Origin of the sequence: Paenibacillus etheri, from assembly GCF_001012825.1 — a bacterium.
GTDB lineage: Bacteria > Bacillota > Bacilli > Paenibacillales > Paenibacillaceae > Paenibacillus_AQ > Paenibacillus_AQ etheri.
Map to the genome: position 1 here is coordinate 1 of NZ_LCZJ02000014.1, position 115,343 is coordinate 115,343.

General features: G+C 44.7%; 98 protein-coding genes, 9 tRNA genes, 2 rRNA genes and 2 pseudogenes (1 of these 111 running past the window's edge). 97 read left to right on the top strand and 14 right to left on the bottom strand.

Annotated features, from left to right (window positions below; all coding sequences use genetic code 11):
* The 12 genes from UQ64_RS02070 to UQ64_RS02125 all read left to right on the top strand — a co-directional run.
* Window positions 1–98: ribosomal RNA gene (locus UQ64_RS02070) — 23S ribosomal RNA — on the top strand; the annotation flags it as partial.
* 214 nt (window positions 99–312) lie between these two features.
* Window positions 313–429, top strand: a 5S ribosomal RNA gene (gene rrf, locus UQ64_RS02075).
* Window positions 430–643: 214 nt separating this feature from the next.
* The gene (locus tag UQ64_RS02080; RefSeq protein WP_060621891.1) at window positions 644–1,171 is read left to right on the top strand and encodes an AAA family ATPase; all 528 of its coding nucleotides are present in this window, start codon (window positions 644–646) and stop codon (window positions 1,169–1,171) included.
* 93 nt (window positions 1,172–1,264) lie between these two features.
* Window positions 1,265–1,339: transfer RNA gene (locus tag UQ64_RS02085), tRNA-Glu, on the top strand.
* 88 nt (window positions 1,340–1,427) lie between these two features.
* Window positions 1,428–1,503 (top strand) — tRNA-Val (locus UQ64_RS02090).
* A gap of 44 nt (window positions 1,504–1,547) precedes the next feature.
* A tRNA-Met gene (locus UQ64_RS02095) sits at window positions 1,548–1,624 on the top strand.
* 25 nt (window positions 1,625–1,649) lie between these two features.
* Window positions 1,650–1,727 (top strand) — tRNA-Asp (locus UQ64_RS02100).
* Window positions 1,728–1,742: 15 nt separating this feature from the next.
* Window positions 1,743–1,815, top strand: a tRNA-Lys gene (locus tag UQ64_RS02105).
* 36 nt (window positions 1,816–1,851) lie between these two features.
* A tRNA-Gly gene (locus UQ64_RS02110) sits at window positions 1,852–1,926 on the top strand.
* Between the two features lie 10 nt (window positions 1,927–1,936).
* Window positions 1,937–2,013: transfer RNA gene (locus tag UQ64_RS02115), tRNA-Arg, on the top strand.
* Window positions 2,014–2,032: 19 nt separating this feature from the next.
* Window positions 2,033–2,111 (top strand) — tRNA-Leu (locus UQ64_RS02120).
* 79 nt (window positions 2,112–2,190) lie between these two features.
* Window positions 2,191–2,263: transfer RNA gene (locus tag UQ64_RS02125), tRNA-Lys, on the top strand.
* A 346-nt stretch (window positions 2,264–2,609) separates the two neighbouring features.
* Here the strand turns inward: UQ64_RS02125 and UQ64_RS02130 are convergent.
* The 3 genes and pseudogenes from UQ64_RS02130 to UQ64_RS02140 form a co-directional block, all read right to left on the bottom strand.
* Window positions 2,610–3,530: an aldo/keto reductase gene (locus UQ64_RS02130; protein ID WP_060621892.1), complete on the bottom strand. Its 921-nt coding sequence runs from the start codon at window positions 3,528–3,530 to the stop codon at window positions 2,610–2,612.
* Between the two features lie 218 nt (window positions 3,531–3,748).
* Window positions 3,749–4,939 carry an enoyl-ACP reductase FabV gene (gene fabV, locus UQ64_RS02135; protein WP_060621893.1) on the bottom strand — a complete coding sequence of 397 codons (1,191 nt, stop codon included), beginning with the start codon at window positions 4,937–4,939 and terminating at the stop codon, window positions 3,749–3,751.
* A 227-nt stretch (window positions 4,940–5,166) separates the two neighbouring features.
* Window positions 5,167–5,403 (bottom strand): annotated as a pseudogene (locus UQ64_RS02140) (aldo/keto reductase); the annotation flags it as partial.
* Between the two features lie 183 nt (window positions 5,404–5,586).
* On the opposite strand from UQ64_RS02140, the gene UQ64_RS02145 reads away from it, so the two are divergent.
* The 11 genes from UQ64_RS02145 to yajC all read left to right on the top strand — a co-directional run bounded on the left by UQ64_RS02145 (window position 5,587) and on the right by yajC (window position 17,811).
* On the top strand, window positions 5,587–6,561 hold the full coding sequence (locus UQ64_RS02145) for an ornithine cyclodeaminase family protein (protein WP_060621895.1): 975 nt from the start codon (window positions 5,587–5,589) through the stop codon (window positions 6,559–6,561).
* Between the two features lie 11 nt (window positions 6,562–6,572).
* Window positions 6,573–7,736 (top strand): dipeptidase, encoded by a 1,164-nt coding sequence (locus UQ64_RS02150; protein WP_082650950.1) that lies wholly within the window; start codon window positions 6,573–6,575, stop codon window positions 7,734–7,736.
* An 11-nt stretch (window positions 7,737–7,747) separates the two neighbouring features.
* Complete coding sequence (locus UQ64_RS02155) at window positions 7,748–9,874, top strand: CocE/NonD family hydrolase (protein WP_060621897.1); 2,127 nt, start codon at window positions 7,748–7,750, stop codon at window positions 9,872–9,874.
* Window positions 9,875–9,990: 116 nt separating this feature from the next.
* Entirely contained in the window at window positions 9,991–10,710 is a 720-nt protein-coding gene (locus tag UQ64_RS02160) for a BofC C-terminal domain-containing protein (RefSeq protein WP_167348447.1), read from the top strand.
* A 253-nt stretch (window positions 10,711–10,963) separates the two neighbouring features.
* Window positions 10,964–11,467 carry a crossover junction endodeoxyribonuclease RuvC gene (gene ruvC, locus UQ64_RS02165; RefSeq protein ID WP_036677679.1) on the top strand — a complete coding sequence of 168 codons (504 nt, stop codon included), beginning with the start codon at window positions 10,964–10,966 and terminating at the stop codon, window positions 11,465–11,467.
* Window positions 11,464–12,081, top strand: coding sequence for a Holliday junction branch migration protein RuvA (gene ruvA / locus UQ64_RS02170; protein ID WP_060621899.1), 618 nt, complete (start codon window positions 11,464–11,466; stop codon window positions 12,079–12,081). The genes ruvC and ruvA overlap by 4 nt, the downstream gene beginning before the upstream one ends.
* A gap of 35 nt (window positions 12,082–12,116) precedes the next feature.
* A complete protein-coding gene (gene ruvB / locus UQ64_RS02175; protein WP_042191128.1) occupies window positions 12,117–13,124 on the top strand; it encodes a Holliday junction branch migration DNA helicase RuvB in 1,008 nt (335 codons plus the stop codon).
* Window positions 13,125–13,157: 33 nt separating this feature from the next.
* The gene (locus UQ64_RS02180) at window positions 13,158–15,257 is read left to right on the top strand and encodes a SpoIID/LytB domain-containing protein (RefSeq protein WP_082650951.1); all 2,100 of its coding nucleotides are present in this window, start codon (window positions 13,158–13,160) and stop codon (window positions 15,255–15,257) included.
* A 9-nt stretch (window positions 15,258–15,266) separates the two neighbouring features.
* On the top strand, window positions 15,267–16,295 hold the full coding sequence (gene queA, locus UQ64_RS02185; protein ID WP_060621900.1) for a tRNA preQ1(34) S-adenosylmethionine ribosyltransferase-isomerase QueA: 1,029 nt from the start codon (window positions 15,267–15,269) through the stop codon (window positions 16,293–16,295).
* A gap of 21 nt (window positions 16,296–16,316) precedes the next feature.
* On the top strand, window positions 16,317–17,453 hold the full coding sequence (gene tgt, locus UQ64_RS02190; protein ID WP_060621901.1) for a tRNA guanosine(34) transglycosylase Tgt: 1,137 nt from the start codon (window positions 16,317–16,319) through the stop codon (window positions 17,451–17,453).
* Between the two features lie 49 nt (window positions 17,454–17,502).
* Window positions 17,503–17,811 carry a preprotein translocase subunit YajC gene (yajC, locus tag UQ64_RS02195; RefSeq protein WP_042191123.1) on the top strand — a complete coding sequence of 103 codons (309 nt, stop codon included), beginning with the start codon at window positions 17,503–17,505 and terminating at the stop codon, window positions 17,809–17,811.
* Between the two features lie 113 nt (window positions 17,812–17,924).
* On the opposite strand, the gene UQ64_RS02200 is transcribed toward yajC, so the two are convergent.
* Together UQ64_RS02200 and UQ64_RS02205 are read right to left on the bottom strand one after the other, a co-directional pair.
* Window positions 17,925–18,764 carry a phosphatase PAP2 family protein gene (locus UQ64_RS02200; RefSeq protein WP_245237833.1) on the bottom strand — a complete coding sequence of 280 codons (840 nt, stop codon included), beginning with the start codon at window positions 18,762–18,764 and terminating at the stop codon, window positions 17,925–17,927.
* A 94-nt stretch (window positions 18,765–18,858) separates the two neighbouring features.
* Window positions 18,859–19,251 carry a TIGR04086 family membrane protein gene (locus tag UQ64_RS02205; RefSeq protein WP_060621902.1) on the bottom strand — a complete coding sequence of 131 codons (393 nt, stop codon included), beginning with the start codon at window positions 19,249–19,251 and terminating at the stop codon, window positions 18,859–18,861.
* Between the two features lie 224 nt (window positions 19,252–19,475).
* On the opposite strand from UQ64_RS02205, the gene UQ64_RS02210 reads away from it, so the two are divergent.
* Window positions 19,476–20,240 (top strand): YetF domain-containing protein, encoded by a 765-nt coding sequence (locus tag UQ64_RS02210; RefSeq protein ID WP_060621903.1) that lies wholly within the window; start codon window positions 19,476–19,478, stop codon window positions 20,238–20,240.
* Window positions 20,241–20,245: 5 nt separating this feature from the next.
* Here the strand turns inward: UQ64_RS02210 and spoVB are convergent, their stop codons facing one another.
* Window positions 20,246–21,841, bottom strand: a complete 1,596-nt coding sequence (gene spoVB, locus UQ64_RS02215) for a stage V sporulation protein B (protein ID WP_060621904.1) — start codon at window positions 21,839–21,841, stop codon at window positions 20,246–20,248.
* 196 nt (window positions 21,842–22,037) lie between these two features.
* Between spoVB and UQ64_RS02220 the strand changes: the two genes are divergently transcribed.
* The 6 genes from UQ64_RS02220 to UQ64_RS02245 all read left to right on the top strand — a co-directional run bounded on the left by UQ64_RS02220 (window position 22,038) and on the right by UQ64_RS02245 (window position 28,938).
* Entirely contained in the window at window positions 22,038–22,289 is a 252-nt protein-coding gene (locus tag UQ64_RS02220) for a post-transcriptional regulator (protein WP_042191115.1), read from the top strand.
* A gap of 212 nt (window positions 22,290–22,501) precedes the next feature.
* Complete coding sequence (secD, locus tag UQ64_RS02225; protein WP_060621905.1) at window positions 22,502–23,752, top strand: protein translocase subunit SecD; 1,251 nt, start codon at window positions 22,502–22,504, stop codon at window positions 23,750–23,752.
* A complete protein-coding gene (gene secF / locus UQ64_RS02230; RefSeq protein ID WP_060621906.1) occupies window positions 23,742–24,644 on the top strand; it encodes a protein translocase subunit SecF in 903 nt (300 codons plus the stop codon). The genes secD and secF overlap by 11 nt, the downstream gene beginning before the upstream one ends.
* A 166-nt stretch (window positions 24,645–24,810) precedes the next feature.
* A complete protein-coding gene (locus UQ64_RS02235; RefSeq protein ID WP_060621907.1) occupies window positions 24,811–25,761 on the top strand; it encodes a cation diffusion facilitator family transporter in 951 nt (316 codons plus the stop codon).
* Window positions 25,762–25,790: 29 nt separating this feature from the next.
* The gene (gene recJ, locus UQ64_RS02240; protein ID WP_060621908.1) at window positions 25,791–28,193 is read left to right on the top strand and encodes a single-stranded-DNA-specific exonuclease RecJ; all 2,403 of its coding nucleotides are present in this window, start codon (window positions 25,791–25,793) and stop codon (window positions 28,191–28,193) included.
* Window positions 28,194–28,419: 226 nt separating this feature from the next.
* Complete coding sequence (locus UQ64_RS02245) at window positions 28,420–28,938, top strand: adenine phosphoribosyltransferase (protein ID WP_060621909.1); 519 nt, start codon at window positions 28,420–28,422, stop codon at window positions 28,936–28,938.
* Between the two features lie 200 nt (window positions 28,939–29,138).
* On the opposite strand, the gene uraA is transcribed toward UQ64_RS02245, so the two are convergent.
* Window positions 29,139–30,452, bottom strand: a complete 1,314-nt coding sequence (gene uraA, locus UQ64_RS02250; RefSeq protein WP_060621910.1) for a uracil permease — start codon at window positions 30,450–30,452, stop codon at window positions 29,139–29,141.
* Between the two features lie 306 nt (window positions 30,453–30,758).
* Between uraA and UQ64_RS02255 the strand changes: the two genes are divergently transcribed.
* From UQ64_RS02255 to UQ64_RS02330, 18 genes and pseudogenes are all read left to right on the top strand, one after another.
* Entirely contained in the window at window positions 30,759–32,939 is a 2,181-nt protein-coding gene (locus tag UQ64_RS02255) for a RelA/SpoT family protein (RefSeq protein ID WP_060622034.1), read from the top strand.
* Window positions 32,940–32,960: 21 nt separating this feature from the next.
* Window positions 32,961–33,404 (top strand): D-aminoacyl-tRNA deacylase, encoded by a 444-nt coding sequence (gene dtd / locus UQ64_RS02260; RefSeq protein WP_060621911.1) that lies wholly within the window; start codon window positions 32,961–32,963, stop codon window positions 33,402–33,404.
* Window positions 33,405–33,565: 161 nt separating this feature from the next.
* Window positions 33,566–33,721, top strand: a complete 156-nt coding sequence (locus UQ64_RS30615) for a hypothetical protein (RefSeq protein WP_156417426.1) — start codon at window positions 33,566–33,568, stop codon at window positions 33,719–33,721.
* A gap of 148 nt (window positions 33,722–33,869) precedes the next feature.
* Window positions 33,870–34,303 (top strand): annotated as a pseudogene (locus UQ64_RS02265) (DJ-1/PfpI family protein).
* A gap of 43 nt (window positions 34,304–34,346) precedes the next feature.
* The gene (locus UQ64_RS02270; RefSeq protein ID WP_060621912.1) at window positions 34,347–34,796 is read left to right on the top strand and encodes a hypothetical protein; all 450 of its coding nucleotides are present in this window, start codon (window positions 34,347–34,349) and stop codon (window positions 34,794–34,796) included.
* Window positions 34,797–35,161: 365 nt separating this feature from the next.
* A complete protein-coding gene (locus UQ64_RS32510) occupies window positions 35,162–35,287 on the top strand; it encodes a hypothetical protein (protein ID WP_256716317.1) in 126 nt (41 codons plus the stop codon).
* Between the two features lie 197 nt (window positions 35,288–35,484).
* On the top strand, window positions 35,485–36,738 hold the full coding sequence (hisS, locus tag UQ64_RS02275; RefSeq protein ID WP_060621913.1) for a histidine--tRNA ligase: 1,254 nt from the start codon (window positions 35,485–35,487) through the stop codon (window positions 36,736–36,738).
* An 81-nt stretch (window positions 36,739–36,819) separates the two neighbouring features.
* On the top strand, window positions 36,820–38,598 hold the full coding sequence (gene aspS, locus UQ64_RS02280; protein WP_042191089.1) for an aspartate--tRNA ligase: 1,779 nt from the start codon (window positions 36,820–36,822) through the stop codon (window positions 38,596–38,598).
* Window positions 38,599–38,664: 66 nt separating this feature from the next.
* Window positions 38,665–39,420, top strand: coding sequence for a tRNA threonylcarbamoyladenosine dehydratase (locus UQ64_RS02285; protein WP_060621914.1), 756 nt, complete (start codon window positions 38,665–38,667; stop codon window positions 39,418–39,420).
* A gap of 225 nt (window positions 39,421–39,645) precedes the next feature.
* Complete coding sequence (locus tag UQ64_RS02290; protein WP_060621915.1) at window positions 39,646–40,944, top strand: NCS2 family permease; 1,299 nt, start codon at window positions 39,646–39,648, stop codon at window positions 40,942–40,944.
* 129 nt (window positions 40,945–41,073) lie between these two features.
* Window positions 41,074–43,257 (top strand): HelD family protein, encoded by a 2,184-nt coding sequence (locus UQ64_RS02295; RefSeq protein WP_060621916.1) that lies wholly within the window; start codon window positions 41,074–41,076, stop codon window positions 43,255–43,257.
* 396 nt (window positions 43,258–43,653) lie between these two features.
* Window positions 43,654–43,935 (top strand): CD3324 family protein, encoded by a 282-nt coding sequence (locus tag UQ64_RS02300; protein ID WP_060621917.1) that lies wholly within the window; start codon window positions 43,654–43,656, stop codon window positions 43,933–43,935.
* Between the two features lie 242 nt (window positions 43,936–44,177).
* A complete protein-coding gene (locus UQ64_RS02305; protein ID WP_060621918.1) occupies window positions 44,178–45,482 on the top strand; it encodes a replication-associated recombination protein A in 1,305 nt (434 codons plus the stop codon).
* A 375-nt stretch (window positions 45,483–45,857) separates the two neighbouring features.
* Window positions 45,858–46,874 carry an ABC transporter ATP-binding protein gene (locus tag UQ64_RS02310; protein WP_060621919.1) on the top strand — a complete coding sequence of 339 codons (1,017 nt, stop codon included), beginning with the start codon at window positions 45,858–45,860 and terminating at the stop codon, window positions 46,872–46,874.
* Window positions 46,861–47,796: an ABC transporter ATP-binding protein gene (locus tag UQ64_RS02315; RefSeq protein WP_060621920.1), complete on the top strand. Its 936-nt coding sequence runs from the start codon at window positions 46,861–46,863 to the stop codon at window positions 47,794–47,796. Before UQ64_RS02310 ends, UQ64_RS02315 begins: the two co-directional genes overlap by 14 nt.
* A 4-nt stretch (window positions 47,797–47,800) precedes the next feature.
* Window positions 47,801–48,763 (top strand): oligopeptide ABC transporter permease, encoded by a 963-nt coding sequence (gene opp4B, locus UQ64_RS02320; protein ID WP_060621921.1) that lies wholly within the window; start codon window positions 47,801–47,803, stop codon window positions 48,761–48,763.
* 27 nt (window positions 48,764–48,790) lie between these two features.
* Window positions 48,791–49,696: an ABC transporter permease gene (locus UQ64_RS02325; RefSeq protein WP_060621922.1), complete on the top strand. Its 906-nt coding sequence runs from the start codon at window positions 48,791–48,793 to the stop codon at window positions 49,694–49,696.
* Between the two features lie 18 nt (window positions 49,697–49,714).
* Window positions 49,715–51,562 (top strand): oligopeptide ABC transporter substrate-binding protein, encoded by a 1,848-nt coding sequence (locus UQ64_RS02330; protein WP_060621923.1) that lies wholly within the window; start codon window positions 49,715–49,717, stop codon window positions 51,560–51,562.
* 98 nt (window positions 51,563–51,660) lie between these two features.
* Here UQ64_RS02330 and mnmA read toward each other — a convergent pair whose 3' ends face one another.
* Entirely contained in the window at window positions 51,661–52,782 is a 1,122-nt protein-coding gene (gene mnmA, locus UQ64_RS02335) for a tRNA 2-thiouridine(34) synthase MnmA (RefSeq protein WP_060622035.1), read from the bottom strand.
* Window positions 52,783–53,074: 292 nt separating this feature from the next.
* On the opposite strand from mnmA, the gene cymR reads away from it, so the two are divergent.
* From cymR to UQ64_RS02345, 3 genes are all read left to right on the top strand, one after another.
* Window positions 53,075–53,494, top strand: a complete 420-nt coding sequence (cymR, locus tag UQ64_RS02340) for a cysteine metabolism transcriptional regulator CymR (RefSeq protein WP_042191066.1) — start codon at window positions 53,075–53,077, stop codon at window positions 53,492–53,494.
* 161 nt (window positions 53,495–53,655) lie between these two features.
* Window positions 53,656–53,856, top strand: a complete 201-nt coding sequence (locus UQ64_RS32770) for a hypothetical protein (protein ID WP_425339564.1) — start codon at window positions 53,656–53,658, stop codon at window positions 53,854–53,856.
* 338 nt (window positions 53,857–54,194) lie between these two features.
* Window positions 54,195–54,845, top strand: a complete 651-nt coding sequence (locus tag UQ64_RS02345; protein ID WP_060621924.1) for a hypothetical protein — start codon at window positions 54,195–54,197, stop codon at window positions 54,843–54,845.
* 41 nt (window positions 54,846–54,886) lie between these two features.
* Here UQ64_RS02345 and UQ64_RS02350 read toward each other — a convergent pair whose 3' ends face one another.
* The gene (locus UQ64_RS02350) at window positions 54,887–56,131 is read right to left on the bottom strand and encodes a sialidase family protein (protein WP_060621925.1); all 1,245 of its coding nucleotides are present in this window, start codon (window positions 56,129–56,131) and stop codon (window positions 54,887–54,889) included.
* A 168-nt stretch (window positions 56,132–56,299) separates the two neighbouring features.
* Here UQ64_RS02350 and UQ64_RS02355 point away from each other — a divergent pair, with 168 nt between their 5' ends.
* From UQ64_RS02355 to UQ64_RS02365, 3 genes are all read left to right on the top strand, one after another.
* Window positions 56,300–56,674 (top strand): hypothetical protein, encoded by a 375-nt coding sequence (locus UQ64_RS02355; RefSeq protein ID WP_060621926.1) that lies wholly within the window; start codon window positions 56,300–56,302, stop codon window positions 56,672–56,674.
* 160 nt (window positions 56,675–56,834) lie between these two features.
* Complete coding sequence (locus UQ64_RS02360; protein WP_060621927.1) at window positions 56,835–58,043, top strand: glycosyltransferase; 1,209 nt, start codon at window positions 56,835–56,837, stop codon at window positions 58,041–58,043.
* 25 nt (window positions 58,044–58,068) lie between these two features.
* Window positions 58,069–59,166, top strand: a complete 1,098-nt coding sequence (locus UQ64_RS02365) for a glycosyltransferase family 4 protein (protein ID WP_060621928.1) — start codon at window positions 58,069–58,071, stop codon at window positions 59,164–59,166.
* A 125-nt stretch (window positions 59,167–59,291) separates the two neighbouring features.
* On the opposite strand, the gene UQ64_RS02370 is transcribed toward UQ64_RS02365, so the two are convergent.
* Window positions 59,292–59,966: an SOS response-associated peptidase gene (locus UQ64_RS02370; protein ID WP_060621929.1), complete on the bottom strand. Its 675-nt coding sequence runs from the start codon at window positions 59,964–59,966 to the stop codon at window positions 59,292–59,294.
* A 156-nt stretch (window positions 59,967–60,122) separates the two neighbouring features.
* On the opposite strand from UQ64_RS02370, the gene UQ64_RS02375 reads away from it, so the two are divergent.
* From UQ64_RS02375 to leuS, 6 genes are all read left to right on the top strand, one after another.
* Window positions 60,123–60,572, top strand: coding sequence for a 2-thiouracil desulfurase family protein (locus UQ64_RS02375; protein WP_060621930.1), 450 nt, complete (start codon window positions 60,123–60,125; stop codon window positions 60,570–60,572).
* A 230-nt stretch (window positions 60,573–60,802) separates the two neighbouring features.
* Window positions 60,803–61,948 (top strand): cysteine desulfurase family protein, encoded by a 1,146-nt coding sequence (locus UQ64_RS02380; RefSeq protein ID WP_060621931.1) that lies wholly within the window; start codon window positions 60,803–60,805, stop codon window positions 61,946–61,948.
* 100 nt (window positions 61,949–62,048) lie between these two features.
* Window positions 62,049–62,570 (top strand): PRC-barrel domain-containing protein, encoded by a 522-nt coding sequence (locus UQ64_RS02385; protein ID WP_060621932.1) that lies wholly within the window; start codon window positions 62,049–62,051, stop codon window positions 62,568–62,570.
* A gap of 14 nt (window positions 62,571–62,584) precedes the next feature.
* Window positions 62,585–62,794, top strand: a complete 210-nt coding sequence (locus UQ64_RS02390; protein WP_036677557.1) for a hypothetical protein — start codon at window positions 62,585–62,587, stop codon at window positions 62,792–62,794.
* Between the two features lie 213 nt (window positions 62,795–63,007).
* Window positions 63,008–64,075, top strand: a complete 1,068-nt coding sequence (locus tag UQ64_RS02395) for an AI-2E family transporter (protein ID WP_060621933.1) — start codon at window positions 63,008–63,010, stop codon at window positions 64,073–64,075.
* A 517-nt stretch (window positions 64,076–64,592) separates the two neighbouring features.
* Window positions 64,593–67,043 (top strand): leucine--tRNA ligase, encoded by a 2,451-nt coding sequence (gene leuS, locus UQ64_RS02400; RefSeq protein WP_060621934.1) that lies wholly within the window; start codon window positions 64,593–64,595, stop codon window positions 67,041–67,043.
* A gap of 59 nt (window positions 67,044–67,102) precedes the next feature.
* On the opposite strand, the gene comER is transcribed toward leuS, so the two are convergent.
* Entirely contained in the window at window positions 67,103–67,954 is an 852-nt protein-coding gene (comER, locus tag UQ64_RS02405) for a late competence protein ComER (RefSeq protein ID WP_060621935.1), read from the bottom strand.
* A gap of 186 nt (window positions 67,955–68,140) precedes the next feature.
* On the opposite strand from comER, the gene UQ64_RS02410 reads away from it, so the two are divergent.
* The 5 genes from UQ64_RS02410 (at window position 68,141) to UQ64_RS02430 (ending at window position 73,927) form a co-directional block, all read left to right on the top strand.
* Complete coding sequence (locus UQ64_RS02410; protein ID WP_060621936.1) at window positions 68,141–68,758, top strand: ComEA family DNA-binding protein; 618 nt, start codon at window positions 68,141–68,143, stop codon at window positions 68,756–68,758.
* Window positions 68,759–68,874: 116 nt separating this feature from the next.
* On the top strand, window positions 68,875–69,393 hold the full coding sequence (locus UQ64_RS02415; protein ID WP_060621937.1) for a deoxycytidylate deaminase: 519 nt from the start codon (window positions 68,875–68,877) through the stop codon (window positions 69,391–69,393).
* 117 nt (window positions 69,394–69,510) lie between these two features.
* Window positions 69,511–72,189, top strand: a complete 2,679-nt coding sequence (locus tag UQ64_RS02420) for a ComEC/Rec2 family competence protein (RefSeq protein WP_060621938.1) — start codon at window positions 69,511–69,513, stop codon at window positions 72,187–72,189.
* A gap of 78 nt (window positions 72,190–72,267) precedes the next feature.
* Window positions 72,268–72,837: a hypothetical protein gene (locus tag UQ64_RS02425; RefSeq protein ID WP_060621939.1), complete on the top strand. Its 570-nt coding sequence runs from the start codon at window positions 72,268–72,270 to the stop codon at window positions 72,835–72,837.
* 73 nt (window positions 72,838–72,910) lie between these two features.
* Entirely contained in the window at window positions 72,911–73,927 is a 1,017-nt protein-coding gene (locus UQ64_RS02430; protein WP_060621940.1) for a LacI family DNA-binding transcriptional regulator, read from the top strand.
* Window positions 73,928–74,021: 94 nt separating this feature from the next.
* Here UQ64_RS02430 and UQ64_RS02435 read toward each other — a convergent pair whose 3' ends face one another.
* Complete coding sequence (locus tag UQ64_RS02435; RefSeq protein ID WP_060621941.1) at window positions 74,022–74,966, bottom strand: sugar kinase; 945 nt, start codon at window positions 74,964–74,966, stop codon at window positions 74,022–74,024.
* 344 nt (window positions 74,967–75,310) lie between these two features.
* On the opposite strand from UQ64_RS02435, the gene UQ64_RS02440 reads away from it, so the two are divergent.
* The 5 genes from UQ64_RS02440 (at window position 75,311) to holA (ending at window position 79,878) form a co-directional block, all read left to right on the top strand.
* On the top strand, window positions 75,311–75,952 hold the full coding sequence (locus tag UQ64_RS02440; RefSeq protein WP_042130419.1) for a bifunctional 2-keto-4-hydroxyglutarate aldolase/2-keto-3-deoxy-6-phosphogluconate aldolase: 642 nt from the start codon (window positions 75,311–75,313) through the stop codon (window positions 75,950–75,952).
* Between the two features lie 178 nt (window positions 75,953–76,130).
* Window positions 76,131–76,418 carry a hypothetical protein gene (locus tag UQ64_RS02445; RefSeq protein WP_156417427.1) on the top strand — a complete coding sequence of 96 codons (288 nt, stop codon included), beginning with the start codon at window positions 76,131–76,133 and terminating at the stop codon, window positions 76,416–76,418.
* A gap of 363 nt (window positions 76,419–76,781) precedes the next feature.
* Window positions 76,782–77,330: an RNA polymerase sigma factor gene (locus tag UQ64_RS02450; RefSeq protein WP_036677530.1), complete on the top strand. Its 549-nt coding sequence runs from the start codon at window positions 76,782–76,784 to the stop codon at window positions 77,328–77,330.
* Complete coding sequence (locus UQ64_RS02455) at window positions 77,327–78,580, top strand: zf-HC2 domain-containing protein (RefSeq protein ID WP_060621943.1); 1,254 nt, start codon at window positions 77,327–77,329, stop codon at window positions 78,578–78,580. Before UQ64_RS02450 ends, UQ64_RS02455 begins: the two co-directional genes overlap by 4 nt.
* 278 nt (window positions 78,581–78,858) lie before the next feature.
* Window positions 78,859–79,878, top strand: coding sequence for a DNA polymerase III subunit delta (gene holA / locus UQ64_RS02460; RefSeq protein ID WP_060621944.1), 1,020 nt, complete (start codon window positions 78,859–78,861; stop codon window positions 79,876–79,878).
* Between the two features lie 316 nt (window positions 79,879–80,194).
* Here holA and rpsT read toward each other — a convergent pair whose 3' ends face one another.
* A complete protein-coding gene (gene rpsT / locus UQ64_RS02465) occupies window positions 80,195–80,467 on the bottom strand; it encodes a 30S ribosomal protein S20 (RefSeq protein ID WP_060621945.1) in 273 nt (90 codons plus the stop codon).
* A 373-nt stretch (window positions 80,468–80,840) separates the two neighbouring features.
* Between rpsT and gpr the strand changes: the two genes are divergently transcribed.
* The 16 genes from gpr to dnaJ all read left to right on the top strand — a co-directional run bounded on the left by gpr (window position 80,841) and on the right by dnaJ (window position 101,056).
* On the top strand, window positions 80,841–81,842 hold the full coding sequence (gene gpr / locus UQ64_RS02470; RefSeq protein ID WP_060621946.1) for a GPR endopeptidase: 1,002 nt from the start codon (window positions 80,841–80,843) through the stop codon (window positions 81,840–81,842).
* 154 nt (window positions 81,843–81,996) lie between these two features.
* Complete coding sequence (locus UQ64_RS02475; RefSeq protein ID WP_060621947.1) at window positions 81,997–83,316, top strand: stage II sporulation protein P; 1,320 nt, start codon at window positions 81,997–81,999, stop codon at window positions 83,314–83,316.
* Between the two features lie 63 nt (window positions 83,317–83,379).
* Window positions 83,380–83,865 (top strand): hypothetical protein, encoded by a 486-nt coding sequence (locus UQ64_RS02480; RefSeq protein ID WP_060621948.1) that lies wholly within the window; start codon window positions 83,380–83,382, stop codon window positions 83,863–83,865.
* Between the two features lie 134 nt (window positions 83,866–83,999).
* A complete protein-coding gene (lepA, locus tag UQ64_RS02485) occupies window positions 84,000–85,814 on the top strand; it encodes a translation elongation factor 4 (protein WP_060621949.1) in 1,815 nt (604 codons plus the stop codon).
* Window positions 85,815–85,922: 108 nt separating this feature from the next.
* The gene (locus UQ64_RS02490) at window positions 85,923–87,728 is read left to right on the top strand and encodes a sensor histidine kinase (protein WP_060621950.1); all 1,806 of its coding nucleotides are present in this window, start codon (window positions 85,923–85,925) and stop codon (window positions 87,726–87,728) included.
* On the top strand, window positions 87,713–88,480 hold the full coding sequence (locus UQ64_RS02495; protein WP_060621951.1) for a response regulator transcription factor: 768 nt from the start codon (window positions 87,713–87,715) through the stop codon (window positions 88,478–88,480). The genes UQ64_RS02490 and UQ64_RS02495 overlap by 16 nt, the downstream gene beginning before the upstream one ends.
* Window positions 88,481–88,575: 95 nt before the next feature.
* Entirely contained in the window at window positions 88,576–89,880 is a 1,305-nt protein-coding gene (locus UQ64_RS02500; protein WP_060621952.1) for an ABC transporter substrate-binding protein, read from the top strand.
* A 95-nt stretch (window positions 89,881–89,975) separates the two neighbouring features.
* Window positions 89,976–90,860, top strand: a complete 885-nt coding sequence (locus UQ64_RS02505; protein ID WP_245237834.1) for a carbohydrate ABC transporter permease — start codon at window positions 89,976–89,978, stop codon at window positions 90,858–90,860.
* Between the two features lie 34 nt (window positions 90,861–90,894).
* Complete coding sequence (locus UQ64_RS02510; RefSeq protein ID WP_060621954.1) at window positions 90,895–91,722, top strand: carbohydrate ABC transporter permease; 828 nt, start codon at window positions 90,895–90,897, stop codon at window positions 91,720–91,722.
* 18 nt (window positions 91,723–91,740) lie between these two features.
* On the top strand, window positions 91,741–93,990 hold the full coding sequence (locus UQ64_RS02515) for an FAD-dependent oxidoreductase (RefSeq protein ID WP_060621955.1): 2,250 nt from the start codon (window positions 91,741–91,743) through the stop codon (window positions 93,988–93,990).
* Between the two features lie 101 nt (window positions 93,991–94,091).
* The gene (hemW, locus tag UQ64_RS02520; RefSeq protein ID WP_060621956.1) at window positions 94,092–95,264 is read left to right on the top strand and encodes a radical SAM family heme chaperone HemW; all 1,173 of its coding nucleotides are present in this window, start codon (window positions 94,092–94,094) and stop codon (window positions 95,262–95,264) included.
* A 93-nt stretch (window positions 95,265–95,357) separates the two neighbouring features.
* Window positions 95,358–95,849: an N-acetyltransferase gene (locus UQ64_RS02525; RefSeq protein ID WP_060622036.1), complete on the top strand. Its 492-nt coding sequence runs from the start codon at window positions 95,358–95,360 to the stop codon at window positions 95,847–95,849.
* Between the two features lie 104 nt (window positions 95,850–95,953).
* The gene (gene hrcA, locus UQ64_RS02530) at window positions 95,954–96,985 is read left to right on the top strand and encodes a heat-inducible transcriptional repressor HrcA (RefSeq protein ID WP_042191003.1); all 1,032 of its coding nucleotides are present in this window, start codon (window positions 95,954–95,956) and stop codon (window positions 96,983–96,985) included.
* Window positions 96,986–97,034: 49 nt separating this feature from the next.
* A complete protein-coding gene (gene grpE / locus UQ64_RS02535) occupies window positions 97,035–97,613 on the top strand; it encodes a nucleotide exchange factor GrpE (protein WP_060621957.1) in 579 nt (192 codons plus the stop codon).
* 216 nt (window positions 97,614–97,829) lie between these two features.
* Window positions 97,830–99,677, top strand: coding sequence for a molecular chaperone DnaK (dnaK, locus tag UQ64_RS02540; protein ID WP_060621958.1), 1,848 nt, complete (start codon window positions 97,830–97,832; stop codon window positions 99,675–99,677).
* A 257-nt stretch (window positions 99,678–99,934) separates the two neighbouring features.
* Window positions 99,935–101,056 (top strand): molecular chaperone DnaJ, encoded by a 1,122-nt coding sequence (gene dnaJ / locus UQ64_RS02545; protein WP_042130386.1) that lies wholly within the window; start codon window positions 99,935–99,937, stop codon window positions 101,054–101,056.
* An 84-nt stretch (window positions 101,057–101,140) separates the two neighbouring features.
* Here the strand turns inward: dnaJ and UQ64_RS02550 are convergent, their stop codons facing one another.
* On the bottom strand, window positions 101,141–105,661 hold the full coding sequence (locus tag UQ64_RS02550; RefSeq protein WP_060621959.1) for a S8 family serine peptidase: 4,521 nt from the start codon (window positions 105,659–105,661) through the stop codon (window positions 101,141–101,143).
* 284 nt (window positions 105,662–105,945) lie between these two features.
* On the opposite strand from UQ64_RS02550, the gene UQ64_RS02555 reads away from it, so the two are divergent.
* The 11 genes from UQ64_RS02555 to mtaB form a co-directional block, all read left to right on the top strand.
* Entirely contained in the window at window positions 105,946–106,305 is a 360-nt protein-coding gene (locus tag UQ64_RS02555) for a hypothetical protein (protein ID WP_060621960.1), read from the top strand.
* Between the two features lie 39 nt (window positions 106,306–106,344).
* Window positions 106,345–106,524 (top strand): YfhD family protein, encoded by a 180-nt coding sequence (locus UQ64_RS02560; RefSeq protein ID WP_060621961.1) that lies wholly within the window; start codon window positions 106,345–106,347, stop codon window positions 106,522–106,524.
* Window positions 106,525–106,617: 93 nt separating this feature from the next.
* Window positions 106,618–106,992, top strand: coding sequence for a hypothetical protein (locus UQ64_RS02565; protein ID WP_060621962.1), 375 nt, complete (start codon window positions 106,618–106,620; stop codon window positions 106,990–106,992).
* Between the two features lie 293 nt (window positions 106,993–107,285).
* Entirely contained in the window at window positions 107,286–108,197 is a 912-nt protein-coding gene (locus tag UQ64_RS02570; RefSeq protein WP_060621963.1) for a methyl-accepting chemotaxis protein, read from the top strand.
* Window positions 108,198–108,395: 198 nt separating this feature from the next.
* Window positions 108,396–108,956 carry an RNA polymerase sigma factor gene (locus UQ64_RS02575; RefSeq protein ID WP_060621964.1) on the top strand — a complete coding sequence of 187 codons (561 nt, stop codon included), beginning with the start codon at window positions 108,396–108,398 and terminating at the stop codon, window positions 108,954–108,956.
* Window positions 108,916–110,592, top strand: coding sequence for a DUF4179 domain-containing protein (locus tag UQ64_RS02580; RefSeq protein WP_060621965.1), 1,677 nt, complete (start codon window positions 108,916–108,918; stop codon window positions 110,590–110,592). The genes UQ64_RS02575 and UQ64_RS02580 overlap by 41 nt, the downstream gene beginning before the upstream one ends.
* Before the next feature lie 129 nt (window positions 110,593–110,721).
* The gene (locus UQ64_RS02585) at window positions 110,722–111,300 is read left to right on the top strand and encodes a DNA-3-methyladenine glycosylase I (RefSeq protein WP_060621966.1); all 579 of its coding nucleotides are present in this window, start codon (window positions 110,722–110,724) and stop codon (window positions 111,298–111,300) included.
* 192 nt (window positions 111,301–111,492) lie between these two features.
* On the top strand, window positions 111,493–112,548 hold the full coding sequence (prmA, locus tag UQ64_RS02590) for a 50S ribosomal protein L11 methyltransferase (RefSeq protein ID WP_060621967.1): 1,056 nt from the start codon (window positions 111,493–111,495) through the stop codon (window positions 112,546–112,548).
* A 2-nt stretch (window positions 112,549–112,550) separates the two neighbouring features.
* Entirely contained in the window at window positions 112,551–113,234 is a 684-nt protein-coding gene (locus UQ64_RS02595; protein ID WP_060621968.1) for a site-2 protease family protein, read from the top strand.
* A gap of 278 nt (window positions 113,235–113,512) precedes the next feature.
* Entirely contained in the window at window positions 113,513–114,277 is a 765-nt protein-coding gene (locus UQ64_RS02600; RefSeq protein WP_060621969.1) for an RsmE family RNA methyltransferase, read from the top strand.
* 3 nt (window positions 114,278–114,280) lie between these two features.
* On the top strand, window positions 114,281–115,343 hold the 5' portion of the coding sequence (mtaB, locus tag UQ64_RS02605) for a tRNA (N(6)-L-threonylcarbamoyladenosine(37)-C(2))-methylthiotransferase MtaB (protein WP_060621970.1). Its footprint extends 284 nt past the window's final position; only the first 1,063 of its 1,347 coding nucleotides appear in the window; the start codon lies at window positions 114,281–114,283; the stop codon falls past the right edge of the window.

Consider the following 115,343-nt stretch of genomic DNA (forward strand, 5'->3'; position numbering starts at 1 on the left):
AGTAAGACCCCTTGAAGACGACGAGGTAGATAGGTTGGAGGTGGAAGTGCAGTAATGCATGGAGCTGACCAATACTAATCGGTCGAGGGCTTATCCTAAAAATACCCCAAAAAGTGAAGAGGAAGCTGCGAAGCTAATTCCGAGTACTTTCCGGGGGCCCCGTAAGAAGGGCAAACGCAAATTTGTTTCGGATTCAGTTTTCAGGAATCAAGTTCTAACTCATAGGGTCCTAGTGGCTATATGATGATGAATTTGTTTTCAGCATTTGGCGATGCTGAGACCTGAATAATGCATTTGTACCGCAAATGCCCGTTTGGTGGCGATAGCGGAGGGGTTCCACGCGTACCCATCCCGAACACGACCGTTAAGCCCTCCAGCGCCGATGGTACTTGGACCGAAGGGTCCTGGGAGAGTAGGACGTTGCCAAGCACGCAAGACCATTGTTGAGTCATCGACAGTGGTCTTTTTGTTTTACGTTACACAGAGAGCTTTCTTGCAAAGGTGTTATGAAAATATGAAATAAATCTATTTAATAGTGTTTTAAATGGAAGGTTTTTTATGATAATGTGGTTTAATAGAGTCACTTTTTTGTGATTCAGTTTTAGCCAGTCAAATGAATAGATTAATCAGGGGGATAATGATCTTGATTATATGGCTCAATGGAGCTTTTGGCGCGGGGAAGACAGAAACTGCATATGAATTACATCGTAGACTACCTAATTCTTTTGTATATGATCCAGAGAATGTAGGGTATTACATAAGAGCTAACATTCCCGGTGCGATGACAAAAGATGACTTTCAGGACCATTATCTTTGGCGTGAAATTAACCATTCCATGTTGAAGTATATAGCTAGCGAATATAGTGGGACGATTATCGTACCTATGACCATAGTTAACCCAGATTATTGGATGGACATAGCTGGTAATCTAATAAATGAGGGATTAGAGGTTCATCATTTTACTTTGTGTGCCTCACGAGAGACGCTGCTCAAGAGATTGGGTGGTAGAGATGAAGGGAAAGACTCGTGGGCCGTTCATCAGATCGACAGATGCATCACAGGGCTGAATAAGAACGTATTCAAGGAGCATTTAGACACGAATAACCTGACTACGTTTGAAGTCGCGGAGATGATATCACTTAAGCTTAATATTACTTTAACGCCTATTTAGGAGAAAAAAGAAAATATATTAATTTAGGTATTGCTATACATCGAAATACATGATATAATATTTTTTGTTGTCAAAACATTTTGTTTTCAATAAGGCCCGTTGGTCAAGGGGTTAAGACACCTCCCTTTCACGGAGGTAACATGGGTTCGAATCCCATACGGGTCACCATTTTCTTTGAAACGTAATTGTTCTTCTGAAATAAAATCTTGCATTATAGATTGAATTATGTTATGGTAATTGAGTTGCTTCTTTACATGGAGGCTTAGCTCAGCTGGGAGAGCATCTGCCTTACAAGCAGAGGGTCGGGGGTTCGATCCCCTCAGCCTCCACCATGAAGCTTTCTTATTGTAACAGATAGTTGAATATTTTTTAATGACGCGGGGTGGAGCAGCCCGGTAGCTCGTCGGGCTCATAACCCGAAGGCCGCAGGTTCAAATCCTGCCCCCGCAACCAAATTTCATCAAGCAATTATTCTTTTGGAACCGTGGTGTAGTTGGCCTAACATGCCTGCCTGTCACGCAGGAGATCGCGAGTTCGAATCTCGTCGGTTCCGCCATTTTTCTTGCTTCATGAGCCATTAGCTCAGTTGGTAGAGCACCTGACTTTTAATCAGGGTGTCGAAGGTTCGAGTCCTTCATGGCTCACTTCTTAAGTGAGTCGGACATTAATACATACCGTGTGCGGACGTGGCTCAGCGGTAGAGCATCGCCTTGCCAAGGCGAGGGTCGCGGGTTCGATTCCCGTCGTCCGCTCCATATAAATTTTGCGCCCTTAGCTCAGCTGGATAGAGCGTTTGACTACGAATCAAAAGGCCGGGAGTTCGAATCTCTCAGGGCGCGCCATATTTTAACTTCATACTTTGCCGGCGTGGCGGAATGGCAGACGCGCTCGACTCAAAATCGAGAGGGAAACCGTGGAGGTTCGAGTCCTCTCGCCGGTATCAATTAGCAAGCGAAGCTCTTATGCGTTAAGCTAAGAGCTTTTGCTTTTCAAGTTCAATAAGGTAAACATTATATTATGGACTCTTAGCTCAGTTGGTAGAGCAGTAGACTCTTAATCTATTTGTCCAGGGTTCGAGCCCCTGAGAGTCCATCCTTAAAAGAAACGGCAGAGATGCTGTTTCTTTTTTTTGGTGCGCCCAGCATGGGCGCTATCTATAGGGATGAAGTCCCGAATGGCGAATTGCTAGGAATCCAATTGTGTCTCGAGCTTTGAATAACCAATACTGGGAATCCAAAGGACTTAAGAGTTTATTGGACGAATACAACTCCGTACAGAATGTTTCATGAACCGCCGTATACCGAACGGTGCGTAAGGTGGTGTGAGAGGTCGGTGGCTCACCGCCCCCTCCTACTCGATTAAGAGTTAAACGGTTTCAATCATAGTCACAAAAAAAGCCACGAAGTGCGATATTAGCGTACTTCGTGGCTTTTGATATTTATGGAAGGATATTACCGGCAGCGCGGTAAATTTCATACCATTCTGGTCTGGTGAGTGTAATATCGGATGCTTTGGTAATATCCCGCAAGCGTTGTGTATTAGTTGTACCTACAACGGGCTGCATATTTGCCGGGTGTCTGAGAATCCAGGCAATGGCAATGGCGGTATTGGTTACCTCTTTTTCAGCTGCTAAGCGGTTAATGACCTCGTTCAATTCAGGGAACTTGTCGTTGTCCAAGAATACACCTTCAAAAAAGCCATATTGGAAAGGTGACCATGGCTGAATGGTCATGTCATGTAGGCGACTGTACTCCAAAATTCCACCATCATGGACAACCGAACCGGAGTTAGTCATATTCACATTGAAGCCGGTATCAATCATACCCGTAACCATGATGCTTAATTGTAGCTGGTTGAACAGCAGTGGTTGCTTTACATTTTTCTTAAGTAGCTCGATTTGTAGCGGGTTCTGATTGCTGACACCAAAATGCTTGACCAATCCCTTGCTCTCCAGAATGTCAAAAGCCTCAGCCACTTCTTCCGGCTCGAACAGCGTGTCAGGACGGTGAAGCAGGAGCACATCGATATAATCGGTCTTCAAGCGTTTAAGGCTACCCTCCACGGATTGTAGAATATGCTCTTTGGAGAAATCAAAATAGCCCTTGCGGATTCCGCATTTGGTTTGGATCAGCATTTTATCACGCATACCAGGATTGTTCTGAAGTACTCCTGCGAATACCTCTTCAGCTTTGCCGTCCGCGTAAATGTCGGCATGATCAAAGAAGTCTATTCCGAGCTCAAGCGCACTATGTACATGTGTATCAGCCTCTTTTGCAGACAAATCCGCAATCCGCATACAGCCAAGCGAAATTTGGGACACGTCAAGTACACCATTCGCTACACTAATTTTATTAACCATGAGTGATTCACTCCTTTGAATGTAAGTAGAACTTGCAGTATTCTATCAAACCATATCACAAAGTGGGAGGCTAAGCCAATATGCCCTACGACGTATAGATAGGCTGTAGGCAAAGCACAAAAAAGAGGCTGCCTCATCAGTAGAATTCACTACTTTTGCAGACATCCTCTTTTTTAGATACATCCCATAACTAATATATGGGTGTATTCATTATCATTTTAGTACATATTCGGAATGTCTACATTAGGATCAATATCAGCTTCGTAGTCTACGCCATCTGTTCTAAAGCCAAACAGATTGAAGAAATCTTGGCGGTAGCCTTCCAGATCAGCTAGCTCACCGGCATTGTCGGTTGTCAGCTCGTCCCAACGTTTCATAACCTCAGTCTGGACATCCTCACGCATTTCCCAGTCGTCAATTCGGATCAAGCAGCTTCCGTCAGCAGTAGCCTTGCCTTCACCGTAAAGATGCTCAGAGAACAAGCGGTACATTTGTTCAATACAGTTCTCGTGCAGACCTTTTTCCTTCATCACTTCATAAAGTGCAGAGATATAAAGGGGCACTACAGGAATCGCTGAGCTGGACTGAGTTACGAGCGCCTTATTAACGGATACGAAGGCACGTCCGCCTTTTGATGCTAGAAGGTTATTCATTTGAATCGCAGTCTGTTCCAGATCGTGCTTAGCTTGGCCAATCGTTCCATCCCGATAGATAGGGTGAGTGATCTCAGGTCCGATGTAGGAGTAAGCAACGGTAGTAGCACCATCTGCAAGGACATCAGCTGCTTGAAGCTGATCGATCCACATTCTCCAGTCTTCGCCGCCCATAACGGCGATCGTCTGACGTACCTCTTCTTCCGTAGCAGGTTCAATAGTGGTCATGGATACTTCACCTGTGTGGAAGTTCAAGGTTTTATTCGAGTAAGCTGTTCCCACTGGTTTAATTACGGAGGAGAAGGTCTCTCCTGTTACCGGGTGGGTGCGGCGAGGTGAAGCGACACTATAAATCACTAAATCGACTGTGCCATATTCGGCTTTAATCAATGCAATGGTCTTCTCTTTAATAGCATCAGAGAAGGCATCGCCAACTATGCTGTGTGATTTAAGTCCAAGCTCTGCTGCTTGTTGCTCAAAGGCAGCGGAGTTGTACCAGCCTGCAGAAGCTGTGCGCTGACCTTCCGCAGCTTTATCGAAGAACACACCAATGGTATTGGCGCCAGCACCAAAAGCAGCTGAAATTCTAGAAGCTAGTCCGTATCCGGTAGAGGCACCAATGACAAGTACATTCGCAGGCCCCTCAATTTTCTTTTGTGCTTTTACATATTCAATTTGTTGTTCTATTTGTTTGGCGCATCCCTCTGGATGGGCTGTTGTACATATAAATCCGCGTGTTTTAGGTTGAATAATCATCAAGGAATTCCCCTTTGTATAAAAATTTAAGTCTACTGATATACAGAGAAAGTATAGCAAACAATATTTACTAATACAAAGAATTTAGGATATTCGGTAGCGTATTATATTGAAAATCCCCCCAGAATTAAAGCGTGGGGGGCTTAATGTACATATTGTATGGGTGCTTATATGGAAGTTGCTATTACGCCTTAAAGATTGAATCAATGGAATTGATCTCTTCTGGTGTCACGGCCGCCTCTTTCTCTCAGCACTTCTCCAACCAGTTCCTCGGATCTACCTGGACCATAGATATAGGCGGAATCAATGAAATTGATCCCATGATCAAGAGTGTTGCGAACGATGTTTCTACCGGTCTCATCATTTAAGCCGGGAAATAAATTATGCCCACCAACAGCATTGGCACCCAGTCCGAGAGGGAGTACCTGCAAATTTGTTCTACCTAAAGTTATTTCACTAGACATAATCAATCGTAATCTCCTTAAAATAGAATATGAACTATATTAAGTATAGCGAATGGCCCGTGGTAAGATAAATTGCGGACTTCCAGCTCTATACATGAATATTTACAGCGTATAAGTTATGATATAAAGAATAATTTTGCGTCCCACACTTGTTGTCACAATGAAGTAAAGGAGGTTTGTCTTATGCTAGTCGTTAATCAAAATGAAGTAGCTGAGCTATTAGCAATGGAGTCTTGCATCACAGTGATGGAATCCGTTTTGAAGGACTTGTCCGCAGGGCAAGCCGTACAGAGCTTAAGACAAGTACTTCCGCTGCACCAAGGCAATCTGATTGGCCTAATGCCGGGTTTTTTGAAGGGTGAAGAAGTAGCAGGAGCCAAAATCATCAGCGTGTTTCCAAGCAACCATGGTTCAGGGTTACCTTCCCATCAAGGGCTTGTTACGCTATTTGATTCTTCTACCGGTGTTCTGAAAGCTGTAGTAGATGGACAAAAGATCACGGCAATCCGCACAGCGGCAGTTAGCGCAGTAGCCACTCGTTATCTGGCCAGAAAAGATGCTGAGGTGCTTGCCATTCTTGGTACGGGTGAACAAGCCAAAAGCCATCTGGAAGCGATGCTGCTGGTTCGATCCATTCGCGAGGTCATAGTCTGGAGTAGGACCCTTGCGAAGGCAAAAGATTTCCAAGCAGAGATGAGCCGTAAATATGGTGTGGACATCATTGTAGCTGAGTCTGTTCAAGAGGCAGTCCGTCCAGCAGATATCATTTGTACCGTAACAGCATCCACAGAGCCAGTACTCAAAGGAGAATGGCTGAAGTCCGGTGTACATATCAATGCGGTTGGAGCGTGCAGACCAGCGGATCGTGAGCTGGATTCGGAGACCGTCCGGTTAGCTAAGTTATATGTAGACCGATTGGAATCCGCGCATAATGAATCTGGGGATTATTTAATTCCGCTGAAGGAAGGCGTGATCACTTCAGGCCAAATCATCGGTGAAATGGGTGAACTGATCAGCGGGAGTATTGAGGGCAGAACTACAGCTGATGAGATCACTCTTTTTAAAGGACTGGGACTTGCCATAGAGGATTTAGCAGCAGCTAACTTCATTTATAATGAAGCAATTAGATTACAAAAAGGGATTGAAATTGCATTCTAAGGAGCGACCACATGATGAGCACATATGAAGGTTTGTATGATTTCGGGTTGACGGAGCTAGAAGAAGAGCGGGCTGTACGTTTGCATGAACAGAACATTAATATTGATTTGCTATTCCAGGGTCCCTTATCACCAAATGCAATTCCGGAGTCTGTGTCTGAAAAAATTAAAGTGCTGTGTGAGCCATATAAAGATGAGCCGATGATATACAGCAGCATGCCAGCAAAAATGATCACAAAGCTGTCGGCCAGCGGTGAGATCGCCGAGTATAAAAGTGAATGGTATAAGTCGGGAATTACAGCGGGGAACCGGGAACTTCATTTAGAATCCTTAGAAAGCATGATCACGAGCATGGCTGAAGTTCAGCTTCAGTTCGACTCCGCAGATTGGTTAGTTAAAGCTTTAACCGCAGAGGACATACGTGCAGCCAAGCGTAATGGTCATAAGGCGGGTATTATTACTGCGCAAGAAACGGATGGCTTAGGTACCAATCTGGACCTATTAGATGTGTTACATAATTTTGGCTTAAGAATTCTACAACTAACCTATAACAATCAGAATCAGATCGGTGCAGGCTGTGCAGAACAGTCGAACGCTGGGATTACGAATTATGGAAGAAGATTCATTGAGCGTCTGAACAAGCTCGGGATCATTGTAGATACGGGACATTGCGGAAAACAAACAACGCTCGATGCTTGTCAGTATTCTAAGACTCCGGTCATTGCTTCACACACAGGTGTAGAGGCTATCTATCCGCATATGCGCTGTAAAAGTGATGAAGAGATTATCGCGATAGCGAAGACGGGTGGAGTCATCGGTATTTTTGCTATGCCGTGGTTTGTTCATGAAGATCCTAACCATACGACCATTGATCATGTGCTGGATCATATCGAATATGTGATTCGGCTTGTAGGCGTGGATCATGTCGGGATTGGAACGGATTGGCCGATGAGCGATGTGCTCTGGTCATTGGTTTATTTTAAAGAACATATTGCACCCAAGCTAGGATTCGCCAAAGGAGACGGACCTTCTACTGAAACCGTTGCCGGGCTTGAAAAATATAGTTATTTTATCAACTTTACTAGAGGTCTAGTGGCTCGCGGTTATACGGATGAGGATATTGCAAAGATCATGGGTGGTAACTGGCTGCGCGTATTTGAAGAAATTTGGGGATAGGGGATAAATAGATGACAACATACTTGAACACAACTATATTTAACTTCTACTGTTCGGGCATTTATTCAGGGAGAATACATTTTACGGAACAACAAATCATGCTCGCTAAGGTTGATCCACGCAGACGAACACAAATGCAGTACAATGTGCTGGATAGCCAGTTCAAGACCATACTTTCATTTCAAAAAATCCACGAATACATGGAAGCTTACGCTAAAGCAGAATGGGTCAATGATGAGGTAGTTCTAAGTAATGGTGATCTTTATCAAAAGCATATTCAGTATCAGGCTGTAATGGATGGCCGTGAGCGCACTTCACAAGTATGGGCGCTACGAAAAGAGACAGCACTGGATATTGTGACCTTGGATGGTGAGATTATTGCCTTTCTTACGCCGAATCGGTATGGTATCGAGCTGATTGTTAAAGCAGGGTATGAGAAGCTGACGCCTCTAGTTGTTTATGATGATCCCCTTTTGTCCAAGCCAGAGTATGGTGTAAATGATTTGGGTACGGATCTGATTCCGATGCGCGATGGTGTGAGACTGGCTACGGATGTGTTTCTTCCTGAGGGCATTCAGCCGGGAACCAAGCTGCCGACAATTCTTGTAAGGACCTGTTATGACCGTAACGGGAAAAAAGAGATTTTTATGAGATGGGCCAACAAAGGTTATGCAGTGGTGTCACAGGACGTTAGAGGGCGGGCCGATTCGGAAGGAGAATTGATCCCTTTTTATAATGAACGGGATGATGGCTATGATACGATTGATTGGATTATTGCGCAGGAATGGTCAGATGGCAATGTTGGAATGTGGGGCGCTTCCTATCTGGGCTTTGTGGTTGTCTCGGCGGCGACCAGTGGGCACCCCAATTTGAAGGCTGTTGTGGATGAAGTCAATGTTGGCTCGCCGTTTATAGATACGGCACGTAAGGGTGGAACGCTTTGCTCTTGGCCACTCTTGTCTTGGACGCTTGCACAATCTGTGGGCACCCGGACGGATTTTGATATTTTTGGGGGCATTACGGTGAACCCAGAAGCGGCCGTCGATGCGAGACCGATTAAGGAGATTCCACAGCAAATGATCGGCAAGGCATCAGGACCATGGGATCTGTGGAGTCAGCATCCGGAGTATGATGATTTCTGGAGAAACTGTACCTTTACGGAGCGTGGGGATCAAGTGCAGGTCCCTATGTATGTAATCTCAGGCTGGTATGATGGCGACAGCCCTGGCGTATCGGAGACTTGGAGAATGCTGACTGAACATGATGTGCCAAACCGCAAAATCCGTCTGGGTGCATGGGAGCATGGGCCAAACCGAGCCAGAGACTATGAAGGTGTAAGCTTCGGCAATGATGCAGTGGTCTATGATTATGATGTTTCTGTACTGCGCTGGTTCGACCGCTTCCTCAAAGGCATTCCGAACGGTATAGATCAGGAGCCTAGAGCATCTTATTATGTCGTTGGTGAGAATCAGTGGAGAACGTCGGAGGATTGGACACCGGTTGAAGCTACAACTACGCCGTTTTTCCTTTCGAGTGAGGGTCGGGCTAATTCAGGACAAGGAGATGGGAAGCTGCTCACAGCGCCAGAGGAACACTCTCCAGAAGATACTTATGTCTATAACCCTAACGATCCTATGAATGATAGCGGTGAGCGAGAGCCTGAAAATTTGCGGAAGTACGAACTGCGGAATGATATTCTTGTGTACACTAGTGAGGTGTTGACGGAAGAATTGACTATTGCTGGCGAATTGTCTGCTGTCATCTACGCCGCTAGCACAGGTAAGGATACGGATTGGGTAGTTACACTTAGTGATGTGAATGAACAAGGAGACTCTATCCGGTTATCTAACTATATTGTCAGAGCTAAATATCGTCATGGGTTTGATGCACCACAACTGCTTACGCCAGGGCAAGTGGAGGAATACGATATTTTCATGCCGAATATTGCTCACAGATTTGCGGTAGGACACCGAATTCGTTTCTCAATCACCTCGTCCAGTAAATTCGTTGCTTTTCCTAATACGAATACTGGTGGTAACCCGTATGAAGATACAGAGGCAATTACAGTACTGCAGACCGTTTACCATAATAGTGAATATCCAAGCCATGTGAAGCTGCCGGTCATTCCTAACGCTTGAACTACACTGCAACGTCAACCTTGTAATTAAGATGAAATATCGATTATTCACAGAAAAGCGCATAAATGATCCCTTCTCAGGTCACAATAGGGAAAAACCAGAATGAAGGGATTAACGTGTCGCGCATAAAAAAACAACTTTGGCAGCGATGGAGACGTTGGAAAAAGGCGCTTTGGGTAGGAGCAGCTTGTTTAGCTCTGACTGTACTGGCTTGGCGCAGTATGCAGGTGCCTGAGGAAATCAGTGGACTGCTGACGGATTCTAGTTGGACGGATAGTGCCGAAAGCGAGTTGACCGCAGCTGTATTTAAAGTAGGTGTGGACAGCGGTGAGGAGAAAGAGAAGGGCACTATAAATAACGAACAACTGTTGCAGACAATAACCCAAAGCGGACTCAGCAGAACCGTTCATTTGAAAATATCGTATGTATCTGGGGAAGAAATTCAGACATTGCCGGGTGTAAAGAACCCGCTTCAGCTTAAGAAAATAATTCATGAACACCCAACATGGAACGGTTGGATCAGTAGCGAGGGAGATTTGTGGCTGGAACAAAAAGTGAATGATCTATCGACCCTAACAAAAAAAGAAGCCTATATCGGTGTCGATGCGTTTGGGAACTTGAAATTGTTTAAAGGGCCTCCAGTGCAGGAAAAGGTTCTGAAGACCTTTTTTCAAATGGATATGGGTTCCTTGAAGTCCTCTCTGCCGGAAAGTATTTGGAAAGAGCTTCATGAAGGCATTCGTGTGCAGGATATTGAAGAGTATAACAGCGTGTTGTCTACTTTCAGTGACTATGCGCGTGAGGCTGCCGAACATGTCATGCAGAATAAGCAATAGCATCTTAAGCATATGAGCTGTCCTAAAGTCATTATTAATGGCTATAGGGCAGCTTTTTTTTGCAAATATAAAAAGGTTTGAGGTTCTTATTGTAGGCCTAAAGTTGTCATTTCGTTGCAAAGGGGAAACTTTTTTTCTCCCGGAAGGGGTATTTTTGCTATAATGGTTAGAAGGAATACATATGTTCGCTTCATAGCGGAGTAATGGATGAAAACGGTGGAATAAACTGCCTGTTATAGAGGAGAGATCGTGCTTGCGCATTTTGGGAATCGATCCAGGGCTGGCGATTGTCGGTTTTGGCTTTGTGGATAAAGAAGGTCACAAGTTGACCCCAGTCCAATATGGTTGTATCCAGACTGAGGCTCATACGCCTGAGGAAGAACGTCTGCTGCATGTCTATGAAGGCATGGGTCAGCTTATTGATAAATATAAACCTGATGCTGTAGCGATAGAGAAGTTGTTCTTCGCACGTAATGTTACAACAGCTTTACCAGTAGCGCAGGCTCGCGGAGTGACGATATTAGCGGCTGTACAGCGTGGCCTACCCGTCTCGGAATATACACCTATGATGGTGAAGCAGGCTGTTGTTGGTTATGGTAAGGCAGAGAAGCGGCAGGTACAGGAAATGGTGAAGCTGTTACTGAAATTATCGGCGATCCCTAAACCGGATGATGTAGCAGATGCACTCGCGGTAGCGGTATGTCATGCCCATTCGAGCAGTCTTAATTCTAAATTAAATGAGGTATTGCGAAAATGATAGATTTCTTAAGAGGACCCGTCGTTCATTTAGAGTCGGAATATGTGGTGCTGGATGTACAGGGAGTAGGATATCGGGTGTTCTGCCCGAACCCTTATGCTTTTGCTAAAGCAGAAGGGCCTGTAACGATCTATATTCATTATCAAACACGTGAGGATGCGACACTTCTGTTCGGATTCCCGACTCGGGAAGAGCAAAAATTGTTCCGCAAGTTGATTGAGGTATCTGGGATCGGACCGAAGGTTGCACTCGGTATACTGACAGGTGGAACTCCAGATCAGTTGATCTCGGCAATCTACCAAGAGAATATAACTTTCTTAACGAAACTGCCGGGCATTGGCAAGAAGACGGCGCAGCGGATGATCCTAGATTTGAAGGACAAGCTGGACGGACTCAGTATGGCTTCGATGCAAACGGGATTATTTGCAGTTCCAATGGAAGAAAGGGCGGATGGATTAGCTTGGCAAGAGGCTAGAGATGCCCTTAAGGGATTGGGTTATACCGAAAGTGAATTGGACCGTGTGTGGCTCGCTATGAAGAAAGAGGGAGCAGAGACAGGGACTGTAGATGTGTTAATGAAGAAAGCACTTGGGCTATTATATATTGCTAAGTAAAGCCGAACACATCCTGAAGAAAGGGAGCGATAGGAATGGATGACCGGATTATATCCGCTAATTTGATGATGGACGAGCAAGCCGTAGAATTAAGTTTACGCCCTCGTTATCTGGGAGAATATATCGGACAGAATCAGGTAAAGGAAAACCTGAAAATATATATCGAAGCAGCCAAAATGAGAAGCGAAGCGCTGGATCATGTGCTGCTCTACGGGCCTCCAGGTCTTGGTAAAACAACACTCGCGAATATTATCGCCAATGAGCTGGGTGTGAATTTACGAACAACATCCGGTCCTGCAATAGAGCGTCCAGGGGATCTAGCCGCCCTGCTGACGAACCTGCAGGAAGGCGATGTGTTGTTCATCGATGAAATTCACCGCTTACACCGGACGGTGGAGGAGGTTATGTATCCGGCGATGGAGGACTTCGCGCTGGACATCATGATCGGCAAAGGGCCAAGTGCCCGTTCGGTACGATTGGATCTGCCGCCGTTCACACTTATAGGCGCTACCACTCGTGCTGGCCTGCTGTCAGCGCCACTACGTGATCGTTTCGGAGTGGTCAGCCGCTTGGAGTTCTATACCATAGATGAGCTAAGCTTCATTGTTGCCCGAAATGCAGATCTTTTAGGGATTGAGATTGTCGGAGATGCGGCGGAAGAGATAGCGCTTCGTTCCCGGGGAACGCCGCGGATTGCGAACCGACTATTGAAGCGAGTCCGTGATTTTGCTCAAGTGCGCGGAGATGGGATTATAACCCCTGAAATTTCTGGGGAAGCCCTGAAGATGCTACAAGTGGATCCACGTGGGCTGGATAGCATCGACCACAAGATGTTAAGAGCGATGATTTCAAGCTTTCGTGGCGGTCCTGTAGGTCTGGATACGATTGCTGCTACAATTGGTGAGGAAAGTCAGACGATTGAGGACGTTTATGAGCCCTACCTGCTGCAGATAGGATTCTTGCAGCGGAGCCCTCGTGGAAGAATTGTAACCCCGGCCGCTTATCATCACTTAGGCCTTCCGCTCCCTCCGGAGCAGCACTGAGTCTGTAACTACATTCATAAAGGAGGATGCTGGATGAAGCATACGAAGATGAAATGGAGAGGAATAGCTCCACTAAGCAAAGGATTGCTAGCAGCTGTGATTGCTGTGGGAAGTCTCTTGATCCCTGCGGGTGCCAGTCATGCCGATTCTAATAGTACGATACGAGTTGCCCTTTATGCCGATATTGGTAGTAAATATAAATCCACTGTGCCAGCAGTAACTATGCAATCGACACAAAGCTTCACTTTGATGTCAGACCAACCAGGGAGCGTTCCTTTGGTATCAGTGCCTGCCCAGAGTAGAATTCGTGTTAGTGTGGATGGTTATAGAGTAAAGGTAATGGAGACTTCAAGCTGGAAAACTGCTGCTGATGCGGCTAAAAAGCTTCAGTCTACCTCTGATAAGCCTCAGATTTTTATGATTTCTAGAAATGGCAACAATGTGTATCAGTTATATACAGGTGTTTATGCCAGTGAAGCTGCTGCCAAGGATGGGCTTGCCCGTGTAGTAAAGGCAGGGCTCGCAATTCCTGCTGATCAAACCCCTGCGGTGAAAGGGGATAAGCATTTATCGGCGGGTCACTATTCTTCGGAACAAGAAGCTGATACTGCTCTGAGTAGTATCACAGCTGCAGGTTTTGATGCCTGGAAGGTGTTTCTCTCAGGAAGTGATGGCAGTGCTCAGTTTGAGGTATGGGTTGGCGAAGCTGCGAACGACAAAGATTTGGCTACTGTTCAGACGGCAGTATCTGCAGCATTGCCACAACTTGTTGGATCTGCTGCAACTTCACCTGGGTTAATCATGCGTCTGGATGCTGGGTTGGACCTTAGCAGCGAGACACAGGCAAATCATTATATGGTTTTCGGAAATGCTAAATTTTTGGCAGTTGGCAGTGAGGCTGGGATTCAGCTCGAAGAAAGATCCAAGCGTACTTACCGTGGAAATATGGAGCTAAGTAATTTGAGAGGTTCCCTAGCTGTTATCAATGTAGTGTCACTGGAACAATATTTATATGCAGTGGTTGGAGGAGAAGTTTCCTCAAGCTGGCCGGATGAAGCTCTAAAGGCTCAGGCTGTCGCCGCTCGGAGCTATGCAATGGCGCAAGGCAACCGTTTCGAAGTAGCGAATGTAGTAGATTCTACATTGAGTCAGGTATATAACGGAATCGGATCAGAAGCTCCAGTCATTATTAAAGCAGTGGATGCTACTGCCGGTGAAGTATTGATGAGTGGTGGTAAGGTTGTGGAGGCTGTGTTCTCCTCGAACAGTGGCGGTGTAACCTCTGATCCATCGGAGGTATGGGGTAACGGTGGAGATGCATTTGCCAGCGTTCCCAGCAAAGAGGATGTCGCAGCTACCGCGACCGCTAAGAAGTGGTATTATCTACTGCTCGCTAATGGCATCTCTGGATATGCACGTGAGGATAACATTAAATTGACCGGAAATAAAACTGCAGCGGGACTGGATGTAGTGACTGCTACCACTAAAGATGTCAATGTACGCCCCCTTCCTGCTGTTGAGAGTAGTGTAAGTGCAGTGGGTAAGCTGAATCCAGGCGAGAATGCAGTTGTTCTGGATAAAGTATATGAGTCCGGCAGCTATAGCTGGATCAAAGGGCCATATACCTCTGCCGAACTTCTAAAAAGCTTGCAGGGTAAAACAACTAGTACGCTCCCTTCCAGCATCCTTAATTTGCAGGTCACTCAGCGCGGTCCTTCTGGAAGAGCGATTCAGGTGAAAGCGAATGGTCAGGCTCTGGATGTGAAATATCCTGATATGTTCCGTTCTGCGTTCAATGGATTGCCAAGTACATTGTTTGATATTGTACCAGCCGGAAGTTATACTGTATTAGGCGCTGACGGTGCTACCAGTACGATTGGAAGTTCACAGAGCGCAGGTGTACTCTCTGCATCAGGTAAGGTTAATGTGAACGGTAGTGGAACTGTAGTGATGGGCGGAGATTCATCAGCCAGAGCGATTACTAACAGTTCGGGCTTTCTGTTCATTGGCCAAGGATACGGTCATGGTCTAGGCATGTCGCAATGGGGCGTGAAAGGCATGGCTGACGGCGGGTATGATTACAAGCAGATCTTGCAACACTATTATCAGAACGTTACTATAGTTAAGGAATGAAGACAGACCATGAATGTAGATGCATATGATTTTCATTTGCCGGAAGAATTAATTGCCCAGGCACCACTCTCTGACCGTAGCTCTTCTAGACTGCTCTTAGTAAATAAGGAGGATGGGGAGCTGGCTCACCGGCATTTTACCGATATTATTAATTATTTTCGACCGGGAGATACACTCGTTCTGAATGATACGAGAGTCATTCCTGCCAGATTGTTTGGGGTTAAAGAAGATACGGGAGCTAAAGCTGAAGTGCTTCTCCTTAAGAATCTGGGAGAAGATCGCTGGGAAGCCCTTGTTAAGCCAGGCAAGAAGCTTAAGACAGGAGCAGTCATCATTTTTAGTGATGAGCTTCGTGCTGTTATCGAGGACGAGGCTGATATGGGTGGCCGAACGCTTAGGTTCATTTATCAGGGTATTTTTCAGGAAATTCTGGACAGGCTGGGAACGATGCCGCTTCCTCCGTATATCAAGGAAACACTGGATGATCGGGAACGATATCAGACCGTTTATGCTAAGCATGAGGGATCGGCTGCTGCTCCTACAGCAGGGCTTCATTTTACCAAAGAACTGTTGGAACAGATTGAGGCCAAGGGTGTAAATATTGCTTATATCACACTTCATGTGGGTCTCGGTACTTTTCGTCCGATGTCAGTTGAGAAGGTTGAAGAGCATGTTATGCATTCAGAGTTTTTCGTAATGTCCCAAGAAACAGCAGATACCATAAATGCTACCAAGGAACAAGGTGGCCGCATTATTGCCGTAGGGACCACTTCTTGTCGGACACTTGAAACTGTCGGAAGACAATGTGATGGCGGTCCGCTTGTGGAATGCAGTGGTTGGACGGATATTTTCATCTATCCGGGGTATAAGTTTAGTGTAGTCAATGCGTTAATTACTAACTTTCATTTACCGAAGTCTACTTTGGTGATGTTGGTTAGTGCTTTGGCAGGTCGGGAACATATTCTAGCTGCTTATGAAGAAGCGATAGAGCAGAAGTACCGGTTTTTTAGCTTTGGAGATGCAATGTTTATTTACTAAGGTAAGAGGATGGGTTAACTTATGGCAGCAATTACTTATGAGCACATCAAAACGTGCAAACAATCCGGAGCAAGACTTGGAAGAGTCCATACTCCACATGGTGTGATTGAGACACCTGCATTTATGCCAGTCGGCACACAAGCCACAGTCAAGACAATGAGTCCTGAAGAACTGAAAGAGATGGATGCTCATATTATTTTGAGCAATACGTACCATCTATTTCTGAGGCCTGGTCATGATATTGTTCGTGAAGCAGGCGGACTGCACAAGTTCATGAACTGGGACCGTCCAATTCTAACGGATAGTGGCGGATTTCAAGTATTCTCGCTCAGCGACATGCGCAAGATTACGGAAGAAGGCGTTCATTTTCGTTCCCATCTAAATGGGGACAAGAAGTTCCTGTCTCCAGAAGTTGCAATGGAAGTTCAGAATGCACTTGGCTCTGATATCATGATGGCATTTGATGAATGTCCTCCATTCCCAGCTGAATATGATTACGTGAAAAAGTCACTGGAGCGTACAACACGCTGGGCAGAACGTTGCCTGAAAAGTCATGCTCGTCCAAATGACCAAGGTCTATTCGCTATCGTGCAAGGTGGTATGTATGAGGATCTTCGCCGTCAGAGCGCGGCAGATTTGACTTCCATGGATTTCCCGGGGTATGCTATTGGAGGGCTCAGCGTCGGAGAGTCCAAGCAGCTAATGTATGAAGTGCTGGATTATACAGTTCCCCTGCTGCCACAAGGAAAACCTCGCTATTTGATGGGCGTTGGTTCACCGGATGCGCTGTTGGAAGGATCAATCCGGGGAGTGGACATGTTCGACTGTGTTCTGCCTACCCGTATTGCTCGTAATGGAACAACGATGACCAGTCAGGGAAGACTCGTTGTACGCAACGCAAAGTATGCCCGCGATTTCGGGCCGCTTGATCCGGAGTGCAACTGCTATACATGCCGGAATTACTCCCGCGCTTATTTGCGCCATCTAATCAAAGCCGATGAAACCTTCGGACTTAGATTGACGACATACCATAACTTGCACTTCCTTTTGGATTTGATGCGTAAAGTGCGCGAAGCCATCAAGGAAGATCGGCTGCTTGATTTTCGCGATGAGTTTTTTACTAAATACGGATTATATGATAATCTTAAAGGCTTCTAAAGCTTCGTTGAAGTCCATGTTTTAATGTGCTTTGAAAGGGGGGAGAAATATGTTTCAATATGCAGCAGCAACAGGCGGAGGTAGTATACTGGGTCTGGTAGGTCCATTCGTACTTATGTTTGTAGTATTCTACTTCTTGCTGATTCGTCCGCAACAGAAGAAGACCAAGACACGTAATGCAATGTTGAAGTCTCTGAAAAAGGGCGATAAAATCGTTACTATTGGTGGTCTTCATGGTACGATCATGGAGATTTCCGATGATATCGTGGTTCTACGCGTCAACGATGTAACTAAGCTTACCTTTGATCGCGGTTCCATTAGCCACTCCGTTGCGACGGACGTGGAGGAGAAAGTATAGTATTGATTTAAGTACATAAAAAGCGGTGTCTTCTCGTTAAGAGAGGACACCGCTTTTTTGAAATATAAGAAAGTATAAGTTTCAACTTTCATATTTCATAGTTATCTAGGAGTTTAACGCATATCCGTTATTCGGCTGCGAACCGTGAGCGATTCTTCGCGTCCTCGTAAGGTTAATCTGGCGAGTTGTACACCAACTGCAGAAGCAAGGACTGCAAGCAGGGTGCCGCCTATCATATCTGTGAGCCAATGAATGCCCAGATAGAATATACCAAAGACGATTAGGACTGCGGAAATACTCGTAATGACCATCCAGCGGCGGTTTCCTGAACGGAATGCCAGAAGTGCCATCGTAACGGAAATGGACGTATGCAGACTCGGGAAGCAGTTGTTGAGACCAGATAAAGGGCGGTACTCCTGCTCAAACTTCGGAAATACATCCAGCATAGTAAATCTAACGCCTGCAGGTACATAGGACCATACCTCGTCCACAGGGAAGTATAGATAGAATGGAATCGCCACGGCATAGTTAATAATAATAGCATAGCAGGTTGCATACAGCATCACACGGTTCTTATCTAACAGATAGACACCTAGAGAAGCTGCTAATACAGATTGAAGCATAAAAATGTAGAAGAAGACTATGATAGGTGTCAGCCAAGGACTATAGAATATATCCTGAACAGCTTGGACAAAATGCCCCTCTAGTCCAAATACAAATGACGTATAATCTGAGGAAAGATGCATTTTCTCTTCAATTTGCAGTTCATATTTATTCAAGACCAGTACACCAAACATTCCTGCCATCAGTAGCAAAAACTTATATGACCGCAGCATCTCTTTCCCGATTTCAACCAATGCCATGATTGGATTACGACGAGCGCCAATCCATACTAATATCACTACTAATGCAACTGTGTACAAAACAATATGGTTCATTGATTGGTAAAGCAAAGCAATCGAAGCCTCCTTGATCTCTTAATGAAGTCAGATGATCACAGTTTAACATATTTTCAAGGAATGTTTCGAATTTAATGAAATAATAATTTTAGCTTTTTTGTAAATTAACCCCAAACATTCCGCCTAGAGCACCAATCGCTGCAGCAGCTAGAACCCAAAGAAGGTCAATACCTGAAGGTGAGCTATCCAGTGCCAGAAATCCAATTAACAGAATGATAATCCCGTAAAAGATTCCTGTAAGACTTCCCTGATACCAGCCTTTATTCGTGGCTCTGCGACCGGCGGTTAGACCTCCAAATGCTGCGGCTATGCCGTGTACTATATAAGTGTACATTGAGAGATCCTGCTCCTTCAGACCGCTGCCCCATAATAAAAGAGAGAGGACAAACGCGCCAAACAGCATCCAAAGGAATGATCGACATAGGCCAGATAACACAGGATTGGCTATTCTCCATGAGAACAGGCGCCGGATTAAATACATGGTACAACCTCCTAAAGTTTTTTTAGAAAAATAATCTACATAAGTTATTATTCATTGTATGGGAAGGCTTGCCCCAATAGTACAAGAATGGGCATTGCAGCCTTTTACCATTAATTAATATGTGAGCTTCCGAATGTTCCCTGTGCTGAGCGGTCAGAATAGGGTTACATTAATCCACCCGAGAAAACAAGTCTGCGGGTGAGAGTGGAGGGGAGCGAAGCTATATGTCCCAGCATATCACTACCCATATTTTATTGACCGTGCTGATGTATTTCTTCATATTCCTGTGCATGCGTATCATGGGAAAGAGGGAAATCGGCAAGTTATCTGTATTTGATCTAACGATCTCAATTATGATTGCTGAGATTGCTGTTTTTGTGATTGAGGATATTAATCGCCCGATTTACGAAGGTCTGGTACCGATGGCCACATTGGTTATCATTCAAGTTCTGGTTGCTCAGCTTAGCCTTAAGAGTAGAAAGGTTAGGCTTTTAATGGACGGTAAACCGAGCATACTTATTTCTGACGGCAAGTTGCACCGGGGAGAGATGCGTAAACAACGGTACAATATTGATGATCTGCTGCAGCAATTACGTGGTCAGAACATCGCTAGTCCTGCTGATGTGGAATTTGCGATTCTAGAGCCCAGTGGTCAACTCACCGTTTTCGAGAAAGACAAAGGAAATTCATCTTCCAAACAAACAAGCAATAGCAGTTCAGTTGCTGAGAATAATAAGACCGATGAGGATGCAGGTGTGAGCAGTCAGAAAGTTAAGCTGCCAAAGAACAAAATCAGATATGAAGGACTTCCTATTCCACTGATTATGGATGGAAAGGTCCAGGATCATAATTTAGAGATGATAGGTAAAACAAGGTTCTGGCTGAGAACACAGATCCGCCAAAAGGGAGTATCCGATTTTCGAGATGTATTTCTCTGCTCCATAGACCATAAAGGCCGAGTTTATGTTGACAGTTTGGATACCCGATAACCATTCTAGAGCCAGCGCTTAATGAACGGTAGTCGATCTAAATCACGAAGTGAGATAAGGCCAGCTAATAGACTGATACCGAAATACAGGACCATTCCTATCGCAGAGGCAAATAAAAATTGAATCCATTGTGCATCTGCAATGGGAATGGAGATGTATACATAACGCATGCCCGCTCCCATAATAAGCATTGCACATAAGGTCTTAACGGTATCGGTTATTCGTAAGGATAATGAAATTAGACTAACCACACTGTACCCGTGCAGTAGAGTAACAAGGACGCTGTTCACAATGATGGCAATGATTGCGCCGTAAATTCCGTATTCGGGCTGTGAAGCTAATATAACAATCAGAATGATTTTGACTACTGCCCCAATAAGGGTATTGATGAGCGCCCTGCCCGGTTTGTCCATAGCTTGAAGCGCAGCTTGTAAGGGTGCTTGAACATAGAGGAACAAAGCGAAAGGGGCCATTAGTTTTAGCATGGGAGCGGTGTCCGCATTGCCGTATAACAAATTGCATAGTGGGACCGCTAGGACATACATAAGAACAGCAAAGGGAGCACCTGTTACCAGAGCGAGTCGAAGGGCTTGATGCATTCGTTTGTGAATGGTAGGCAAGTCCTTTCTCGCGGCAGCCTCAGATAATGATGGGACCAGAGAAACCGCAAGGGAGGAAGTTAAAGCTCCGGGAAGCAACAGTAAGGGAATAACCATTCCCTGTAAAGATCCATACTGTGCAGTCGCGGCGGCTGTTGCGATTCCGGCTAATGCAAGACTACGTACGGTAATTATAGATTCCAGTAGATAGGAAAAAGAGCCCACAAGTCGGCTTGCCGTAACAGGAATAGATACACCTAGTAAACGCCGTAGTATCGGGGAGGTTGATTTTACAACATCTGGATCAGAGGGTATAACTTCCTTCTCAACTGTTTGCTGCTCTAGAATGGGGGTTGTTTTTCTATCCTTTTTCGTGATGACATAATATTGCCACAGAATCGCTAACATTCCGCCAATCTCTCCCACGGTTACACCTAACATCGCCCCCGCAGCAGCTAAAGCGATACCTTTGGGTAGCAGCAGCCAAGAGAACCACAGCATAAAAAATATTCGAACGATAGACTCGAAAACCGAAGAAAGTGCGGATGGAATCATGTTCTGCCTACCTTGAAAATAACCGCGGTATATCGCAGATACAGCAACAATTCCAATCATTGGGATCATGGCGATAAAAGTATAATAAACTCTGTGGTCTGTTAAGATCACATTGGAGACCCATGAAGCACTGACCAGCGCAACGATGGTAAAGAAGATTCCTAGTCCGACACTAAGAGTAAGGCCAGTCCGTAAAATTTGCCGAGATTTCTCAGGCCGGTTTTCTCCCTCTGCTTCCGCCACCATCTTAGCAATAGCTAGGGGAAGTCCGCCTGTAATAACAGTAACCAGCACGATAAAGAATGGGTACGCGAGCTGATATAGACCCACGCCCTCTGCTCCAATGATGCGTGGCAAAGCAATTCGGGGTATGAATCCAAGCATTCGATTAATGATGCCGGCGGCAAGCAAAATTAAAGTTCCTTGTATAAAGCTCTGTTTCCTCAAAGGTCACGCCTTCTTCCCCAAATGAAATGAAACGCTGGCCAACTTGTCTATTCTTATGGATATGCTATACCCCTATCTCGGCATGCCTTGTTTTAGTAGTTGTAACTTTTTGTGACGGAAGGAGGAAAGAAGAGAACTTGGGTCGAATACGTATGGTAAGCATACGAACACGAGCGATCTTTGGAGGTGTCATCACGTGGAATCGGAACAGTGGAATCATGATCAACATAGTGAAGAAATCGAAGCCATGTGCCGCAGCAAAGCTGAAGAATTCCGGCTCCTCGGCTATGAGTATGTAACCAGCAAGGATATTTGGGATTGTATCAGTCGTAATTATGATAAGGACGGAATGCCTCCCTTGCATAAGCTGGTAAATGATATTTATTCCTTAAAAGCCAATAGTTACATGACTTATTTGACTCTTGCAGCTTATCGGGGGTTGAACTGAACAATAAACATCTCGCTCCGAAGCCTTATAAAGCAGTAAAGTAAGAGAATAATAACTTCACATCTCCTATATAAACGGATGTCTTGCTGATTTGAGCAGGGGCGGCCGTTTCTTTGTGTGAGTAAAGCTATGTCTATGCTGTGAATTGACGGTCATTTCACGTGTAGCTATAATAGGAATATTGAGTGAATGAAAGGGGAACTAGCTAGAGCATGAAGAGACTAATGGGCTTTATTATTACCGTGCTCGTTTTGACAGGCGTCATGGCATTTACTACTCCTGGACTGCTGGACAAGGTTAGACTTGGTCTTGACCTGAAAGGCGGATTTGAGATTTTGTACCATGCTGAGCCTATGGAAGCGGGAGCAGCGTTGTCCCGAGCTTCACTGTTGAAAACAGCAGAAAGTTTGGAAAAACGGGCCAATGCGCTCGGAACCAGTGAACCAGAGGTTACAACTGAAGGTACTGACCGTATTCGTTTGAAAATTGCGGGCGTTACTGATGAAGCTGAGGTTCGCAAGAAGATGAAGGAGCCTGCAGTTCTGACTTTCCGTAGTGCTGCTGAAGGTGACGCTGAAGGTACTTACAGCAAAATCGAACTGGTAGGTAGTGACTTTGTTGAAGGTGCGGCAGAGGTTGGACGGGATAACCTGAATCAGCCAATCATCAGCATCAAGATCAAAGACAAGGATAAATTCGCAGAGATTACGAAGCGCCTCTTAGGAAAGAATCTCGCAATTTACTTGGATGAGAACAAACTATCTGACCCTACGGTACAAGCAGTACTTACCGACGGTAGTGCGTCTATCTCCGGTCAGTATACAATTAAAGAAGCACGTGAACTGGCTGACACTATTAATCTTGGTGCGTTGCCACTGAAGCTTACTGAGAAATACTCCCAAAGTGTGGGTGCAACACTCGGTAAACAATCGCTTGATCAAACGATCAAAGCCGGCCTTTTGGGTTCTTTGATTATTCTTATCTTCATGATCGGTATGTACCGCTTGCCAGGTCTCTTGGCTAGTTTTGCACTGATCTTGCATACATGGCTGCTAATTGTAGTCTTTGTCTTTGCAGACTTCACATTGACGTTGCCTGGTATAGCCGCATTTATTCTGGGTATAGGGATGGCCGTCGATGCCAATATCATTACAAATGAACGGATAAGGGAAGAAATGCGCAGTGGTAAGAGTGTACTTTCCTCTGTTAAAGCAGGTAATAAATCCTCTTTCCGGACAGTAATGGACTCCAATGTCACAACTGTTATTGTGGCAGGTGTCATGTTCGCCTTCGGTACAGGTGCAGTCAAAGGCTTCGCATTGGTGCTGATCGTAGAAATCGTTCTGAGTATCGCCACGAATCTATATTTCTCCCACTGGTTGCTTAGCCAGCTTGTTAAAGCCGGTAAGCTGAACAAACCGAAGAGTTTCGGTGTTAAGGAGAGTGATATTCGTGCGCTTTAAGAAAGAGCTTGATTTCGTGCATTTGAGTAAATTTTTCTATGTTTTTTCCATTGCCCTTACAGTGGCAGGTTTGATTTTCCTAGCAACCTTTGGATTGAATTACAGCGTTGATTTCAAAGCGGGATCTAATGTTGATATCTCTCTGTCTAAGAATTTGACATCGGAAGAGGTTAATTCAGCAGTTGAGAACACTGGGATTTCAAGTGAGCCAAGCATTACGTTAGGAAGTGAACGGGTCAACGTTCGTTATGATCAAGTGCTCGATGAGCAACAGGATGAAGCTCTTAAAGCAGAGATCTTGAAGCTGGACGATAAAGCTTCGTTTGAGATTAACACCGTGGATACTGAAATGTCTAAAGAACTTGCACGTAATGCGATTTATGCGGTTCTCATTTCTTGTCTAGGGATTATCATTTATGTAAGTATTCGTTTTGAATGGCGGTTTGCATTGGCAGCTATTGTTTCACTGATCCATGATGCCTTTATGGTCGTTGCAATCTTCTCCATCTTCCGCTTGGAAGTGGATTTGACGTTTATTATAGCGGTGCTTACGATTATCGGTTATTCCATCAATGATACGATCGTTATCTTTGACCGTATTCGTGAGAATTTACGTTTTGGTAAACAGAGAACTTACGAGGATTTAAAAGAGCTTGTGAATAAGAGTGTGGCTCAGACTCTGATGCGCTCTCTCTACACAGCATTTACCGTATTTATTGCGGCGTTCTTCCTGTTAATTCTTGGAGGCGAGTCCATTAAGATGTTCTCGCTTGCGATGGTTATCGGATTGCTATTCGGAGCGTACTCCTCTATCTTTATTGCAAGTCCGATCTGGCTACTGCTTAAGAAGCGTGAGAAGACAAAGGTAAAGAGCAGCCCAGCTAAAGGTTAATGTCTCAAGAAAAATAACATGGCTACACTTGAATGAAAAAAACATCAACTTTATAATTTAAGAAAGCCGCGTCAAATGCGACGCGGCTTTCGAAATCTTTGGAGTAGTATGTCATGTGTATTGTATCATCATGAGATTACTTGCTAGTGGTAAGGGGGGGCCTCGTATGAATAAAGAACGATCACCGCAAAGCAAGACGGTTGCTTGGACAGGGATCATCAGCGATGTTACTTTGGCAGTAGCTAAGGGGAGTTTTGGCTATATTTCAGGTAGCAAGGCATTAATGGGCGATGCTTTATATTCCGGAGCAGATGCTGCAGCTAAATTGGCGGATATTCTTCCGTGGCGCTCTGAAGAGAACAGGAAGAGCAAGCAACGGATAGAAGACCGGCGGGGGAATAAGGAACCACTTTTAGCAATACTATTATCTGTATTAATCCTTATGGGGGGGCTGCAGATCGCCTTCTCTGCAATCCGTGACTTAACCGAGGGACAGTCATCCACTCGCGGAGAACTTGCACTTGTAACTGTCTTGCTATCTATTGTATTTAAAGAAGCTGTATTTCAATATCAATATCGGTACTTTAAAAAAATAGGTGATGGCAGTCATGCTGCCTATGCCAATAGTCATCGTTTTAGTTTATATACTTCTATCACAGTATTAGTTGGGATATCGTTATCAATGGGTGGTACCTATTGGCATCCTCTACTCTATATGGACCCTATTGCCGCACTTTTAACAGGATGCTTAATTCTTCGTAAAGGTTATTTGCTCATTGTTAATACAGTTAGGGTTAAGAATGCGCAGGAGCTACCTTCTGAGGAGGCAGCTAATTTTATTGAAACTGTACAACGTGTTCACGGCGTTATTCGTGTAGAACACTTGAAGGCGCTTGAGCAAGGGAATTATGTGAATCTGCAAGTGAAGATCAGTGTAAATCCGCGTATTACGGTAATGGAAGCACAGGATATTTCAGAATGTGCAAGAAAGTTGCTACAGCACCGTTTTGTTCATGTTGGTGAGGTACATATGGACGTAGTTCCCTATGATCCTGGTTATCCATACAAGAGTAATTATGAATTGGTGGATAATGATATTCCAACGTTGCTTCAGTAGTTTGCAAGGTGAGAGAAAGGTGAGCTCTATTGCTTTATTCAAAAACAAGATGGCAATCTCCGGCAGCCGATCCCGACATCGTAAGGGATATGGCCCGGAGCCTTTCTATTTCTCCGCTCTTATCCTCACTATTAGTGACTAGAGGAATTGATACGCCACATGAGGCTCTATCGTTCATGGATGGCGGTGTGGAAGCTCCGCATGATCCGTTCCTTCTAAAAGGAATGACCGAAGCGGTTCCCAGAATTAGAAAGGCTTTAAAAGAAGAAGAACATATTCTTATTTACGGCGATTACGACGCTGATGGTGTGTCCAGTACAGCGTTAATGATTCATTTGTTACGTTACTTAGGTGCTTCCTTTGATATTTATATCCCGCACCGTTCTAATGAGGGCTACGGGCTGCATAATCATGCTTTGGATTGGGCTCTACAGCAGGGTGTATCCTTAATTATTACTGTAGATACTGGCATTAGCGCCTATCATCAGATTGCTTACGCTAATGAAATCGGAATCGATGTGATCGTTACGGATCATCATGAGCCACCAGAGCTTCTCCCAGAAGCTTACACCCTGATTAATCCAAAGCTTCCCGACTGTCCCTATCCGTTCAAAGGATTGGCGGGTGTAGGTGTAGCTTATAAGCTTGCACTGGCTATGTTAGGGGAGGAAACTCCCAAAGAATGGGCGGAAATAGCTGCTATCGGCACTGTAGCGGATTTAATGCCGCTGCTGGGTGAGAATCGCGAGATTGTTCGAAACGGTTTGGCTAGTATGAGGAATTCTAGATTCTCTGGTATTCGTGCTTTACTCGATGTCAGCGGGGTGACTATGAGTACTGTGAGTGCGGTTAATATCGCTTTTGGAATGGCGCCTCGTATCAATGCGAGTGGTCGTCTGGATCATGCTGGACGGGCAGTAGCCTTGCTTACAACCGAGCATGCTGATGAGGCAGAGCAACTGGCTGGGGAACTTGATCTGCTCAATAAAGAACGCCAATTGGTTGTAGAAAGAATTGTAGTGGAGGCCACTGCAAAACTGGAGCAGTTAACTCAGCGCGGGGAGATACCAGATATCATAGTTCTTGCTGAACATGGCTGGAATGTGGGTGTGGTAGGTATAGTGGCTTCCAAACTGCTGGAGCGTTACTATCGGCCTGTGATAATTCTGGATATTCATCCGGAGACCGGTATGTGTAAAGGCTCTGCCCGCTCCATTCCTGGACTTGATATATATGCGGCGTTATCCTCTTGCTCTAACTTAATGGATCATTTCGGTGGTCATCCGGCTGCAGCGGGAATGAGTCTGCATCGAGATAGCATAGAAGCCTTTGCTACGGCATTAAATCAATACGCTGCTAATGTGTTGACACCGGAGCATTTCGTTCCTGTTACTTCTGCTGATGCAGAAGTGTCGATTTCCGATTTGTCCCTTCAGACCGCGCTTGAATTGGAAAGGCTTGCACCTTTCGGGATGTCAAATCCATTGCCAAAGTTTATCATTCACGGGGCTACAGTGAAAGAGACACGAACAATGGGGCAAGAAGGAAAACACTTGAAGATCGTATTGCAGCAGGGAAAGAGCACGATCGAAGCTTTAGCTTTTGGTAAAGGGGATTTGGCTAAGCTGCTCCCTGTAGGGACCATGATCAATGTGCTGGCTGAACTGTCGATTAACGAGTGGAATGGCTCTAGAAAACCACAGTTGATGTTACAGGACTTATCTGTACAGGAGGCTCAATTGTTTGATCTTCGTGGTGCTGCTGACGCTGTACGGCAAGCTGCGCACATTAGAGAGCTGCTACTTCCCTATAGTGGTGCCGTCACATATCGTGCCGCGGCAGTGTTCCAGAGCGAACGTATGGCTCCACAGACTGAATTGATAGGAATGTCCTTCTGGGTATATGATAAAGAAGCTGGCATTAGCGCCGCTAATAAGGATGATTCGATTCAGGAATCAGGGCATGTCTCACTGTTATGTCTACTGGATATGCCGGAGACTCCTGAACAACTAGATGCGTTACTTAATGTTTTTCCTAATGCTGATAATATCGCGCTATTGCATTCTATAAAGGATGGTCGTGAACGACTCATCATTCCGACACGGGATCATTTTAAAATACTTTATAAGTTGCTGGCTTCGATCACAGCTGTTGCAACACCTGAACATGAAGTGCTGCTCCGGCTAAGTCGACAATCCTCGTTAAGTATTCGAATGCTTAGTAAAATGCTAGATGTATTCGAAGAACTTGATTTTATCGAAAGAAGTCAAGGAAGTGTGACCTTTATTACGCAGCCCACTGCAAAAAGCCTTACAGCATCAAGTCATTTCGTTAGACTGGGGCAGATGGCGGAAATGGAGCGGTACTTCATGGAAGGTAGCTTGTCTGAGCTACAGGATTGGATGTTGTCACGCCGTTTAGGCGTATCGTAAAGACTAAACAAAACAAAGCGGATGCTTACGAAGTAAGTTTTGTCGAACTGAACTCAAAGTAGCCTATGCTAAACAAAACAAAGCAGACGCTTACGAAGCAAGTTTTGCCGAACCGAATTCACTGAAGCATATGCTAAACAAAACAAAGCGGATGCTTACGAAGTAAGTTTTGTCGAACTGAACTCAAAGTAGCATATGCTAACAAAACTTTTAGGAGATGAAAAATTTGGATTTTAAAGATAGTATTCGCGTGATTCCTGACTTTCCAAAAGAAGGTATTAGTTTTAAAGATATCACCACTTTGTTGAAAGACGGTGATGCATACCGCCAAGCGATTGATGCCCTGAAAGCTCTTGTATCTCACTTAGAAATTGACGTGATTGCAGGACCGGAAGCACGTGGTTTTGTAGTTGGCGCACCTCTTGCTTATGCATTGGGCGTAGGTTTCGTGCCGATTCGTAAGAGCGGTAAACTGCCATATGAGACGATCGAGGTTGGGTATGATCTTGAATATGGTAAAGACACACTTGCTGTTCACACGGATGCCATTAAACCTGGACAAAATGTATTAATTGCTGATGATTTGTTAGCAACAGGAGGTACTATAGCTACTTCGGTTAGCCTTGTGGAGCAGCTTGGTGGTAAAGTGGTAGGCGCAGCCTTTTTGATTGAATTGGTTGAGCTTGCTGGACGTAATAAGCTTTCCGGAATTGAAGTTGTTACATTGGTTGACTACGAAGATTAATACGATAAACTTGTCTTTTCCCGGGAAATAAATGGGGATTTATGTATCGAATGATGTTGAAAAGTGCAAACGGAAAATCTCTGTCATTATTAGCGGGGAGTTGCTGTTTTGCATTTTTTGGTCAAAAGAATACAAAAAAAGACTGCCCAATCCATGAATGGATCTGGGCAGTCTTTTTGATCTATTAATTCATAAATAAATTAGTGAGCGGCTTTATCGCTTTCTCCACCTTCATTGGACAGTCCAAGAACTTCAATGAGTTTGAAGAATAGGGCTAGAACGATACCAACAATCGTAGCTAGAGCCATACCACTGAGTTTTACGCTGCCCATAGTAAGGGTTGCACCACTAATTCCAACAACGAGCACCAAGGTAGCCATAATCATGTTAGTAGCCTTGGAAAAATCAACTTTTTGCTCAACGAAGATCCGTAAGCCGGATGCGGCAATTACACCGAACAACAGTAAGGATACACCACCCATTACAGGTGTAGGTATATTAGCGATAACGGAGGAGAAAGTACCTGAGAATGAGAGCAGAATTGCAATCACTGCTGCGCCACCAATCACATATACAGAATAAACTTTAGTTAACGCCATAACCCCGATATTCTCACCGTAGGTTGTATTTGGAGTAGAACCGATAAAACCGGAGATAATTGTAGATATCCCGTTACCCATCAGAGAGCGATCAAGTCCAGGGTCTTTAGCCAGATCTCTGCCAACAATATTGCTGGTTACAAGTAAGTGTCCAATATGTTCAACGATTACTACCAGTGATACCGGGATGATAGTCAGGATTACATTCCAATCAAATGAAGGAGTAACAATGGTAGGATGTGCTAAAAAATTCGCATTAGATATTGCAGCAGTATCCACCATTTTCAAAATATAAGCTAAGCCATAACCAGTTACGATACCGATGAGGATGTGAATGATTTTTGGGAAACCACGGAAGAGCACAGCTCCAATTACGGTTACGCCCAGTGTCACCATAGAAAGTGTGATTGCTTTACCATCTGGAATCCAGTCTGCAGCTGCAACACCTTCAGGGGCAATAAGTCCTGCCATTCGTGCGGCAACAGGCACAAGTTCTAATCCGATCGTTGCTACGATAGCTCCCATTACTGCTGGTGGGAAGACAACATCGATCCATTTTGTGCCTGCATAACGGATGATCAGAGCAACGAGCACAAAGATAACACCAGTGATGATGAAAGCGCCCAAAGCAAGCGAGTACCCTTTCATATGATCATCTTTATGATCGCCAAGCACTGACAATACTGGTGCGATAAATGCAAAGCTGGAGCCAAGGTAAGCAGGTATTTTACCACGGCAAATCCAAATGTATAGCAGTGTGCCGATACCGTTCATCAGCAAAATCATGCCAGGGTCAACCCCGAACAAGTTAGGCACTAGCACTGTACTGCCAAACATGGCGAACAAATGCTGAAGGCTTAATAGAAAACCGGGGCCCCATGGAAGTTTTTCATTAACTTGAATTTCGCGTTGCAATGGAGTTCACTCCTCTTTCTTAATGGATATGATGTTGTCCAGCGAAAATCCGCCTTTACTAGATTAAATAGAACTGTGCATTTTTACAACAACATTTTCACAAGTGTTATTAATTTGTCCGATTTTCATAACTTTTACTTCTTGAATACCATGAGATGGCAAGTGTTGACGTAATCCTTCGTAAGCGTCATAATTATAGACAACTTTGAACAAGAGCGTAAGTTGCTTGCGAAATGATTGGAACCTGCAGATTTTAGAATGATTGCGGGTTCATTTTATTATAGAAAGGAAACGGATACGACGAGAATGGGCATAGAGCGATTAATTGATAAGGCTGGCGCCTATATAAAAGATAAAGATCTTCTCCGCATCCGGGAAGCTTATGAATTTGCCGATCAGGCTCATCACGGGCAGATCCGCAAGTCGGGGGAGCCATACATTCTGCATCCGCTGGCGGTGGCAGATATTGTCGTCAATATGCAAATGGATGTTATATCTATTGTTGCGGCGCTTTTGCATGATGTTGTGGAAGATACGACGGTCTCATTGGAACAAATCCGCGCGAAATTTGGCGATACCTGCGCGATGCTTGTCGACGGCTTAACCAAGCTGGAGCGCATCCGTTTTCGCTCAAAGGAAGAGCAGCAGAACGAGAATTACCGTAAGATGTTTATTGCGATGGCGCAGGATATCCGGGTCATTGTTATTAAACTAGCGGATCGCCTGCATAATATGCGTACGTTAAAGTATCAATCTGAAGAGAGCCAGCGTCGTATTTCTTACGAAACGTTGGAGATTTTCTGTCCTGTGGCTGATCGTCTGGGGATTTCCGCGATTAAGTGGGAGATGGAGGATATTGCGCTTCGTTACTTGAATCCGCAGCAGTATTATCGCATTGCTAATCTGGTGCATAAGAAGCGGGCAGAACGTGAGCAATTTATTGACAGCGTAATTGGCCGTATTCGTGCCAAGCTAGATGAAATGGGCATTGAAGGCGACCTTTCAGGACGTCCGAAGCATATTTACAGTGTCTATAACAAAATGAGCACGAAAAACAAACAGTTTAATGAGATTTATGACCTGTTGGCCATCCGTATCATTGTGGATAATATCAAGGATTGTTATGCAACCCTCGGAATTATTCATACCCTTTGGAAGCCAATGCCAGGTCGATTCAAAGATTATATAGCTATGCCCAAAGCCAATATGTATCAATCTTTGCATACTACAGTGGTAGGTCCTGGCGGAGAGCCGACCGAAGTGCAAATTCGCACTTGGGAAATGCATCGCACGGCTGAATACGGGATAGCAGCACACTGGGCATACAAAGAAGGAACTAGCAATAATGTTAATCCGGAGAATCGGATGCCTTTTTTTCGCGAAATATTGGAGCTGCAGCATGAGGCCAAGGATGCCGAAGAGTTCGTAAAATCACTCAAAATGGACTTTTTCTCAGATCTCGTGTTCGTGTTTACACCTAAAGGCGAGGTTATTGAGCTTCCTGCGGGTTCTGTACCGCTTGATTTCGCTTTCCGTATTCACACGGAAGTGGGGAATCGCACGATTGGTTCTAAGGTGAACGGGCGGATCGTACCGCTGGATCACAAGCTGAAGACAGGCGATATTGTAGAGATATTGACGTCGAAGCATTCTTACGGGCCTAGCCGTGACTGGCTCAAAATTGCACAATCCTCTCACGCAAGAAGCAAAATTAAGCAATGGTTCAAAAAAGAAAAACGTGAAGAAAATGTCGAAAAAGGTCGCGAAGCGATTGAACGTGAGCTGAAGCGTCTGAATGTCGAGGTTTCTGAGTGGATTTCCGATGAGAAACTTTTAGAAGCTGCTAAGAAATTTGCTTTTAATGATGTAGAAGATATGTTATCTGCCGTTGGATTTGGTGGGATTACCGCTTCGCAGATTGCCTCTCGTTTGACGGAAAAGCTGCGTAAAGAGCAGGAAGAAGCTGCTAATCATTTAGAGCTCACTTCAGAGATGAAGGAGATCAAGTCTTCCGGTGAAAAACGTAATCAACCCACCAATGGCGTATGTGTAAAAGGAATTGAAAATTTACTTGTCCGTTTTGCACGATGTTGTAATCCGGTGCCGGGTGACGATATTGTAGGGTATGTTACACGGGGCCGGGGTGTATCTGTACATCGCCAGGATTGTCCTAACATTCCGGGTGAAGGTGACGGAGAAGAAGCAGCAAGAGTGATTGAAGTGGAATGGGAAGGTACGATGGAAGCAAACTACAGTGTGGATATTGAGATTACAGGTCATGATCGTAATGGACTGCTCAATGAAGTGCTGCAGGCGGTTTCCGAGAGTAAAACGAACATTTCCGCGGTCACTGGGCGCTCTGATAAGAATAAGATGGCAATGATTCATATGACCATTCTCATCCGTAATACGGAGCATCTGCAATCCGTTGTAGATAAAGTGAAACGGGTTAAGGATGTATATACAGTGAATCGGATCATGCAATAAGGCAAGGGGCGGAGTAGTACGATGAGAGTTGTAGTACAGCGTTGCAAGGACGCCAAAGTAACCGTGGATGAGACTGTGACCGGAGAGATTGGCAAAGGCTTAATGCTGCTAGTTGGCGTTACGCATGAAGATACAGAAAAGGATGCCAAATATTTGGCGGACAAAATAGCAGGACTGCGTATTTTTGAAGATGATGCTGGTAAAATGAACTACAGTGTCACGGAGACTGAGGGAGCGATTCTTTCGGTATCCCAGTTTACTTTATACGGAGATTGTCGTAAGGGGAGACGGCCGAATTTCATGGGAGCAGCAGCTCCTGTGGAGGCCGAGCGACTTTATGATTATTTTAACCAAGAGCTTAGAGCTGGAGGCCTTCAGGTGGAGACGGGTGTATTTGGAGCGATGATGGATGTGTCTCTCACCAATTGGGGCCCGGTTACTCTCATTTTAGATAGTCGCGGTTAACAAAAAAAGATGTCGAAAGTTGCTCCTTAACTGAGCGAGCTTTCGACATCTTTTTTTATTGTGACTGAGCTGTGAGTAAGAATCTTGTGAGGATAGAGCCTCTGTGACCTGGATAAACTAAATGCAGATAGATATCATTCACGATGCAAGGAGCTTAGGCAATGAGACAATCACAGAAGGCATGGGCATGGAGAAGCATCCCGGCACTAGCGACTGGGAGCCCTGTAGAAGCCTATGCATTAGCTAAAAAGACGGAAGAAGAGATTGAATCTCAAGTAATCAAAGGAAGAAGCCGTAATCTCTTACCGCGTACCTGAAACGGGTGGTAGAGGCGGCTTTTTGATGCAGGTAACGGGAGATATTTTATAATTAAAGGTTAGAAATCATTGTGATAAGGGTAATAGACGACAAGAAAGATCAATAAGTACTTATTCCTATGCACAAGCAGAGAGGAGAACTTATCACATGAGTAATGTTGCATTTTTACTAGCTAATGATTTTTCTGAGATGAAGGTTCCTTATGATGAAGTTATAAAGGCAGGACATCAAGCTGACATTATTGGTTTAAAGAAGGGGGAGGCCTTACGCGATTCTAATTCCAGGGGGATCTTCCCCAGAAAATTTACGGCAAAATACAGATATTTTTGAAGTTTGTGAAAGAAGCAAACGAAGCTGTTAAGCCTATCGCTTCTATTTGTCACGGACCCCAAATTCTGAGCAGTGCAGACTTGCTTAAGGGACGTACCATCACCTGTTATCCTCCGCTAAAAGATGATGTTGTGAACGCCGGTGCGGAGTTTAAAGATGAAGAAGTGGTAGTTGATCGTAATTACATTACTTCGCGTACACTGAAAGATGAGCCTGCGTTCGTTCGTGAAATATTGAAGGTCCTGAAATAGAAATTTATAACACTTAGTCTTATAATCTAAGGAGGTAATGGTAATGACCAGAAAAATCCAAGCCTATTTTAGAACGGAAAATGAAGCAGAAGGTGCTAAAATAGCATTGATTAGTTATAAGGTGGATGGTTTAGTGGTCTGGCCACTCACGGATCCTATTGGGGAAGATCGTAGAATTCTGTTTCCGATAGCGCCACTTAGTAATACAACGTTAGCTGCAGGCACAGTAGGGACGCTTGGAACGGGTAGCACTCCGGCAGCTGGAGTTATGTTGGCCCCTGGTGTTGCCGCCTCCGAAACTCGGGATGAACCTGAGACTCATTATAGTGTGGATGAAGATCAGGTTAGTGCGGATGTAGCAGATGGAGAGCTCGAAGATGGGGATTTAAGTGAACTTCGTTATGTGATGGACTTAAGTGTTGCAGAAGAGAATTATAATGAGGTTGTGGAAACCCTTCGGGGCAAAGGGGCATTTGTTGAGCAATTCGATTAACAACAGTCTATTAAGATAAACCGCTTTCATGAATGTAATATAATCGTAATATTACATACATGTTTCCTTAATATAGCGTGTTTATAATAAAGGCATGACCCCCTTTTTAATAATATATGATGATGGACCTGCAGCATTTGGCTGCAGGTCATTTTTTTTGTAACGGTTGAAATTATAGGTAAGAAGTTGAAATTGTCGAATTTTTTATTCAGCTTCGTATTTCCTGCCTTGACTTTAGCACAGTAGTTCAGTAGAATTTAAAAATATACGATTTTATCATATGGTTTTGATGACGGGAACAAGTAATTCGAGGACCCACAACCCCAGAGAGGAATCCCCTGTAGATTCAGATGACATTCGGTTCAATGGATGATTTATCGTTTCTGCTTGGCTGCAAGGATTCTGTTGATGAGCGAATGAATGACCTCCCCGAGAACGTACGGCGAAAGTGGGCAATGTATATTGCCGCGATCAGTAGCCGTTATGCGTAGGCGGGCGTTAACCGCTTTGAGCGGATTCAGAATGGTTCTGATCCGGAATGTGGGTGGTACCACGGGTGTATTATTGGTTATGATAATCCCTCGTCCCTGTTTTTTATAAACAGGGCGGGGGATTTTTTGTTTTGTTTAGCATGATGAAGTGATGAAGAGAGCAGTTTTAGAGGGGTATTTCTTAGGAGGGATAGACTGTGGCTAAAGAAAGATTCGAGAAACCTACAGGAACGCAGGATGTGCTTCCGGGAGCTGTGGAGAAATGGCAGTATATTGAGGGGAAGGCTAGAGATTTATGCCGTCGTTTCAATTACCGTGAAATCCGTACACCGATGTTCGAGCACACGGGGTTATTCGAGCGTGGGGTAGGCGAAACAACGGATATTGTAGAAGGCGAGATGTACACGTTTAAGGATAAAGGCGATCGCGATTTGGCGCTGCGTCCTGAAGGAACGGCTGGTGTAGTCCGAGCTTATGTTCAGAACAAACTATATGGTGAACCGGATGTAAGTAAGCTGTATTATATTGGACCCATGTTCCGTTATGAGCGTCCACAGGCAGGAAGATATCGTCAATTCCATCAGTTTGGTATTGAGGCTTTTGGAGCTGTGGATCCGGCTATTGATGCTGAAGTAGTCTCCTTAGGCTATCAATTCTATAAAGATCTTGGCCTTAAGGATGTAAGAGTGGAAATCAATTCTGTTGGTAACGCACCTAGCCGTGCAGCTTATCGGGAGAAACTATTGGGTTTCTTAAGACCGATGAAGGATACCCTTTGCAGTGACTGTCAGCGTCGTATTGAGCGTAATCCGCTTCGCGTGCTGGATTGCAAGGTAGATCAGGATAAATTTACAGATGCACCTTCCATTTTGGATAGTCTGGATGAAGAGTGCACCACTCATTTTGAGAAGGTGAAGATGCACCTTAACATCATGGGAGTGGAATTCACCATTAACCCTCGTTTAGTCAGAGGACTGGATTATTACACGCATACAGCGTTTGAATATAAAGCAGCAGGTATTGGTTCGATTGATACCGTGGGCGGCGGAGGCCGGTACAACGGTTTGGTTGAAGAAATTGGTGGACCGGATCAACCGGGTATTGGGTTTGGGATTGGGCTTGAACGAATTCTCCTCATTTTGGAGGATCAGAAGGTAGAGCTGGAGACGGCGAAACCGCTGGATGTGTACTTCGTAGCTCTCGGTGAAGAAGCTGATATCGAAATCTCTAAGCAGCTATATATTCTGCGTAGCCAAGGGTTCTCAGCAGAACGCGACTACCTAGGCCGGAAGATGAAGGCACAGATGAAATCGGCAGACCGTATGTCAGCACGTTATACTGCGATTCTTGGCGAAGATGAGCTGAAGAATGGTGTAATTACCGTGAAGTCGATGAATACAGGGGAGCAACGCACCGTGAAGTTGGAAGAACTGGGTCAGGCACTAGTTTAGACCATCTGACTAACGTCTTATGGTGACTGTATAGAGAAAGATTAAAAATGTATTTTTAACCATGAAGGGGAATGATAAATTATGCAAAGAAGTCATCAGTGTGGACAGTTAACACCAGAACATATTGGACAGACGGTAACCTTGAACGGATGGGTGCAGACTCGCCGCGACCTTGGGGGCGTACTATTTATTGATCTGCGTGACAGAAGCGGTATTGTACAAGTTGTATTTAACCCAGACTACTCTGGCGAAGCCTTGCAAATTGCTGATAAGGTTCGTAGTGAATACGTCCTGGCTGTTAAAGGTAAAGTTGTTAAACGTGATGAGGAGACCATTAACCGCAACCTGCCAACAGGTGAAATTGAAGTGCAAATTACGGATATTGAAGTGCTGAACGCAGCTAAGACACCTCCATTCTTCATCGAAGATGGTGTGGAAGTAGACGAATCTCTGCGTCTCAAATATCGCTATTTGGATCTTCGTCGTCCAGAAATGCAAAGAACCTTGCTGCTTCGCTCGAAAGCTTCTAAGATTTTCCGTGATTTCCTTGACAGTGAAGGATTCATCGACGTAGAAACACCAATTCTAACTAAAAGCTCACCGGAAGGCGCGCGTGATTATCTGGTACCAAGCCGTGTGCATGAAGGCGAATTCTTCGCATTGCCGCAATCTCCACAAATCTACAAGCAATTGTTGATGGTAGGTGGCGTTGAGCGCTATTACCAAATTGCTCGTTGTTTCCGTGATGAAGATTTACGTGCTGACCGTCAGCCTGAATTTACTCAAGTCGACATTGAGACTTCATTCCTGTCACAAGATGAACTGCTTGGTATGATGGAGAAGCTGATGCAGCGTCTGTTCAAGGAAACTGTAGGAGCAGATATCGAGCTTCCGTTCCAACGCTTGACTTATGCTGATGCTATGGGCAAATACGGTTCTGACAAACCTGATCTGCGTTTTGGATTAGAGCTTGTAGAAATGAACGATATTGTTGCTACTAGCGGTGTTAAGGTATTCGCTTCTGTAATCGAAAAAGGCGGCGAAGTGAAATGTCTAAATGCTAAAGGCTGTGGCACTTGGACTCGTAAAGAAATCGATGACCTCGGACCTTATGCCGCTCGTTATGGCGCGAAAGGATTGGCATGGATTCAAGTGAAAGACGGCGAATTCAAAGGGCCGATTGTAAAATTCTTCTCCGAAGAAGAAATTGCCGCTGTGAAGGAACGTACAGGCGCTGAAGAAGGCGACCTTCTCCTCTTCTCCGCTGATAATAAAAAGGTTGTAGCAGACGTTCTAGGCGCCCTTCGTGTTAAAATTGGACGTCAACTCGGTCTGATCGACGATAACGTGTTCAAATTCGCTTGGGTTACAGACTTCCCACTCCTTGGATATGACGAAGATCAGAAACGTTATGTAGCAGAACACCATCCGTTCACTCGTCCACGTGAAGAGGATCTGCATCTATTTGACACAGATCCAGGTGCGATCCGTGCACAAGCTTATGACATCGTTCTGAACGGTTATGAAGTAGGCGGAGGCTCCATGCGGATTTACAAACGCGAAGTACAGGAGAAAATGTTCGAAGCCCTTGGATTTACGAAAGAGGTTGCTTACGAGAAGTTCGGCTACCTGATGGATGCGTTCGAATATGGTACACCTCCACACGGCGGTATCGCGTTCGGTTTAGATCGTCTAGTAATGTTGTTGTCTGGTCGTACAAATCTGCGTGAAACCATCGCATTCCCGAAAACAGCAAGTGCAACAGACCTACTCATGGATGCACCATCGCCAGTAGACGGTTCACAATTGGAGCAACTGCATATTAAGCTGGCTCTTAAACCGAAGAAAGAAAAAGAATAAATAACTAATCGAAGTGGGCGAGGCAGATTCCTGCTTCGCCAAAGCTTTTGAAGGAGGCTGTACCTCATGCTACATCAGTTCTCACGCACGGAACTGGCGATCGGGCCGGAAGGTCTGGAAATAATGAAGAACAGCACGGTAGCGGTGCTAGGCATCGGCGGTGTTGGCGGTATGGCTGTTGAGGCTTTAGCGCGAACCGGCATCGGCAGATTGATTCTGATTGATAAGGATTCGGTAGACATTACCAATGTGAATCGGCAGATTCATGCACTCACCACCACGGTTGGTCAAAAAAAGGCTGAACTGATGGTAGACCGTGTAAAGCTGATCAATCCGGAATGCGAAGCGATTGCGCTCAACATGTTCTATACGGAAGAAACCTATGAGGAATTGTTCAAATTAAAACCTGACTATGTGCTCGATGCTTCGGATACGATTATTTATAAGGTTCACTTGATCAAAGAATGTCTGTCCCGTGGAATTCCAATGATCTCAAGCATGGGCGCTGCCAACAAAATGGATCCTACACGATTCCAGGTAGCGGACATTTCTAAGACAACTTATGACCCTATTGCGCGTGTCATTCGTCAGAAGCTGCGTAAGGAAGGAATTAAGAAAGGCGTGAAGGTGGTTTTCTCTACGGAGCCGCCAATGAAGCCACGTCAGGATGTTACGGATAAGATCGTTCCGGAGAATGCACCGGATCGGCGTAAAGCGAAACAACCACCAGCTAGTAACGCCTTCGTTCCGCCGGTAGCAGGCCTGATCATGGTTAGTGTTGCCGTGCGTGATTTGCTTGAGGCCGGAGGCGTCAGCGTGTAAGTGAACCGCTGAGCTGAAGCTGTGATATTAGTAGTAAAATGGACAAAAGGGCGAGCAGCTGAAATCCAGTTGCATACGCCCTTTTGTTGTGGTTAACAGGTGGGGCTGCAAGATGCAGACCACAAATAGGCATAATAGCTAAACCGGGATGAGCCGCTGATTATAAGCCTTATTATCCGGGTAATATCCGCCTGCGGAACTTAATATCAGTGGAGGTTTTTGTACATGAAATCGAATTTTTGGCGAAATAGTGTAGGGCTTGCGCCTGAAAATGACTGGAAACGAGAATGGGCTGCTGGGATCCTCTCGTATTTTGCTTCGGTATATATTGTGATGGTGAATGCGGCCATTCTTCATGACGCCGGTATGCCGCTTAGACCAGCGATGGTAGCTACACTATTGACTGCTATTACAGGCTGTCTACTGATGGCCTTCGGCGGGAAGACGCCGATCATCGTGGTACCAGGGATGGGGATAAACGCATTTTTCACATACACACTTGTGCATTCTATGAATTTGGGTTGGAGAGAGGCACTGACTGTTGTCGTTATAACCGGTGTGTTATTCGCAATCGTGGCCTTCACCTCGCTCTACCGAATTCTTAGTGAGGCGATTCCTCAAAACCTGCAGCATGCCATTACAGTCGGGATAGGGCTTTTTCTGACCTTTATAGGACTGCAAAAAAGTGGGATTGTGATTGCACATCAGACCACGTTTGTCGCTATAGGACATTTTAGTGATCCAGCAGTTATCACTTCCTGTGTAACCTTGTTGCTCGCTTTAGTGCTGTTTATCCGGGGAACTAACGGTGGTTTGTTAATCAGTATGCTGGTTGGTACAGGTCTAGCCTACTTGCTGGGAGCGGCTCACGCGCCAGAGAAGCAGGCATCGGGGCATGTATTTACGGGTTATGGAAGCTTATTTCTGGGAATGGACTGGAGCGGCATAGTGAGCCTTGTGTTCTGGATTGCTGTTTTCTTACTATTGTTAATTGTTGTATTCGAAAATATCGGGCTAGTCGCCTCACAGACGACGATGGCAGGGCGTCCTGAGCGCTTCAAGAGTAGCTTACGAGCACTCTCTATTGCCAATATCGCTGCAGGTCTCTTCGGAAGCAGTCCTGTAGTAGCCGCTGCGGAATCTAATGCAGGCATTGCTGCAGGTGGACGTTCGGGCCTGACCTCACTTGTGGCAGGGCTTCTGTTCGGGGCGACATTCTTGTTCCTCCCTCTGCTCTCCTACATTCCAGACAGTGCAATCGCTCCGATCTTGATTGTAATTGGTGGGCTTATGGTACAGAATGTGCGTGAAATGGACTTGGGAGATTTGACAGAGCTCTTTCCTTCTTTTCTTATCATGGTCATGATTCCATTCACCTATAGCATCGTAGATGGTATGGCTTTTGGTTTCATTACTTATCCAATCGTGAAGCTTGCGGTGGGCAAGGGCAAGGAAGTACCCCCTGCGCTGTATGGGATTGCGGGCTTGTTTGTAGCTAACTTTATATTGCAAGCTGTGCTCTAGTGGTGTATCGCTTGAAAGATTTGGTATTTAAGCGCTGATTATGCTACAATGGGTATCCTTTTTGTGTGAGAAGAGGGAATGAGGAGAATGAAAATTTAAGCTCCATAAACTTTTAGGAGGTAACTGAAATTGGAAGACAACTTTCAAAGTGCCTATCAAGAGGAAGAAGACAGGCTGAATCAAGCGCTTACTGAGATTGACACCTTACTGGAGAAACTTAACCAGACTCCGGTGTACACGGGACACGATTATACGGAACAGGTGTTAGAAGCGAACCGTGAACAGAAGCGCAAAGATCTTGCCAAGCTTCGGCAGGAGCCTTATTTCGGACGGCTTGATTTTCAGGGCAAGGATGAGAAGCAGCGTAAGGCACTCTATATAGGCAAAATCGGCGTAGACCGCGAGCAGGTAAGCGACCGTCCGCTAGTCATCGACTGGCGCGCACCGGTAGCAAGCCTGTTCTATTCGTTTACCGGTGGTACGGAGCCAGCCACCTATGAAGCTCCTGAGGGACTGATAGAAGGACTGGTATACCTCAAACGCAACGTGGTGATTCGTAAGCAGATTCTGGAGCGGGTCGCAGATACGTTCAATCGCGAGAGCGACGCACCTGCGGTATCAGACGAGTTCCTCGTCTATCGCTTGGGGGAGAACAAAGATAATCGTCTCCGTGATATCGTATCGACCATCCAGGAGGAGCAGGACAAGATTATCCGTGCCGCCAAAAATACAGCATTGATCATTCAGGGCGTAGCGGGAAGTGGTAAAACTACAGTTGCACTACACCGGTTAGCCTTTTTGCTGTATCAATACAAGGATCAGGTTTCTGCAGAAAAAATGATTATTTTTGCTCCGAACCGGATGTTTCTGGATTATATCTCGGATGTGCTGCCTGAACTTGGAGTAGGTAATATTGCTCAGAGTACTTTTCCGGATTGGGCGGCAAATGTGCTAGGTCTGGAGCTTCCAGAACAGGATGCAATGGAGACGATGAACCGCTGGTTCGAGACTCCTGGCGGCATGCCAGTGATTACAGAAGAGACACCGGGACGTTTCAAGGGCTCTACGGTTCTGATGAGTATTATTGAATCTAGCATTAAGCTGCTGGAGACAAGTTCAGTTCCTGAGGGGGATTTCATCCCGTGGGAAGGCGCTGTGCTGCGCCGGTCGATGATCCTGCGTTGGCATAATGAGGAGTACGCTCCTTATCCGCCAGCGAAGCGTAAGGAACGTGTAATGGCACGAATACATCGCTGGATTGAGATGGAGCTGAAGAAGAGTCCGTCAGCTGCAGCTATGAAGGATCGCAAGAAAAAAGGTGCTGCGAGAGAAAAAGCATACAGTGCAAAATGGCCTAAGTATGATCCGCTGACGATCTACAAGCAAATCTTCCGTGCGGCTAAAGTCCCGGAAGATTGGCCGGTGGATCCACCAGAGAATATTCCGGCAGCTGTGCTGAAGGAAACGGCAAAAGAGCTGAAAAAAGGAATCATACGCGAAGAGGATTTACCGCCTCTGTTATATATTTATTATCTTTTGAATGGAAACGAAGGCGGCAGTCGTTTTGACCATGTGGTGATCGATGAAGCCCAGGATTTCTCCCCCTTCCAAATTGCTGTGCTGGATTTATACGTACGTGGACATTCCTTTACGATCCTGGGTGATCTGTCGCAGGGCATACACGCCTATAAAGGCGTACACGCATGGGAAGAGATGCAGACCTTGTTTGCCCCTGAGAACACGGCTTATCATGCGCTGACACGCAGCTATCGTTCAACCATGGAAATTATAGACTTCGCTAATGGAATTCTATCTTCCGGTGTGGAAAGCTCATTGCTGGCCGTTCCTGTTTTTCGTAGTGGAGATCCCGTGCGAATGATCGCCTACGGCGAGGAGACTGGGGAACTGGTGGCTGATGAGCTAGCTCGTCTGCAGACAATAAGTAACTCACTGAAGTCCTTGTCTGGAAGGGAATACCGTACGGTGGCTGTGCTAACGCGTAGTCTACGTGAAGCCACAGTGCTGTACGCTGAACTGGAGCAGCATTTTGAGGATATTCATTTGATCGACGGTAGCATGACGCAATATCAGGGTGGATTATCGGTGCTACCGGTGTATTTATCTAAAGGTTTGGAATTTGATGCGGTGATTTTAGCAGATGCCGATCAAGATCATTACGGGGCTACTGCTTGGGATGCGAAGCTGATGTATGTAGGCTGTACACGAGCACTTCACGAGCTGTGGTTACTCCATAATGGGGAAATGCCTTCCTATGTGCAAACGACGGCTGAAAGCGATTCTGAAGGGAACTAAGACTGGTGGAGAACAGTTATAACTGTTTTTGAACTTGTAACTCCCCTACGGGTATGGCTTAATAATAAGTGTCCGGCCGGGCAAGAACACTTCTGGAAGGAGGCTGATTGAGATGATTTCAGTATACGAGGTGGTTTCCGTCTAAGACGGAAACCCGCTTAAAGCGAGGAGGCCGTAAGGCCTCCTTATTTCAAAACATGAGAGATATATGTACCGTTTATCCATTAGTATACGAAATATGAATTAGAATGTAGACGCTACCAAGAGGTTTTTATATAATGAAATTACGGATTTTTCCAAATATGAGGAGAAGAAAGGAGGCAGGTGACGTGGAAATTACATTATCAGTAGTTGACGGACGCATAGGAACACACCTGTTGAAGGAGGAAATGCAAGTTGAGTTATGTAAATGGGAAGGATGTGCTCCCCCCTGGCTTGCTCAAAGAGCTTCAGGGATACATCCAAGGTGAACTGCTCTACATCCCGAAGAAAACGGAAGAGCGGGTTAGATGGGGCGAGAACAGCGGTTCAAGGAAAGAGATTGCAGACCGCAATGAGGAAATTTTCAGTTGTCATCGAAAAGGCGATTCTGTAGCAGAGCTTCAGAAGAAGTATCATCTGTCGGAAGAGAGCATTCGAAAAATCATATCAAAAATGCGGCTGGCAATAAATTGCTAGCGTATAATTCAAGCATAAACGCCTTTGGCGTCCCTATAAGGACGGTAAGCGTTATGCGAGAAATAATAAGGATAAAGTATAGCGTGAAACCTATACTTTCTTATATTTTGAAAAAAGAGCATGGCTCCCGCCTTTCTAAGACGAGATCATGCTCTTTTTATTTTTTGCGAAAAATAAGTCTATGGTATGATAAAGGGAGATGTACATTGGCTTTTATAAGAATATAGCAAGGAAGTGGAGTTATGGATTTATTTTCTATGGGAGAGGACAACGGGGGCGGACGGTTACTTGCGGATCGGATGAGACCGGAGAATCTGGATGAATATATTGGTCAAGAACATATCATAGGCCGGGGAAAGCTGCTGCGAAGAGCGATTGAGGCAGATCAGGTCTCTTCAATTTTGCTCTATGGACCTCCTGGATGCGGCAAAACAACATTGGCTCATATCATTTCTCATCACACGCAAGGTGAATTCGTACGCCTGAATGCGGTGGAAGCTTCCGTGAAGGATGTGCGGGAGGTCATTGAACGAGCTCAAAATAATAAAACACTTTACGGCTCTAAGACGATTCTTTTTCTGGATGAGGTACATCGGTTTAATAGTTCACGTCAGGATGCGCTATTACCAGCAGTAGAAAAAGGAACCATCACATTTATTGGCGCAACTACGGAGAATCCGTTCCATTACGTTAACGGAGCACTTATGAGCCGTTCTACCTTGTTTCAGCTGGAGGCGCTAACAAGTGAACACAGTCTGATCGCGATGCGCAGGGCTTTAGCGGACAAAGATAGAGGGCTTGGATTCATGGAGCTTCAGGTCGATGAAGAAGCATTGCTGCATATCGCTACCATGGCCAACGGAGATATTCGGCGGGCATTAAATGCACTGGAATTAGCTGCGTTAACTACTGCTCCGGAGGTAGATGGAAGTGTGCATATCACATTGGAGGTGGCGGAAGAGTCGATTCGGCGCCCTATTGTGAAAGCAGATGAATCGACGCAGTATGATGTGCTTTCCGCTTTTCATAAAAGCATTCGTGGCTCCAGTGATGCTGCATTGTTCTGGTTTCTATATGCGGTAGAGAAGCTTGGAATGGACCCGATGACGTTTATTCGTCGTCTGATTGCGGCCAGCAGTGAGGATATTGGACTGGCGAATCCGCAGGCCATGGTCCAAGCCGTGAGCGCGCTCGAAGCTTATCGGAATAATGGTTGGCCAGAAGCGAAGCTGAATATTGCGCAAGCCATTCTTTTTGCGGTGGAGAGTCCGAAGTCTAATGCCGTCTATACTGCGATTTCAAATGCAATGGCGAGTATGGATGAGATTAAATCCGCCGAGGTACCGCTACACTTAAGAGACACCCATTATAAAGGGGCTACTGCATTAGGGCATGAAGGGTATCAATATCCGCACAATTTCCCGGGGCATTATGTGAAACAGGAGTATCTGCCTAAGGAGATTTCTCAGCGTGTCTTTTATCAAGCGACTGAGCAAGGAAATGAAATTAAGATTCGCCACAACCAACGACTCCGACGAGAACAATAGCCGACCAGCCACTGTATTACCTTCCATTTTCATACTGAAGAGCAAATAAATTTAAAGTGACATAGAAAATTATTTTTCCTAAAAAAAGGCGGCCTAGTGCCGTTTTTTTGTTGTCTACGTTACTTTTAATCACATGAATGAAATTTTTTTATAGGAAAAGATTGATAATTTACCATAAGTTAATTAAAATGAACTACAAAGTTACGGAGAAGCAAGTTTTAATTCCGATGGAAGTACTTATAGTATTCTTAATGGTGTTAATAATTATAACAGTACATGTTTTGATATGTTTCATGAAAATGATGTTATTTAAATTAAAATTTACATAATATTTCACTATGCAAATTTTGAAATTATGCTGCTAGGGGGATTAATTTGAGCGAAGAATTGCTAGAAATCAAGAATTTGTCGACATCGTTCAGAATCGTAGATGACTATTATGCTGCTGTAGACGATGTTACCCTGTCCGTTCGCAAAAATGAGATTCTTGCCATTGTTGGAGAATCCGGCTCAGGAAAAAGTGCGCTCGCCTTTTCAATTATGGGATTGCACACAAGGGCCAAAATAGACGGACAAATCAAATACAAGGGTCATGACATCGTTACTATGTCTCCTGCTGCACTCAACAAGCTGCGCGGCCAAGAAATGTCTATGATATTTCAAGATCCTTTATCCGCTTTAAATCCGCTAATGATTATCGGTTCACAGATTGAAGAAGTACTCATCCTACATGATTCCAAGCTTTCGAAGAAGCAAAGAAAAGAGAAGGTCATTGATCTTTTGAACAAGGTTGGAATCTCCCGTCCCGAACATACATATCAGCAGTATCCCCACGAACTATCTGGTGGAATGAGGCAGAGGGTTGTAATTGCTATTGCGATTGCCAATAGCCCCAAGCTTTTGATCGCCGATGAGCCAACTACGGCACTAGATGTAACTATCCAACTACAAATCCTTGAACTTATTAAAAGATTAAAAAACGATATGGAAGCAGGCATTATCTTAATTACTCATGATCTAGGGGTTGTGAGCGAAATGGCTGACCGGGTTGCGGTAATGTACGCTGGGCAAATCGTAGAAATCGCAGATATTTTTACGTTAACGTCTAATCCGAAGCATCCATATACTAGGTCCTTGTTGAACTCCATTCCAACCGTTAAAGAGGAGAAATCCAGACTTCATGTGATTCAGGGGATTGTCCCGCCACTACAGAATCTTCCGCGCAAAGGATGCCGCTTCTCGGCCCGAACACCTTGGATTCCGGAGTGGGAGCATGAGGAGAACCCGCAGCTCCATGAAGTAGCCCCCGGACATTTTGTTCGCTGCACCTGCCATTATAACTTTCATTTCCCTGATACTAGCGAGGAGGCAAGCCACAATGGGACTTCTTGAGGTTAAAAATTTAAAGGTTCATTTTCCGATCCATGGAGGCATCTTCCGAAAAGTAGTGGGCGAGGTCAAGGCTGTAGACAACGTTAGTTTTACTATTGAAGCTGGGCAAACCTACGGATTGGTAGGTGAATCTGGATCAGGGAAGACGACTACAGGTCGTGCAATCATCGGACTCAATTCTATTACTAGCGGCAGTGTGATTTTTGAAGGACAGGATTTGGCTTTAAAGGGTGTACGTAAGCAAAAAAATATCCGCAAGGACATTCAGATGATCTTTCAAGATCCGTACTCTTCTTTAAATCCTAAGAAACGAGTGTTGGATATTATTGCTGAACCCTTACGTAATTTCGAAAAAATGTCTCCAGGGGAAGAAAAACGCCGCGTGCAGGAATTGCTTTTGCAGGTTGGATTAAGCCCTGAGAATATTCTTAAATATCCACATGAATTCTCGGGGGGGCAGCGGCAGCGGATTGGTATTGCAAGAGCCATTGCACTCAAACCGAAGTTGATTATTGCGGATGAGCCTGTCTCTGCGCTGGATGTTTCCGTACAGGCACAGGTGCTGAATTTTATGCAGGATATTCAAAAAGAACTGAATCTAACTTTTCTGTTCATCAGTCATGATCTCGGGATCATAAGGCATATGTGTGATCATATTGGGATTATGTATAAAGGGCGGCATGTCGAGCAAGGCACCGCTAAAGATATTTTTGACAATCCTCGCCATATTTATACCAAACGTCTAATTGCTGCCATTCCTGATATTGATCCGAAGCAAAGAGAGAAGCAGACGGAGTTTAGGAAATCAGTAAGTATGGAATATGAACAAGCGCACCGGAATTATTTTGATGAACAAGGCATGCCTTATCCATTGAAATCCATTTCCGAGACTCATCTGGTAGCCTTGCCTGAGAAAGGTTGAGAATATGTGGAAGATAATTGTTCGTAGAATTCTTATTATGATTCCTCAAATATTTCTATTAAGTATTCTTGTTTTTCTAATGGCGAAGGCGATGCCAGGAGATGCGTTATCAGGGATGCTTGATCCAAATATTGATCCTGCGGCCATCGACGCGATGAGAGAAAAGCTAGGCTTAAATGATCCATGGTACATCCAGTACTGGGATTGGATCACTAAAGCGATACAAGGGGATTTTGGTCAATCTTTCCGATTCAAAATGCCTGTGTCTGAACTTATCGGTCAACGTCTCATGAATACCCTTTGGCTGGCGATTGTCACGCTGATCCTTACATACCTTATTGCTATTCCACTTGGTATCACTAGCGGTCGTTATAACGATTCATGGCTGGATCGCCTGATTACTGGTTACACCTATATCGGCTTTGCTGCACCATTGTTTATTTTCGCCCTCTTAATGGTATGGGTCTTCGGGTTTCACTTTCATTGGTTTCCTACTAGCGGCAGTGTCAGTCCTGGAGAAGTTCCGGGTACATTAAGTCACTTCTGGAGTAAATTCTACCATCTGCTACTGCCCGCGTTATCTATGGCACTAATTGCAACGGTGGGGACAGTACAATACCTGCGGAATGAGATCATTGATACGAAACAAAAGGATTTCATCCTCACGGCAAGAGCCAAAGGCGCTTCAGAGTCACGCGTCTACAACCGCCATATCCTGAGAAATTCCTTACTGCCGATTGCTGCATTCTTCGGGTATGAGATTACTGGACTCATCGGTGGTACGGTGTTCGTTGAAAGTATCTTCAGCTATCCGGGTATGGGTATGCTGTTTCTCAGTTCGATAACGATACGGGATTTCAGCGTAGTAACGGCTCTAGTTCTCCTCTATGGGGTTGCTGCCATCGTCGGTGCGTTGTTATCAGACATTATCTTAAGTATCGTAGATCCTCGTATCCGGATTAAATAAGAAGATGAACACTTTGAGGTGAATAAAATGGCAAAGACGAGCGCAGAGATAGCTCTGCTGCAGGAAACAGATAAAAGTCCATCAGGCTTCAGAATTGTTTGGCGAGAGATTATGCGGGATAAATTGGCTTTGGTCTCACTGATTTTTCTATTTGCGATTATCGCCGCTGTTTATGGGATTTCCTTATTTTTAGATCAAAAAGAAATTGTTACGGTTGACTTGTTCGCCCTGTATGAGAAGCCTTCGGCTGTACACTGGCTGGGGACCGATTATGGAGGACGAGATGTATTCGGTCAATTAATTATAGGCACACGAAATTCCATGTCGATTGCTTTTATGGTTACTTTTTTTACGGGAATCATCGGTATACTAGTTGGCCTGTTCTCTGGATATTTTGGGGGAACGGTAGATAATATTTCGATGCGTGTTGTAGATTTCTTCATGATTTTGCCTTTTATAATGATTGTTATAGCTTTCGTAAGTGCAGTTCCTAAATACAATACGTTAACCTTCTCCTTTATCATGACTGCCTTTCTATGGATGGGGATTGCCAGATTAATTCGTTCCAAGACGTTACAAGAGAAGGAACTGGATTACGTTCAGGCATCTAAGACCCTAGGCTCCTCCAATCTTAAAATAATGTTCACTCAAGTTCTGCCGAACTTAAGCTCAATTATTATCGTCACGATGACTTTAAATTTGGCAGCTAATATTGGATTGGAATCAGGCCTATCCTTTCTAGGTTTTGGTTTTCCAGAAAGTACACCCAGTCTAGGTACTCTAGTAAGCTATGCGAGAAATCCGCAAACGCTTGAGTTCAGATGGTGGATCTGGTTACCCGCATCACTGCTGATCTTGGTACTGATGTTGAGTATAAATAATGTAGGTCAAGCGCTCAAACGTGCGACCGACGCAAGACAAAGAAAAGGATAATAAGGGAGGAAATTGTTAATGAGAAAACCCATCCGTTCCAAGGCACTACTAGTTTCATTAATGTTTGTAATGTTGTTCGCCCTTGCAGCCTGTGGCTCCAAGAACAACAACGGAGCGGCTGAGTCAACAGCTGCACCAAGTGCCAGTGCCCCTGCGGAAACTGCAAAAGCGACGGCAGCGCCTGATGCAGAAGACGGACTTTATAACATTAAAGACTTCAGTAACATTAAGACTAATCAAGGTGAAGCTATTGATGGCGGAACAATTACTTTTGGACTTGTTTCCGACAGTCCATTTGAAGGTACCTTGAACTTGAACTTCTATTCTGGAGCTCCAGATGCTGAAGTCCTGAATTGGTTCGATGAAGGCTTGTTAACTTGGGACAAAGACTATGTATACACGAATGATGGTGCAGCAACTTATGAAGTAGCAGAAGATGGACGGACCTTCACCTTTACGATTCGCGACAATGTGAACTGGCAGGATGGAAAGCCAGTGACAGCAGAAGATTGGCTGTTTGCGCATGAGGTTATTGGTAATCCGAAATATGATGGTCCACGTTACGGTTCTGACTTTACTAATATTGAAGGTATGGAAGAATACCACTCCGGAAAAGCAAAGACCATTTCTGGTATTAAAGTACTGGGTGAGAAGAAGCTGCAAATTACTTATCTTAAATCCTCACCTTCCCTGTTAACGGGTGGCATATGGATTTATCCATTAGCTAAACATATCTTTGGTGGTATGGATGTTGCCAAAATCTCCTCATCCCCTGAAGTTCGTCAAAAGCCAATTGGCTTTGGAGCTTTTAAAGTGGAAAGCATTGTTCCTGGTGAGTCTGTAGTATTCGTTAAGAATGAAGATTACTGGCGCGGCGCACCTAAACTGGATAAAGTAATTTTGAAGGTAATCAACCCAACGACTGTTGTACAAGAACTGAAGTCTGGTGGAGTTGACTTGGTGGATGCCTTCCCTATTGATCAATTCCCAGATAATGCAAAAATGTCAAATGTCGAGTATCTTGGTGCTGTTGACCGTGCATATACGTATATTGGGTTTAAGCTAGGTAAATGGGATGCTGAGAAAAAAGTTGTTGCCACCGATCCTAAAGCTAAAATGGCGGATGTGAACCTGCGTAAAGCCATGTGGGCTGCTGTAGACAATGATACAGTGGGTAAGAAATTCTATAGTGGTCTTCGCTGGAATGCGACAACTTTAATTCCACCTTCCCATCCGGAATTTCATGATGCTTCTAATCCAGGTGTACCTTTTGATCCAGAAGCTGCTAAGAAGATCTTAGATGACGCTGGTTACAAACTTAACGGTGAATTTAGAACGAATCCGGATGGCAGCGAGCTGAAGATTAATTTCATCTCGATGACCGGATCGGACATTGCTGAACCATTGGCTCAATATTATGTACAATCCTGGAAAGCAATTGGTCTGAATGTAACTTTGGAGATGGTAGAATTTAATACGTTCTATGATCGTGTTGGACAAAATGGTGAGGATGATCCTTCTGTGGATGTTTACCAAGGTGCTTGGACTGTAGGGATTGATGTTGATCCAACAGGTCTTTATGGTAAAGACGCAATCTTTAACTTCCCGCGTTACTCGAGTGCAGAGAATGATCGTTTGCTCACCGAAGGAGTCTCCGAGGCTGCATTCGATGTAAATAAACGTAAAGAGATCTATAAAGAATGGCAACAGTTTATGGTTAACGAGATTCCTGTATTCCCTACGCTTTATCGTGCTGCCCTAGTTCCGGTAAACAACCGTATATTGAATTATGGAATTGGTGATGGCACTGGTCTCTACTATAACGACATTGCAGTTTCTGCGGATAAATCTGCAGTAGCTCAGTAAGTTGAAATAGTGGGAGTTAGTTTAATTCAAATGGTATTATAAAGACAGCAGTTCAGGGAGTGATTTCTGAACTGCTGTTTTTTTGTTATAGACTTCACTTATGCCTGCGCTGAAGGTACAACCTTCTCTGCATATTCGATCGTGCCGCCACCGAGACATTGCTCACCGAGATAGAAGACAACGGCTTGGCCAGGTGTTATAGCTTTTTGCGGAACATCAAAGTCTACGTTTATTGTTCCATCTTCCCGCGTTGTAAGAGTCACACCTTGATCTGGCTGGCGGTAACGGAATTTGGCGGTGCATTTTAGCGGCTCCTTACCAAGTTCCTTTCCATCAATCCAGTTAACACCGGAGGCAATCAGACTCGTGGAGTACAGGCTGTGGTGCTTGTCTCCTTGAACTACATAAAGAATGTTACGGCTAAGGTCTTTTTCGGCTACAAACCAAGGTTCGCCGTTACCGGATCCACCAATGCCAAGGCCTTGACGTTGACCCAATGTATAGTACATAAGTCCATCGTGGCGGCCTTTGATTTCCCCAGTTGCGATATCTACCATATCACCCGATTGTGCCGGGAGATACTGGCTAAGGAATTCACGGAAATTACGCTCACCGATGAAGCAAACGCCTGTGCTGTCTTTTTTCTTGGCAGTATAGAGTCCGGCTTCTTCGGCAATTCTCCGAACTTCCGGTTTAGGAAGATGACCAATCGGGAACATCGCTTTAGAGAGTTGATACTGGCCCAGCGCGTTCAAGAAATAGGTCTGATCTTTATTGTTGTCTACACCGCGGAGCAGCTTGTACGCACCATCTTCTTCTATAACACGTGCATAATGTCCAGTCGCTACATAATCGGCGCCAAGCTGAAGGGCTTTGTTCAGGAACTCTCCGAATTTAATCTCGCGGTTGCACATGACGTCTGGATTAGGCGTCCGGCCAGCCTTATATTCATCGAGAAAATACGAAAATACTTTGTCGAAGTATTCCTTCTCGAAATTAACGGTATAGTAAGGAATATCAATCTGCTCGCATACGCGGCGAACATCCTCTGCATCGCTTTCGGCTGTACATACTCCGAATTCGTCGGTATCGTCCCAATTCTTCATAAAGATGCCGATGACGTCATAGCCCTGCTGCTTGAGCAGAAGCGCCGTGACGGAGGAATCGACCCCTCCGGACATGCCGACGACGACACGGGTGTCTTGTTTTGCTTTTGTCATCGTAATCACCATTTCTGTACCCAAAATACCGGTCATTCATGGAACACCCGGCTCAAAATGTATTATAACATACCTGTCTACTGTAAACCCTAAAATAAGAGGGGGAGAATAGAAAAATGTCCACCAGGGGTGAACATTTTTGCAAAATGTTTCGTTTGCCATTTCATTTGTGACTTCGAATATGATAACATAAACTAAGAGTAATCATCGGAATACCTTGATATGACAAACGCATGACTTACCGAATCAATAGTATACAATAACTAGAAACTAAACCGAAAGAGGTGCCCCTTTGAAAATATCAACCAAAGGACGTTACGGACTAACAATTATGATGGAGCTTGCACTGAAATTTGGTGAAGGACCGACCTCACTTAAGAGTATCGCTGAGAAAAACGGACTTTCCGAACATTATCTAGAGCAACTAATCGCTCCCCTGCGGAACGCAGGACTCGTAAAAAGTATACGTGGCGCATACGGTGGCTACATTCTATCACGTGAGGCTAGTGCTATCACAGCGGGTGACATCATTCGTGTGCTGGAGGGTCCGATTTCTCCAGTTGATTTCACTGAAGAAGATGATGCGGCAAAACGCGATTTATGGTTGCGTATTCGCGATAGCATTGCCGACGTTCTGGATTCCACAACGCTTCATGACTTGATTAATTATAAAGAAGAGAGCTTGGCAGACAACTATATGTTTTATATTTAAAGCTATTTGTAGAAAAAGTTTTAACGCGTCCTTCTCAAGAAATTTGGGGAGGACGTTTCTTTTTTTAGCTTACGTATCAGTATTAAATTAATTTTTCAGTAGAAGGACTGACCATTTATTCGGAAAAAATGATATAATTATTAGATCAGTGTGTAGAGATATTGGTCATTATTTCAATCATTTCAGTAAACACTATTGCCCCTATTATTGTGGGGTTGGAACGCGGCTTCAGTAGGGAAGTGTATATAGATACACTAAAGATTATTCCGTTTATGTGGATGATCGTAGTTTTATCCGTAAGATTAGTTGCAGGGCCGATTGTTGGGAAAGTGATGAAAAAACTTCCTTCACATCTGGCCTAGAAACTTTGGTATAGCATTTTGGATTGAACTATTGGTCGCGCAGCCGATAGCCAGACTTGCAATGAAAACATTGCATGCACGGCAAGATCGTAAAACAGAAACTGTGAATGCGTAACTGGCAGGATTGTTAACGAGAGCACCTGTATCCTTCAAGAGAATAAAAAACACAAGAAATAGCTCGTTAACCTTAACTGGTCGGCGAGCTATTTTGTGTTGTTTTGTCGGAGTGCGAACCACGCTTCTCATAAGAAGCGAGAAGAAAGGAGACTATTTCGTGGGCAAAGCATACAATGGTGACGATATGGGTAATAAGCATTACTCAGATAAGGAGGTTTATCATGAAAAAATCAACGATAACAGCAATCCTTGTTCTGCTGTCTACCCTGATTCTGGGCGCATGCAGCAACAACGAGGCGGCTAACGAAGAGAAGCTAACAGCGACTACCACACCAGCAATTCCCGTTAATGAGATAACTGTCACCCCTAAACCATCCAATCCTCCAGAAAAAAACCACCCTCAGCCATCGGATCGTCCTCTAACCCAAACGTTCGATGAACTGGAGGGGGGCGTTCCTGTTCAGACGGGTACACTAACACAGGGCGAAGGATATTCGCTATATATATTTGAGGGGTTCTCCTTGAATGCGAAAACTGGCCGATTATCGCTGGGCAAAGACCCTGACTATTATGCGGATATTGAACCATTGTCGTCTGGCTACGATCTCGTTTCCTTGAAGCAACAAGGCCAAGCTGAGCTGTCTGCCAACGGAGAGCCAAACGACTATAGTGGAGAACTTATCGAGCATCCGTTAGGCTATGCAGAACTTTACTTGCAGACAAGCCATGCGAACGGCTTGGTGGACTACATGATTTGGAAAAATCAAGCCGGAGACGCCTATCTTTTCCATACACATAACCCAAAAGGTGAGTTATCAGAAAAATTTTCTCCATGGTTAATGGTTTCGCTGTCAACAATTGAGGCGAATTAACCTCTGATTTATTGAGTAAATAGATATAACAAGATCTCCATTTATGTGATAACTACATCAGAATATCCTGCAAAAATAGTCTGTGTACCAGGACTAGTATCCGTCCATACCCCGATGTATCCACCTGGAGGAACGGAAGTAATATCAATATAATCTCCAATTAAGGTGACCGGTCCAACACCACCAGCGTTCGGATCGAAGGAGACGTTCGTTATTCTTGTGTTCGTAAATGTCTGACCACCGTTGATGGACCGTGCGACATATACATCTAGTAAGAATCCGTTAATTTGGTTGCTGTAATAGATCACATTCACTACGCCAGTCAAAGGATCGACATCGATCGCAGGGAAGAAGTTCTGGGATCCTGCGGGTGCACCGGTAATACTTACTGGAGTGCTCCAAGTCAAGCCCCTGTCATTTGAAATAGACATGAATACATCAGAATACCCTTGGCGGAAATCCTGCCAGATGGTATACACACGGTTGGTAAAGGGTCCGACCGACCGATCCGTTGAAATATTCGCAAACGTTAAGACACGGAAAGCATAACCAGGAACGGGCAGAACTATGGGTACTGGTACGATCAAGGACACGAGGACAGGGGGACTAAATGTTGTACCACCATCAAAAGAGGGTCTGATCACAAATCGGAATTCTGGATTTGTTGTAATCCAGGCCCCGTACACCGTGCCTATCAAATCCACCGCAACATCGGGACGTTCTACTTGATTAGCTTCACTGGAAAGCAGGACAGGGGTATCCCATGTCGCTCCATTATCTCGGGAACGACTAAGGAATGCTGTTGAATTACCTCCGTTAGCTACATTGAACTGATGATTGTAGGAAACATAGATGTTTCCTAAATATGGGCTTGATTGTCCTACATCGATTGTGATATTCGTTTCGTCATTATTGATGTAGGTTCCAAATCCACTGCTTACAATTACGGGACTGCTGAAAGTAGTACCGTTGTTGGTGGAAATATAACAAATAGTCGTTCCATCTGAAGCGCCGGGAAATGCATGTGCAGAAATGACAAATGTATTTGGAAAGGAATACGCAACAGCAGGTGCTTCGGCTCCAGTAAATCCTGGGGGTAGAGGCAGTAAAGATTGCGACCAGTTTGCACCGCCATCTAACGAGCGATACATCCCTATTAATGGAACTCCGGTTGTAGTATCGACAGCTACTGCGATCATAATTCCGGGAATGAGCAGATTCACAGCAATATAAGGTTCGAACTTTGGTGGCAAACCCGTCGTGACCTGAAAATTGAAATTTGTCATTGTCACCTCTCCTTTTTTTTCTTCAATCTATGATATGTAACTAGCAGAAAAGAAACTGTGTACATGTCTAGTTAGCTATTAATCCACGCTTTTCCCCTTCCTCTTGCCTCACAACTTTCAGCATTCTGTCGAATAAGTTGATAGAAAACAAGAGGAGGAATGAGAACAATGCCTTATACCACTGGTCTTATTACGAATACAAGAGCAACAGGAACTGCAGCAAGTTATGTGGCTGTCAGTGTTCGTAATACTAGTAACGCAAGCGCAATGGTGGTCGTTGAAGTCTTTGGCGTTCCATATTCAACGCTTGCAATTACACCGCTTTATGTCACAGGTTATTATGTTCCAGCAATGAGTTCCGATATTAGAGAGTTCTTCATTGCGGGGAATGTGTCTTACGAGGTTCAGCTAAGCACCCCTTATCCATTGGCAAATGTAGTGTGCTCCACATTTGGTTTGGACGAGTTCGGGAATCTTGTTACCGATCAGCGAGTGCTTCAAAGTGAATTAACGGAAATCTCCGCACTTTCTATACCTGTATAACAGTTGTTGGTGGAAAAATTAAGCAGCAATCCCCGGAAGAAATAGGGCGGTTGCTGCTTTTTTAGGCGCGCAATAAATCCTCTTAGGGCATTCACACAGGCACTAAGGTGAAATTTAAATATACTAATCTTATAGTCCAATGTAGAGAGAGGTGAAAATTATGGTGGATGTAGGGGTAGTTATGCCTTTGTATACCCAAAAGCCGGAATTTCTCCGGCAAGCTCTGGAGTCTGTTCTGCGCCAAACGTTCACCGAATTTCGACTGCTCATTGTAATTGATGGAGCACCAGAAATGGAACCGCTCGTGCGGTCCATAATTGCGGAGGATCCGAGAGTAGCTATTATCTCTTATGTACAAAACAGGGGTATCGCACATGCGCTGAATACGGGCTTCGAGCTTTTGTTTAACGAACCTAGTATTCAGTATTTGAGTTGGGTCTCCAGCGATAATGTTTATGAACCCCGGTTCCTCGAAATCCTTCGAGGTGCACTAGTGAAGGGGCCGCAGGAGCTAGGCATCGTGTACAGTTCATTTCAAAGTATAGATAATGAGGGGAATCTACTTCATAACGAACATCAATTGGCTACTCAGCGTAATTATCAGTCACAGCCAAAAATAAAACTGCTGGATTACTCGCTTATCGGCGTTTCTTTTATGTACAAATCGCAGGTTGCGAAGCTTGTTGGAGGGTACGGCATGGAACCGGTGGAGGATTATGATTACTGGCTGAGACTGGCTGAACATTGTGATATTCGATTTATACCCGTGGAGCTGGTTAATTATCGTGTGGACTCTACCTATAGTGTATCTGCACAGTTACATTCCACTGAAAATCATCGCAGATGGAGATATACTTATCACTTGACCCGCCATCAGGCGCGATTCCGTAGAGGAATTCCTCCTATGATTACCGTTTTATTTCCTGTAGTAAATGCTGGTGCGGAGGAAATAGCAAGGATAGAGAATCTGTATGAACAGACGTATAGCAATTATGAATGTCGGGTGCTGGATTTATCACTTACGGGTCAACCATCTGTTTTACTGAGTTCAATCCCTCATCCTGCAACGGAGTTCGTTTGTATGCCTGGAGTTAAGGAGTCGCACGCGATTTGTGGAGCGTTAGAGCACTTATCCACTCCCTATACGATAGTTCTAGGTCCAAAAATTTTTATTGGAGCCCTCGATATTGAATACATGCTGGAGGCCTTGATTAGTACCGGTGGAGACATGATCTCCAATTTTTATACGGATGATCATAGCTTGATTGGATTTCGGCACAGGTATACCCCATCGACTAAAACTCACTACTATAATGAGCTGTTTCGAAGTGCAGATTTGTATGATCTGTTGAAGATCTATTTTTCCTAAAATAATATGCGAATGAGTGATCGTAATGAAGATTTTGTTCACCTTCTTCAACCCGAGCGGCGGCATGCAAACCCTGAACCGAGTGCGCTGCCAAGCATTACATGATCGCGGTGTAGAGTGTCATTTGTTGTACACACACCCTGGAAAAGGGCAACAAAATATTCCTAATATTCAAACCTATATTACCAATAATGATGGCGAGATCAGGGGATTGCTCACTCGGGAAGCCTTTGACTTGATTGTAGTGTGTACGGATATTTACTTAGCGGAGAGGTTCAGGGGGGTTGGTTACAAGGGGCCGCTTGTTTTTGAGGTGCAGGGATTGGGGACGTTAGATGAAGCGGAGCAAGTTATTAATAATTTTAATGAGCGGATTCACAAGCTAACCGATGCACTACTCTATCCTGAAACCACCCATTTGCAGACGCTTTTTAAAGGTGGATTTCCCTCCATTCCTCAATATTGCTTTGACAATCCGATCGATTGCAATCAGTTTGGATATACCAATTATCCCACGAAAAGCTTTCCCATCCTCGGCTGGGTGGGACGAATTCAAACGAATAAGAATTGGAGAGAATTTCTACAAATCGGACAAAGGCTGCTGGCGATCCATCCCGAGCTATATTTATGGATTTTTCAGGACGATACGTTGTTTGAGCCGGAGCAAAAAGAAAGCTATGAACAATTTGTAGCCGAGACTGGGATTGCTTCACGTTTGATTTCGCATTCCAATGTTCCTCATGAGCAAATGGCAGATTATATGAGCATTATTGGTGATTCGGGAGGACTGCTCTGTTCCACCTCTATTCTCGAGGGATTTGGGTATGCGGTAGCTGAGGCGATGTTATGCCGTTGTCCTGTACTTACTACGGATTCAGATGGTATTCGGAGACTTGTCATTAATAATTACACTGGAAAAATATACAATAGAGGGCAGCTGGATGATGCTGTGAATGCGGCTCTATCCTTAATGCATGATCCAGCGCTACGGGCCAGTATTAGGCTGAATGGGGAATGGCATATCCGAAACAACCTTTCCTCCGAGCTGTATGCTGACAGATTTCTAAAGATGTCTCATCAATTGATTAGACGCAGGATTCATATTGAGCAGCGCTGGTCTTAACTCTGTGGTTAACCTGCAGGGTTAAGATGTTTTTTTAAATATAAGAATTTATATGCTTACGTTATAAATTATCCTTCTATTTCTCGCATAAACACTTACCGTCCTCATATGGACGCCGAAGGCGTTTATGCTTGTGCCTCTTCAATTAATTCCTTCGTATCATTTCGAACATTTCCGACAGCTGTGGAAACTGGGTAGACTCTCATTTTGTTTTGATCATACGGCTTCAGGAGCTTTATTAGAGAGGTAGAGTCCTGATTGCCGCGATCCAGCCATTCTGTCTCATCCTCAGGCTTCAAAATAACCGGCATGCGATTATGGATTTCGACCATAAGATCGTTCGGGGTAGTCGTTATAATCGTACAGGTACTTAGTTTGTTACCCTTAGGGTCCATCCAAATATCATATAATCCGGCCATAGAGAAAATACCCCCATCGCGCATCACGATCCGCATGGGTTGTTTGTTGCTACCTTGCACCTTCCATTCGTAGAAGCCATCAGAAGGGATAATGCAGCGGCGTGAGCTTACTAAGCGCTTGAAAGAAGCCTTTTCCAGTAGTGATTCTGCCCGTGCATTGATCATTTTACTGCCTATTTTGTCATCCTTTGCCCATGAAGGAACCAGACCCCAGCGCAGTTCCCCAAGCTTATTGCTGGAGCCTGTATTAATGACTGCAGGAATTTGCTGCATGGGCGCAGCGTTATATTTTGGCGCATAGTGGACAATGGTTGAATCATTCGCAAAATATCTGACCATCAGCTCTTCCATAGTGACGGTTATTGTATAACGTCCGCACATTATTTACACTCCCCATTCAGCAGATTAGAAGTTCGCTCAGTTTACAGCTAAAATACATCATGTTATGCTCGAAATATTTCTTAGCTTGTACGACTATTGATCGCCTGCGTCTTATTATAAACGAAGCGGAATGAATGAAAAAAGAGGTGCTCATTGGTGATTCTGGTAAGCTCTTGTCTAGCTGGCATGAAGGTAAGATATAATGGGACGGATTGTCTGGATGAAACGATCCAGAAGCTTTTGAATGAGAATAAAGCCATTGCGGTGTGTCCGGAGTTATTAGGGGGATTCTCTACGCCTAGAGAGCCAGCCGAAATCATTGGTGGGAATGGCGAGGATGTGCTGGCAGGAACGGCTAAAGTAGTGGATCGTTCAGGTACAGATGTTACAGATATGTATTTAGAGGGTGCTTATATCACGCTTGCAAAAGCCCAAGAGGTCTCAGCTACGATGGTAGTGCTTAAAGAAAACAGTCCTTCTTGCGGCAGCGCCATGATTTATAATGGGGAATTCAAAGGGAAAAAAATAGCCGGAAATGGCGTTACTACAGCTTTACTTCGAAAAAATGGCATAAAGGTAACCTCTGAAGAGAATTGGCTATTATAATCCTAGCTTTCATAGGGAAATGATTACAATATTGTGTTCTTTCGCTTGTGGAAAACTCACTTCTCGCGCGGTATAATTTAATAGTTCCAAGTATAAACGTCTTCGGCGTCCTTATAAGGACGGTTAGCGTTTAAGCGAGAAATATAAGGATAATGTATAACGTGAAACTTATACTTTCTTATATTTTTAGAAGAACTATTTTCCTATACTCTAGAAGCGGAGAAATGAATATGAAAACCATCTATTTGGACCACGCCGCATCAACCCCGGTTCATCCCGAGGTGGCTAAGGTCATGCTGAATATAATGACAGAACAATACGGAAATGCGTCTAGTGTACATCAGTTCGGGCGTTCAGCTAAAAGAATATTGAATGGGGCGCGCGATTCTATCGCCGCCTTTTTGGGCTGTTTATCGGAAGAGTGGGTGTTCACTGGAGGCGGCACAGAGAGTGACAATTTAGCACTCTATGGAGCAGCAGCTGCAGTTTCCCATAAAGGAAAACATATCATCACCACCCAGATCGAGCATCATGCAGTGTTACATACCTGCGAAGAGCTAGAGAAGGAAGGTTTCAAAGTAACCTATCTTCCTGTGGATTCGACGGGCAGGGTATCCGTCACAGACTTAGAAGCAGCGTTGCAGGAAGACACGGTGCTGATTAGCGTAATGTATGCCAACAATGAGGTAGGTACCGTTCAGCCGATTCAGGAGATTGGTCAGCTCGCTAAAGAACGGGGGATTCTGTTCCATGTAGATGCTGTACAAGCTCTTGGTGCTCTTCCGATTACATTACGAGAGCTTCCAGTAGATTACATGAGCTTTACTGCTCATAAGATCAATGGACCTCAAGGGATCGGGGGTCTATACGTTCGAAGCGGAGCGCCGCTACATCCAAGACTTCATGGCGGCCTTCAGGAGCGCGGGAGACGTGCCGGAACAGAGAATCTAGCCGGAGCTGCTGGATTTGCCAAAGCCGTTGAAATAGCGGTTAAGGGGCTTTCAGAACGTCAACAGAATATGAAGTTCCTGCGGAACAGACTGCTCGGAGAGCTGGATACTCTGATTGGACGGGAGAGTTATTCGCTTAACGGTAATTCCGAGCACTTTTTACCTAGTATTCTGAATTTGAGCTTCCCAGGGGCTGGGACAGATGTTATGCTGATGAACCTGGATATGGAGGGGATTGCGGCAGCGAGCGGTTCGGCTTGCACGTCAGGATCACTGGAAATATCTCATGTTCTGAAAGCTATGGGACTTCCCAAAAATATTTTAGAGTCCGCGATTCGATTTAGTATCGGTTTGGGTAATACTACTGAAGAAATCGAGTACGTTGCTCGAAAAGTTGAAACCATTTTGAATCGCCTACGTAAATGAGACTAGTTACTTCTAGGTTTCGATCTGTATCGGGGCGATTCGGGCTTTTGGCTTTCTGAGAACTCGTAAGTACACTCAAAGTGAGGGGACCGAGGCAGCCATGAGACTTCAAGATCTGATCGGCTTGGCTGTATTTGAAGTTGAAGAGGGTAATGAAATCGGCAAGATTGTCGATATCCTGCTCGATTCAAACTGGAATATTACGGGTATTGAACTGGAAAGCAAATCTTTTTTTGGTGGTCATGTGAAATTTGTGGCATGGAAAGATATTGTGGCCTACGGCGAGGATGCTGTCATGATTCGTAGTAAAGAGTCGATTGATAAGGCAGATGCCGATCATATACCTTGTACTTTTCTACTTGGAAAGAACAAACTTAAGGATTTGAAAGTACTGACTACAACGGGAACTATACTTGGACGAATATCGGATGTTTATTTTGACCAAAAGTTGGGAAACACAATAGGAGCGCTGGAAATCAGTGACGGGCTTGTGACTGATTTGATCGAAGGCCGCAAATGGCTGCCTTGTTCTGATGAGATGTCCATTGGTGAGAATGCTTTAATGGTTCCTGCGATGAGCGAAGAACGGCTACAAAAAGCCATTAATATTGTTAACGGATAGGTGGAATGTATTATATGAAGTGTCCAAATTGCAACTCCAAAGATATCGGAAAGATTGGTTCCCACCAGTTCTATTGCTGGGGCTGTTTCATTGAATTGACGGTAAACGGCGAGAAGATGTCGGTTTATCAGGTTGAAGAAGACGGCACACTCAGCTCGCTAGACGATCTGTTCTCCGGGGATGATATGACTCAGGATTTCCCGCAAATTCATGCGTCGTCTTAACTATGAATCTTGCTTTGTAAGCAAGAATGATCTATGCACTTAAAGCGTCAATCTCCTTTCAGCTGAAATCAGCTGTAGGGTTATTGACGCTTTTTTTGGGCAAAGGTCTCACTTTGTGGGGTTATTTTATGTGCTCGATGGTTATTTTGCTGCGGCCATACATATACTTATTTACGAAGCTAGTCCAGTCTACAGCCGCAGGAGGGTACACTCATGGAGCAATGGTCCCAAAGTAAGTGGTTCCGCTGGATGATCGGAGTGCTGCTCTCCCTGATCATTTTGTATTTCGTTTGGTTGCTTCGTCCGATGCTGCAGGGGATATTTGTATTTTTGAAGGCAATCCTCGCTCCATTTCTGGCAGCTATGATTATTTCATACGTGCTGAATCCCGTCGTTAGTATGCTGGCCGGACGGAAGATGCCGCGTAGTGTAGCTGTTCTACTTATATATGCAGTGTTTTTAACGGCGATTGCAGTGATTGCCATTAACCTTATCCCGATGTTTATCGAGCAGCTGGAAGAGTTAAATGAACATTTGCCAGAGATGACGCTGCAAGCCCAAGGGCTGATGCGACACATGAATTCAAGACTAATACCGCCCGGGGTCGAGATGGGGATGAACAACTGGTTTTTTCAACTGGAGAGTCGTCTCGCAGAGGGGATTTCTAATTTTCTCGATAATATAGGGACAACGATTAACGTGCTGTTCAATGCTTTTATCGTGCCGTTTCTAGTGTTCTATATACTGAAGGATTTTGATGTGTTTGAACGGACGGTGGTCTCTTGTCTGCCCCGCGCACGGCGTAAGTCTATTGTTACCTTGTTAAAAGATATCGATGATGCACTTGGCAACTACATTCGTGGACAGTTTCTGGTCTGCATTATTATCGGTGTGCTCGCCTATATCGGTTACGCCATCATCGGAATGCCGTATGCTTTACTGTTCGCCAGTGTGGTAGCAGTTTTCAATATTGTTCCGTATATGGGGCCTTTTTTGGGGGCTGCACCAGCCATTGTGATGGCTTCGACAGTCTCGTTTCGTTTAGTGCTACTGGTTGCAGTGGTGAACACTGCGTGCCAAATTGTGGAGAGCAATATTATTTCTCCACAGGTGGTGGGGAGGAAGCTGCATTTGCATCCGCTGCTCATTATTTTTGCACTTCTGGTTGGCGGTGAATTGGCAGGAATGATAGGACTTATCCTTGCTGTACCGTTCTTCGCGGCTGCAAAAGTCGTTATTCAACACTTTATGACGTATTTAATCAAACGAAAGCCTGTATAAATAGGGTAAAACATTGACTATAGTCAACAGTTTTGTATATAATGTTGGGGAATATTACTGATGAACAATCAGTATATATAGTTGATCGATGATGAGGAGTATTAATTCTATACCGTTATTGCAGAGAGCCGGCACTCAGGTGCGAGCCGGTTAACGGAACGGAGTGAACTCACCTCTGAGAAACGGCGCAAGTTCAGGATATCCACTAGAAATAACGGATGTCCTAGGTGAACCGCCGTCGCCTCACCCCCGCTAAAGGGTGCAAAGTGAGTGGCAGAATAAAGTATATTCAGCCGCTAACTAGGGTGGTACCACGGGAATTATAACCTCTCGTCCCTAGCGATAATACGCTAGGGATGGGAGGTTTTTTTGTGAATATAAGAGGGTATAGGTTTCACGAAATACTTCATGTCTTATATTTCTCGCATAAACGACGCTAATTGTCCTTATAAGGACAGGGACGCATTTATGCTAGCTTAAGAAAACTAAGTAGTTACACTCCAAGGAGGAGCAGACAATGAGCGATAATCAAACAAACAGTATACCTGCCGGCGGTTACCGGGCGCAGGCTATTGAGCCTAAGTGGCAAAAGTTCTGGGATGAGAACAAAAGTTTCAAGACAGGTGAAGATTCAACCAAACCGAATTTCTATGCACTGGATATGTTCCCGTACCCTTCAGGTGCAGGACTGCACGTAGGTCATCCAGAAGGCTACACAGCAACGGATATCGTATCCCGTTACAAACGGATGCGCGGTTTTAACGTGCTGCACCCAATGGGCTGGGATGCTTTTGGACTTCCTGCAGAGCAGTATGCGATGGATACGGGTCAGCATCCGCGTGATTTTACAGATAAGAACATCGATAATTTCCGTCGTCAGATCAAATCGCTGGGTTTCTCCTACGACTGGGATCGCGAGATCAGCACTACAGATCCAGATTATTACAAATGGACGCAGTGGATTTTCATCCAGTTGTACAACAAAGGCTTGGCTTATGTAGCAGAAGTACCTGTTAACTGGTGCGAGGCACTGGGTACAGTACTTGCCAACGAAGAAGTTATTGATGGTAAAAGTGAGCGTGGAGGACATCCGGTCGTTCGTAAACCGATGCGTCAGTGGATTCTGAGAATTACTGAATACGCTGAGCGTCTGCTTGAAGATCTGGAAGAGCTGGATTGGTCTGAGAGTATTAAGGATATGCAGCGCAACTGGATCGGCAAATCCACAGGTGCAGAGGTGAACTTTGAAATTGAAGGTCACGACGCTAGCCTGACCGTGTTTACAACACGTCCAGATACATTGTTCGGAGCGAGCTACTGCGTATTGGCACCGGAGCATGAACTGGTTGATGCCATTACAACAGAAGAACAACGTGCAGCGATTGCAGAATATCGTGTGAAAGCTTCCCATAAGAGCGATCTTGAACGTACAGATTTGGCTAAAGAGAAGAGCGGTGTATTCACGGGTGCGTATGCAATCAATCCTGTGAATGGCGCTAAGGCACCGATCTGGATTGCAGATTATGTACTTGCTGGATATGGAACGGGTGCGATCATGGCGGTTCCAGGTCACGATACGCGCGACTGGGAATTTGCTAAACAATTCGGCCTGAATATCGTGGAAGTCGTGCAAGGTGGCAACGTTGAAGAAGAGGCGTATTCCGGAGACGGACCGCATGTTAATTCTGAATTCTTGAACGGACTTAAGAATGAAGAAGCGATTGCGAAGATGATTGCTTGGCTGGAAGAGAAGGGTGTAGGTAAAGGTAAAGTAACCTATCGTCTGCGTGATTGGCTGTTCAGCCGTCAACGCTACTGGGGAGAGCCGATTCCAATTCTGCATCTGGAAGACGGTACAATGAAGACTGTTCCGGTTGATCAGCTGCCGCTGGTACTGCCTGATGTAGATGCGATCAAGCCTTCGGGTACTGGGGAGTCTCCACTTGCGAATGTAACAGAGTGGGTAGAAACAATCGACCCTGAGACAGGTATGAAGGCTCGCCGTGAGACGAATACCATGCCGCAATGGGCGGGCAGCTGCTGGTACTACCTGCGTTATATTGATCCGAAAAACGATCAAGAGCTGTGCTCCCAAGAGAAGCAAAAAGCATGGCTTCCAGTGGATCTGTACATTGGTGGAGCGGAGCATGCCGTACTTCACTTGCTCTATGCACGTTTCTGGCACAAAGTGCTTTATGATATCGGCGTAGTGGAAACGAAAGAGCCTTTCCATAAGCTGGTTAACCAAGGCATGATTCTTGGAAATAATAATGAAAAAATGAGTAAATCACGCGGAAATGTCATCAACCCTGATGAGATTGTTGAAGCTTTCGGTGCAGATACGCTTCGCGTGTATGAAATGTTTATGGGCCCTCTGGAGGCAACCAAGCCTTGGAATGAAAAGGGTGTTGAAGGGGTTCACCGTTTCTTGTCCCGTGTATGGCGTCTGTTCGTGAATGAGGAAGGTAAGCTCAATTCCAAAATCACAGCAGATGGCGGTACGGAAGAGTTCAAACGTACTTGGCACAAAACGATTAAGAAAGTCACTGACGATTTCGAGCATCTGCGTTTCAATACAGCGATTAGTCAGTTGATGATTTTCATTAACGATGCTTACAAGCAAGAAACGTTGTCCCATGAAGCTGCTGAACACTTTGTACAAATGTTGTCGCCACTGGCGCCGCATATTGCTGAAGAGCTGTGGCAACTGCTCGGTCATGAAGGAAGCATTAGCTACGTGGCTTGGCCAACTTATGATGAAGCATGGACAGTTGATGCTGAGGTTGAAATCGTTATTCAGGTTAATGGTAAAATCGTACAACGCGCACTGATTCCGCTGGATATGGGTCAGGAAGAAATGCAAGCTCATGCGCTGTCACTCCCTAATGTGAGTGCAGCTGTAGAAGGTAAAACCGTACGCAAGATTATTGCAGTTCCTGGCAAGCTTGTAAATATTGTAGTGGGTTAAGCGAAGAACGCAATTCTGCCCGCAGCATCGGAGAAATCCGTGCTGCGGGCTTTGTTGTTCTAGCGCTCTTTAGGACCTTGATTAATAGTGTCATGTCCGAATAGCTCATCAAGCTTAGTGACATCCTCATCATATTTATCATGTGTAGTCGTGATGAGACGTTCAAATACACCTTCCAGACTGATACGCAAGTGGTTTAACGCTTCGGCGGTAATGCCGCCACGAACAGCAACCCGGTCTTGAAGCTCTTGCGGGGTAAACTCTCCTTCTGTCAGTAGTTTGCCTGTTCCAAGCAGCATCTCACCAGCAAGTCGGCTGATTAATGTCTCTTCAATTCCAGTGGCCTCTACTGCTGCTTCAATCCAGCGCTCAATGAAATAGCTTAAGAACGCAGGCCCACAGCTGGAGAAATCAGAAGCGATTCGGGTGTGTGCTTCTTGGATTTCCAAGGGAACACCTATGAAAGACAACAGCTGTAGCAGTACAAGCCTGTCTTCTTTATTAAGCCTGCTGCCAAATATGCACAGTGAAGTCCCACTCTTGACGCAGTGCGTAATGCTTGGGATGATCTTGGCAATTTTGGACGGCAAAGCGGATTCCAGATGATGCAATTGAACTGGACTTGTAATGGATACGACGATTTGCTCTCTCCGGAGACATGAGCCGATCTCATCTGTTAATGTTTTAAATTCAAGTGGCTTTACGCATAAAAAAACGATATCACTTCCTAGCGCTGTCTCCCTATTGCTTCCGCAAATGGTAATGCCGGGGTGACGCTTCTCAAGCTCCAGCAGCTTGTTCAGGCTGCGGTTGCTGGCGAGTACATCACACGGTTCTAGCGCTCCGGAAGAAAGAAAGGCGTCGATCAGCAGGCTGCCCATGCTGCCAGTTCCGATAAATCCTACTTTCACCTGTGGTTCCTCCTTTCTAGCATTGCTTTTAACTAACTGACATGAATTCTCTTCGTTATATGTATGCAGGATAGCCTTGGACAAATGACAGGTTTTGTATGAATTATTAAAGGGAATTCCAATTAAAGGAATGTATGAAGATTCACAAAAAAGTATAGGACGAATTTTCTTGAGGAGGAGTGCATTTTGAATAAAGGGAATATAGTGCTTGGAGTGATTGTAGTTCTACTGGGTGGTGGGCTGCTATGGTCTGCAGGGAGCAAGGGGGATTCCGGCATTGCCGGATGGGAAACCTTGAATGGAAACATGGAACAAGCGATTGGAGTCTCTGATCTTTCAGAGCAGACTGAAGACGCTGGGAAGTCTAAAGATGATCAGAAAGTTAAGGATGCTGTACAAGTGGATCAAGCAGTTCCAACTCCAGCAAATGAAAAGGGGGCGACAGTTGCTGGGCAGAATGCTGCGGGGAGTGGAACGAAGTCTGGAGGCCAAACGCAAACCTTGACAGAGAGCAATACGCCGGCAGGTGTAGAAGGTCAAACTCCAGCAGGAGATTCAACAGTTGTGTCTACGGGGGCGCTGGAAGTTACCGCACCAGTTGCTTCACAGGAAGGTAAAATAAATGTGAACACAGCGGGTGCTAAGGAACTGATGGATCTCCCAGGCATCGGAGAGAAAAAAGCTCAGGCGATAATCGATTACCGCAATCGTGAAGGGGCTTTTCGCAGTCTATCAGATTTGGGGAAGGTGAAGGGGATCGGGCCCAAAATGCTGGAAAAGTTAAAGCCTTTAGTAATATTTTGAAGATAAAAAAGGTATTGAATGTACTGTTGAATGTGCTACAACCGTTGTCCTAGTGAAAACTTGCGGGGATGTGCTACAATAGTTAACAACTATTTAGAAGGATATGGAGATTGATTATGACTGCTGCTTATCGTAAAGACTGGGATACTTATTTTATGGATATTGCCTGCATGGTCTCAACTCGTTCACGCTGCAATCGTCGACATGTAGGTGCTGTGCTGGTGCAAGGCAAGAAGCTGCTTGGTACCGCGTACAACGGGGCGCCAATGGGCGTACCTGATTGCTCGGAGGCAGGTTGTATGCTCTCGGAGCAATATGAGATGGAGATCGTGGACGGCGTAGAGACAATGGTGAAGAAACAGCGCTGTATTCGCACGATTCATGCGGAACAGAATCTTTTGCTATTTACAGACCGGGTCGATCGGGAAGGCAGTACCGTTTATGTGACGGATGAGCCTTGCTGGACCTGCGCTAATATGCTGGCGAACAGTGGTATAGTGGAAATCGTGTATTACCGACCTTACCGTAAGGATATGGAAAAGGTTGAAGCGATGATGGCTGCCAAGGGTATCATTTTTCGCCAATTGGAGAATTATGAGCCGCCGAGTGAAACGATGATCAAAGTGTCGGAATAGCTGTTCTGTACAACATCAATTTAATAAGATGACTTGAGGAAGAACCTCTCGTGCGCTTTTGTGGCGTATGCAGAGGTTCTTTTTTTGTACCCAGTATTGTGAAAGGGGGATAGGAGTGTGAAGGAAAGACCTTTGTTAAGCTTTACGGTATGCTGGGTGGCTGGAAGCGCAGCGGCTTGCTTATCCTCAGGGAATGGACTGCTGCTCACGTGGGCTGGATTAATATTTTTACTGGTGAGTCTGAGGGTGTGGGGAACAATGAGCTGGAAATACATAGCCGTGTTGTGTTTGTCCATTTCATTAGCAAATGGATATTGGGAGTGGAACGAAGCTCGTAACATTAGCGGAATTCCTGAAGCACTAGATGGCACGATTGCAGAACTGAATGAGAGTTCGGTGGAAGCAAGAGGTACGATCGTTTCCGTGGTGGAACGGGACGGGGATCGGGTTGATTTTATAATGAAGCTCTCACATATGAACCTGCTTGCAGAGGAGGATGAGAAAGCATCTGATCCTGTGGATGAGAAGGACGAAAGAATGCAGGGGGAGCTAATCGCGGTACAGATCAAACTTCTGGCCGAGCAAGAAATTGCTGTTGCTGCGGAGTGGCGAAGAGGGGATGAGGTGCTGCTTAATGGCGTGCTGGAAGAGCCGGTAGTCGCGCGTAATTTTGGAAGCTTCGATTATCGTGCCTATTTACATACGAAGAAGATTCATTGGCTTTTGAAGGGACAGGGAGCGGAAAATGTGAGGGCAACCGTGCCAGATTCATGGAGTCCGTTAACGATTTTTCGTTTAAATGACAGCGCGCGGACGGTCCTTGGGGCAGAGCTGGATCAACTTTTTCAAGAACGTCACTCTGGATATATGAAGGGCTTAATCATCGGGATGCAGGATGATCTCGATCCGGATACCTTTAAGCAGTTCTCGCAGCTCGGTTTGACGCATATTCTCGCCATTTCAGGTATGCATGTAGCGGTATATGTAGGCGTTCTTTTATTTCTGTTCAGGCGCTTACGCCTGACAAAAGAGACCTCGCTAACGCTCACCTTCATACTCGTTCCTATATACGTCCTCTTGTCAGGTGCGGGGCCGTCCATTGTGCGGGCGGGGCTGATGAGTATGATTGCCTTGCTTGCTGCACGAGTTGGGATGCTGAAGGATGGACTGAATATTTTGGCGGCATCGGCACTGGTTATGTTGATCTGGAATCCCTATATGCTCCTCAGTGTCAGCTTCCAGCTGTCTTTTCTGGTGACCTTAGGGTTGATGGTCTACGTTCCGCTTATGAATCCTCTTCTAAGTATTCTGCCACGCTGGCTTAAAGGTGCCGTCTCTGTGACTCTAGTAGCTCAGTTGGTCTCGTTTCCGCTGACCATTTATTATTTTAATCAGTTTTCGCTGCTGTCCTTTGTCGCTAATTTGGTCTTTGTGCCTTTTATTACTTTTGTAGTATTACCGCTAGGGACGCTTGCGCTATTGCTTGGACGACTGTGGGAAGATGCCGCAAAAGTACTGGCACATGTTACGGAGCTGCTGAATAACTTTACTTTCTACGCTGTGGAGTGGATCAATGGATATGCTGGTGGAGTTTTGATTTGGCGCTCGCCCTCGCTGCTGTGGATCGGGATGTACTATGTTTTGTTGTATGGTCTGCTGTATGTTGCCAAGCTAAGAAAGGAAGCTCGTTCTGCACCGCAGTACATGGAGGACGAGACGAGACCATTAGCTGAGGTAGGTTTACCTGTGAACAGTCACGGCGGATTTGGGAGAGTGGGGAATGCACAGTTTGCTTTTGGTGCTTCCATGGTTGGACGATGGAGCGGAGCGATTCTTCTACTATTGTTAGTTGGACTGGGGATGTTGCTGTATAGGGGTTATCAGTCGGATGGTCAGGCAGGTAGAGGTACGATTAGTTATCTGGATATCGGACAAGGCGATAGCATTCTCATTACTACACCGAGTGGAGCCCATATTCTAGTGGACGGTGGAGGAACTTTAAACTTTGGCCAAAAAGAAGAGTGGCGCGTTCGCCGAAGTCCGTTCGAGGTTGGAGCTAAAGTGCTGGTGCCCTTGCTTAAAAAACGTGGCATCCACCGTTTAGATGCGATTATTTTGACACATGGAGATCAGGATCATGCCGGAGGACTCCAAGCCGTTTTGGAAGAGATTCCTGTTTCGGCGTTGCTTTTTAATGGGACAATAGTTGATCGCGAGTTTTATATGGAGATGATGAGGACTGCACTGGAGAGGGATGTTCAGCTGTATGCTGTGAATCAAGGAATGACCCTTTCCCCGGATGACAAGACGGAGCTGTCCTTTTTGTGGCCAGAGGAAAGGGGCGGAGAAGCGTCGGGTACTCCTTATCAGAATGGCATTCCTCTACTGGAAGAGCAGAACCACGATTCGGTAGCTTTTCGCTTAGAGATGAATGGTAGGAACTTTCTATTCACTGGAGATATGGATCTGGAAGCTGAAGAGGAGATTGTACAGCTAGCCCGGCAAAAAGGGATCAGCGCTGAACCTGGCATTGATGTGCTGAAGGTGGCTCATCACGGGAGCAAAACATCCACTGGCGAAGATTGGTTAGAATTCTGGCAGCCTGCAGCAGCGGTGATTTCAGCGGGTGTTAATAATCTCTATGGCCACCCGAAAGCTGAGGTGCTGGAGCGATTGCAAGATCACCAGGCAGCTATATTCCGGACAGATCAGCAGGGGGAGATACAGATGCGGGTACGGACGGAGGGGATTAAAGTGAGATATAAGTTGGGGGAGGCATTGCACTTTGTGCAATAGAACTATAAAGCCCCCTAATCACTTTGGACACTTACAGACTAAGCATAATACAATAAACTTAGCTGGAGGTACCTGACGGTGCTATCGGCTTCTTCGGCTACTAGGATATATACATTTCCGCTTTATGCGGGAGGAGCAAGTACTTATCGTTATCTGAGTGGGGTTTTTGGAGCAGGAGATTATGTCCAGTTAACTTCCTACAAAAAGACGCTTGGTGTAGGTATATATGAGGATGGTCAGTTTTCGATGCTTAATGTTAAAAAAGCAGCGGCAGGGGAAAATGTGGTTCCGATCGCGCTTAAATCCTTTGACGATACACTTTTAGAATACAAGTCAATAATTGCTGTAGATAAGGAGCATGAGCAACTCGTACTTAGTTACTTAGAATATGCAGGGGATAAAAAGTACAAAGAGAAAACCGTACTTTATGATATGGAGACCATGAGCATTCCGACACCTGTTATAGCAATTGGGTTTAAAGAGATTACAGGGCAAGCATTAATCATGGATTATAAAGTGGGCGGGGAACAACGTAAAGCGGATATTCTTCTGAAAAATGGATTGGGGTGGCTGATTGAGAATTGGGCTTTTTTATCGGAAGAGCAACAAAATAAGCTTTATATGGATTATTTGAATTCTACTCCTTAGTAGATAATTCACCCAATAAAAGCTATACTTTTTGATAAAGTAATTTTCTTTTGAGAAGAGTGGAGCCGAAGCGATGAAGAAGTTAACGATTGATGATGTGGCTCAAAAAGCGGGAGTGTCGAAGAGTACGGTCTCTCAATTTTTGAACAAACGTTTTAAATATATGAGTGAAGCGACGAAAAATCGGATCGAGGCTGTGATCGAGGAGCTTAATTATCAACCGAATGGACTTGCGCGCAGTCTGAAACAGAATCGGACGCATATGGTCGGAATCATCGTTGCTAATATCGATTATTCGCTGTCTATCCAGTGTATCCGGGCGATCGAGAACGAACTGCAGCAACACGGAATCCAAGTGATCATATGCAATGCCGATGAGAATGCGGAAAAAGAAAGCAAGTACGTCGAAACCTTAGTCGCCCGCCAGGTGGACGGTTTGATTATTTTTCCGACGGGGAACAATCCATCTGCTTACAGCCGACTGATTGAGGCCGATTTTCCGCTAGTGTTTATGGATCGGTTGGTAGATGGAATCACCACGCAGAGTTTGTTGCTCGACAATGAAATGGCGGCCAAGATAGGTGTGGGACAGCTAACTCAGCAAGGGCATGAGCGAATTGCGCTAGTGTCCCTACCGTTAGGTGAGCATGCCATTACCCCTCGTAAAGAGCGGATCAGTGGTTATAAAAAGGCGATGGAAGAAGCGGGACTAACGCTGCGTGAAGAGTATATTTGCAGTGTGCCAAAAGAAGAATTAGCTACAGGTCTGAAGCGCCTTTTAGTGTTGCCGGAACCTCCGACAGCGTTATTGGCTACGAATGATATCACGTTAGCTGAGATCCTGAAATATGCGAATCGAAATGCCATCGCTATTCCGGAACAATTGTCTGTCATCGGTATAGATGATGCGGAGTTCGCGCAAATTTATAATCCAGTCATAACGACGATTCGTCAGCCTGCTTATGAAATGGGCATGCAAGCTGCTAAGATTATGCTCTCTAGTATCGAGGATAAGGGCGCTTCCGTTCCTATCACCTATCGTTTCCCCCCGACCTTGCAACAAGGGCAGTCCGTGAAGTCTTATAAATAAGCATAGCCTATAAAAATATAAAAAAATGCCGTTCCACAGTTCAACTGTGAGACGGCATTTTTTAATGATTAGACTCAAATCTATTTGCTTAAACCTACTGCTGCATAAACTTCGTAAGCTCGTCACGGGTCGGAAGTCCATCCATATCGCCAGGCGACATGACGGCTAACGCACCGATCGCATTGCCACGTTTGACGGCCTCGGCAATCGGAAGTTTTTCCAGCATCGCACTGATTACACCAACGGCAAAGCCATCTCCTGCACCTACGGTATCAACGACCTGCTCTACCTTAAATCCGTCTACATAACCTTCTCCTTTAGAGGATTTATAGTAAGCGCCTTCAGGTCCGAGCTTGATGACGACTAAGCTGACGCCACGCGCCAGATAATAGTCCGCAATCTCTTCTGGTGTTCTTAGACCTGTAAGAATCTTACCTTCACCGAGTCCTGGAAGGAACCAATCACAGCGTGTAGCCAGATCATTGATTGTGTTCACCATCGTTTCCGTATCTGGCCATAAGCTAGGGCGCAGGTTTGGGTCAAGGGAGACAGTCTTTCCTTGTCTCTTCATAAATTCCATAGCATGAATAGAGAACTCATGACAGCTCTTGGATAAGGCGGCGGAGATACTTGTTACGTGTAAATGTCCTGCAGCATTAAAGTATGCCTCGTCAAAATCAACCAGACTTAGCTTGGAAGCCGCAGAATTTTTCCGGAAGTATTCGACTTTAGGATCGCCAGTAACAACCTTCGATTTGATTAACATACCTGTTGAATGTTCTTTAGTAAAAGTAATGTTGTCGGTATCAATGTTCTCTTTCTTCATTGCTTGAGCAATGAAATGGCCAAAGTTATCTTCGCCAAGCTTCGTAACATAACCTGTAGGATGATTTAAGCGTGATAAGCCTGTAGCTACATTGCTCTCAGCACCTGCCAACGCTTTGGAGAACGAAAATACTTCATGCAGGGGACCCGTTTCATTCGCATAAAACATCGCCATCGGCTCCCCGAAAGTGACGGCATCCAGCTGTTTACTCATTTGAGTTCCTCCTAGGGTAATGAATTTATCCCAGTATAATGATGTGTAACTTGAAATTATCACATAAATCGGTTTTGTACAATAAAAGAATGATTTTTAATCTGAATTATGTTTTGGATAAAAGAAAAAGAATAACGAATAAAACCTTATTATAAAAGGGTTTAATGATCTTTTTTATAAATTAATATCTCTATATTCAGAAATATGTATTGACTGTTTACCGTATTGTTATTACTATCTGATTATAGATTAAATCGTAATGATTAGTAAATTTAATAAAAAAGTTTATCTAAATTAGTATTTATATTCATCTATGATCGTACCAAGAGAAAGGGAGTCTACTGATGAAGAAAATGAAAGTATTGCAGAATGTGGCGTCCGTTGGAGTTGTAGCCGTTATTCGTGCTGATAGTGCTGAGGAAGCTTTTAAAATGTCCGTTGCTTGTATCGAAGGCGGTTTGAATAATATTGAGGTAACCTTCACGACTCCGGATGCGGATGTGGCGATTAAACGATTGGTTGCGGAGTACGGAGATCGTGCAGTGATTGGAGCAGGGACTGTACTTGATCCATTAACGGCGAGAATAGCTATTCTTGCAGGCTCAGAATTTGTGGTCAGTCCCTCTTTTGAAGCAGAGACAGCTAAAATGTGTAATCTTTATGGTATTCCGTACATGCCTGGATGCATGACATTAAATGAAATGAAGGAAGCCTTGAAGTTTGGTGTGGATGTGCTTAAGCTGTTCCCTGGCAGTGCGTTTGGTCCGGATTATGTGAAGGCGGTTAAAGGCCCAATGCCGCATGTGAACATTATGCCAACAGGTGGCGTGGATCTGAATAATATGGAGAAGTGGATTGCAAACGGCTGTATAGCCGTAGGCATCGGGGGGAATTTGACTGCACCGGCAAAGGATGGCCGATACGATCAGATTACCGATCTTGCAGCTCAGTATGTGGCGAAGTTTAAAGAGGTAAAAGGGATTTAATTCTTTCTTAATTTCGAACAGATAGATTTATTGAAGGTTGTATAGCTGACGAATGTCAGTCATACAGCCTTTTTGTATACTTATTATTGGCTAATCACATTTTCTTACATTATATGTATTCACAAAGTATAGAATGAGGACAAAGGCAATAAACTATAAAGTAGAAGAGTTGTGACGTTTGACTGACGTCTTTAATGGAATGGTTTATTATCGGACCGGGAGTGAGTATATGCCTGCTTATCATGATAAAAAGCTGTATCAAGCAGCTGATGAAGAGGATGCCGAATACGTAGGAATTGAGTTGGGATTCCATGGCTGTAAGGTGACGGAAGGCCAGATCTATAGATTAGAGCGAAATTATAATAACCCTCATATTTTTGAGAATGGAGAGGCGTATGTTGTGGATGATGAAACTAGGGACAACTACGCAGTGTTCATGCTCTGCAAGATTGTATTATATAAATAGAGTTATGTGCTCAATTTTGAGGTTACTGACGGCTTCTTTTCCGATAGGAGAATAAGCCGTTTCTGTTGGAAATGGGGGATAATTCTTACCTAAACGCTTGCTGTCCTTATAGGGATGCTGAGGGCGTTTATACTTGTGTCATTTTTGTTATAAAGTTATCCAAAAGAGTATTTGAATGATTGAAGTTTCCCCTGTATGCTTAGTAGGAATTATAGATCGTGATATGTGCGATAGCGCCATATAAAAGATGGCTTAACATGACGTTCTAAGAAAAGTTTGGTATTCTAAAAATATTAATTACAGGGTTGCAACAAATTCGCAGTCTTGCGCGTCAGTAAGATTGCATAGAGAGGGGGAACCTTCGTGGTGGAGCAGGGACTCATCAGAGCCGCTCAAGCGGGCGATCGCGACGCTCTAATCACCCTATTGCGAGAAATTGAAGGGCATGTTTATAAGACCGCCTTCTACATTTTGCATAATGAACAAGATGCACTGGATGCATCTCAGGAGGCCTTGATCCGGGTTTATACCAAAATCGGTTCATATGAGGAAAAGGCACAGTTCAAAACGTGGGTTCAGCGAATCGTTACCAATATTTGCATTGATAAATTCAGAAGAACTAAACCTACAGTTTCTATTGATGAACATGAAATGGTGTTTCAGGATAAACACAATGTGGAACGCGAAGTTCTATCCTCTTATTTAGCTGAGGATATACGTGAAGCGATTGATCAATTGCCTGAGCATCATCGGACAGTTATCGTCCTGCGTTATTTACAAGATTTTTCTTACAACGAGATTGCAGACTGCCTGGATTTACCTTTGAATACAGTGAAATCTTACCTGTTTAGGGCCAGGCAGCAACTGCAGAATAGACTTCAGGAGTACCAGAAAGGTGGTGTATCGGGATGAAATGCGCGGAGGTGATGGAATGGATGCACCGCTATTTAGACAAAGATTTGAGCCAAGATGAGATTGTTGAAATGTTCCGTCATATCGATAATTGTCCTTCCTGCGCGGAAGTCTTTGAACGTCTGACGCTTCTCTCCAATGAATTGGAGCAGTTGCCAGACGTGAACCCCCCGTTTAGTCTGGTTGACTCTATTTTACCTCAGCTTGCAGAATTGGATCGGAGCAGTCGTGAACAAAGCGCTGTGAGAACCGAGGAACCAGTTGTAGTTCCATTTTCACGCGAAAGCTCCCGCGGTAAATCTTCCAAGGGAACCTCTATAGCAACACGGACAGGCATTGGAGCTATCGCAGCTGCTGTAATATTAGGGATCGCTATTTTTAATATGCCGGATAAAATGCCTGGGGCAGAGGTAGAACAAATAATGCAGGATAGCAGTAAAGCGACCGGCGGTAGTGCTAATAATATGGCTATTGAATCGCAAGCTTTTACTTCTGCTAATTTAGATGAGGCTGCGCCTGCTAATGGCGGAACGGATTCCGGGGCTCTACCAGCTTCACCTGGTGCGAATGAGGATAACGCTGCATTAGATAGAGCGATGGGGCCGGTGGACCCTGCGTCGGTGCCGACTTCTCCAACAGAATCTAATGCTGGATCTGGAGGACGGTCGATACCAGAACCAACTAATGATGTGAAGCCCAATCCTACTGAGAAGATTATGACGCCGAAGTCGGATACTGTAACGAAGGTTCAAAATCCGGATACTAGTGCTGGCAGCAATGATCAGTCCAAAGCTGATAAGAAGGATCAACCTGCTTCTATAGATGAAGGGATCGCAGCTGATTCAGCGCTACTTACGGAGGAATCATTAAAGACTTCTGATGACTTCGGACGAGGCGTTATGGGTTTTAACATTTCTAATGATTCTAATGATTCTGATGTACAGACTTGGACTTCTCCTGATGGGCATTATGCGGTTGAGTTCGCTGGATTACAGCTTGTTATTTATAAGAATTCACCCGAAGGCTCAGTGGAAGATAGGATCGCAGTGACTTCTTATCCCTTAGAAGGAAATTGGATTTCTGGAGAATGGTCGGCGGATAGCTCGCAGTTCACTTATGTGACGGAGAAAGACGGTATTAATACTACCAAGGTGTACACTGTGCAAAAAGCAGGGATTACCTCTTCTACTCCAGTTGCGTCGCCATCGGCCACACCAGAGGGTACACCAACATCATCGTCAACAAATTGAATTGAGGCTGGAACATTTTTCGAAGTTTCAGAATATACTATAGCAACCGGACAGGAACTAGAGAGTATAGGAGTTGAAGAACATCGGTATGACCGTCGGATGGGAAGTTTCTAGGGCTTCTCACTCCTGCGTTTATATAGATGCGCCGCTTAAACGGAGGGGCTTTGGCCATGGCTGCCAGAGTTTCTCCGTTTTTGCATGTGCATTTATGTCGCTTTTTTTGCTACAATAGGAATCTGGGTAAATTGGGCTAGATGAATGGAAAAGGAAGTGGCGGAATGGATGCCAAAACGGCGATAAAAGAAATCAAACAAGGGAAAATCTCACCGTTGTACCTTCTGTACGGCAGTGAAAAATTTCGAATGAATGAATTCGCGGCATTGCTGGAAGACCAGCTGATTGCCAAAGAGGATCGCGATTTTGCGGTTATTCCCTTTGATCTCTCTGAGACGCCGGTGCAGGCTGTGGTAGAAGAAGCTGAGACTGTGCCCTTTATGGTAGAACGCAAATTATTGCTGGTGCGGGACGCATCGTTATTTACAGCGGGAAAAGAAAATGCCAAACTTGAGCATCGTATAGATATTTTAAGTGATTATTTGCAGCATCCTGTAGATTTCAGTGTGATTGTCTTTATGGTGAATAATGACAAGCTGGATGAGCGTAAGAAAATTGTGAAGACTGTTAAAGCGGCGGGTACGGTATTAGCTTTCAACCCGTTAGGAGCAGAAGAACTGCTGCGCTGGGTGGAGAAAGGGATTCGTGAGCGAGGTTGTACGATGGCGCCTGGCACCGCAGAGATTCTTATAACCAATGCAGGGACAGGTTTACAGGGCTTATCTGCGGAAATGGACAAGCTTTGTTTGTTCGCTGGTAAGGGAGGAACCGTAGACGCAGAAGCAGTAGAGAGTCTAGTGCATCGCGGAACGGAACAAAATGTGTTCACGCTTGTAGAGGATATCGCTAATTTACGTCTGGATAAGGCGCTTGATACGCTGTATGAGCTGTTGAAGCAGCGAGAAGAACCCATTAAGATTGCTGCGCTGATTGCGCGGCAGTTCCGAATTATTTTGCAGGTTAAGGATTTATCAGCACATAGTTATTCGCAAGGTCAAATTGCTTCGCAGATCGGACTTCATCCTTATGCAGTTAAGCTTGCAGGGGAGCAGGCTCACAAGTTCTCAAGTGAACGTCTGCGGCAAATTTTAAGTGCACTGGCTGATCTGGATTATAAGATGAAGACAGGAGCTATAGATAAAGTGCTGGGTCTGGAGCTGTTTATGCTGCGGCTTGCAGCCTAGTTTGAGCGGTTACTGTAGAAGATTGGGAAGTCACTCCTTAGCAGCTTGCTGCTATTCTCTATCGCTATGCAGGTAGTCCAGCGAATAGCGATAGTGATGTGCAACTTGCTAACTGGTAATGAATGCAGAGGCTTAATATAGGGGAATAATAAAAAGAGGAATAGATAAATATAAGGAGAGAAGAGTAAGTCCAGGTATATCACACTGGATTTGCTCTTTTTTATTACCTCGATTTGACGAGATAACTGGCACAAAAAAACCCAACCGTATGAAACATAGCGGTCAGGTTCTTCAATTGCTCATTATGAATGTCGTCCTAGGCTTGAGCCTTAAGAGCGTTCAATTTCTTCGCCAAGCGGGATTTTTTGCGGGAAGCCGCATTTTTATGAACCAGACCTTTAGTTACGGCCTTGTCCAGCTTTTTGGAAGCAGCTTGGAAAGCAGCTTGAGCAGTTTCAACTTCCGTACCTGTCAGTGCTACATCAGCAGTTTTCACAGCTGTACGAAGCGCGGATTTTTGGGAAGCATTCAGTGCACGGCGTTTTTCGTTCGTGTTTACGCGTTTAATCGCGGATTTAATATTTGGCATTGCATTCACCTCCTGTAAGACATTCGAAATCATTATCAAATGATTCACAACTTAAAATAGTTTAGCATGACCGGTAGTAAAAAGCAATACTTAAAGCTTTCAAATTAAACCATTTTAACCTGCATAAACAAGGGCTTTCTCTCGCACACTATCGACAAAAGAGCATAGGCAGAAGCTTGTAATTTGAGTTTTGCTCGAAGTAACTCAATGAAGTATATGCTTACAAAACTAAGTATCGCTTACGAAGCAAGTTTTGTTCGAAGTAACTCAAGGAAGTATATGCTTACAAAACTAAGTATCGCTTACGAAGCAAGTTTTGTTCGAAGTAACTCAAGGAAGTATATGCTTACAAAACTTTTAGGAGGCTGGAACAATGGAACCGGATCTGCAGCTATATTCGGTACGCACGGACTTGGCGTTAGAGGCGAAGGAAATGGCTCAAGGGCCACAAAGGACGCCAATCCCTGGTGTAAACGAAGAAGTGGAAGAGTCTGATGGGATAAAAGTTACCCGGCTTGGTGTGGCTAACGCTGCCGGATCACAGGCGATAGGCCGCGCGATTGGGAACTATGTCACGCTTGAGGTGCCAGCACTACGCGGTGGAGATACCGGCTTGCAGCAAAAAGTAGCTGAAGTCTTTGCTCGCGAATTCGAGGACTTCCTAACTAGGATTGGAATTGGTAAGGATGCTTCTGTTCTGATCGTTGGACTTGGTAACTGGAATGTGACTCCAGATTCACTGGGGCCGCTGGTTGTGGAGAATGCACTCATTACTCGCCAATTTTATGAGCTCGTGCCGGATCAGGTCTCTCCAGGCTATCGCAAGGTAAGTGCTATTGCTCCTGGGGTATTAGGATTGACCGGTATCGAGTCGAGTGAGGTTGTGCAGGGAATCGTGGATCGTACAAAGCCGGATCTCATCATCGCCATTGATGCGCTGGCATCCCGTTCGCTGGAACGGATCAATACGACGATTCAAATTGCCGATATCGGCATTCACCCAGGTTCGGGGATTGGCAATAAGCGGCGCGGATTGACGCAGGAAATTCTAGGTGTTCCTTGTGTTGCTATCGGTGTTCCTACAGTTTGCTATGCTTCGACCATTGTAAATAATGTACTGGAGATGATGAAGAATCATTTCGGGCAAGGGGCTGGTCACACCAAGGAAATCATGGGGATGCTGGACGATATTACCGAGCAGGAGCGATTGTCACTAGTGAAGGAAGTACTTGAGCCACTTGGACATGATTTGATCGTTACACCTAAGGAAATCGATGAATTTATTGAAGGCATCGCCAATATTGTAGCCAGTGGTCTAAATGCGGCCCTGCATGATGCGGTCGATCCTGAGAATGTTGGCGCTTATACCCACTAATTGAATCATAACTAGCACAAGTCCGGCGGGACTGATATACAGTATCCCGCCGGACTCTATGTCTATTCTCTCATTTACGGTTCTACTATTTCTCTTTCGCTCATAGATTTGGAGTATAAGAGATTACAGAGGGCTGGAGGAGGACATAAATATAATGAATAAAAAATGGTTTCAGCTTTGGAACATCGGCCGTTTACGTGGAAGAGTGCTGGATGCTTTATCGCTGGGAAGAACGATGCTGCTGTTGGCCGGAGGTTCGCTAGTATTTTTTATGCTGCTTGGCGCTGGTGGATTGGCCGGACAGAAGTTGAACTCTTCACCCATTCCATCTATGAAGGGGCTTGCGGCCTCCCTATCGAGTGGATTTTTCATGGAGCTGTTGGGAATGGAGGTCCCCCATTTACCGCAAGGGAAAGAGCCTTCCGCTTTTTCAGGTGAAAAAGTAACTTCCTTTGTATTTCAATTGCTGACCAGTGTGAATCCAAGTGATCCGAAGAGTCTAGTTTCTCGTGAAGTGCCAGGCTTGGCAGCGGATGATCCATTTCTTTTGCGAAAAGGCTCGGGTGGCTCTACAGGAGCACCTGTTGATTATCATCCGGGAACGGATGAACTGGCTGAGGGTGGAGGGGAAGCGGATGATCCATCTGTTCCAAATGAAGTGGACAAGCCTGAAGATACTCCAACACAGCAGCCTGAAACGACTATAGCTCCGTCTCCTGAGCCATCAGGAGCTGCGGGAGGTACGGATAAGAGTGATCCGCAAAAAGAGACAGATAGTACCAAGGACACTTCGGTTAAACGGATCCTTATTTATCATTCACATCCCCGGGAGGCCTACAACCCTCTACTAGGAGTAGCGAACGAAAATCCAAGCTCGGCGGTTTCTTCTAAAAATGTAATGCTGGTAGGATCATATATTAAGAAAAGATTGGAACAACGCGGGATTGGTACAGTTCATGCCAAAGAAGATTTTTTAACTAAAATTGCCGACTATAACTGGAACTTTTCTTACAAATACTCCCGAATGTTGGTTAAATCTGCGATGAGCACAAATCAAGAAATGAGTGAACTTATCGACATTCACCGCGACTCACAGCGTCATGGCAAAACAACTGCAGTGATTGATGGGAAAAGTTACGCTCAGGTGTATTTTATTATTGGACATGCGAATAAAGATTGGAAGAAGAACGAAGAGTTTGCGAACAAGATTCATCAAACGATTGAAAAGAGTTACCCAGGAATATCTCGCGGGATATGGGGAAAAGCTGCGGGTAAAGGAAACAACGGGGAGTACAATCAAACCCTCTCACCCAATAGTGTCTTGATTGAAGTGGGCGGTATTGATAATACAGCAGAGGAATTGAAGCGTACAGCTGATATTTTGGCAGATGCTATTGCGGATGTGTACTGGAGCAGTCATGACTCGGAGAAGGTAAATGCTACAACACCCCGAAAGCCGAACGGAGCCTCCTAACCTGTAGACATTCAAGTAGAGTAAACAGCCTTATTACCAAGTATTTAAAAAGGAGTGGCTTACATGTCTCGTTTCGGTAAAAAACTGGTTATAGTCGGTATTTGGGCAGGGGTCGGCATACTGTTAGGTATACAGTTTAGTGGCAGCGGAGGGGCAACCGTCTCTAAGCTGCTGCCAGGCTGGACCGATCTATCAACTACGCCAACCAGTCAAGTGACGGGCATGCAATCACAGCCGATAAAGAATGGGGTTACACAAGGTGGGCAGACTTATGTGTATGTTCCGATGGTGATCGACCCTATCACAGGTGCATACACACCTGTTTCTCCATTACCTCAGAATAGTAATTCTGTGCCAACTACAGATCTTCCTCAGCAGGTGGTAGAAGGTTATAATACAAAAACTCCGGAGCAGATTCTGATTCCTGAAGAACAAAAGCCGACAGTCGATGTGATAGCGGATAAAACGGCGGGCCTTCTGCAGCAGGCTTCTCAGAAGGGCATACGCTGGGTAGTCTCATTGTTCGATTCGGCGGAAGAATCACAATGATTTCAGGAGAAACAGTTATTTCACGGGTACGTGAATAGCTGTTTCTTCTGTTTTACGTAAGGGCGGGATTGATGGAGTAAGCTTGTACTGTTATAATAAGTGGATTAATATCAGGCTGTCTGTGGGGGTAAGGAATGACTGACGTTCAGAAAAGACAACAACAAATTCGCAATTTCTCGATTATTGCACATATAGACCATGGTAAATCGACACTAGCTGACCGCATTTTGGAATACACGGGGGCACTAACCACGCGTGAAATGCAGGAACAGGTACTCGATCAGATGGATCTGGAGCGCGAACGTGGTATCACAATAAAGCTGCAAGCCGTGCGTTTAACCTATCGTGCAGACGATGGTGTAGATTATTATCTCAACTTGATTGATACACCGGGACACGTCGATTTCACCTATGAAGTTTCCCGCAGTCTTGCAGCATGTGAAGGCGCACTCTTGGTCGTGGATGCGGCTCAAGGGATTGAAGCGCAGACACTGGCCAATGTGTATTTAGCACTGGATAATAACCTGGAAATCCTACCTGTGCTCAACAAAATTGATTTGCCAAACGCTGACCCTGACCGGGTAAAGCAGGAGATTGAGGATGTTATCGGGCTGGATACCAGTGAAGCGGTTATGGCATCTGCCAAAGCCGGTATCGGGATCAAGGAAATTCTGGAGCAAGTGGTGAAGCAGGTTCCTGCGCCATCCGGTAATTCAGAAGAGCCGCTTAAAGCGTTGATCTTTGACTCTCACTACGATCCTTATAAAGGGGTTATCGTCTATGTGCGCGTAATGGACGGGAAGATCCGTGCAGGATCGAAGATTAAGATGATGGCAACTGAGAAGACCTTCGAGGTCATTGAAGTTGGCGCATTTATGCCGCGTATGACCATTGTCGATGAATTGAACATCGGGGATGTTGGATTTATCGTAGCTGGGATCAAGCATGTTGGAGATACCCGTGTCGGTGATACTGTCACTGACGCAAAGAACCCTACTGCTGAGCCGCTTCCGGGTTACCGTAAGATCAACCCGATGGTATATTGCGGGTTGTATCCGATTGAGACCTCCGATTATAACGATCTTCGTGAGGCATTGGAGAAGCTCCAGCTTAACGATGCTTCGCTAAGCTTTGAGCCGGAAAGCTCGAGTGCGCTTGGATTTGGCTTCCGTTGCGGATTCCTTGGACTCTTGCATATGGAGATCATTCAAGAGCGGATTGAACGCGAGTTCAATCTGCCGCTAATCACAACAGCACCGAGTGTTATTTATCGAATTATGCTGACCAATGGCGAAATGATTCAAATCGACAACCCGTCACATTATCCGGAAATCGGAACGATTGACTACATTGAAGAGCCATATGTTAAAGCAGCAATCATCGTGCCTAACGACTTTGTAGGTACCGTTATGGAGCTGTGCCAGAACAAACGCGGCGAGTTCGTAAATATGGAGTATCTTGATACGAATCGTGTAACGATTACTTACGAAATTCCACTGTCTGAAATCGTTTATGATTTCTTTGATCAGTTGAAATCAGGTACAAAAGGTTACGCATCCTACGACTATGAAATTTGCGGGTACCGTCGTTCGAATCTGGTCAAGATGGATATCTTGCTTAACAATGAGCAGGTTGATGCCTTGTCCTTTATCGTCCACCGTGATCGTGCATACAACCGCGGACGTATCATTTGTGAGAAACTGCGTGGGATTATCCCTCGTCAAATGTTCGAAGTGCCGATTCAAGCCTCTGTGGGTACGAAGGTGGTTGCGCGTGAAACCGTTAAGGCGATGCGCAAAAACGTACTTGCTAAATGTTACGGCGGTGATATCTCGCGTAAGCGGAAGCTGCTTGAGAAGCAAAAAGAAGGTAAGAAACGCATGAAGCAAGTAGGTAGTGTAGAGGTACCACAAGAAGCATTTATGGCAGTACTGAAGATCGACGAGTAGAAATTAGGTAGAGCCGGGAGAATATCCCGGCTCTATTTTTTTGAGCAGGAGAAGATTACAATAGGGTGGAAGGATTGTAAGCACATACAATGTAAGGGGAGTCCTAGTTTGAAACGATTATATTTGAGACTTACACCTAGTACCTTTAAGAATCGGATTTTGTTAGCTTTTTTACTATTGGTATTAACACCAATTGCTGTACTCGTTCTGTATAACTTCAAAGAAACAGAACAAATGCTGCAAGATAACGCGGAAACGAAGAACATGGAGCAGCTGATTGGCATTAAGAATGGTTTTGTCGATCTAATGAGTCTCGTTATGAAAACAGGGTTATTACTCGAACAAGATACGACGATCTTATCTATAATGAAGAATCCTGAGCAGTCTGACGAAATCACGAGAAAAAAGCTCGTTGAAAGCAAGTTTGGGGCGATTGAAAATACATTCTTCATGAGTGGAGCGACGGTTTATTATACTTTAATCGACCTCCATGGAAACGCATACACTTCTTTTATGCCGAAGGATACCTTGAGCTATGGCGAAATTCAATCAGAGGATTGGGTTCAAGCGTTGAAGCAAGAAGGGTCAAATCGATATATATGGAATCCGAATGACAGGAATAATGTTGTTCGGGAAAGTACAACAAGTAATAAAATGCTTAGTCTCTATGAGGTTATGCGTGACAATGCCTTGAATATTTACGCCTATGCAAGACTGAGTATCGATTACGAGGAGTGGTTCACTAGATCGGCCTTAGGGAGTAGACAGGAAGGGTCCTTTTTTCTGCTCGATGCCTCAGGGAGAGTGATGCTTAATCCGAATAGGGACGAGACCTTTTCTCCTGATATTGCGCAGAGTATTGTGAAGAGTACCAGCCAACAGCAGACAGCGCGTGCTGCATCGATCATCGACCCGAAGGAGAAAAGCTTATACACGTACAGCTACATCGAAGAATTGAATGGCTATGTCGTTAAAAAGGTACAGCTAGCACAGCTATTTCTTGAGGTGGATAAGCAGAAACAGAGATTTTTTGGCGTATTTGGAGTTATTCTACTACTATTCGTTCTGTTAACTTATTTCATATCATCGACGATTACAGTACCGCTTAAGAAGCTGCAGAAGAAGATGGAAATGACCGCTAAGACGAATCTCAAAATGAAATTACCCGAGCAAGGGCGGGGAGAGATTCTTGCACTGACTCAGAGCTTCAATATAATGATCCATGATTTAAATGAGCTGTTGCAGCGTCTTCAGCTTGAAGAAAAACAAAAGCAATTCGTTCGATTTCAGGTATTACTCTCGCAGATGAATCCACATTTTCTCCTTAATACATTGAATACGATAAAGAGCATCGCTTTAGATAAAGATGATGATGAAATTTATGAAATTTGTGTTGCACTAGGAAAAATATTGGAAACGACATTAAATACTGAAGTAGATTTAATCCTGTTAAAGGATGAGATCGTACTGATTGAATCGTACATGGAGATTCAGCGGCAACGCTTCGGACATGGGATTGAAATTCAATATGATATCAACGAGGAGCTACAATATGCATTAATCCCTAAATTCTGTCTTCAGCCCTTAATTGAAAATAGCTTGATTCACGGCTTCGGTCAGTCTGTGAAACAAGGGAGAATTGATATTTCCGCTAAGGTGACTGGACAACAGCTGTATCTGCAGGTTAAAGATAACGGCATGGGGATAGAAAGAGCACAGCTGAATAAGGCTACACGGAAACGTAAAGGAATCGGTGTTCAGAATATTAGGGAGAGCTTGGAGCTGTTGTTCAAGAATCAACGGACAGGCATGGACATTGTATCTTCGGACACAGGAACTGAAGTGATCATCCATTTTCCATTCCTTATTTCAAAACCTTACGATGGAGGTAAGCTCACATGTGGAGAACGTTAATTGTGGATGATGAACAACCTGCGGTTAAAAGTATACGGAAGCTATTCTTAAAGGCTGGAATTCCGTTTGAAATTATAGGTGAGGCGGAGAATGGAGAAGCAGGCTTGCAAATGATTCGTGAGCTTCGACCTGATGTGGTCGTGACGGATATCAATATGCCAGTGATGGATGGGGTGAAGCTCCTTCAAGTTGCACGAGAGGAAGGCTTCGACTGCCGATTTGTAATGTTGACCGCACTAAGTGAATTTGAATACGCCCGGCAAGCGCTCGTATTTGGGGCTTCGGACTATATTCTGAAGCTATCTTTAGATCTCCAAGGTTTGAAGCAGACCATGGGTAAGGTTCATGCCGAGCTGGAGCGAATGGTGAAGATGAAGAAGGCTGATAAATGGTTTCCTGAGAAACAACAAACGGGACCGACAGATCATGTGGAGATGAACAAAATTATTGCTTATATTGAAGAACATTATTCTGAGGACATCTCGCTCAAATCCATGTCAGAGTTGATCCGAATGGATGCGAGCTATATAAGTGACTTATTCAAGAAAAAGACAGGGAAAACGTTGACGAATTATATTCAAGAGCGGCGTATTCAGGCTGGGAAAATGCTGCTTGCAGAGACGAAGCTAACGATTAGTGAGATTGGGCAGCAGGTGGGCTTTGAGAACGATAATTATTTTATTAAAATTTTCAAAAAGTGGTGTGGGGTCACGCCAAATGAATTCCGCAAAGAACCAAAAAACGTTCTATAGTTTCCCAAATGTAGTTCATCCCCCAGAATCAGCTCTGATGATAAAGTTATAGACGTAGAGCACAACACATAATCCTTCCAAGGGGGAAGATATCGATGAAGAATAAGTGGTATCCTGCAGTGCTTTCTGTCTTATTAGCAGGTACGATGCTGGCTGGTTGTGGTACTAGTGGAAGTAATGATGCGCAGGGCAGTACAAATGGACAAACAGCAAAGGAGAAAATAAAGCTTACGATGTGGGGGGCAGTTCCTGCAGAAGCCGGACCTCAAACTGTAGTTGATAACTGGAATAAAGAAAATCCAGATATTCAGGTCGAGTATATACGTTATGTAAATGATGATGCTGGAAACTTAAAGCTGGACACAGCGTTGATGACCAATCAAAACGCAGATCTTTATATGAACTACGATCTTCCCCATTTACAGAAGCGTGTAGATGCAGGCGTTGCTTTAGAACTAAGTGCAAAGACAGATTATGATATTGATAGCCAGATAGGTCAGGATGCGGCGTTGTGGAAAATCAATGATAAATACTATGGCATGCCAACGAAGAAAAATATGTCGTTCGTATGGTTAAACAAAGATATGCTGGATGCAGCAGGCTTACCGATACCTGCAGTGGACTGGACTTGGTCGGATCTTGAGGAGTATGCGAAGAAGTTAACGAAGCCTGATGTGTTCGGACTATTGCAGGCAGAATCCTCCTTCACAGCAACGATGGACGGTACGCTTGCTGGAATGGGTGTAAAACAGACAGATGGTACCTCGAATTTTGGTAATCATCTCTGGAAACAGCAATTGGAAATATTGCATAACATGATGTTCGTGGATAAATCTACACCTGAATATGGAGAGCAATTAACGAGTAAAATGCCAGTTGACACCATGTTCCTGCAAGGACAAACTGCAATGCTATCAGCGGGTGAGTTTATTTTCCGAAATGCGAACAATCTGAAGGATTATCCTCATGACTTCAAAACCGCGTTCGCTGCTATTCCAAGAGTGAATAAAGATCAAACCGATTATAAATACCCGGGCGGTGTGGGTGACGTTCTTTCTGTAAACGCGAAGTCGAAAAACCAAGACGCAGCTTGGAAGTTCGCAAAATGGTATGCGGATGGCGGTATGCTGCCAATGGCAAGCGGTGGTCGTATTCCAGCCTCTAAGAGTGTAGACAGTAAGGAAGCGATGAGCCTTCTCTTGAAAGGTGTAGAGGACAAATATGATACAGATTCAATGAATAATATTGTATTCGGCAAGTTCCCATCCTTCCAGCTAAATGTACCGCAGCAAGCCGTTGATGCACGTAAAGAAGAGTATGAAAAATACTTCTTAAATAAGCAAGATATTGATACCACAATGAAAAATATGCAAACCCGTTCGCAACAGTTAATGAAATAAGAAAATAGTTAGCACACACAAAAGAGAAGAAGGAGGATTTCTTCGTTCTTCTCTTTCGTGTACCCATTTTTCAGCATACGAAAGGCGGCGATACCGTGAAGCGGAGAAGCTGGATGGACAGACAAGGCTGGATCGGCATGACCTTTATTCTCCCGAATATGATTGGTATTCTCTTATTCTTTGTTATTCCTGCAATCTTTTCCTTTGTTCTCATGTTTACGAATTATCAATTTTCAAATCCGAATTGGCAATTTACTGGGCTGGATAATCTCAAACGGTTGTTCCATGACGATAATTTCTATGCCTCGATCAAATATACGGTGATATTCCTGATATCGGTTCCAGTATCGATGGTGCTCGCTTTTATTGTAGCGCTATTTCTAAACCGCAGTGTGTATCTTAAAGGCGTATTACGTGGAATGTTCTTCCTGCCGTATATCTCCAGTGGAGTAGCCGTTGCATTTGTCTGGATGCTGCTATTTCAGCCTTCACAGGGACCCATCAATGAAATGCTTCGCTGGATTGGCATTGCATCGCCGCCAGGATGGTTTGCGGATACGGAAACCTCAATGTATGCCATTGATATCGTACAAATCTGGCTGATGCTTGGCTACAATATGATCATATATTTAGCTGCACTACAGGAAATTTCGACAGAACAGCTGGAAGCTGCCCGGATCGATGGTGCAAGCACATTCAAAACAACATGGAAAATTGTATGGCCTCTTGTTAGTCCAACAACTTTCTTATTAATGATTACCGGATTAATTATGACGATGAAATCGTTCTCGATTATTCAAGCCATTACGGCTGGAGGTCCTAGCGGAAGTACGACGGTCTTATCACTATTCGTTTATAAAACGGCATTCAGTTATTACGATATGGGATACGCTTCAGCCATTTCATGGTTCTTGTTCGCCGTCATTCTCGTCATTACAGTCATTCAGTGGATCGGCCAAAAACGCTGGGTTCATTACTGAATAACTGAAACCATAAATTAAAGGAGCAGGCGGTATGAATGAAAAAGCAGGAAACATGAAGGTGAAGCTGCCAGTAACGATCATCATGTTTGTTCTAGGACTATTTATGATTGTACCTTTCCTATGGATGCTTAGCACATCTTTTCAGACACCTGCCGAGGTGTTTAACAAATGGCTGCCTTCATCTCTCAATTGGAGCAATCATATTCGGGTGTGGACAGGAAGCTATGATTTTGTTCCGTATTATTTAAATTCACTTAAGATTTCGATCATAGGAACAGTGGGTGCTGTGTTTCTATCAGCCCTCGCAGCTTACGGATTTTCACGTACTTCGTTCAAAGGGCGAGATGGTCTATTTGTCGTCTACCTTTCGATGATGATGATTCCGCCTCAGGTGCTTTTTGTTCCAAAGTTTATCATGTTTAACTGGGTAGGGATTTACAATACGCATTGGGCGCTTATCTTACCAGCCATGTTCTCGATCTTCGGTGTATTTATGCTTCGGCAGTTCTTCATGAGCATTCCTAAGGAAATTACGGAATCTGCTTTTCTGGATGGGGCAGGGCATTACAAGATATTTTTTCGCTTAGTTCTGCCATTAGCGAAGCCAGCAATAGCTACGTTTGCTATTCTCGATTTCTCCTGGCAATGGAATGATTATGAGAATGCGCTTGTATTCTTGCAAAGCCCTAAGCTATACACTATTCCGCTTGGGTTACAGAATTTTATACTTGAGAACAATGTGGACTACAACGGGATGATGGCCGCTTCATCGGCAGCAATCATTCCAATGATCATCATTTTCTTCGTGGGTCAAAAATATATTATCCAAGGGATTTCGAGTTCAGCTGTGAAAGGCTGATTATGGGAGGGAATAGACATGAGAAGAGAAACGGTTAAATCCGATGTGACAGTGGTTGGTGGTGGACTTGCAGGGATGAACGCGGCGATTGCTGCAGCTCGCCTTGGGCTACAGGTAGCACTGGTACAGAATCGTCCTGTACTTGGTGGTAACTCGAGTTCAGAGGTTCGGGTGTGGGTATGTGGTGCAACAGGACATGGGGTAAATCGCTATGCACGTGAGACAGGCATTATGGGCGAGCTGTTTATCGAGAATCAATACCGGAACCCGGAAGGGAATCCGTACTTATGGGATCTAACCTTGCTCGAAGCCGTGAAGGCAGAGCCAAATATCAGCTTGTTCCTGAATACCGACGTACATGAGGTAGAAGCTGATGGTGAGGCAGAGGATCGTAAGATCCGCAGTGTGACCGGCTGGATGACGGGATCTGAGCGTTTGATCACGTTCGAGAGCGACGCATTTCTCGATTGTACAGGTGATGGATTGGTAGGGTTCCTAGCAGGAGCAGAATTCCGATTAGGGCGTGAAGCACGCCATGAATTTAATGAGGAATGGGCGCCAGAGGTTTCTGATAACGTTACATTAGGCAGCACATTACTATTCTATACGAAGGACGCAGGGAGACCCGTTCGCTATATTGCTCCATCCTTTGCAAAGGATATTACAACAACGTCGATCCCCATCCGTCGGGTCATTCGGAGTGGTGATTCAGGCTGTCACTACTGGTGGATTGAGTGGGGCGGTGAGCTTGATACGGTGCATGAGAACGAACGTATACGGGACGAGCTATCCTCTGTTATTTATGGGATTTGGGATTATATCAAAAACTCAGGCCATTTTGATGCCGAGAATATGACGCTAGAGTGGATTGGTTCGATTCCTGGCAAACGTGAATACAGACGTTTTGTTGGCGATACGATTCTTACACAAAACGATATTATCGCGCAGCGTGAGTTTGAAGATCGGATTGGATTTGGAGGTTGGTCGATTGATCTGCATCCACCACAAGGGATGTACGCACAAGAGAGCGGCTCGAAGCATCTTCATGCGGATGGGATCTATCATATTCCATTTAGTTCGCTCTATTCGAAGAATGTGCGAAACCTACTCTTCGCGGGTCGGAATATCAGCGCATCTCATGTGGCTTTTGGAACAACACGCGTCATGGCAACCTGTGCGATCATGGGTGAAGCGGCCGGAACAGGCGCAGCATTATCCGTCATCAAAGGTGTGACCCCTCGTGAAATTCGCGAGCAGCATATGCATGAATTGCATCAGATGATGTTAAAGCAAGATGCTTCGATTATTGGATTGCGCAACGAGGATTCGCTAGACCTTGCGAGAAAAAGCGAGATTCATACGTCCAGTACGATGAATGGTATATTGCTGGATCGTCCAGTTGAAGCTTATAAGCTTTCTCATGATGTAGGAATTTTGTTCCCGGTTGAAGGGAATATCCGTGGGTTGAAGCTTCTTGTGTCAGCAAGTATTCAGTCAGAGCTGTCCGTGGAGCTATGGACGACTGGACGTGCGGAAAATTACGTGCCAGCGGAGTGCAGACAGGTTAATGTTATAGCAGTACAAGCTGGAGAACAGCAATGGATTGACGTTCCGGTACAAGAGGAGCAGTGGAGTTCAATCGGCGCAGGTAATGTCTTCGCTATTATTCGAGCCAATGAGCATATTCAATTGCATATCTCAGAAACCCCAATCACAGGGGTCATTACATTTGAGCGAGGTGCTAAATCCGTTGTTGATTCAGCGCTGGAGGATCATCAGCCAGATCAGCCGGTGATGGAGTGGAGCATGAAACAACTTGTACGCAAGCATTTCTGCTTTGCAGTAGAAACATCCGCATATGCTGCATCTAAAGTCACCGACGGATATGTTCGACCTTTCGCGGGACCACATAGCTGGGTTTCTGAGCCGATGACAGCTGGTAGAACGGAGTGGGTAGAGGCGCGTCTCCCGGATGCTGCCTTAGTCTCTGAAATTCATTTTACCTTTAACGATGATGTTAATGAGGATCTTATCAACTTACATCACCATGAAACGCCATTTCTAGTGATTCCTGAACTGGTAAAGGCTTACGATGTAGAGTTGCATATGGATGGCGCGTGGCAAGTCATGCTCCGTGTTAAAGACAACCATCGCCGGAAGAACGTACATCGCTTAGAGAAGCCTGTCCTTACGGACGCTGTTCGGATCGTTATTCATGAAACCAACGGTGGAGAACGAGCAGAGCTTGTGGAAATGAGGATTTACTAATTTCTAAATGATCACCCTTGGAGGGAAGCCATCAGGCTTCCCTTTTCTTGTTTTTTAGATTACACTAGTCAAACGATATTTTTATATAAAGGAGACAGCTAATGACCACGAATACTAATGGCCGTCCCCCTGAGGCCGTATACATTCATATTCCTTTTTGTACCAATAAGTGCTTTTATTGTGATTTTAATTCCTACGTTCTCAAGGATCAGCCGGTTATGGATTATCTCCAAGCCTTGGATCGAGAAATGGAGCAAACCGTCAAGAATACTCCACCGGGTGTTATCAAAACGATCTTTGTCGGCGGCGGTACCCCAACAGTACTGAAACCCGATGAGATGGCTTATTTTCTAAAATCAGTTCGGACACATTTCCCAAACTGGGATAAAGATATCGAATTCTCTATGGAAGCAAATCCGGGAACTACGGATATAGATAAGTTGACGGTTATGAAAGAAGGCGGCGTGAATCGGGTGAGCTTTGGTGTTCAGGCGTTTCAGAATGAACTCCTTACGGGCATTGGCCGGATTCATAATGTTGACGATGTATACCGCAGCTTGGAGAATGCTCGTGCAGTCGGACTTAACAACCTGTCGGTTGACCTTATGTTTGGTTTGCCGAACCAAACTGTAGAGATGCTGGGCGAAAGTATTCGTAAGGCGCTCGAGCTAGATTTACCCCACTATTCTATTTACAGCTTGAAGGTGGAGGAGAATACTCTTTTTCACACCCTATTTAATAAGAACAAACTTCCTCTTCCTAATGAAGAAGATGAACTGCAAATGTACCTTTTGTTGATGTCATCTATGAAGGAAGCGGGCTATAACCAATACGAAATTAGTAACTTCGCAAAACCAGGCATGGAGAGCCGTCACAATATCACTTACTGGCGTAATGAAGATTATTATGGTCTCGGAGCAGGTGCGCATGGATATGTGGGCCGCCAGCGTCATATTAATGTTAAGGGTGTAAATCCTTATGTTGAAGCTACACGTAAAGGCCTGCCTCGATTAGACGCATACCCAATCACTGAAGCAGAAGCGATGGAGGATTTTATGATGGTTGGCCTGCGTATGCATGAAGGCGTCTCTAATGAGGCTTTTCAAGCGCAATTTGGGCGTTCAATAGAGGATGTGTTTGCGAAATCCTTGCATAAGATGCTGCATGCAGGTCTGCTTGAGCACGAAGAGGGGACTTACCGACTCAGCAAGCAAGGAATCCTTTTTGGGAACGATGTTTTCGCAGAATTCGTAGGCGCACTGACAGAAGTTTAATTTTAAAATACCCCTTGAATTGTAATTCACTCTGTTGTATATTTATTCATATTATCAACAGAGGGGTGAATTAAAGTGCTTGCCAAGACGGAAATGATCCGCCATTCGTCTCCAGCAGGAGACGCACAGGTGATTTGCAGAAATGCTGTGATAGAAGATGTTGAACCGTTGTATCTGATGATAGAAGAATACGCACAGCTCGGTATCATGTTGCCTCGTTCCAGGCAGGCGCTGACACGCCAGATTGATCAATTTGTTGTTGCCGAGATTGGTGGCAGATTCGTTGGCTGTGGTTCACTCTTCAGACTCGGGAATGATCTTGTAGAGATTCGCTCGATAGGTCTGAATGACGAAGGTAAGGGCAAAGGTGTAGGCTCAATGATTTTAGAGAAGCTGGTTGAGGAAGCCAGAAACCAGAAAATCCCTAAGGTCATGGCACTAACCTACGCCGTAGATTTCTTTCTTAGAAATGGATTCGAAGTCGTCGAGAAAGAGATTTTTCCAGAAAAGGTATGGACAGATTGCGTGAATTGTAAAAAGCAGCATGCCTGCGATGAAATAGCAGTACTTAAGATGCTGAACTGACTTGACAATGTCAATGTCAGTTTGGTATTTTTGTATTAGTGGTTAGCACTCATCTGAGTCGAGTGCTAACGAATCGGAGCCAACAGCCGATAGGAGGGGATAACATGTTAACTGATCGCCAGAGAATGATACTAAATGCAATTGTAGATGATTATATTTCATCAGCAGAACCAGTAGGATCTCGCAGCATTTCTAAACGGGGGGATGTAGGGTATAGCCCTGCAACTATTCGAAATGAAATGGCTGACCTAGAGGATTTGGGTTATCTCGAGCAGCCTCATACATCGGCAGGGAGAATACCTTCCCATAAAGGATACCGATATTATGTGGATCATCTGGTACCGTGGAATTCCGCCGAAACGGCAGAGATGGGCACGATCCGCGCTTTTTTTGCCGAGAAGCTGAATGCGATGGAGCAGGTAATCCAACATGCGGCGATGATTCTTTCCAATATGACGAATTACACTTCCATCCTTCTGGGACCGGAGGTTTTTCATACATCATTGCGTCATTTTCAGTTGTTACCACTAGATGATAAAACCGCTGTAGCGATTATCGTTACAAGTACGGGGCAAGTTGAGAACCGTACGGTGAACATTCCACCGGAGATTTCCGTTTCCGAGATGGAGAAAGTGGTTAACCTACTGAATAGTAAGCTGGTCAATGTACCACTCTATAAGCTGAAGACTCGGCTGTATTCCGAGCTTGGCGAGGAAATGCAGCGTCACATCTCACATTATGAGGAATTAATGCAAGTGCTAGACATTGCGCTGGAAAGTGATCAAGAGCAGCGTATCTATCTTAGTGGAGCCACGAATATGCTTACACAGCCTGAGTTCAAGGATGTTGACAAGGTGAAGAGCATTCTTGATCTGCTGGAAGAGACGCCTACATTGCTCAAAATGCTGGCCCCTACAACAGGCGGCACAGGTATTCAGGTGCGAATAGGAACGGAGAACAATCATGAAGCGTTCGCTAACTGCAGTCTGATTACCGCCACTTATTCTCTTGATGGGCAGGCCCTGGGAAGCATTGGGATCCTTGGACCGACACGAATGGAATATGCAAGAGTGATGGGGATCTTGGGCATTTTATCCCGAGATTTGACAGCGATGCTGGCACACTGGTATAAGTGAACAGAGTCAACATTGATAACGTGAATGATTTTAAGGAGGTGAAGACAACTTGAAAAAGGAACAAGTTCAAGATGCTAATGAATTCAAAGATGATTTGATAAATGAGGAACCTGAGGCTGATGTAGCTTCGGAAACCAACTCATTTACAGAAGAAGTTAGTGAAGGTGCTTCAGACACAGGTGCGGAGGTAAAACGCCTGCAGGATCTCGCTGATGAATATCAAGGACGTGCGTTGCGTGCGCAGGCTGATTTCGATAACTTCCGTCGTCGTACTCAGAAGGAGAAAGAAGAGTTGGCTCAATATGCCACCTCCAAGCTCGTAACTGAATTGCTTTCAGTACTGGACAATTTTGAGCGTGCGTTGGTCACTACTCCTAGTAGCACTGAATCCGAAGCTTTCGTGAAGGGTGTTAATATGATTTTCCGTCAGCTAGATGGGGTATTGAAGTCCGAGGGACTTACGGCTATGGAAACAGTAGGACAGCCTTTTAATCCTGAATACCATCAGGCTATTATGCAGGTGGAGAGCGAGGAGTACGAAGAGGGTATCGTAACGGAAGAGGTCCAAAAGGGATACCTCCTGAAAGATAGAGTCCTTCGTCCTGCTATGGTCAAAGTCAGCATGTAATCTGTCTATATAGGACGGGCAGTTTCTGTCCACCATCGTTACCAATCGAATTTTTCTGAAAATATAAGATAGTATAAGTTTCATGCTATACATTATCCTTATATTTCTCGCATAAACGCTTATCGTCCTGATAAGGACGCCGAAGGCGTTTATGCTTGTATTTTTATAATTTAAATGAGCGAATGCTCCATATACCTTTAGAGGAGGCAAATTATTGTGAGTAAAGTTATCGGTATTGACTTAGGAACCACGAACTCTTGCGTTGCCGTAATGGAAGGCGGCGAAGCCGTTGTAATTCCAAACCCAGAGGGCGCACGTACAACCCCTTCGGTGGTAGGTTTTAAGAAAGACGGCGAGCGTATCGTCGGTGAAACAGCTAAACGCCAAGCAATTACTAACCCTGATCGTACGATCAGCTCTGTTAAACGTCACATGGGTACTAACCATAAAGAAAGCATCGATGGTAAAGACTACTCCCCACAAGAAATTTCAGCAATGATTCTTCAAAAGCTGAAATCCGATGCAGAAGCATATCTTGGCCAAACTGTTACTCAAGCAGTTATCACAGTTCCTGCTTATTTCAATGACAGCCAACGTCAAGCTACTAAAGATGCAGGTAAAATTGCAGGCTTGGAAGTTCTGCGTATTGTGAACGAGCCAACAGCTGCAGCTTTGGCATACGGTCTGGAGAAATCCGAAGATCAAACCATCCTTGTCTATGACCTTGGTGGCGGTACGTTCGACGTATCCATCTTGGAATTGGGCGATGGCTTCTTTGAAGTAAAAGCTACAAGCGGTGACAACAAACTTGGTGGCGATGACTTTGACCAAGTCGTTATGGATTACCTGGTATCTGAATTTAAGAAAGAGCAAGGCATTGATCTGAGCAAAGATAAATCTGCTGTACAACGTTTGAAAGACGCTGCTGAAAAAGCGAAGAAAGAACTGTCAGGCGTTCTGACAACTACGATCTCGCTTCCGTTCATCACTGTTGTTGACGGAGTACCTCAGCATTTGGAGATCAACTTGACTCGTGCGAAGTTTGATGAGCTCACTGCTGGTCTGGTAGAACGTACTTTGGGACCAGCTCGTCAAGCCTTGTCTGATGCTGGTATGACGCCTGCAGACCTTACCAGAATCGTTCTGGTTGGTGGTTCTACACGTATCCCTGCTGTACAAGAAGCAATTAAGAAGCTTACAGGTAAAGATCCACACAAAGGTGTGAATCCGGATGAAGTTGTAGCTCTTGGTGCTGCTGTTCAAGCGGGTGTATTGACTGGTGATGTTAAGGACGTTGTATTGCTCGACGTAACTCCGCTTTCCCTCGGTATCGAAACTGCAGGTGGCGTGTTCACGAAGATGATCGAGCGTAACACTACAATTCCTACAAGTAAATCTCAAGTATTCTCGACCTTTGCTGACAATCAACCTAGCGTAGAGATTCACGTGCTACAAGGTGAGCGTCAAATGGCGAACGGCAACAAAACACTGGGACGCTTCATGCTGAACGAGATTCCACCAGCACCACGTGGCGTACCACAAATCGAAGTTTCTTTCGATATTGATGCCAACGGTATCGTGAATGTATCTGCAACAGATAAAGGTACGAACAAGAGCCAAAAGATCACTATCACTTCTTCCAGCGGTCTGAGCGACGCAGAAGTAGAACAAATGATGAAGGATGCCGAGCTTCACGCTGAGGAAGACCGTAAGCGTAAAGAATTGGTAGAAGCGAAGAACAGCGCTGACCAACTCGTGTATTCTACTGAGAAAGTGATCAAAGATCTTGGGGATAAAGCTGATGCTTCCGAAGTTGAAAAAGCAAACGAAGCTAAAGATAAAGTGAAAGCAGCACTTGAAACTGACAATCTTGAAGAAATCAATGCAGCTACAGAAGCATTGACTGAGATTGTACAACAGTTGTCCATGAAGCTGTACGAACAAGCTGCTCAAGCAGAGCAAGGTGCTGAAGGTGGCGCTGGAGCTGCTGAAGGCGCTCCTAAGAAAGACAATGTAGTTGACGCTGATTATGAGGTTGTTGACGAAGATAAGAATCAAGGGTAACCTTAAACGATAAGTGTATAGGGCGTAACTGATAAATTCTTATATAGTTAAGAAGGGAAGGTCAAAACCGGGTCATCCCGTGTTTTGACTTTCCTTTTGTAATATCAGTTTGCACACTCTTCGCGAATGCGCCTTCTGATATTGTAAGAATAAACATCTGCTGGAACTGGATGGTCAGATCCTAAGGTTTTATCGTATAATGGTTTCTTTGACAGGTAATTAGGAATTTGAGTATGTAACGTACGGAGGTGAAAGCAGTGGCAGATAAACGCGATTATTATGAAGTGCTTGGCCTCAGTAGAGATGCTTCAGACGACGAGGTGAAGAAAGCGTACCGGAAATTGGCGCGCCAATATCACCCAGACGTGAATAAAGCAGATGACGCTGAAGCTAAGTTTAAAGAAGTAAAAGAAGCTTATGATGTTCTTAGCGATGGACAACAACGAGCTAGATATGACCAATATGGTCATATTGATCCTAACCAAGGTATGGGCGGCTTCGGAGGCGGTGGTGGCGACTTCGGAGGTCTAGGCGATATCTTTGATATGTTCTTTGGTGGCGGTGGACGCCGTGATCCTAACGCACCACAGCGTGGCGGGGATTTGCAGTATACGATGACCATTGAATTCAAGGAAGCGGTATTCGGTAAAGAAACCGATATTACTATTCCACGTACGGAAACTTGCGATACCTGCTACGGCTCCGGGGCTAAACCGGGTACTAAACCAGAGACTTGTTCCACTTGTCATGGTAGTGGGCAACAGGAATTCGTACAGAATACACCACTTGGACAGATGCGTAATCGTCGTCCATGTTCGCATTGCAGTGGTACAGGTAAGATTATTAAGGAAAAATGTACAACTTGTAGCGGTCAGGGTAAAGTTAAGAAGCAGCGTAAGATTCATGTGCGCATCCCTGCAGGTGTCGATGACGGTGCACAGCTGCGCATGACTGGCGAAGGCGAGGGCGGCTTACGCGGTGGTCCTGCTGGAGACTTGTATATTGTTATCCGTGTCAAATCGCATGATTTCTTCGTACGTGAGAACGATGATATTATGTGCGAGGTTCCACTTACGTTTGCACAGGCAGCACTTGGCGATGAGATTGAGATTCCTACCTTAACGGAAAAAGTGAAGCTGAAGATTCCTGCGGGAACACAAACCGGTACTTTCTTCCGCCTTAAAGGCAAAGGTGTTCCACGTCTACGTGGATCTGGCCAAGGTGACCAGCATGTTAGAGTCATTGTTGTGACACCTAGCAAGCTGAATGATGAACAAAAAGATTTGTTGCGACAGTTCGCCTCTCTAAATGGAGAAAACACACATGAGCATGAACAATCCTTCTTTGATCGTGTGAAGCGTGCGTTCCGCGGGGACTGATATTTCTAACTTCATTAATCCACTAATTGAATAAAAGCTGTTCCGATGCAGGATATGCATTGGAACAGCTTTTTTATCATTCAACTAGATGTTGTTCGAAGAACGTAGGTCCTCAAGCACGCGGCTCAGAATCGTGGCTGCTTGTGCACGAGTCAGAGTTCCTTGTGGATTGAAGCTGTCCGCAGTAACACCTTTGAGATAACCTTTGGTTACAGCATAGGCTACAGCGTTACGTACTTCTGCAGCGATGCTGTCGGCATCCTTAAAGCTTAAAGGTGTCTTGGCTACTGTAAGATCAGCACCAAGAGCCTTAGCGATGATAAGAGCTGCTTCCTCGCGAGTTAGCACATCACGAGATCCACTTTCTTTGATGCGAGTACTCCAAGTGTCACCTTTTCCAAGTAGACGGTCGAAGAGTGTTAGAAGCTCTGCCTGATTTAAGGTGTCAGCAGGCTTAAAGCTGCCATCGGCTCCTTTGCCGGCAATGATACCATGTGAAGCAAGGATTTCGATATCGGTTTGAGCCCAGTGTGTGCCAATATCTTTAAAGCTTATTTTTCGGGATGCTGCACTGTAAGAACCGTCACCAGTAACGTTAAACTGTAGAATCCCTTCTTTAGAGATAGAACCAGGTTGTAGATAGGACCATTTATGATCTTTTAATTCTACATAAGCGGCAGTCTTTCGAGCATCATGTAGACTGCTGGCTTTTAGATGAAGCTGAAGGATGATCGGCTTTCCGGTAGTCCAACCATTCTTGATGGTGAGAATGGAAGAACCGATATTTATTGCTGCTGAGCTACCTGCTAAAACTGCTGTGTTGCCCGCATCTGTCAGGCTAATCGTAAGGATCAAACCATTACTGTTGATGAAATCCGGAAGTGTTGCCGCTGGAATAAGTATATTGAACCCACTGCCGTTTAGGCGTAATACATTCTCCGATTTCTTTAACTGCTCGGCTTGGGCCGGGGTAAGAGTAATAACAACTTGGCTATATTTATTGAAGCTTACATCGCTAAGATCAAGTACAGATTTTTTATCTTTTGCCTTCTGGATCGAATTGGCTAATGCAGTGTCTAAGATGTTAAACACCGCTGAAGGCTTACCACCTGCTGGATCTGCTGTCTCTACTAGCTTCCCTGATATCAATGCGATTCCAGAAGCCGGAGCACTGGTAGCTGTAGGTACATACGAATCAGATGATGGTGTCGGCGTCGGCGTCGGCGTCGGCGTCGGTGTCGGTGTCGGTGTCGGTTTCGGTGTTTCAGGTGTATTTACAGTTACGCTTACCGTTCTCAAACCAGATGGGATTGTTGATGTTGTAGCATCATTCCAGATCTGTACATCGTACAGCTCCAAGTCGTATTTTCCTGTTATAGATGGTTTGAAGGTTATTTGGGCTAGTGAGCCAGAGCCGTGATAAGCACCACCTGACAGATTGACAGTATACTGTGTCAGTTTACGGCCGTCTTCTAGATCATAGGTTTGTGAGAATTCTGTAAGTGGAACACCAGAGAAATTCTCCTCTTGATACGTAGCCAGTTGTACGCTTGGCTGGATTGCTGGTGTTTCGAGGGAATCGTCGTAAATGACAGCGAATGAAGCCCCATAGACGCCATAAACCTCATCTGTCACGGAATACCCTAGATCAACGGTTACCGGTCGTCCCACATCAATGGTGGCTGCAGATAGAGAGGGAGTTACATTGAAAATACCATCCCCTGTGCTATAAAGCAGTCGCTGAGTATAATCATCGTCGTCTGCGCCATTACCTATTTTATCAACCACATAGATTTTGTACTCATTAAGCCCCTCATTAACAGGAACGTCAATGGAAAAAGCACCGTTATTTGCAATCACACCGCCAAATTTATAAGTATTCCCATCATAATGTTTACCTTCGGCGTACACAGTAAACCAGTTTCCAATAGGGTTTGTGGCGGAAATATAATGGGCCATTAGGTCATCATCAATGAAACCACTGATTTGTGCCGCACCAGGATCGGTTGGCGCTTCACGTTCATACTCCTCAAGTGTGATGCCGGAAACTAATGGCTTCTCGGTATCAATTGTGAACTCGATTCTTTGTTTCTCGAGCAGTTGCCCATTGGGAAGCACTGGCGTGATGTAGTAGTGACCATCTGCTAAAGTGGACTTGGCGGAGGTCTCCAGGTCTGTTAACGTTCCATCCCAATTTGGAATCTCGTACACGCCACGATAGACCTTTTCATCGATAGAATAAACTTCACCTAAAACTGTCGCAGGATCATCTATTGGTGAGGTTACGAAACTTATGCCATCCAGCTCTTCGTTGACAGAAAAGGTAAAGGTGGTGTCATCTGAGCGTTCATCACCATTAGGAGAAATCTGTGGACTTTCAAAAGAAAGTTGATTCACAGGCGCTAAATTGAATTGGTCGCCGACAAGTGCATTAAAAGGAAGACGAAGAGTTTCTGTATCAGAGGTAAGGAACAGGATACCCTCATATGCGCCCTCTTTTGCTGTGTCAGATACATTCAGTGTAAATTGTGCATATTGATCTGTACCTGAGGTAACGGTGCTTGGTGCAATATTAATACTAATGTCTTCACCAGGCGCTTCTGTAAGCCATTCGGTGGACAGAGTGTAGGTTGATCCATTCTCCTTAAAGTCTTCTACATAAACTGATTTCGTTACACTAGCTCCTTTTGGGAGCAGGCCAAAGGACAAGGAACCTGTGTAATAAGGGATTTCTACAGTCCCAGGAAGGCCGCTAATTAAGCTCTCTCCGACTTTAGCGATAGATCTAGCTGTTGCTGATTTCTCCAGATTAATCAATCCGGCACCTTGTTGGTACAAAGAGTAAGGATCTCCATCACGGTTAAAGATAGAATCAGCATTATTCATCAGCAGCGCTTTAATTTCATTTGGCTTCAGATCAGAGTTTTCACTCAGTAACAAAGCCACAGCTCCTACAACATGTGGGGTTGCCATACTGGTGCCGCTTTTTAAGCCAAAAGCATGTTCGTAGTCCTCATTCCAGCTAGGAATTGTGGAGTTGATATTGACCCCTGGCGCAACAACATCAGGTTTGATTAGATAATCCGGCATCCCCGGACCCATAGAGCTGAAGTTCGCTAACTGATTTACTTCAAGCCCTATATAGTAACTGATGATATCTTTAGCAGCAGCCAATTGAGCCTTTATCTTTTGGCCATCTGCTTGAGTAATTCCGTAGGTAGGAATGTAGTTCCCGGGCGTACCGAGGGTGGGAGTGATTTCACCAGCAGCATTATTAGCAATTAGGACAAGCTTGGCTCCAGCTGCTTTGGCATTTAGAGATTTATCTCCGAAACTCAGCCCACCTCGCTCGACAAGCACTACCTTATCCTTAACATCCAAATTTGTGTAATCGGAAGGACTCCCAAGGCCAGCGTAAACGATCTTACTGCCAGCAGTATTATCAACTAAATCTGGGGAGTAAGTTGCTAATGTCCCTGGAATTTTTTTAACCTCGCCAAAATCAAAGAAAGGGGTATTCACTGGGGTAGTAGAAGCACCTACACTAAGTGCAAGTTGGGATCCAGCGGGTTCGCCAAGTGTTCCTACATCCGGTCCAGCGTTACCGGCGGCAACAACAACATTCACGCCCGATTTTATGGCGTTGTCTATCGCGATTGAATTTGCGGAATAGCTTTGGTTGACATCAGAGCCCAAGGAGAGGTTAATTATATCGGCTCCATCAGCGACCGCTTTCTCAATACCCGCGATTACAACCGCTGTGGGCCCGGAACCATAGGGGCCAAGTACACGATACGCGTACAAATCCACCTCAGGTGCAACATCCAAAATAGTACCGGCTACGTGAGTGCCGTGCGAGGTTTCGTAAGGGTTACCTGCTTTTGGAGGAAAGTTGGCATCAGGGGGTGTTTCTGACGGATCATCATCCTGATCGTAGGCATCGTAACCACCCTTATAATTATCTTTTAATAAAGGGTGATTTTTATCGATGCCGGTATCGACAACGGCTACCTGTACTCCTTCTCCTGTGTAACCTAAATCATGAAGTTTATCCGCGCCAATAAGATTGCCACTGTCTGAATAGGAAGGAGTAACAGGCAAAGTTGCTACCTCAACACTGTCTGCTAACGCATGTACTTCATCATTTGGATAAACAGCCGCGACACCTGAAAGCTCTAGCAGCTTGTTAACTTGATTGGCTGGCAGTGTAATGGAATATCCGTTAAAAATCTCACTGTATTCAAAACCGATGTCGGCATCGATTTTTTGCGCTGAGGAAATAAAGCTTTTATGCTCTGAGATAATTTTACTGCGTTGTAAGGAGACTGAGGATCGTAAAGAAGAAGTTTTAGCTTCATTTTCATACACACTGACTGGTTTATTAGTTAATTCCACGATTACGGATACTGGTGCTGAACCTTTGAGCACACCCGCGTAGTTATGAGGGGTCACACTTTGAGACTGTACATTATTAACTAGGTTAGTTGATGATTCAAGGGATGAGTTCGCAAATGCAGCGGATGGAAAAAGGACAGAAACAGCCAGTCCGAAGCTCGCCGCCCCAAAACCAAATTTTTGAATAGAGTGTTTAAAGGTACGTTTCAAATAAGTTCATCCTCCCAAATGAATTTTTATATTGCAGTGTGTATCTGTAGTTCTCCTCCTCAACATAAATTGTAAAAAATTATGAAAATTAAATTTATTCTACAGCTATACCTTCAAATCGAATATACAACTTTAGTACTATATTGCAGGGAAGCGTTGAGGAAAATGTCGAATTCCCAGTAGATAAGTGGAATATGAGAAAAAAAGGGCATAAAACAAGCAAAATAAAGACAATATAAAGGAATGCAACAGATATCTGAATTTCGAGCGAGAGCGGGGATAAGATGTCGGAAAGATCTATTTTGGCTTATTTTAAAAGTCCTGAGGAAGCGGAAGGTGTTGCTCGTAAGCTCCGTGTACTTCGGGCAATCGAAATCTCCATTGATCGCTTCAGTAGATATGGAGGCACGAGCTTTAGCTCAGGGGTAAACCCAGTGACAGGCAATGTTGCCAGAATGGACTCCATGACTGCTGAGCGTGCGCACACCGGCATACTAGCTGCTGCTGATACAAGCGGGAGTGGGATGAGTCATGGCGGAGATGGTGGGCCGACGGGTAGAGATATTTTGCTTACGGTGATCGTGCATTCAGAGTCCTATGATCAGGCATTACGCTTAATTGAAGAAGCAGGCGGGATGATTTGAATAATGATTTCATTCATAAGAAGGGAGATGATCGATACTATGGATAGAGAGAACTCACAAATATTCTCAAAGACCGAGAAGATGAAAATGCTGTACGAGGCGAAGGCAGAGGATGTGGAGTTTTCGGCGGCGGAGGCAGATCTGGAGGATGTCGAAGCACAGGCTCGAGCGCTAGAAGCAGACAAACGTCAGCTGCATGAAATTATGAAAAAAGAATAGATGCAAAAGCTAGGGCAGATACCTCACATTGTGGGGTATTTTTGCGTTCTGGTGTGTATAATTAGGGGAATAGCCCAAGTAGGGAGGGAGAATATGGATAACGTTATTTTATGGGTAGGTTTAGCGCTGTTTATTGCATTCTTAACTTTTATGAATCAGAAACAGCTGTACTCTTCAAAAGTAAAACAGGCTTACCGTGAGCTGCGGGAGCTGACTGAAAAAGTTCGGTTGGAACGATCTGAGGCAAGCGATTTATACCGTTGGGAAGTAGAATTAGCCGAGATGGAGAAACACCCGAACGAACTTAATAAACTGGATGCTGAGATTGGGCTTCGCCAGGCCTTTGTGATGTATTTGGAACGGCATAGTCCTCAGGATGTAAGACTTCCAAGTTTAAAGGAGGCAGCTGCCCATCAGAAGGATTCGGTATGGGGAATCAAGATGGGAGACTACGGATCCAAGAAATAAGGAAATGTACATATAAGAGGCTAAGATTGCTGGACCGTTTGGTAAGAGCATTTTGTAAGAGAAGATTAATTATACTAGGAACTGGTTCGAACCCTGGCTGGTATTGCAGCTGGGTTTTTTCTAATTATCATCACTTAATACTCGCTCGCTCATTGGTCTTTTTTTATTATGAATCTAATTCATTTTAATAAGAAACATATATTTCTCTCTGCGCAATAAGAGCGTATAATTGTTCAGATATACTTCATGATGACGCGACGAGTAACTTATACATATCCAGGAGGAATTATATTATGGGAATGGTACACTCTCAAGGGGTTACCGATGAGCTTGTTGTTCGATCATTAGAAAGAAATTTAGCTATTATAAGGTTTGATCTTAATCGACGAGTGGCTTATGTGAATGAAGTTTTTGCTAGTTCGATGGGGTATAACAAAGAAGATATGATTGGGATGCACCATAAGGAGTTTTGCTTTTCTCATTTTGTAAATAGCCCGGGGTATGAGCTGTTCTGGCAGGATCTTTTTTTAGGAAAAAGTTTTCAGGATAAAGTCGAACGAATGAATGCAAAAGGAAATGTGGTTTGGCTGGAAGCTACCTATATGCCTGTCTTTGATGAAAATAATGAACAAGTCATTGGCGTTTCCAAAATAGCGACCAATATTACGGAACGACAAAATAACATGAGTGTCGTGGTACATCGGATGCAAGAGATGTCGGACAGCTTAAATCAAAGAGCCGGGAAAGGTATTGAACGGAGTCAGGAACTATTACTGAGCGTCGACAAAATTGCTGAAGTATCCATCGAAAATACACAGACTCTAGCTAATCTGGAGACACAAGCGGTATCGATTCAGGGGATTGTACAGACGATTCGTAATATTGCTTCGCAAACGCAACTGTTAGCGCTTAACGCAGCAATTGAAGCGGCACATGCCGGGGAGTTTGGGCGAGGTTTTGACGTGGTTGCAAAAGAAGTTAGGAAGCTGTCTTCCATGGTACAGGATTCGATTATTCAAGTGAAAAATAGTGTGGATGCCATTACACTGGAAATTGATAAAATCTCCAAAGGAACAAACCAGGTGCAAGAAAATATAGAAGATAGTCAACAGCAGATTCAAATAGCATTAGATGATTTCAAGAATATTTCTTCTTCAGCTCAGGATTTGGATACACAAGCACGAGAGGTTATGAATATTATTTGATTTTTGAAGGCTGTTTGTGGTGAATATAAAGGAAAGCCAGTTCTCAGATTTATGGGAAGGGGCTTTTTGTGTTGAGAGTATAATTGATATCTTTCATCTGTTATTACTAGCATCTATAGTTTATGCTCAGAAAAACGAACCTTTTCCAAAGACTGGTTGTCATATAGATATCACAGAAAAGAAAGGAGGGTACAAGATTTGGAGACTAACCGGGAGTTATTCGAAGCCTACAACAAGGATGTATACAGGACTTGCTACTATATGGTGCATGACGCGGCGGATGCGGAAGACTTGACGCAGGATGTGTTCATTACCGTATTTCGCACGAATCGTGAGAACGTTGAGCATATGAAGGCTTGGATTATGAAAATAACGGTCAACCATTGCCTGAATCATTTGAAACGGAAGCGTACTTTACAGCAGAAAGTTTCAGACAATCTTTATTTATTTAAGAAATCTCCTGAAACCCCTGTAGATCGATTGATTGAGCAGCGGGAGACGACAATGGAATGGGCGAAATATTTGAGCCAGCTCCCTGTCAAACTTCGGATGGTGATTACGCTTAGGTACATGCATGATTTCAGCTTGGCTGAAGTATCGGACCTGCTATCCATCCCGCTCGGAACGACCAAATCAAGGCTGCATAAAGGGCTGAAGGTATTGCGGAGAATTTTGCTGGAGGCTGGGGTTCAAATTGACCAGAAAGAGGGCGAATCTTATGAAAAAGTTAGAGAATATGCTGGAGCATCGGTTGAATAAGGATCAAAATGTGCCATATCCAAATTTTGATAGCATGTGGGAGAGAATTGAACAGGATACAACAGCTTCCGTTCACACTCGGATGAGCAGTGGCAGCCAGAACCGGGGGAGAAACTGGAGCAAAATAGCTGCTGTCGCTTCAGTATCAGTGCTTTTAGCGGCGGCGCCGGTTTATGCGGCAGTTCATTATAATTGGGATACAATGCTCCGTGAAAGAGGTGGTATTCAGGCGGCACTGGCACAAAACCTCGGACAACAGCTGGATCAATCGGTGACAAAGGACGGAGTGACGCTAAAGCTACATACAGCCATCGTGGATGAGAATCGAACGGTCATCTTATTCACATTGGATGTTGGACAACGACAGGACAGTGAAACTTGGCGTGTGACTGGGATGACCCTGAAAGGTACCGGGGGAGGAAATAGTTCTGGAGAGTACAATTATCTGAACTGGGACGAAAAGAACCAAATTTATAACGGTTATTTCGAAAGTGAATGGACACCAGAGAATGACAAAGTGAATGTTCAGCTAGTTGCGAATGATATTCAGGCTTTTAGTGTACAATCGTTAGATTTGCCGCTGGATATCCACTCGACGGAGACACAGAGCTTCCCTATTGGACAGGAAGGGATGCGCAGCATAGAGGTGAAGCCGTTTACCCAAGGCCAAGAGAAAATGTTATTCTCTTCAGCGATCATTTTTGATCAGCCAGAAGCAAAAGAATGGGCCTATCCAAATATTGTAGGATACAAAAACGGAACGCTCATTAATTCGCTGCCTGGAGGTACTTACGGTACACCAGGAGAAAAAGGGGAGTATACAGCGCAGCAATACTTTAAGGCGGAGGATGTTTCCGGTGGTCAACTGACTTATAAGCTGCAATATATGAAGAAAGAAAAAGATGTTAATGGACCACTTTCATTCGATCTTCAATTAAGCAAAAAGCAGATGGAGAGTGGGACGATAAAAACCAGTCTAAATCTGCCGCTTGAAGTAGGTGAAACGGATTACACGCTGGAGAATATGGTTGTGTCTCCTACTCAAATTCGAGTTACAGTTAGAAGTAAAGATATAGACAATAGCTTCCCTTATAAAAAGTATGCTCTTGAAGTAGCAGGCAAGACGCTTGAGGGCAATTTATGGAGATCTCCAGAAGGTGAGCCGGAGCTGACAGTGCTTCGTTTCGAACGGCCAGTTGACCTTGAAATTACGAAAGAGACTCCGATTACCTTTGTAGCTAAATATAAGGTGACTCATCATGGCAGCTATAAAATCACCAAGAATAATGATGACAAAATACCACTTCTTTTAACGAACATCTCTCAAAAGAAACAGACGATTATCCAGCAACTTAGCGGGTATCCGGTGAAGTGGACGTACTATATGCAGGGATCTGATCTTTACGTAGAAACTGGAAGTGATGATGCTCACTTCGGTGGAATTAACCAGACCCATATCGGGCTGGATAAAGAGCGCATCCTAGGTAAACCGGTAACCGTCAATTTCGCGGGGGATGGAAACAACAAGGCAATTGATGTGTATAAGGATTTTAAAGGTACAGAAGCTTCTATATATATGTTCTACTACACCACCGATGATCCGGAAAAAGAAACGAGAGTGCAGATCCGGCCATAAGAGTTAGAAGAATCATAATTCAAGGAAATAGAATAACTTTTTTAGGGGATGAACCTTGTGTTCTTCCCTTTTTTTCGTATAAAGTGAGTAGACGTTGTAAAGATTCAGCCATGAAAGGGGAGAAGAAGGATGGAAGTCACTCGCTGTGCTTGGGTCAATGATGATCCACTATATATTGCCTATCATGATGAGGAGTGGGGCAAGCCTCTGTATGATGACCAAAAGCTGTTTGAATTGCTTATGCTCGAAGGGATGCAGGCAGGGCTGAGCTGGTACACGGTACTAAAAAAACGGGCGCGTTTCAGAGAGGTATTTGACGGATTTGATCCGAATAAGATTGTCCATTATGATGAAGCCAAAATTGCGAAGCTAATGAGTGATCCCGGGATTATTAGAAATCGATTGAAAATTGATGCTATCATCCGTAATGCGGGTGTATATTTGCAAATTTGCGAGGAACATGGCAGCTTTGCAGAGTATCTCTGGAGCTTTGCCTTTGGTGTGCCTACTATTAACCATTGGAAGACTCGTGCAGATGTACCTGCTTCGACGGCTCAGTCTGATGAGATGAGTAAGGCATTAAAGAAGAAAGGCATGAAGTTTGTGGGTACTACAATCTGTTATGCTTTTATGCAGGCATCGGGGATGGTGGATGATCATTCGCTCAACTGCTTTTGTAGGCGTAAAGAGGACGTCGCAGGTCGTTGAGCTGTAGTTTGGCGTTACACCAATAAGAAATGTTATACTATGAAGCGAATGCTTACGAAGCGAGTTTTGCACGAAGTAAATTCAAGTGTAGCAAATGCTCACAAAACTAAGCCTATGCTTTCGAAGCAAGTTTTGCAGGAAGTAAATCAATGAAGCAAATGCTCACAAAACTTTTAGGAGGATTACATAAAGATGTTATGGCATGAAGTGACGATACATACAACAGAAGAAGCACAGGAAATGATTTCGAACTTTTTATATGAAGCTGGTGCGGGTGGGGTTTCTATCGAGGAATCCGGCACACTGAACAAAAAACGGGATACACGTTACGGTGAATTGTACGACCAACCTTTGAATGATATTCCTGAAGGGGAAGCGGTCATAAAGGGTTATTATGCCGATTCCACAGATATGGATGCTGTTATAGAAGAATTGACTCCACGGGTAGCCGAATTGCATGAGTACGGGATTGATCCAGGCAAAGCGTTGATTTCTTGGAAGACTGTGGATGAAGACGAATGGGCTCATGCTTGGAAGCAATATTTCAAACCGCTGCGCGTATCCAAACGTCTCACCATTAAACCAACCTGGGAGGAATATACGCCTGAGAGTCCGGATGAAGCGATCATTGAGATCGACCCTGGCATGGCATTTGGTACTGGGACTCACCCTACAACAGCTCTGTGCCTCCGTGCGCTTGAAAAGAACATTAGCGGTGGTGAAGAAGTTATCGATGTTGGCACCGGTTCAGGAATTTTGGCTGTAGGTGCGATGCTGTTAGGTGCAAAATCCGTATTGGCCTTAGATTTAGATCCGGTGGCTGTGGTAAGTGCACGGGAGAATGTAGCCCTTAACAAGCTTGAATCGTCCATAACGGTAAAAGAGAGTGATCTTCTATCGCTGCTGGGCGGGGAAGGCGTAGCGGATACAGCGGCTGGAGAGATGTGGCCATCCGCTAGACCTGGTCACTCACTAGAAGGAGCCGTTCCTGCTAAGCAAGAGCAAGAAGGCAGCCTTGGCGTGACATTGCCTGTACAAATTGTAGTTGCGAATATTTTGGCGGAAATCATCGTATTGTTTACGGATGATGTATACCGCGCGCTTCAACCTGGAGGCCTCTACATTACCTCAGGTATCTATAAAGATAAAGAAGGACTTGTGGCGAACGCGCTGAAAGCTTCTGGTTTTGAGATTATTGAAATATCCCGTGAGGAAGATTGGGTGGCGTTTACAGCCGGAAAGAGGTAAAGATGGATATATTACAAGATATAATTCGAGTAGATTTAGATCAGCTTCCTTTCCTGCTCATTACAATTTTAATTGCTTTTACAGTACATGAATTCAGTCATGCTTATTTCGCGAATAAGTTCGGTGACCCAACAGCAAGATTACTTGGCCGCATGACGCTTAATCCTGCTGTTCATTTCGATTTCTTTGGTATTTTGTTGCTGCTTGTTGCTGGCTTCGGTTGGGCACGTCCAGTTCCGGTAAACCGCGATAACTTTAGTCGTCCTCGTCTCATGGGAGTCATCGTATCGGCTGCGGGACCAATCAGTAACCTGCTCTTAGGAATTATTGGTGCTATAATATACGGTGCACTTGCGGCAACTGGAGTTCTAGATAATATCTCGAATGATCGCATGCTCGAGGCTGTATACTTATTCTTTGGCACCTTCATTCAATGGAACTTCTTTCTGTTTCTGTTCAATCTTATTCCGCTGCCGCCACTCGATGGCTATCGGATTGTGGAAGATATCGCCCCGCGTTCGATCCGCGGCAAATTGCAGCAATTTGAACAATGGGCTGTATTCCTCTTTTTATTGATTCTGTTTATTCCTGGGCTACGGACTTATACGATTGATCCGCTCGCAGTCTGGGCTAGCGAAATGTCGAGAACATTTGTACAGCTGTCTTTAAGAATTTTTGGAAGCTAAGGCAAGGAATGAAGTCTGTTCAACCTTTGTCAAACATTGTATTATGTAATTTGATCAAAATTTGATAGTTGATTTTCGCCTGATCGAACCTTATATTTCTTGAAGAAACGGGTGACGCCCTTATAAGGGCGACTAAGCCGTTTCTTCAAATATAAGAAGGTATAAGTTTCACTCTATACTTTATGACTTATATTTCTCGATTAAACGCTTACCGTCCTTATAAGGACGCCGAAGGCGTTTATACTTGTTACTGAATTTATGAACAGGATGATGATGAGATGCAGCGATATTTCGTTACACCGGAGCAGTTTGGTGCGGATACCGTGAGAATTGATGGGGAAGATGCCCGTCATATTGCTAAAGTGATGCGTGGTAAGGCAGGGGACAAGCTTATTGTCAGCGATGGTGTTTCCCGTGAGGCATTAGTAGAGATTGCGCAAATTGAAATTGGTGAAGTAACGGTGAACATCCTGGAGTCCCTGGAGATGACGCATGAACCTCGAATTAAAATTACAGTGGCTCAGAGCTTACCTAAGGCCGATAAGATGGAAACTGTCATTCAGAAGTGCACAGAGATTGGTGCTGTAAGCTTTGTTCCTTTTCTGTCAGAACGCACAATAGTGCAATACGACGAGCGTAAGGAAAGCAAACGACTGGATCGCTGGCGTAAAATTTGTAAGGAAGCTGCCGAACAGGCTCATCGGAACATCGTTCCGTCTGTAGGATCACCTTTGTCCTGGAAGCAGCTTTTGCAGACTTTTAATGAGTATGATGCTGTTTATTTCTGTTATGAAAAAGAGGAAGGCTTACAGCTTCGAAGCAGCGTCGCTCCATGGTTAGCATCGCTTTCGCCGCAGTCTGGCGGAAGGGTTATGGTTGTGGTAGGCCCTGAAGGGGGCTTTACTCCCGAGGAATGCCTCAAGGCAGAAGAAGCAGGGGCTGTTTCTGTAGGACTAGGACGGCGTATTCTGCGCTGTGAGACAGCGGGCATGGTTGCCGCTGCTTGTATATTATATGAATCTGGAGAAATGGGAGGAGCTTAAGAGATGCCATCCGTAGCATTTTATACTTTAGGTTGTAAAGTGAATTTCTATGACACCGAAGCCATTTGGCAGCTATTTAAAAATGAAGGTTACGAGCAGGTTGATTTCGAGGGTCCCGCCGATGTATATCTGATTAATACTTGTACAGTAACCAACACAGGTGACAAAAAAAGCCGTCAAATGATCCGCCGTGCCGTACGGCGTAATCCGGAGGCTATCGTAGCCGTAACGGGCTGTTACGCGCAAACCTCTCCTGGAGAGATTCTGGATATTCCCGGAGTTGATCTTGTCATTGGTAACCAGGACCGCGACCAGATTATGACCCATGTGAAGAATATAGAAGCCTCACGTCAGCCAGTCAACGCTGTGCGTAATATTATGAAGACACGTGAGTTCGAAGAAATGGATGTGCCGGGCTTTGCGGATCGGACACGTGCTTTCATGAAGATTCAGGATGGTTGTAACAACTTCTGCACCTTCTGCATCATTCCATGGTCTCGCGGGCTGTCCCGCAGTCGAGATCCTAAGAGCATCGTCGCTCAAGCGCATCAATTGGTAGAAGCAGGATATAAGGAGTTTGTACTTACGGGTATTCATACCGGAGGTTACGGCGATGATCTTGATAATTACCGTCTTTCCGATTTGCTGTGGGATCTAGATAAGGTGGATGGACTGGAACGGGTTCGTATCAGTTCTATAGAAGCTAGTCAGATTGATGAGAAGCTGCTTGAAGTGTTGAACCGTTCCTCGAAAATGTGCCGTCATCTGCATATCCCGCTACAAGCCGGACATAATGATGTGCTGAAAGCGATGCGCCGTAAATATACGACAGAAGAGTATTACGCCAAAATGCAATTGATCCGTCAGGCGATGCCAGATGTTGGAATCACCACTGACGTTATCGTTGGATTCCCGGGTGAGACCGATGAGATGTTCCGTGCCGGATACGATTTCATGAAGGCTGTAAATTATTCGGAGATGCATGTATTCCCGTATTCCAAGCGGACAGGTACCCCTGCAGCGCGGATGGAGAATCAGATCGACGAGGAGATCAAAAATGTACGTG

What these genes read in the sequence shown, in the direction of transcription:
- gpr (WP_060621946.1), top strand. Translation starts at nt 80,841, where the DNA reads ATGGAACCGGATCTGCAGCTATATTCGGTACGCACGGACTTGGCGTTA.
- UQ64_RS02560 (WP_060621961.1), top strand. Translation starts at nt 106,345, where the DNA reads ATGGATAGAGAGAACTCACAAATATTCTCAAAGACCGAGAAGATGAAA.
- UQ64_RS02155 (WP_060621897.1), top strand. Translation starts at nt 7,748, where the DNA reads ATGACAACATACTTGAACACAACTATATTTAACTTCTACTGTTCGGGC.
- UQ64_RS02365 (WP_060621928.1), top strand. Translation starts at nt 58,069, where the DNA reads ATGAAGATTTTGTTCACCTTCTTCAACCCGAGCGGCGGCATGCAAACC.
- hrcA (WP_042191003.1), top strand. Translation starts at nt 95,954, where the DNA reads ATGTTAACTGATCGCCAGAGAATGATACTAAATGCAATTGTAGATGAT.
- leuS (WP_060621934.1), top strand. Translation starts at nt 64,593, where the DNA reads ATGAGCGATAATCAAACAAACAGTATACCTGCCGGCGGTTACCGGGCG.
- UQ64_RS02355 (WP_060621926.1), top strand. Translation starts at nt 56,300, where the DNA reads ATGCCTTATACCACTGGTCTTATTACGAATACAAGAGCAACAGGAACT.
- UQ64_RS02315 (WP_060621920.1), top strand. Translation starts at nt 46,861, where the DNA reads ATGGGACTTCTTGAGGTTAAAAATTTAAAGGTTCATTTTCCGATCCAT.
- UQ64_RS02210 (WP_060621903.1), top strand. Translation starts at nt 19,476, where the DNA reads ATGTCCCAGCATATCACTACCCATATTTTATTGACCGTGCTGATGTAT.
- UQ64_RS02515 (WP_060621955.1), top strand. Translation starts at nt 91,741, where the DNA reads ATGAGAAGAGAAACGGTTAAATCCGATGTGACAGTGGTTGGTGGTGGA.
- UQ64_RS02570 (WP_060621963.1), top strand. Translation starts at nt 107,286, where the DNA reads ATGGGAATGGTACACTCTCAAGGGGTTACCGATGAGCTTGTTGTTCGA.
- secD (WP_060621905.1), top strand. Translation starts at nt 22,502, where the DNA reads ATGAAGAGACTAATGGGCTTTATTATTACCGTGCTCGTTTTGACAGGC.
- UQ64_RS30615 (WP_156417426.1), top strand. Translation starts at nt 33,566, where the DNA reads ATGAGACAATCACAGAAGGCATGGGCATGGAGAAGCATCCCGGCACTA.
- UQ64_RS02285 (WP_060621914.1), top strand. Translation starts at nt 38,665, where the DNA reads ATGCTACATCAGTTCTCACGCACGGAACTGGCGATCGGGCCGGAAGGT.
- tgt (WP_060621901.1), top strand. Translation starts at nt 16,317, where the DNA reads ATGGCAGCAATTACTTATGAGCACATCAAAACGTGCAAACAATCCGGA.
- dtd (WP_060621911.1), top strand. Translation starts at nt 32,961, where the DNA reads ATGAGAGTTGTAGTACAGCGTTGCAAGGACGCCAAAGTAACCGTGGAT.
- UQ64_RS02330 (WP_060621923.1), top strand. Translation starts at nt 49,715, where the DNA reads ATGAGAAAACCCATCCGTTCCAAGGCACTACTAGTTTCATTAATGTTT.
- UQ64_RS02555 (WP_060621960.1), top strand. Translation starts at nt 105,946, where the DNA reads ATGTCGGAAAGATCTATTTTGGCTTATTTTAAAAGTCCTGAGGAAGCG.
- UQ64_RS02130 (WP_060621892.1), bottom strand. Translation starts at nt 3,530, where the DNA reads ATGGTTAATAAAATTAGTGTAGCGAATGGTGTACTTGACGTGTCCCAA.
- UQ64_RS02415 (WP_060621937.1), top strand. Translation starts at nt 68,875, where the DNA reads ATGACTGCTGCTTATCGTAAAGACTGGGATACTTATTTTATGGATATT.
- hemW (WP_060621956.1), top strand. Translation starts at nt 94,092, where the DNA reads ATGACCACGAATACTAATGGCCGTCCCCCTGAGGCCGTATACATTCAT.
- queA (WP_060621900.1), top strand. Translation starts at nt 15,267, where the DNA reads ATGAATGTAGATGCATATGATTTTCATTTGCCGGAAGAATTAATTGCC.
- UQ64_RS02430 (WP_060621940.1), top strand. Translation starts at nt 72,911, where the DNA reads ATGAAGAAGTTAACGATTGATGATGTGGCTCAAAAAGCGGGAGTGTCG.
- opp4B (WP_060621921.1), top strand. Translation starts at nt 47,801, where the DNA reads ATGTGGAAGATAATTGTTCGTAGAATTCTTATTATGATTCCTCAAATA.
- UQ64_RS02495 (WP_060621951.1), top strand. Translation starts at nt 87,713, where the DNA reads ATGTGGAGAACGTTAATTGTGGATGATGAACAACCTGCGGTTAAAAGT.
- UQ64_RS02350 (WP_060621925.1), bottom strand. Translation starts at nt 56,131, where the DNA reads ATGACAAATTTCAATTTTCAGGTCACGACGGGTTTGCCACCAAAGTTC.
- aspS (WP_042191089.1), top strand. Translation starts at nt 36,820, where the DNA reads ATGCAAAGAAGTCATCAGTGTGGACAGTTAACACCAGAACATATTGGA.
- UQ64_RS02595 (WP_060621968.1), top strand. Translation starts at nt 112,551, where the DNA reads ATGGATATATTACAAGATATAATTCGAGTAGATTTAGATCAGCTTCCT.
- UQ64_RS02145 (WP_060621895.1), top strand. Translation starts at nt 5,587, where the DNA reads ATGCTAGTCGTTAATCAAAATGAAGTAGCTGAGCTATTAGCAATGGAG.
- UQ64_RS02380 (WP_060621931.1), top strand. Translation starts at nt 60,803, where the DNA reads ATGAAAACCATCTATTTGGACCACGCCGCATCAACCCCGGTTCATCCC.
- UQ64_RS02480 (WP_060621948.1), top strand. Translation starts at nt 83,380, where the DNA reads ATGTCTCGTTTCGGTAAAAAACTGGTTATAGTCGGTATTTGGGCAGGG.
- UQ64_RS32510 (WP_256716317.1), top strand. Translation starts at nt 35,162, where the DNA reads ATGGATGATTTATCGTTTCTGCTTGGCTGCAAGGATTCTGTTGATGAG.
- UQ64_RS02305 (WP_060621918.1), top strand. Translation starts at nt 44,178, where the DNA reads ATGGATTTATTTTCTATGGGAGAGGACAACGGGGGCGGACGGTTACTT.
- UQ64_RS02600 (WP_060621969.1), top strand. Translation starts at nt 113,513, where the DNA reads ATGCAGCGATATTTCGTTACACCGGAGCAGTTTGGTGCGGATACCGTG.
- UQ64_RS02440 (WP_042130419.1), top strand. Translation starts at nt 75,311, where the DNA reads ATGAAGAAAATGAAAGTATTGCAGAATGTGGCGTCCGTTGGAGTTGTA.
- fabV (WP_060621893.1), bottom strand. Translation starts at nt 4,939, where the DNA reads ATGATTATTCAACCTAAAACACGCGGATTTATATGTACAACAGCCCAT.
- UQ64_RS02455 (WP_060621943.1), top strand. Translation starts at nt 77,327, where the DNA reads ATGAAATGCGCGGAGGTGATGGAATGGATGCACCGCTATTTAGACAAA.
- UQ64_RS02255 (WP_060622034.1), top strand. Translation starts at nt 30,759, where the DNA reads ATGGGCATAGAGCGATTAATTGATAAGGCTGGCGCCTATATAAAAGAT.
- UQ64_RS02360 (WP_060621927.1), top strand. Translation starts at nt 56,835, where the DNA reads ATGGTGGATGTAGGGGTAGTTATGCCTTTGTATACCCAAAAGCCGGAA.
- UQ64_RS02345 (WP_060621924.1), top strand. Translation starts at nt 54,195, where the DNA reads ATGAAAAAATCAACGATAACAGCAATCCTTGTTCTGCTGTCTACCCTG.
- UQ64_RS02580 (WP_060621965.1), top strand. Translation starts at nt 108,916, where the DNA reads ATGAAAAAGTTAGAGAATATGCTGGAGCATCGGTTGAATAAGGATCAA.
- UQ64_RS02180 (WP_082650951.1), top strand. Translation starts at nt 13,158, where the DNA reads ATGAAGCATACGAAGATGAAATGGAGAGGAATAGCTCCACTAAGCAAA.
- mnmA (WP_060622035.1), bottom strand. Translation starts at nt 52,782, where the DNA reads ATGACAAAAGCAAAACAAGACACCCGTGTCGTCGTCGGCATGTCCGGA.
- prmA (WP_060621967.1), top strand. Translation starts at nt 111,493, where the DNA reads ATGTTATGGCATGAAGTGACGATACATACAACAGAAGAAGCACAGGAA.
- UQ64_RS02205 (WP_060621902.1), bottom strand. Translation starts at nt 19,251, where the DNA reads ATGTATTTAATCCGGCGCCTGTTCTCATGGAGAATAGCCAATCCTGTG.
- UQ64_RS02385 (WP_060621932.1), top strand. Translation starts at nt 62,049, where the DNA reads ATGAGACTTCAAGATCTGATCGGCTTGGCTGTATTTGAAGTTGAAGAG.
- UQ64_RS02370 (WP_060621929.1), bottom strand. Translation starts at nt 59,966, where the DNA reads ATGTGCGGACGTTATACAATAACCGTCACTATGGAAGAGCTGATGGTC.
- yajC (WP_042191123.1), top strand. Translation starts at nt 17,503, where the DNA reads ATGTTTCAATATGCAGCAGCAACAGGCGGAGGTAGTATACTGGGTCTG.
- UQ64_RS02235 (WP_060621907.1), top strand. Translation starts at nt 24,811, where the DNA reads ATGAATAAAGAACGATCACCGCAAAGCAAGACGGTTGCTTGGACAGGG.
- ruvB (WP_042191128.1), top strand. Translation starts at nt 12,117, where the DNA reads ATGGATGACCGGATTATATCCGCTAATTTGATGATGGACGAGCAAGCC.
- UQ64_RS02500 (WP_060621952.1), top strand. Translation starts at nt 88,576, where the DNA reads ATGAAGAATAAGTGGTATCCTGCAGTGCTTTCTGTCTTATTAGCAGGT.
- UQ64_RS02395 (WP_060621933.1), top strand. Translation starts at nt 63,008, where the DNA reads ATGGAGCAATGGTCCCAAAGTAAGTGGTTCCGCTGGATGATCGGAGTG.
- UQ64_RS02270 (WP_060621912.1), top strand. Translation starts at nt 34,347, where the DNA reads ATGACCAGAAAAATCCAAGCCTATTTTAGAACGGAAAATGAAGCAGAA.
- lepA (WP_060621949.1), top strand. Translation starts at nt 84,000, where the DNA reads ATGACTGACGTTCAGAAAAGACAACAACAAATTCGCAATTTCTCGATT.
- UQ64_RS02290 (WP_060621915.1), top strand. Translation starts at nt 39,646, where the DNA reads ATGAAATCGAATTTTTGGCGAAATAGTGTAGGGCTTGCGCCTGAAAAT.
- UQ64_RS02390 (WP_036677557.1), top strand. Translation starts at nt 62,585, where the DNA reads ATGAAGTGTCCAAATTGCAACTCCAAAGATATCGGAAAGATTGGTTCC.
- UQ64_RS02435 (WP_060621941.1), bottom strand. Translation starts at nt 74,966, where the DNA reads ATGAGTAAACAGCTGGATGCCGTCACTTTCGGGGAGCCGATGGCGATG.
- UQ64_RS02325 (WP_060621922.1), top strand. Translation starts at nt 48,791, where the DNA reads ATGGCAAAGACGAGCGCAGAGATAGCTCTGCTGCAGGAAACAGATAAA.
- rpsT (WP_060621945.1), bottom strand. Translation starts at nt 80,467, where the DNA reads ATGCCAAATATTAAATCCGCGATTAAACGCGTAAACACGAACGAAAAA.
- UQ64_RS02525 (WP_060622036.1), top strand. Translation starts at nt 95,358, where the DNA reads ATGATCCGCCATTCGTCTCCAGCAGGAGACGCACAGGTGATTTGCAGA.
- holA (WP_060621944.1), top strand. Translation starts at nt 78,859, where the DNA reads ATGGATGCCAAAACGGCGATAAAAGAAATCAAACAAGGGAAAATCTCA.
- UQ64_RS02475 (WP_060621947.1), top strand. Translation starts at nt 81,997, where the DNA reads ATGAATAAAAAATGGTTTCAGCTTTGGAACATCGGCCGTTTACGTGGA.
- UQ64_RS02150 (WP_082650950.1), top strand. Translation starts at nt 6,573, where the DNA reads ATGATGAGCACATATGAAGGTTTGTATGATTTCGGGTTGACGGAGCTA.
- UQ64_RS02585 (WP_060621966.1), top strand. Translation starts at nt 110,722, where the DNA reads ATGGAAGTCACTCGCTGTGCTTGGGTCAATGATGATCCACTATATATT.
- ruvA (WP_060621899.1), top strand. Translation starts at nt 11,464, where the DNA reads ATGATAGATTTCTTAAGAGGACCCGTCGTTCATTTAGAGTCGGAATAT.
- UQ64_RS02510 (WP_060621954.1), top strand. Translation starts at nt 90,895, where the DNA reads ATGAATGAAAAAGCAGGAAACATGAAGGTGAAGCTGCCAGTAACGATC.
- UQ64_RS02565 (WP_060621962.1), top strand. Translation starts at nt 106,618, where the DNA reads ATGGATAACGTTATTTTATGGGTAGGTTTAGCGCTGTTTATTGCATTC.